Source organism: Streptomyces sp. GbtcB6, assembly GCF_019091475.1.
GTDB lineage: Bacteria > Actinomycetota > Actinomycetes > Streptomycetales > Streptomycetaceae > Streptomyces > Streptomyces hyaluromycini.
Window position 1 is genome coordinate 1 of the sequence record NZ_JAGXJL010000014.1, and the last position, 113,678, is coordinate 113,678.

The 113,678-nt window shown below is 71.2% G+C and carries 102 protein-coding genes, 1 tRNA gene, 1 pseudogene and 1 riboswitch (1 of these 105 running past the window's edge); of the genes and pseudogenes, 41 read left to right on the plus strand and 63 right to left on the minus strand.

All coding sequences use genetic code 11. The features are described 5' to 3' along the window. On the plus strand, window positions 1–337 hold a 337-nt coding region (locus tag KVT45_RS23770), incomplete at its 5' end, for a hypothetical protein (protein ID WP_217550639.1). Window positions 338–446: 109 nt separating this feature from the next. Here the strand turns inward: KVT45_RS23770 and KVT45_RS23775 are convergent. Next, window positions 447–1,454, minus strand: a complete 1,008-nt coding sequence (locus tag KVT45_RS23775) for a stage II sporulation protein M (protein ID WP_217550641.1) — start codon at window positions 1,452–1,454, stop codon at window positions 447–449. A gap of 141 nt (window positions 1,455–1,595) precedes the next feature. Here KVT45_RS23775 and KVT45_RS23780 point away from each other — a divergent pair, with 141 nt between their 5' ends. Next, entirely contained in the window at window positions 1,596–2,519 is a 924-nt protein-coding gene (locus KVT45_RS23780; RefSeq protein WP_217550642.1) for an RDD family protein, read from the plus strand. Window positions 2,520–2,546: 27 nt separating this feature from the next. On the opposite strand, the gene KVT45_RS23785 is transcribed toward KVT45_RS23780, so the two are convergent. The 9 genes and pseudogenes from KVT45_RS23785 to KVT45_RS23825 all read right to left on the minus strand — a co-directional run bounded on the left by KVT45_RS23785 (window position 2,547) and on the right by KVT45_RS23825 (window position 12,510). Next, the gene (locus KVT45_RS23785) at window positions 2,547–3,173 is read right to left on the minus strand and encodes a hypothetical protein (protein ID WP_217550644.1); all 627 of its coding nucleotides are present in this window, start codon (window positions 3,171–3,173) and stop codon (window positions 2,547–2,549) included. Between the two features lie 192 nt (window positions 3,174–3,365). Further along, window positions 3,366–4,823 carry an adenosylhomocysteinase gene (ahcY, locus tag KVT45_RS23790; protein ID WP_217550646.1) on the minus strand — a complete coding sequence of 486 codons (1,458 nt, stop codon included), beginning with the start codon at window positions 4,821–4,823 and terminating at the stop codon, window positions 3,366–3,368. 527 nt (window positions 4,824–5,350) lie between these two features. Beyond that, window positions 5,351–6,331: a cation diffusion facilitator family transporter gene (locus KVT45_RS23795; protein WP_217550648.1), complete on the minus strand. Its 981-nt coding sequence runs from the start codon at window positions 6,329–6,331 to the stop codon at window positions 5,351–5,353. A 169-nt stretch (window positions 6,332–6,500) separates the two neighbouring features. Beyond that, the gene (manA, locus tag KVT45_RS23800; protein WP_217550990.1) at window positions 6,501–7,652 is read right to left on the minus strand and encodes a mannose-6-phosphate isomerase, class I; all 1,152 of its coding nucleotides are present in this window, start codon (window positions 7,650–7,652) and stop codon (window positions 6,501–6,503) included. A gap of 217 nt (window positions 7,653–7,869) precedes the next feature. Next, window positions 7,870–8,997, minus strand: a complete 1,128-nt coding sequence (locus KVT45_RS23805; RefSeq protein ID WP_217550650.1) for an SIS domain-containing protein — start codon at window positions 8,995–8,997, stop codon at window positions 7,870–7,872. Between the two features lie 55 nt (window positions 8,998–9,052). Beyond that, the gene (locus KVT45_RS23810) at window positions 9,053–9,223 is read right to left on the minus strand and encodes a Trm112 family protein (RefSeq protein ID WP_217550652.1); all 171 of its coding nucleotides are present in this window, start codon (window positions 9,221–9,223) and stop codon (window positions 9,053–9,055) included. Between the two features lie 376 nt (window positions 9,224–9,599). Then, window positions 9,600–10,967 carry a phosphomannomutase/phosphoglucomutase gene (locus KVT45_RS23815; RefSeq protein WP_217550654.1) on the minus strand — a complete coding sequence of 456 codons (1,368 nt, stop codon included), beginning with the start codon at window positions 10,965–10,967 and terminating at the stop codon, window positions 9,600–9,602. Window positions 10,968–11,299: 332 nt separating this feature from the next. Further along, window positions 11,300–12,012, minus strand: a pseudogene (locus KVT45_RS23820) (L-lactate permease); the annotation flags it as partial. A 72-nt stretch (window positions 12,013–12,084) separates the two neighbouring features. Then, complete coding sequence (locus tag KVT45_RS23825; RefSeq protein WP_217550991.1) at window positions 12,085–12,510, minus strand: DUF3499 domain-containing protein; 426 nt, start codon at window positions 12,508–12,510, stop codon at window positions 12,085–12,087. 278 nt (window positions 12,511–12,788) lie between these two features. Here KVT45_RS23825 and KVT45_RS23830 point away from each other — a divergent pair, with 278 nt between their 5' ends. Continuing rightward, window positions 12,789–13,241 (plus strand): metallopeptidase family protein, encoded by a 453-nt coding sequence (locus KVT45_RS23830; RefSeq protein WP_217550993.1) that lies wholly within the window; start codon window positions 12,789–12,791, stop codon window positions 13,239–13,241. A 33-nt stretch (window positions 13,242–13,274) separates the two neighbouring features. Here KVT45_RS23830 and KVT45_RS23835 read toward each other — a convergent pair whose 3' ends face one another. From KVT45_RS23835 to KVT45_RS23845, 3 genes are all read right to left on the minus strand, one after another. Next, entirely contained in the window at window positions 13,275–14,768 is a 1,494-nt protein-coding gene (locus KVT45_RS23835; protein ID WP_217550655.1) for a DUF5719 family protein, read from the minus strand. Then, on the minus strand, window positions 14,765–18,475 hold the full coding sequence (locus KVT45_RS23840) for a glycosyltransferase family 2 protein (protein WP_217550657.1): 3,711 nt from the start codon (window positions 18,473–18,475) through the stop codon (window positions 14,765–14,767). Before KVT45_RS23840 ends, KVT45_RS23835 begins: the two co-directional genes overlap by 4 nt. Window positions 18,476–18,694: 219 nt before the next feature. Further along, window positions 18,695–18,958: a WhiB family transcriptional regulator gene (locus KVT45_RS23845; protein WP_003975777.1), complete on the minus strand. Its 264-nt coding sequence runs from the start codon at window positions 18,956–18,958 to the stop codon at window positions 18,695–18,697. 624 nt (window positions 18,959–19,582) lie between these two features. Between KVT45_RS23845 and KVT45_RS23850 the strand changes: the two genes are divergently transcribed. From KVT45_RS23850 to KVT45_RS23865, 4 genes are all read left to right on the plus strand, one after another. Next, a complete protein-coding gene (locus tag KVT45_RS23850) occupies window positions 19,583–20,077 on the plus strand; it encodes a cysteine dioxygenase family protein (RefSeq protein ID WP_217550659.1) in 495 nt (164 codons plus the stop codon). 58 nt (window positions 20,078–20,135) lie between these two features. Continuing rightward, a complete protein-coding gene (cofD, locus tag KVT45_RS23855) occupies window positions 20,136–21,095 on the plus strand; it encodes a 2-phospho-L-lactate transferase (protein WP_217550661.1) in 960 nt (319 codons plus the stop codon). After that, window positions 21,092–22,468, plus strand: a complete 1,377-nt coding sequence (locus KVT45_RS23860) for a coenzyme F420-0:L-glutamate ligase (RefSeq protein WP_217550663.1) — start codon at window positions 21,092–21,094, stop codon at window positions 22,466–22,468. The genes cofD and KVT45_RS23860 overlap by 4 nt, the downstream gene beginning before the upstream one ends. Before the next feature lie 151 nt (window positions 22,469–22,619). Next, window positions 22,620–23,630: a DNA-3-methyladenine glycosylase gene (locus KVT45_RS23865; protein WP_217550665.1), complete on the plus strand. Its 1,011-nt coding sequence runs from the start codon at window positions 22,620–22,622 to the stop codon at window positions 23,628–23,630. Window positions 23,631–23,821: 191 nt separating this feature from the next. Here KVT45_RS23865 and KVT45_RS23870 read toward each other — a convergent pair whose 3' ends face one another. Both KVT45_RS23870 and KVT45_RS23875 read right to left on the minus strand, forming a co-directional pair. Beyond that, window positions 23,822–24,904: a sugar phosphate nucleotidyltransferase gene (locus KVT45_RS23870; RefSeq protein WP_217550667.1), complete on the minus strand. Its 1,083-nt coding sequence runs from the start codon at window positions 24,902–24,904 to the stop codon at window positions 23,822–23,824. A 161-nt stretch (window positions 24,905–25,065) separates the two neighbouring features. Continuing rightward, window positions 25,066–26,547: a peptidoglycan recognition protein gene (locus tag KVT45_RS23875; protein ID WP_217550669.1), complete on the minus strand. Its 1,482-nt coding sequence runs from the start codon at window positions 26,545–26,547 to the stop codon at window positions 25,066–25,068. A 129-nt stretch (window positions 26,548–26,676) separates the two neighbouring features. Between KVT45_RS23875 and KVT45_RS23880 the strand changes: the two genes are divergently transcribed. The 5 genes from KVT45_RS23880 to KVT45_RS23900 all read left to right on the plus strand — a co-directional run bounded on the left by KVT45_RS23880 (window position 26,677) and on the right by KVT45_RS23900 (window position 34,434). Further along, window positions 26,677–27,432, plus strand: coding sequence for a TIGR03089 family protein (locus tag KVT45_RS23880; protein WP_217550671.1), 756 nt, complete (start codon window positions 26,677–26,679; stop codon window positions 27,430–27,432). Window positions 27,433–27,627: 195 nt separating this feature from the next. Beyond that, a complete protein-coding gene (locus KVT45_RS23885; RefSeq protein ID WP_308310847.1) occupies window positions 27,628–28,767 on the plus strand; it encodes an LCP family protein in 1,140 nt (379 codons plus the stop codon). Between the two features lie 243 nt (window positions 28,768–29,010). Then, window positions 29,011–30,726: an LCP family protein gene (locus KVT45_RS23890; RefSeq protein WP_217550673.1), complete on the plus strand. Its 1,716-nt coding sequence runs from the start codon at window positions 29,011–29,013 to the stop codon at window positions 30,724–30,726. Between the two features lie 197 nt (window positions 30,727–30,923). After that, entirely contained in the window at window positions 30,924–32,624 is a 1,701-nt protein-coding gene (locus KVT45_RS23895; RefSeq protein ID WP_254647276.1) for an LCP family protein, read from the plus strand. Window positions 32,625–32,883: 259 nt separating this feature from the next. Beyond that, window positions 32,884–34,434: an LCP family protein gene (locus KVT45_RS23900; RefSeq protein ID WP_217550675.1), complete on the plus strand. Its 1,551-nt coding sequence runs from the start codon at window positions 32,884–32,886 to the stop codon at window positions 34,432–34,434. 24 nt (window positions 34,435–34,458) lie between these two features. Here the strand turns inward: KVT45_RS23900 and KVT45_RS23905 are convergent, their stop codons facing one another. Further along, a complete protein-coding gene (locus KVT45_RS23905; protein WP_217550677.1) occupies window positions 34,459–35,508 on the minus strand; it encodes a glycosyltransferase family 2 protein in 1,050 nt (349 codons plus the stop codon). A gap of 249 nt (window positions 35,509–35,757) precedes the next feature. Between KVT45_RS23905 and KVT45_RS23910 the strand changes: the two genes are divergently transcribed. After that, window positions 35,758–37,188 carry an LCP family protein gene (locus KVT45_RS23910; protein ID WP_217550679.1) on the plus strand — a complete coding sequence of 477 codons (1,431 nt, stop codon included), beginning with the start codon at window positions 35,758–35,760 and terminating at the stop codon, window positions 37,186–37,188. A 134-nt stretch (window positions 37,189–37,322) separates the two neighbouring features. Here the strand turns inward: KVT45_RS23910 and KVT45_RS23915 are convergent, their stop codons facing one another. Next, on the minus strand, window positions 37,323–37,871 hold the full coding sequence (locus KVT45_RS23915) for an acyl-CoA thioesterase (protein WP_089102336.1): 549 nt from the start codon (window positions 37,869–37,871) through the stop codon (window positions 37,323–37,325). A 119-nt stretch (window positions 37,872–37,990) separates the two neighbouring features. Between KVT45_RS23915 and KVT45_RS23920 the strand changes: the two genes are divergently transcribed. Next, window positions 37,991–39,295 (plus strand): LCP family protein, encoded by a 1,305-nt coding sequence (locus KVT45_RS23920; protein WP_217550681.1) that lies wholly within the window; start codon window positions 37,991–37,993, stop codon window positions 39,293–39,295. A gap of 8 nt (window positions 39,296–39,303) precedes the next feature. Here KVT45_RS23920 and KVT45_RS23925 read toward each other — a convergent pair whose 3' ends face one another. The 3 genes from KVT45_RS23925 to KVT45_RS23935 form a co-directional block, all read right to left on the minus strand. Further along, window positions 39,304–40,110: a class I SAM-dependent methyltransferase gene (locus KVT45_RS23925; protein ID WP_217550683.1), complete on the minus strand. Its 807-nt coding sequence runs from the start codon at window positions 40,108–40,110 to the stop codon at window positions 39,304–39,306. A 71-nt stretch (window positions 40,111–40,181) separates the two neighbouring features. Beyond that, window positions 40,182–40,547 (minus strand): four-helix bundle copper-binding protein, encoded by a 366-nt coding sequence (locus KVT45_RS23930; protein ID WP_217550685.1) that lies wholly within the window; start codon window positions 40,545–40,547, stop codon window positions 40,182–40,184. A 156-nt stretch (window positions 40,548–40,703) separates the two neighbouring features. Beyond that, entirely contained in the window at window positions 40,704–41,861 is a 1,158-nt protein-coding gene (locus KVT45_RS23935; protein ID WP_302832549.1) for an acyl-CoA dehydrogenase, read from the minus strand. 177 nt (window positions 41,862–42,038) lie between these two features. Between KVT45_RS23935 and KVT45_RS23940 the strand changes: the two genes are divergently transcribed. Further along, on the plus strand, window positions 42,039–43,382 hold the full coding sequence (locus KVT45_RS23940) for a UDP-glucose/GDP-mannose dehydrogenase family protein (protein ID WP_217550687.1): 1,344 nt from the start codon (window positions 42,039–42,041) through the stop codon (window positions 43,380–43,382). A gap of 193 nt (window positions 43,383–43,575) precedes the next feature. Here KVT45_RS23940 and KVT45_RS23945 read toward each other — a convergent pair whose 3' ends face one another. Beyond that, window positions 43,576–44,082 (minus strand): CGNR zinc finger domain-containing protein, encoded by a 507-nt coding sequence (locus KVT45_RS23945; protein ID WP_217550689.1) that lies wholly within the window; start codon window positions 44,080–44,082, stop codon window positions 43,576–43,578. Window positions 44,083–44,199: 117 nt separating this feature from the next. Between KVT45_RS23945 and KVT45_RS23950 the strand changes: the two genes are divergently transcribed. Both KVT45_RS23950 and KVT45_RS23955 read left to right on the plus strand, forming a co-directional pair. Next, window positions 44,200–44,559: a VOC family protein gene (locus tag KVT45_RS23950; protein ID WP_217550691.1), complete on the plus strand. Its 360-nt coding sequence runs from the start codon at window positions 44,200–44,202 to the stop codon at window positions 44,557–44,559. Between the two features lie 16 nt (window positions 44,560–44,575). Continuing rightward, window positions 44,576–44,965, plus strand: coding sequence for a VOC family protein (locus KVT45_RS23955; RefSeq protein ID WP_217550693.1), 390 nt, complete (start codon window positions 44,576–44,578; stop codon window positions 44,963–44,965). Window positions 44,966–45,049: 84 nt separating this feature from the next. Here the strand turns inward: KVT45_RS23955 and KVT45_RS23960 are convergent, their stop codons facing one another. The 4 genes from KVT45_RS23960 to KVT45_RS23975 all read right to left on the minus strand — a co-directional run bounded on the left by KVT45_RS23960 (window position 45,050) and on the right by KVT45_RS23975 (window position 49,230). Then, on the minus strand, window positions 45,050–46,147 hold the full coding sequence (locus tag KVT45_RS23960) for a dipeptidase (protein WP_217550695.1): 1,098 nt from the start codon (window positions 46,145–46,147) through the stop codon (window positions 45,050–45,052). 198 nt (window positions 46,148–46,345) lie between these two features. Continuing rightward, complete coding sequence (locus tag KVT45_RS23965) at window positions 46,346–47,551, minus strand: dipeptidase (RefSeq protein ID WP_217550697.1); 1,206 nt, start codon at window positions 47,549–47,551, stop codon at window positions 46,346–46,348. 21 nt (window positions 47,552–47,572) lie between these two features. Next, window positions 47,573–48,094, minus strand: coding sequence for a 5-(carboxyamino)imidazole ribonucleotide mutase (gene purE, locus KVT45_RS23970; RefSeq protein ID WP_217550699.1), 522 nt, complete (start codon window positions 48,092–48,094; stop codon window positions 47,573–47,575). Then, window positions 48,091–49,230, minus strand: coding sequence for a 5-(carboxyamino)imidazole ribonucleotide synthase (locus KVT45_RS23975; RefSeq protein WP_089102317.1), 1,140 nt, complete (start codon window positions 49,228–49,230; stop codon window positions 48,091–48,093). The genes purE and KVT45_RS23975 overlap by 4 nt, the downstream gene beginning before the upstream one ends. Before the next feature lie 207 nt (window positions 49,231–49,437). On the opposite strand from KVT45_RS23975, the gene KVT45_RS23980 reads away from it, so the two are divergent. Then, window positions 49,438–49,941, plus strand: a complete 504-nt coding sequence (locus tag KVT45_RS23980; RefSeq protein ID WP_217550701.1) for a GtrA family protein — start codon at window positions 49,438–49,440, stop codon at window positions 49,939–49,941. Window positions 49,942–49,947: 6 nt separating this feature from the next. Here the strand turns inward: KVT45_RS23980 and KVT45_RS23985 are convergent, their stop codons facing one another. Both KVT45_RS23985 and KVT45_RS23990 read right to left on the minus strand, forming a co-directional pair. Then, window positions 49,948–51,219, minus strand: coding sequence for an ATP-binding protein (locus KVT45_RS23985; RefSeq protein WP_217550703.1), 1,272 nt, complete (start codon window positions 51,217–51,219; stop codon window positions 49,948–49,950). A gap of 94 nt (window positions 51,220–51,313) precedes the next feature. Further along, entirely contained in the window at window positions 51,314–51,991 is a 678-nt protein-coding gene (locus tag KVT45_RS23990; RefSeq protein ID WP_016436346.1) for a response regulator transcription factor, read from the minus strand. Window positions 51,992–52,480: 489 nt separating this feature from the next. Here KVT45_RS23990 and KVT45_RS23995 point away from each other — a divergent pair, with 489 nt between their 5' ends. Beyond that, window positions 52,481–53,977: an oligopeptide:H+ symporter gene (locus KVT45_RS23995; RefSeq protein WP_217550705.1), complete on the plus strand. Its 1,497-nt coding sequence runs from the start codon at window positions 52,481–52,483 to the stop codon at window positions 53,975–53,977. 137 nt (window positions 53,978–54,114) lie between these two features. Here the strand turns inward: KVT45_RS23995 and KVT45_RS24000 are convergent, their stop codons facing one another. The 6 genes from KVT45_RS24000 to KVT45_RS24025 all read right to left on the minus strand — a co-directional run bounded on the left by KVT45_RS24000 (window position 54,115) and on the right by KVT45_RS24025 (window position 59,419). Further along, window positions 54,115–55,422: a hypothetical protein gene (locus tag KVT45_RS24000; protein ID WP_217550707.1), complete on the minus strand. Its 1,308-nt coding sequence runs from the start codon at window positions 55,420–55,422 to the stop codon at window positions 54,115–54,117. Between the two features lie 2 nt (window positions 55,423–55,424). Further along, entirely contained in the window at window positions 55,425–56,441 is a 1,017-nt protein-coding gene (locus KVT45_RS24005; protein ID WP_254647288.1) for a hypothetical protein, read from the minus strand. A 56-nt stretch (window positions 56,442–56,497) separates the two neighbouring features. After that, window positions 56,498–57,352, minus strand: a complete 855-nt coding sequence (locus KVT45_RS24010; RefSeq protein WP_217550711.1) for a hypothetical protein — start codon at window positions 57,350–57,352, stop codon at window positions 56,498–56,500. Between the two features lie 29 nt (window positions 57,353–57,381). Then, window positions 57,382–58,089 (minus strand): LPXTG cell wall anchor domain-containing protein, encoded by a 708-nt coding sequence (locus tag KVT45_RS24015; RefSeq protein ID WP_217550713.1) that lies wholly within the window; start codon window positions 58,087–58,089, stop codon window positions 57,382–57,384. A 229-nt stretch (window positions 58,090–58,318) separates the two neighbouring features. Next, on the minus strand, window positions 58,319–58,837 hold the full coding sequence (locus KVT45_RS24020; protein WP_089102308.1) for an ATP-binding protein: 519 nt from the start codon (window positions 58,835–58,837) through the stop codon (window positions 58,319–58,321). Between the two features lie 186 nt (window positions 58,838–59,023). After that, window positions 59,024–59,419 carry an STAS domain-containing protein gene (locus tag KVT45_RS24025; RefSeq protein WP_217550715.1) on the minus strand — a complete coding sequence of 132 codons (396 nt, stop codon included), beginning with the start codon at window positions 59,417–59,419 and terminating at the stop codon, window positions 59,024–59,026. A 305-nt stretch (window positions 59,420–59,724) separates the two neighbouring features. Here KVT45_RS24025 and KVT45_RS24030 point away from each other — a divergent pair, with 305 nt between their 5' ends. Together KVT45_RS24030 and KVT45_RS24035 are read left to right on the plus strand one after the other, a co-directional pair. Then, the gene (locus KVT45_RS24030; RefSeq protein WP_217550717.1) at window positions 59,725–60,618 is read left to right on the plus strand and encodes an RNA polymerase sigma factor SigF; all 894 of its coding nucleotides are present in this window, start codon (window positions 59,725–59,727) and stop codon (window positions 60,616–60,618) included. Between the two features lie 149 nt (window positions 60,619–60,767). After that, window positions 60,768–62,276 (plus strand): ricin-type beta-trefoil lectin domain protein, encoded by a 1,509-nt coding sequence (locus KVT45_RS24035; protein WP_217550719.1) that lies wholly within the window; start codon window positions 60,768–60,770, stop codon window positions 62,274–62,276. 18 nt (window positions 62,277–62,294) lie between these two features. Here KVT45_RS24035 and hutI read toward each other — a convergent pair whose 3' ends face one another. The 4 genes from hutI to hutU form a co-directional block, all read right to left on the minus strand. Next, complete coding sequence (gene hutI / locus KVT45_RS24040) at window positions 62,295–63,470, minus strand: imidazolonepropionase (RefSeq protein WP_217550721.1); 1,176 nt, start codon at window positions 63,468–63,470, stop codon at window positions 62,295–62,297. Between the two features lie 20 nt (window positions 63,471–63,490). Continuing rightward, window positions 63,491–64,852, minus strand: a complete 1,362-nt coding sequence (locus tag KVT45_RS24045; protein WP_217551003.1) for a formimidoylglutamate deiminase — start codon at window positions 64,850–64,852, stop codon at window positions 63,491–63,493. Further along, entirely contained in the window at window positions 64,843–66,045 is a 1,203-nt protein-coding gene (locus tag KVT45_RS24050; RefSeq protein WP_217551001.1) for an allantoate amidohydrolase, read from the minus strand. Before KVT45_RS24050 ends, KVT45_RS24045 begins: the two co-directional genes overlap by 10 nt. 152 nt (window positions 66,046–66,197) lie before the next feature. Continuing rightward, window positions 66,198–67,862 carry a urocanate hydratase gene (hutU, locus tag KVT45_RS24055; protein WP_217550723.1) on the minus strand — a complete coding sequence of 555 codons (1,665 nt, stop codon included), beginning with the start codon at window positions 67,860–67,862 and terminating at the stop codon, window positions 66,198–66,200. Between the two features lie 165 nt (window positions 67,863–68,027). Here hutU and KVT45_RS24060 point away from each other — a divergent pair, with 165 nt between their 5' ends. From KVT45_RS24060 to KVT45_RS24080, 5 genes are all read left to right on the plus strand, one after another. Next, window positions 68,028–69,425 (plus strand): diaminopimelate decarboxylase, encoded by a 1,398-nt coding sequence (locus KVT45_RS24060; protein ID WP_217550725.1) that lies wholly within the window; start codon window positions 68,028–68,030, stop codon window positions 69,423–69,425. Window positions 69,426–69,598: 173 nt separating this feature from the next. After that, entirely contained in the window at window positions 69,599–69,988 is a 390-nt protein-coding gene (locus KVT45_RS24065; protein WP_046731666.1) for a hypothetical protein, read from the plus strand. Further along, window positions 69,985–70,776 (plus strand): transcriptional regulator, encoded by a 792-nt coding sequence (locus KVT45_RS24070; RefSeq protein ID WP_217550727.1) that lies wholly within the window; start codon window positions 69,985–69,987, stop codon window positions 70,774–70,776. Before KVT45_RS24065 ends, KVT45_RS24070 begins: the two co-directional genes overlap by 4 nt. A 31-nt stretch (window positions 70,777–70,807) precedes the next feature. Continuing rightward, window positions 70,808–71,308 (plus strand): roadblock/LC7 domain-containing protein, encoded by a 501-nt coding sequence (locus tag KVT45_RS24075; protein ID WP_217550729.1) that lies wholly within the window; start codon window positions 70,808–70,810, stop codon window positions 71,306–71,308. 16 nt (window positions 71,309–71,324) lie between these two features. After that, window positions 71,325–71,699, plus strand: a complete 375-nt coding sequence (locus KVT45_RS24080) for a hypothetical protein (protein ID WP_217550731.1) — start codon at window positions 71,325–71,327, stop codon at window positions 71,697–71,699. A gap of 7 nt (window positions 71,700–71,706) precedes the next feature. Here the strand turns inward: KVT45_RS24080 and KVT45_RS24085 are convergent, their stop codons facing one another. From KVT45_RS24085 to KVT45_RS24095, 3 genes are all read right to left on the minus strand, one after another. Then, window positions 71,707–72,300: a hypothetical protein gene (locus KVT45_RS24085; protein ID WP_217550733.1), complete on the minus strand. Its 594-nt coding sequence runs from the start codon at window positions 72,298–72,300 to the stop codon at window positions 71,707–71,709. An 82-nt stretch (window positions 72,301–72,382) separates the two neighbouring features. Next, window positions 72,383–73,225, minus strand: coding sequence for a MurR/RpiR family transcriptional regulator (locus KVT45_RS24090; protein ID WP_217550734.1), 843 nt, complete (start codon window positions 73,223–73,225; stop codon window positions 72,383–72,385). After that, the gene (locus KVT45_RS24095) at window positions 73,222–74,730 is read right to left on the minus strand and encodes an aromatic amino acid ammonia-lyase (protein ID WP_217550736.1); all 1,509 of its coding nucleotides are present in this window, start codon (window positions 74,728–74,730) and stop codon (window positions 73,222–73,224) included. The genes KVT45_RS24090 and KVT45_RS24095 overlap by 4 nt, the downstream gene beginning before the upstream one ends. Window positions 74,731–74,871: 141 nt before the next feature. On the opposite strand from KVT45_RS24095, the gene KVT45_RS24100 reads away from it, so the two are divergent. From KVT45_RS24100 to KVT45_RS24125, 6 genes are all read left to right on the plus strand, one after another. Continuing rightward, the gene (locus KVT45_RS24100; protein WP_217550738.1) at window positions 74,872–75,906 is read left to right on the plus strand and encodes an ABC transporter ATP-binding protein; all 1,035 of its coding nucleotides are present in this window, start codon (window positions 74,872–74,874) and stop codon (window positions 75,904–75,906) included. Next, window positions 75,903–76,544, plus strand: a complete 642-nt coding sequence (locus tag KVT45_RS24105) for an ABC transporter permease (protein WP_217550740.1) — start codon at window positions 75,903–75,905, stop codon at window positions 76,542–76,544. Before KVT45_RS24100 ends, KVT45_RS24105 begins: the two co-directional genes overlap by 4 nt. A 1-nt stretch (window position 76,545) precedes the next feature. Beyond that, a complete protein-coding gene (locus KVT45_RS24110) occupies window positions 76,546–77,208 on the plus strand; it encodes an ABC transporter permease (RefSeq protein ID WP_217550742.1) in 663 nt (220 codons plus the stop codon). Between the two features lie 10 nt (window positions 77,209–77,218). Continuing rightward, a complete protein-coding gene (locus KVT45_RS24115) occupies window positions 77,219–78,148 on the plus strand; it encodes an ABC transporter substrate-binding protein (RefSeq protein WP_217550744.1) in 930 nt (309 codons plus the stop codon). A gap of 149 nt (window positions 78,149–78,297) precedes the next feature. Next, the gene (locus KVT45_RS24120; RefSeq protein ID WP_217550746.1) at window positions 78,298–78,921 is read left to right on the plus strand and encodes a carbonic anhydrase; all 624 of its coding nucleotides are present in this window, start codon (window positions 78,298–78,300) and stop codon (window positions 78,919–78,921) included. A gap of 72 nt (window positions 78,922–78,993) precedes the next feature. Beyond that, window positions 78,994–79,407, plus strand: coding sequence for a hypothetical protein (locus tag KVT45_RS24125; RefSeq protein WP_217550747.1), 414 nt, complete (start codon window positions 78,994–78,996; stop codon window positions 79,405–79,407). Between the two features lie 29 nt (window positions 79,408–79,436). On the opposite strand, the gene KVT45_RS24130 is transcribed toward KVT45_RS24125, so the two are convergent. After that, a complete protein-coding gene (locus tag KVT45_RS24130) occupies window positions 79,437–80,198 on the minus strand; it encodes an SDR family oxidoreductase (RefSeq protein ID WP_217550749.1) in 762 nt (253 codons plus the stop codon). Window positions 80,199–80,344: 146 nt separating this feature from the next. Between KVT45_RS24130 and KVT45_RS24135 the strand changes: the two genes are divergently transcribed. Further along, complete coding sequence (locus KVT45_RS24135; RefSeq protein WP_217550751.1) at window positions 80,345–81,169, plus strand: helix-turn-helix transcriptional regulator; 825 nt, start codon at window positions 80,345–80,347, stop codon at window positions 81,167–81,169. Window positions 81,170–81,502: 333 nt separating this feature from the next. On the opposite strand, the gene KVT45_RS24140 is transcribed toward KVT45_RS24135, so the two are convergent. Further along, complete coding sequence (locus KVT45_RS24140) at window positions 81,503–82,894, minus strand: cystathionine beta-synthase (RefSeq protein WP_217550753.1); 1,392 nt, start codon at window positions 82,892–82,894, stop codon at window positions 81,503–81,505. A gap of 196 nt (window positions 82,895–83,090) precedes the next feature. Here KVT45_RS24140 and KVT45_RS24145 point away from each other — a divergent pair, with 196 nt between their 5' ends. From KVT45_RS24145 to KVT45_RS24155, 3 genes are all read left to right on the plus strand, one after another. Next, window positions 83,091–84,149 carry an SGNH/GDSL hydrolase family protein gene (locus tag KVT45_RS24145; RefSeq protein ID WP_217550755.1) on the plus strand — a complete coding sequence of 353 codons (1,059 nt, stop codon included), beginning with the start codon at window positions 83,091–83,093 and terminating at the stop codon, window positions 84,147–84,149. A 379-nt stretch (window positions 84,150–84,528) separates the two neighbouring features. Continuing rightward, window positions 84,529–85,749, plus strand: coding sequence for an acetyl-CoA C-acetyltransferase (locus KVT45_RS24150; RefSeq protein WP_217550757.1), 1,221 nt, complete (start codon window positions 84,529–84,531; stop codon window positions 85,747–85,749). Between the two features lie 272 nt (window positions 85,750–86,021). Then, entirely contained in the window at window positions 86,022–86,804 is a 783-nt protein-coding gene (locus KVT45_RS24155) for a hypothetical protein (protein ID WP_217550758.1), read from the plus strand. A gap of 151 nt (window positions 86,805–86,955) precedes the next feature. Here the strand turns inward: KVT45_RS24155 and KVT45_RS24160 are convergent, their stop codons facing one another. Then, window positions 86,956–87,267, minus strand: a complete 312-nt coding sequence (locus tag KVT45_RS24160) for a hypothetical protein (RefSeq protein WP_217550760.1) — start codon at window positions 87,265–87,267, stop codon at window positions 86,956–86,958. Window positions 87,268–87,385: 118 nt separating this feature from the next. On the opposite strand from KVT45_RS24160, the gene KVT45_RS24165 reads away from it, so the two are divergent. After that, on the plus strand, window positions 87,386–87,616 hold the full coding sequence (locus tag KVT45_RS24165; RefSeq protein ID WP_217550761.1) for a DUF4287 domain-containing protein: 231 nt from the start codon (window positions 87,386–87,388) through the stop codon (window positions 87,614–87,616). 84 nt (window positions 87,617–87,700) lie between these two features. On the opposite strand, the gene KVT45_RS24170 is transcribed toward KVT45_RS24165, so the two are convergent. The 6 genes from KVT45_RS24170 to KVT45_RS24195 all read right to left on the minus strand — a co-directional run bounded on the left by KVT45_RS24170 (window position 87,701) and on the right by KVT45_RS24195 (window position 93,363). Next, window positions 87,701–88,561: a Bax inhibitor-1/YccA family protein gene (locus KVT45_RS24170; RefSeq protein WP_217550763.1), complete on the minus strand. Its 861-nt coding sequence runs from the start codon at window positions 88,559–88,561 to the stop codon at window positions 87,701–87,703. A gap of 195 nt (window positions 88,562–88,756) precedes the next feature. After that, on the minus strand, window positions 88,757–89,935 hold the full coding sequence (locus KVT45_RS24175) for a 4-hydroxybenzoate 3-monooxygenase (protein ID WP_217550765.1): 1,179 nt from the start codon (window positions 89,933–89,935) through the stop codon (window positions 88,757–88,759). Between the two features lie 182 nt (window positions 89,936–90,117). Further along, a complete protein-coding gene (locus KVT45_RS24180) occupies window positions 90,118–90,792 on the minus strand; it encodes a hypothetical protein (RefSeq protein WP_217550767.1) in 675 nt (224 codons plus the stop codon). A 52-nt stretch (window positions 90,793–90,844) separates the two neighbouring features. Further along, the gene (locus KVT45_RS24185; RefSeq protein ID WP_217550769.1) at window positions 90,845–92,752 is read right to left on the minus strand and encodes a hypothetical protein; all 1,908 of its coding nucleotides are present in this window, start codon (window positions 92,750–92,752) and stop codon (window positions 90,845–90,847) included. 101 nt (window positions 92,753–92,853) lie between these two features. Beyond that, window positions 92,854–93,072, minus strand: a complete 219-nt coding sequence (locus KVT45_RS24190) for a hypothetical protein (RefSeq protein ID WP_189268007.1) — start codon at window positions 93,070–93,072, stop codon at window positions 92,854–92,856. Between the two features lie 75 nt (window positions 93,073–93,147). Then, complete coding sequence (locus KVT45_RS24195) at window positions 93,148–93,363, minus strand: hypothetical protein (protein WP_150134605.1); 216 nt, start codon at window positions 93,361–93,363, stop codon at window positions 93,148–93,150. Window positions 93,364–93,593: 230 nt separating this feature from the next. Here KVT45_RS24195 and KVT45_RS24200 point away from each other — a divergent pair, with 230 nt between their 5' ends. Continuing rightward, window positions 93,594–94,013, plus strand: a complete 420-nt coding sequence (locus KVT45_RS24200; protein WP_089102270.1) for a helix-turn-helix transcriptional regulator — start codon at window positions 93,594–93,596, stop codon at window positions 94,011–94,013. A 143-nt stretch (window positions 94,014–94,156) separates the two neighbouring features. Then, entirely contained in the window at window positions 94,157–94,417 is a 261-nt protein-coding gene (locus tag KVT45_RS24205; protein WP_150134604.1) for a hypothetical protein, read from the plus strand. Between the two features lie 30 nt (window positions 94,418–94,447). On the opposite strand, the gene KVT45_RS24210 is transcribed toward KVT45_RS24205, so the two are convergent. After that, a tRNA-Leu gene (locus KVT45_RS24210) sits at window positions 94,448–94,530 on the minus strand. Between the two features lie 411 nt (window positions 94,531–94,941). Between KVT45_RS24210 and KVT45_RS24215 the strand changes: the two genes are divergently transcribed. Then, the gene (locus KVT45_RS24215) at window positions 94,942–95,715 is read left to right on the plus strand and encodes an ABC transporter ATP-binding protein (RefSeq protein WP_217550771.1); all 774 of its coding nucleotides are present in this window, start codon (window positions 94,942–94,944) and stop codon (window positions 95,713–95,715) included. After that, on the plus strand, window positions 95,715–98,243 hold the full coding sequence (locus KVT45_RS24220; RefSeq protein ID WP_217550773.1) for an ABC transporter permease: 2,529 nt from the start codon (window positions 95,715–95,717) through the stop codon (window positions 98,241–98,243). Before KVT45_RS24215 ends, KVT45_RS24220 begins: the two co-directional genes overlap by 1 nt. A gap of 55 nt (window positions 98,244–98,298) precedes the next feature. On the opposite strand, the gene KVT45_RS24225 is transcribed toward KVT45_RS24220, so the two are convergent. The 13 genes from KVT45_RS24225 to KVT45_RS24285 form a co-directional block, all read right to left on the minus strand. Beyond that, entirely contained in the window at window positions 98,299–99,585 is a 1,287-nt protein-coding gene (locus tag KVT45_RS24225) for a cyclopropane-fatty-acyl-phospholipid synthase family protein (protein ID WP_217550775.1), read from the minus strand. A 253-nt stretch (window positions 99,586–99,838) separates the two neighbouring features. Continuing rightward, the gene (locus KVT45_RS24230; protein WP_089102266.1) at window positions 99,839–101,218 is read right to left on the minus strand and encodes an NAD(P)/FAD-dependent oxidoreductase; all 1,380 of its coding nucleotides are present in this window, start codon (window positions 101,216–101,218) and stop codon (window positions 99,839–99,841) included. A gap of 690 nt (window positions 101,219–101,908) precedes the next feature. Next, window positions 101,909–102,850, minus strand: a complete 942-nt coding sequence (locus KVT45_RS24235) for a Ppx/GppA phosphatase family protein (protein ID WP_217550777.1) — start codon at window positions 102,848–102,850, stop codon at window positions 101,909–101,911. Window positions 102,851–102,957: 107 nt separating this feature from the next. Further along, a complete protein-coding gene (locus KVT45_RS24240) occupies window positions 102,958–103,482 on the minus strand; it encodes a DUF501 domain-containing protein (RefSeq protein WP_217550778.1) in 525 nt (174 codons plus the stop codon). An 86-nt stretch (window positions 103,483–103,568) separates the two neighbouring features. Then, window positions 103,569–104,048, minus strand: coding sequence for a septum formation initiator family protein (locus KVT45_RS24245; protein ID WP_217550780.1), 480 nt, complete (start codon window positions 104,046–104,048; stop codon window positions 103,569–103,571). A gap of 109 nt (window positions 104,049–104,157) precedes the next feature. Next, a complete protein-coding gene (eno, locus tag KVT45_RS24250; protein WP_089102262.1) occupies window positions 104,158–105,444 on the minus strand; it encodes a phosphopyruvate hydratase in 1,287 nt (428 codons plus the stop codon). Window positions 105,445–105,820: 376 nt separating this feature from the next. Further along, on the minus strand, window positions 105,821–106,501 hold the full coding sequence (locus KVT45_RS24255; protein WP_217550782.1) for a transglycosylase family protein: 681 nt from the start codon (window positions 106,499–106,501) through the stop codon (window positions 105,821–105,823). A gap of 4 nt (window positions 106,502–106,505) precedes the next feature. After that, a riboswitch (cyclic di-AMP (ydaO/yuaA leader) is annotated at window positions 106,506–106,680 on the minus strand. 209 nt (window positions 106,681–106,889) lie between these two features. Further along, on the minus strand, window positions 106,890–107,888 hold the full coding sequence (locus tag KVT45_RS24260) for a transglycosylase family protein (RefSeq protein ID WP_217550784.1): 999 nt from the start codon (window positions 107,886–107,888) through the stop codon (window positions 106,890–106,892). Between the two features lie 198 nt (window positions 107,889–108,086). After that, window positions 108,087–109,343, minus strand: a complete 1,257-nt coding sequence (locus tag KVT45_RS24265) for a cytochrome P450 (RefSeq protein ID WP_217550786.1) — start codon at window positions 109,341–109,343, stop codon at window positions 108,087–108,089. After that, window positions 109,340–110,275, minus strand: a complete 936-nt coding sequence (locus KVT45_RS24270; protein WP_254647295.1) for a nucleoside triphosphate pyrophosphohydrolase — start codon at window positions 110,273–110,275, stop codon at window positions 109,340–109,342. The genes KVT45_RS24265 and KVT45_RS24270 overlap by 4 nt, the downstream gene beginning before the upstream one ends. Window positions 110,276–110,496: 221 nt before the next feature. Next, the gene (locus KVT45_RS24275) at window positions 110,497–111,144 is read right to left on the minus strand and encodes a SurA N-terminal domain-containing protein (protein ID WP_217550790.1); all 648 of its coding nucleotides are present in this window, start codon (window positions 111,142–111,144) and stop codon (window positions 110,497–110,499) included. Between the two features lie 159 nt (window positions 111,145–111,303). Further along, complete coding sequence (locus KVT45_RS24280; protein WP_217550792.1) at window positions 111,304–112,128, minus strand: glycoside hydrolase domain-containing protein; 825 nt, start codon at window positions 112,126–112,128, stop codon at window positions 111,304–111,306. A gap of 104 nt (window positions 112,129–112,232) precedes the next feature. Further along, window positions 112,233–113,678, minus strand: the 3' portion of a protein-coding gene (locus KVT45_RS24285) for a serine/threonine-protein kinase (protein ID WP_275539771.1). Its footprint extends 42 nt past the window's final position; the window shows 1,446 of its 1,488 coding nt (coding positions 43–1,488); its start codon lies off the right edge, out of view — the gene reads right to left on this strand; its stop codon occupies window positions 112,233–112,235.

The following is a 113,678-nucleotide window of genomic DNA, read 5'->3' on the forward strand; positions in this document are numbered from 1 at the left end:
GGCGTTGACTTTTGGCACGCTGTTGAGTTCTCAAGGAACGGTCGCTTCCTTTGTACTCACCCTCTCGGGCTTTCCTCAGGGCTTCCCTTCGGTGTTTCCAACCTTACCAGATCCGTTTTCCGTTCCGTTTCCGGTCGGAATTCATTTCCGGTGGCCGCTGGAGGGCCTTTGCCTTTTCGATTGCCTTTCGGCTCTCTTTCGGCGAGTCCGACTTTATCAGAAGTTCTTGGCCGGTCTGACCGGCCACTCATTTCTGAGTAAATCGGAGGGTGGCTTCGATTTTCGGAGAGAACTACTCTCCGTTATGAAGCAGATCGATTCTAACGATCGGCCCTGAACCTGTCCAGTTCTAGGCAACTGTTTGAATCTACCTCCCCATCCAACCCGTGTCAACAGGTCTTCCGGGACGAGGAGGACACTAGCAGCTCACGGGAGGTCTCCGCACATCAGGCGGCCGTTGGGACGAACGCGCTGCGCTCGGTCTCCTCGAGGTCACCTGTCTCGCCGGCGCGAGCGGCACGGCCCCCCACGACAAAGACGTAGGCCAGGAAGGCCAGCTCAGCCACTACTCCGATGCCTATGCGCGCCCAGGTCGGCAGGCCGGACGGGGTGACGAAGCCTTCGATCGCGCCGGAGACGAACAGGACCAGGGCCAGGCCTATCGCCATGCCCACGGCGGCGCGGCCCTCTTCGGCCAGGGCCGTACGACGGCTGCGCGGGCCGGGGTCTATGAGAGTCCAGCCGAGGCGGAGTCCGGTTCCCGCGGCCACGAAGACAGCGGTGAGTTCCAGCAGCCCGTGCGGGAGGACCAGGCCCAGGAAGGTGTCGAGGCGGCCGGCCGAGGACATCAGGCCGAAGCCGACACCCAGGTTGAGCATGTTCTCGAAGAGGATCCAGAGGACCGGAAGACCGAGAAAGACGCCCAGGACCAGGCACATCGCGGCGGCCCTGGCGTTGTTCGTCCACACCTGGGCCGCGAAGGAAGCCGCGGGATGGCTGGAGTAGTAGGTCTCGTACTCGCCGCCGGGGCGGGTCAGCTCGCGGAGCTGGCTGGGGGCCGCGATGGTCGACTGCACCTCCGGGTGGATGCCGATCCACCAGCCCAGAAGGATCGCGACGGCGGTGGAGACGAGCGCGGTCGGGACCCACCAGTGGCGGGAGCGGTAGACAGCGGCCGGGAATCCCTGTCCGAGGAAGCGTGCGACGTCGCGCCAGGAGGCGCGACGGGTGCCGGTCACCGCGCTGCGCGCGCGTGCGACGAGTTGGCTGAGGCGCCCGGTGAGCTGTGGATCGGGAGCGCTGGACTGGATCAGGGAGAGATGGGTCGCGGTGCGCTGGTAGAGCGTGACGAGTTCGTCGGCCTCGGCTCCGTTGAGCCGCCGCTGGCGGCGGAGGAGCGCGTCGAGACGGTCCCATTCGGCTCGGTGTGCGGAGACGAAGACGTCGAGGTCCATCGGGTCTGCCTGCTCCTCGGCTGGTCGTCGACTGCCTGTCGTAGCAATGTCGCGGCTGTCAGCTTGTCGTACTGCGGCGCGATGCGTCCTCAGCTTGGCAGACTTGCGCTGTACGGGGCAGACCAGGGGAAGGCGGCGGGCGTGAGTGAGCTGGTGACGGGCGAGGCGGTGGCGCTCGAACTGCGTCCTGCGAGGCTGCCCAGCAGGGCACTGGCCGTGCTGCTCGACCTGGTCGTGGCCTTCACCGTGTACATCGCCATTTCGATAGGTCTCGCGGCGGCCACGGCCTCGCTCGACGACGCCGCGCAGGTCGCCCTGGCGATCGCGGCCTTCCTGCTGGTGCTGGTCGGTGCGCCGATCGCGGTGGAGACGCTGACACACGGTCGCTCGCTCGGGAAGATGGCGTGCGGACTGCGGGTCGTGCGGGATGACGGCGGGCCCATCCGGTTCCGGCATGCGCTGGTGCGGGGCGCTTTCGGCGTGGTCGAGATTCTGGTGACGTTCGGGGTCGTCGCCTGTATCGCCTCGCTGGTCTCGGCACGTGGGCGGCGGCTGGGGGATGTGTTCGCGGGGACCCTGGTCGTGCGGGAGCGGGTGCCCGTCGGGCAGGCCCGTTTCGTTCCGCCGCCTCCGCCCTGGCTGGCGGGACGTTTCGCCGGGCTGGACCTGTCAGCCGTTCCGGACGGGCTGTGGCTCGCGGTCCGGCAGTACCTGACGCGGATGCAGCAGCTCGATCCGCAGGTCTCGTGGGCGATGGCCGTACAGCTCGCGGGCGATCTCGCGACCCGGACGGGGACTCCGGCGCCCCCGGACATTCCGCCGGCCGCGTATCTGGCGGCGGTGGTGCAGGAGCGGCAGGCCCGCGAAGCCCGGCGGGCCTTCGCAGGCCATGCTCCTGCGTCTTCCGGTGCCTCCAACGCGTACGCGCCTCCGGTGCCCGGTACGCCCCCTGGCCCTGTGCCCAACCCTGTGTCTACCCCTGTCCCTCCGCCGTCGGCCGCGCCCGTCGCTCCTCCCGCGGCGACGGCCGAGCGGCCCGCCACCGGGTTCGTGCCGCCGGCGTAGGCGTGGTTCGGCCCGTTGGCCCGTTGTTCAGTCGTCGGGGTCCTTGAAGACAGACGGCGGTGACTGCAGGTCCTCCAGCTCGATTCCCGGGGCCGCCAGGACCACGTCGCCGGCGAGGTGCACGAGGTGCTGCTCGCCTGTGTCCAGGGCTGTGACCTGGTATTCGTCCACGGTCAGAGGGCCGTTGTCAGTGGCGTGTGTTTCTCTTTTCAGCAGGGCCCAGGACTGGTCCACGGTGCGGGGGGCGAGGACCGGGTCCGTGAAGGCCACGAGGCGTACGCGGGTCGCGGCAGCGGAGGGGGTGAGGCGCAGCAGACGGGCGGTGGCGACCAGGAACGCGGGGGACGTGCCGGTGAAGGCGTGGGCGCGCACATTGCCTTCGGTGGCATGGGTGCCGGTGGGGTCCGTGCGGACCCAGGTGACGCCGTCCAGGGCGGCGCCGCGCACCTGCCAGCCCCCGGCGTGGAGTTCGAGGCGGATGGGACGGCCGAGGTCGTCGAGGGCGAGATCGACCGAGCCGCCGTGGTCACCGGAGGGGGTGGTCACTTGGGAGACATAACGCCAGCCGGAGGGGCCGGGGGCGCACTGGAAGTGTTCTTCACCGAGGGGGGTGTGATCGTGCGGATCGTGGAGCGAATAGCGGCCGCGGGGCATGGGGGTCCTGGGGCTTGACGGGGTGTGGGTCCGGCACTCGGACCCGCGGTACGGCCGCGCGGGCGGTCGACGGGCCAAAGGGGCAGGCCCCCGGCACGGGGGTGCGGGGGCCTGCCTCGGCGGACCGGAGGACCTGCCACCGGGAGAGCGCGTCAGTGCACGGGTGCGCTTCCCGGTGGACAGGGCCCGCGCTCAGTAGCGGTAGTGGTCCGACTTGTACGGACCCTCGACCTCCACGCCGATGTACGCGGCCTGCTCGGGGCGCAGCGTCGTCAGCTTCACGCCGAGCGCGTCCAGGTGCAGGCGGGCGACCTTCTCGTCGAGGTGCTTGGGCAGCGTGTAGACGCCGACCGGGTACTCGTCGGGCTTGGTGAACAGCTCGATCTGGGCCAGGGTCTGGTCCGCGAAGGAGTTGGACATCACGAACGACGGGTGGCCGGTGGCGTTGCCCAGGTTCAGCAGGCGGCCCTCGGAGAGGACGATGAGCACCTTGCCGTCGGGGAACTTCCAGGTGTGGACCTGCGGCTTGACCTCGTCCTTGACGATGCCGGGGACCTTGGCGAGGCCGGCCATGTCGATCTCGTTGTCGAAGTGGCCGATGTTGCCGACGATGGCCTGGTGCTTCATCTTGGCCATGTCCGAGGCCATGATGATGTCCTTGTTGCCGGTCGTGGTGACGAAGATGTCGGCCTTGTCGATGACCTCGTCGAGGGTCGTGACCTGGTAGCCGTCCATCGCGGCCTGGAGGGCGCAGATCGGGTCGATCTCGGTGACGATCACGCGGGCGCCCTGTCCGCGCAGGGACTCCGCGCAGCCCTTGCCCACGTCGCCGTAGCCGCAGACGACCGCGGTCTTGCCGCCGATCAGGACGTCGGTGGCGCGGTTGATACCGTCGATCAGCGAGTGGCGGCAGCCGTACTTGTTGTCGAACTTCGACTTGGTGACGGCGTCGTTGACGTTGATCGCCGGGAACAGGAGGACGCCGTCGCGCTGCATCTCGTACAGGCGGTGGACGCCGGTCGTGGTCTCCTCGGTCACGCCGCGGATCTCGGAGGCCAGCTGGGTCCACTTCTGCGAGCCGTCCGTGATGGTGCGGTGCAGGAGTTCGAGGATGACGCGGTGCTCGTCGGACTCGGCGGTCTCCAGGCCGGGGACCTTGCCGTCCTTCTCGTACTCGACGCCCTTGTGGACGAGGAGGGTGGCGTCACCGCCGTCGTCGAGGATCATGTTGGGGCCGCCGGTGGGGCTGTCCGGCCAGGTCAGCGCCTGCTCCGTGCACCACCAGTACTCCTCCAGGGTCTCGCCCTTCCAGGCGAAGACCGGGACGCCCTGCGGGTTGTCGGGCGTGCCGTTCGGGCCGACGGCGATGGCGGCGGCCGCGTGGTCCTGGGTGGAGAAGATGTTGCAGGACGCCCAGCGGACCTGCGCGCCCAGGGCGACCAGGGTCTCGATCAGGACGGCGGTCTGCACGGTCATGTGCAGGGAGCCGGTCACGCGGGCCCCGGCCAGCGGCTGGGTCTCGGCGTACTCCTTGCGGATCGCCATCAGGCCGGGCATCTCGTGCTCGGCGAGGGTGATCTCCTTGCGGCCGAACTCGGCCAGGGAGAGGTCGGCGACCTTGAAGTCCTGTCGGTTGTCGACAGTCGTCATTGCGAGCTGCTCCTCGGGTTGGGTCGAGGGTGGGTACGGCTGGTCTGCGCGGCGGCGGACACAGGGGTGCCCGAGAAGAGGACACAGGCATGCCCACGTACGCGCAGCGCAGTCCGTCGGAGGCCCTCTCTCCCTCGGACGGTCCGTAGGGGACCGCCCGACCGCCATCAGCAGCGACGTCTGGCTCCGTCCCAAGCTACACCGGAGGAGCGGGCCGTCCCCAGTCCGCCTCCGAACAGATCACGCCGTTCGAGGAGGGTGAGCGTGGTCGGCGGGGGTGTCGGCGAGGGTGCGGTGGGGTGGTCGCCGGGGGTGCGGGGCGCGGGGAGATCGGGGGTTCCGGTCGGTTTCGCAGGGGTGTCCGGGGGCGGCGCCGCCTCGTGTGACGAAGGTGTCGGGGGATCGGCCTGATCGATCCGGTCGGCCCTGCGCGCATGGGGGGCGCTGTCCTGAGGGGCGGATGACGACGGGCCCGCTTCCCTGGCAAGCCGAGGGGAGCGGGCCCGTGCTGTCGGGCGGAGAGAGGGTCAGTGGTCGGCGGAGTGGGGGGTCGGGCCGCCCGGGGTGGCTTCCGGGTCGGGGCCCTTGGCGGCCTCTGCCTCGCTGTAGATGTCCGGTTCCAGGTAGATCACGCGGGCGATGGGGACCGCGGTGCGGATGCGGGCCTCGGCGGCGTTGATGGCCTTGGCGACCTCGGCGGCCGTCTCGTCGTGCTGGACAGCGATCTTGGCGGCGACGAGGAGTTCCTCGGGGCCGAGGTGGAGCGTGCGCATGTGGATGATGCCGGTGACCGTGTCGCCGTCGACGATCGCGGCCTCGATCTTCTTGACCTCCTCGACGCCCGCGGCCTCGCCGAGCAGGAGGGACTTGGTCTCGGCGGCCAGGACGAGGGCGATCAGGACGAGCAGGACGCCGATGCAGACCGTACCGATGCCGTCCCAGACGCCGTCGCCGGTGAGCAGGGCGAGGCCGACGCCGAGGAGGGCGAGGACGAGGCCGATGAGCGCGCCGAAGTCCTCAAGGAGGACGACCGGCAGCTCGGGGGCCTTGGCCCGGCGGATGAACTGCGACCAGGACAGCTTGCCGCGCAGTTCGTTGGACTCCTTGATGGCCGTCCTGAAGGAGAAGCCCTCGGCGATGATCGCGAAGAGGAGAACGCCCACCGGCCAGTACCAGTGCTCCACTTGGTGGGGGTGGTTGATCTTCTCGTAGCCCTCGTAGATGGCGAACATGCCACCGACCGAGAAGAGCACGATGGAGACGAGGAAGGCGTAGATGTACCGCTCGCGGCCGTAACCGAAGGGGTGTTGCGGGGTCGCCTCGCGCTGGGCCTTCTTGCCGCCGATGAGCAGCAGGAACTGGTTGCCGGAGTCGGCGAGCGAGTGGACGCCCTCGGCGAGCATCGACGAGGAGCCGCTGAAGGCGAACGCCACGAACTTCGATGCCGCGATCGCGAGGTTGGCGCCGAGCGCCGCCACAATCGCCCTGGTGCCGCCTGACGCGCTCATGTGTTCGCGTTGTCCCTTCTCGTTCTCGTCTTCGCCGGTACTCGTCTTTGCCCGTGCTTTGCCGGTGGGCCATTCTTGCAGCCCTGTCCGGGAGCGGCTCGTCAGGTATCCACACCACCGGTACGACAATCGGATCCCACGACTGGACCTGGCGAGAAGCGCGGGTCTCTCAGACGATCACCGTGGCACGGAAGACCGTGCCGGCGCCCGACACCTCCGCCTTCTCACCCGCCGGGACGAACACCGACCGGCCGGGGGCCAGGTCGTACTCGCCGACGCGGACCGTGCCGGCCGTGCAGAGCAGGATCTGCGGGGTCGGCAGGGTGAGGTCGTGGGCGGCGGTGCCCTCGGGCAGGACGTACCGGGAGAGCCGGAACTCGTCGATCGGCGTCTCGTAGACCTCCTCGCCGTCCGGGGCGGCCTCGGGGCGCAGCACGCCCGCGTCACCCGCCTCGAAGCGGACGACATGCAGGAGTTCGGGGACGTCGACGTGCTTGGGGGTCAGACCGCAGCGCAGGACGTTGTCGGAGTTGGCCATGATCTCGACGCCGAGGCCGTTGAGGTAGGCGTGCGGGATACCGGCGCCGAGGAAGAGGGCCTCGCCGGGCTGCAGGCGCACGTAGTTGAGGAGCATGGCCGCGATGACGCCGGGGTCGCCCGGGAAGTGGTGGGCGAGGTCGGCGTAGGGAGCGTAGTCGCCGCCGAGGCGGGTGCAGGCGGCTGTGGCCTCGGCGACCGTGTGGGCCATCTCCTCGCGGTCGGCGCTGAGGATCGCGGTGAGGACCTCGCGCAGCGCCGCTTCCTCGGGGTGGGCGCGCAGCAGGTCGACGTACGGCTTGAGGGAGTTCACGCCGAGGCCGTCGAGGAGTTCGGCCGCCTGCTCCGGGGCACTGAAGCCGCACAGGCCGTCGAACTCGGTGAGGGCGCAGATCAGTTCGGGCTTGTGGTTGGCGTCCTTGTAGTTGCGGTGCGGGGCGTCGATCGGGATGCCGCGCCGCTCCTCGTCCTCGTAACCCTCCCTGGCCTGCTCCAGGTTGGGGTGCACCTGGAGGGAGAGCGGGGCGCCGGCGGCGAGGATCTTGAGCAGGAAGGGCAGCCGCGGACCGAACTTGGCCACGGCCGCCTCGCCCAGTTCGGCCTTCGGGTTCGCGTCGATGACCTCGACGAGCGTGCCGCGCGCGGTGCGCGAGGGGGCGCCCGGGTGAGCGCCCATCCACATCTCCGCCTGCGGCTCGCCGCTCGGCTCGACCCCGAGCAGCTTCGGGATGGCGGTCGTCGAACCCCAGGCGTAGGGGCGGATGGTGTTGTCGAGGAGATCCATGACTTCTCTCTGCCGGTTCTCTCTGCGGGCGGGGGCGAACAGGGTTGTGCGGGGGGGCACGTGGTGAGTCGTACGGGGGTGTGCGCGTCGTACGGGGGTGTGCGCGTCGTACGACGGTGTACGACGGCTGTGTTCACCATGTGTTCCCCTACCGGTTCGCCTGCGGTACGGCCCTCAGGTCGTCCTTCGTGCGGCGGGACCGGTGTCGGTGTCCACCTCAGGCCCCCGAAGCGAGCGCCAGGTAAACGGCGGCGAAATCCGTGACGGCGATCAGTTCCGCCAGGGTCTCCAGCTCATCGCCCGCCTCGGGCTCCAGCTCGCTGATCGGGGTGTCGTGACTGAGGGCGAGGTCGCGGGCGGCGGGTGCGGCGGTGAGGCCGCCGATGGGGCGGTCGCGGAGCAGCACCACGCGCGCGTGCAGCGCGGGCGGCTCGTCCACGCGGTCGCGGAAGAAGTCGTCGGGGTCGGCGCTGGCCGCGAGCGGCCCGGCGAGCAGGGCGGTGTGGGCCGCCAGAGCCTCGGGGAGTTCGGCCACCAGGGCGGGTCGGCCGGCCAGTTCGGCGAGGGCGGCGGCGAAGCGGCGGCCGGCCGGGCCTGCCGAGTCGCCCTCCGTCCAGACCACGGGGAGCGCGTCGGCGAGTTCCGCGGCGAGGGTCTTGGCCGGGTTGCTGTAGGTCACGATGGCCGGGCCGCAGCGCTCGGCGATGCGGTCGAGGCGGTCGGCGACCTTCTCCAGGTCATCCGGCGGTGCGGTGACCAGGCCGATCCGGTCGAGGAGGGCGAGCAGCGGGGTGAGCAGCGCCCACAGGACGCCCGGGGAGGAGCCGGCGAGCGGCTCGCCGTGGTCGTACGGGGCCGTCGCCATCGGCATGAACAGGCCGTGGGCGCCGGCCACCGCCTCGGCGAGCGGGGTGCCGGCGGGGGCCACGGCCGCGACCGAGCAGCCGCGCCGGTAGGCCTGGTCGGCGAGGAGGGAGAGGCTGGGTTCGGTGCCGTCCGGGGTGGCGATCAGCAGCAGGTCGACGGAGCCGGCCCAGCCGGGGAGCTCCCAGCGCAGGGCGCCGGCGGCCGGGGCGACGCCGGTGGGGGCCAGACGGGTGACGGGGCTGCCGGGGCCGGCCAGCGAGCCGAGGAGGTCGGCGGCGTGGGTGGCGGCGACGCCGGGGCCCGCGATCAGTACGGCGCGCGGGCGGCCGTCCGGCTTGAGCTCCTGGACACCTGCCTCGATGGCGTGCCGGGCGGCCGTACGGACGCGGGCGCCGGCCTCGGCTGCGCCGCGCAGCAGGCCTCGGCGGTCGGCCGCGGCGAGGCCCTCCGGGGTGTCGAGCAGCGATTCGTCGAGCATGGAGCGGCCTCCGGTTGCCGGGGTCCTGATGTTCTGCGGTTGTCGTGCCTACTGCTTACGCCGGGCGGCGGGCCTCGTCGACGAGGAGGACGGGGATGTCGTCGCGGACGGGGTACGCCAGGCCGCAGTCCTCGCCGGTGCAGATCAGCTCGGCGTCCTGCTCCTTGAGGGTGGCGTGGCAGGCCGGGCAGGCGAGGATCTCCAGGAGGCCGGCTTCGAGCGGCATGGGGGTTCCCTTCGGGGGTGGATGTTCGCGTGCGGTCAGGTTACCGCCGGTGGGGTGGGTTGGGCTGGCCGCCGGTGACCGGTGACCGCCCGCCGGGGTGACCGCCCAGGGGGCTCCGCCCCCTGGACCCCCGAGACCTTCGCCCACCCACCACCCGACTCGGTCGGTTGAAAAGCGAGGGCGGGGTGAGTGACTCGGTCGGCTGGAAGGTTCCTGGGCTACGCGATGACTCGATCGGCTAGGAGGTTCCTGGGGTACGCGGCGACTCGGTCGGCTGAAAGACGCCCGAGGTACCCGGCGACTCGGTCGGCTGAAAGGTGCCCGGGGTGCGGGGTGGCTCGGGTCGCCGGGAGGTGAGGGGGGCGGGGAGCCGGGGTCACGCCCTGATGATCGCCAGTACCTCGTCCCGGATCTTCGTCATCGTCGCCTCGTCCCTTGCCTCCGCGTTCAGGCGCAGCAGGGGTTCCGTGTTGGAGGGGCGGACGTTGAACCACCAGTCGGCGGCGGTGACGGTGAGGCCGTCGAGGTCGTCCAGGGTGACGTCGTCGCGGTCGCCGTAGGTCGCGCGGATCTCCGCGAGGCTGGCCTGCTGGTCGGCGACCGTGGAGTTGATCTCGCCGGAGCCGGTGTAGCGGTCGTACTGGGCGACGAGGGAGGACAGCGGGCCGGACTGGCCGCCGAGGGCGGCGAGGACGTGCAGGGCCGCCAGCATGCCCGTGTCGGCGTTCCAGAAGTCCTTGAAGTAGTAGTGGGCCGAGTGCTCGCCGCCGAAGATCGCGCCGGACCTCGCCATCTCGGCCTTGATGAAGGAGTGGCCGACGCGCGTGCGGACGGGGGTGCCGCCGTTCTCGCGGACCACTTCGGGGACGGTCCAGGACGTGATCAGGTTGTGGATGACCGTGCCCTTGCCGCCGCTCTTCGCCAGTTCGCGTGCGGCGACCAGGGCCGTGATCGCCGACGGGGAGACCGGCTCGCCGCGCTCGTCCACGACGAAGCAGCGGTCCGCATCGCCGTCGAAGGCCAGGCCGAGGTCGGCGGACTCGGCGCGCACGCGCTCCTGGAGGTCCACGATGTTGGCGGGGTCGAGCGGGTTGGCCTCGTGGTTCGGGAAGGTGCCGTCCAGCTCGAAGTACATCGGGACCAGGGTCAGCGGCAGGCCCTCGAAGACCGTCGGGACCGTGTGCCCGCCCATCCCGTTGCCCGCGTCGACCACGACCTTCAGCGGGCGGATGGAGGTCAGGTCCACGAGCGAGAGCAGGTGGGCCGCGTAGTCCGACAACGTCTCCCGGGTGGTGATCGTTCCCGGCGAGGCGGCCGGCTCGGGAGCGCCCTCCTGCGACCAGCGCTCGGCCAGTTCCCGGATCTCGGTCAGGCCCGTGTCCTGTCCCACCGGGGCGGCTCCCGCGCGGCACATCTTGATGCCGTTGTACTGCGCCGGGTTGTGCGAGGCGGTGAACATCGCGCCGGGCAGGCCGAGGGCGCCCGAGGCGTAGTACAGCTGGTCGGTCGAGCACAGGCCGATCTCGGTGACGTCGACGCCCAGGGCCGCCGCACCGCGCGCGAAGGCGCGGGACAGACCGGGCGAGGAGGGCCGCATGTCGTGGCCGACGACGATCGCGGCGGCATCGGTCACCTGGACGAACGCGGCGCCGAACAGCTCGGCGAGTGCCTCGTCCCACTGGTCCGGAACCACCCCGCGCACGTCGTACGCCTTCACGATCTGCGACAGATCAGCAACAGCCACTGGCCAACCCTCCTGAAATCCACTCGGTCGCCCCAAACTACCTGTTCCGGGTGAGGGGCCGACGTGGGATCCCCCAGCGGGTACCCGGCGGACTCCCGGCTGTGATCTGCGGCGATCCGACCCAGTCGGTCACAGTCGGTGGGAGTCAGTCGTAGTCGGTCGTAGTCGGTCGCGGTCGACTGTAGGCGACTATGGTCGCCGCGCCGCGGGCGGGCACTGCGGTCAGGAGCCGGGGGCGAGCTCTGCGGGCGAGCACCACGACCACCTCCGGTCGAGCCCCCTCGGTCGGAGGTCCGAGTGGTCGTGACCGGCTCCGGCCTCGCCGCGGCTCACGGCAGCACCCTGCGCAGCAGGTCCCCTTCCCGGCGCGTCAGGCCTACCGCCGCGCAGGCGATCGTGAGGTTCTGCGAGGAGACCATCTTGCCGAGCATGGCGCCGGAGCTGTCGGCGGCCGCCAGGAGGTCCGGGGAGAGGCCCAACTCGTGGGCGGCGCTCACCTGGAGGGCTCCGAAGAGCGCGTTGGCCGAGGTGTCGGAGCCGGCGACGGCGACCCCTAACCAGCCGAGGACCGGCGGCAGGAAGGCGAGCCCCGCTCCGGCCGCTGCCACTAAGTGGCCGATCGTCGCGGCCTGTCCGGAGAGGTTCATGACGTAGGCGAGGGCGAGGACGGACATCACGGTGAGGATCGCGAGCCCCAACTCCCGTACGGTCGTCGCCCATTCCGCCATTCCGCGAGCGCCACGCGCGCGTGCACGCGCAGGACGGACGTCGTGGCGATGCCGGCCGACAGGACCTGCGTGCCGCCTGTGGAGACGATCGACCAGGTGAGGAGATTTCCTCCGACCGGTTCGCCCTTCGGGTTGACGACGTCCAGGAAGGGCCAGTCGTAGACCCGGTTCGCCTTCGTCGGCCAGTCCTTGACCGGCGGGATCCGGGCGATCGAGAAGACCGCGATGGTCAGGGTGTACGGGGCGTACGGGGCGTAGGCGCGCAGGACTTGGGGCCGTTCGTCGCGCACGTCCAGGTCAGCGCTGCACGCGCGCGTGCGGTGTGAACCCGCGTGGAAGGCAATGGAAAGCAGTGGACAGCAACGGCGGGAGGAAGGCCCGGCGAGACGTCAGTTGTCCGGCGACCGCAGCACCCGCAGGTGGCCGCGCCGTGCGACCTCCATCGGGTCCGCGCCACGGCCGCCGCCGCCCGCTCCGGCCGCTCGCTCCTGGGGGCGGGCGGCCTCGCGCACCGCGTTCGCAAGCGCTTCCAGGTCGTCCCCGCTCGGACGCGCCGGAGCGGAGCTGTCGAGGAGCCGGACGACCTCCCAGCCGCGCGGGGCGGTGAGGCGCTCGGAGTGCTCGGCGCACAGGTCGTAGCAGTGGGGTTCGGCGTAGGTGGCGAGCGGGCCGAGGACCGCGGTCGAGTCGGCGTAGACGTACGTCAGCGTCGCGACGGCGGGTCGGCCGCAGGCGGTTCGCGAACAGCGACGTACAGGGCTCACGACGTTGGACGGTACCGCACTCTTGAGCGGGCCGCGACGACTCTCCCCCAGGTCACCCCACCGTGTCGTACTGTGAAACACCCCACACACCCCTCCGGACACGCCCTGCTGACCTGCACGGAAGGGGTCGTCCGGGGTCACGGCCGGCACCGCATCCGGTCACGGGTCGGTACAAACACCGTCAATTGCCTTGAGCTCGCCGGTCTCGTGGGGATACGGAAACGAGCCCAACCTTGGCTGGAATGGTCATCCTGCGACATCCCGTCCCGGGCGATGTCGGTGCGTGGAGCGGCGCGGCCGGAGCCTGCGAGGACTACGCTTCACCAGTGATGGACAACCGTGTACCGCCCCGTGCCGCCGCCCCCGGGCCCCGTCGACGCGATCGCCACGGTCGGGGCATGCGCGGGCCGATCGCGCCACCTCAGGTGCCGCTGGCGGCGAGTCGCGCCGACGTGTTCGCGGACCTGGTGCAGGACTCCGTGGAGCGCCTGGAGCGGCGCTGGCCGCAGCTCGCCGACATCGATTTCCTGGTCCTCGAGGTACCCCGGCTCCAGGACCGGCACGGTGACAGCTGGGACGACGAGGCGGTGCCGCTGGGCGGCGTCATCCCCGCGCGCGAGGGACGCCGGGCGCGGGTGGTCGTCTACCGGCGGCCGGTCGAGATCCGCACCAAGGGGCGGGACGAGCGGGCCGCGCTGGTGCACGAGGTCGTCGTGGAGCAGGTCGCCGAGCTGCTCGGCCTCACCCCGGAGACGGTCGATCCCCGGTACGGCGAGGACTGAGCCCCCGGCGACCCCGCACCTCTCGTCTCGCGCCTACTTCTGCAGCACCGACACGTCCTGGTCCGCCTCCGGTACGGCCACCGTGCCGCGGTCGTCCGGGAGGGTCTGGATCGTGAAGCCCGGGACGCCGTCCTCGGTGGCCGCCAGGGTGCGGGCGCCGTAGACCGGGCCGCCGGAGACCGTCTCCACGGTCAGGGCGTAGGTGCCCTTCCGACCGGACGGGACCGGGGCGTCGATGTTCTGGGTGGTGCCGGACTTGATGGTGAACGTCTTGGACACCGCCGTGCCGCCGCCGCTGCCCGCCGACGCCGTGACCTTGACCTGGGCGGTCGCGGTGGGCGCGGTCAGGGAGAGGGTGGTGCCCTTGCCGCTGTTGTCGGCGGACGTCGCGCGCGTGCCGACCGGCGCGGTCGCCGGGATGTACGCGGTCTCCTGGTTGGCGCCCTTGCCGCGGGTGACCCGCAGGGCGGCCACCACCGGGACGGACTGGTCGGTCGGCGTGAGGATCAGCGAGCCCGCCTCGCCGCGCGTGACGTCGCCGAGGTCGGTCGCGGTGGTCATGCCCGACTTCACGTGCAGCGTCTCGTTGCCCGCCGGGGTGATCGTGCCGTCCGGGGAGGCGAGGCGCACCTTCAGGTCCGCGTCGCTGTCGCCGGTGGTGAAGGCGATCAGCCGGACGTCGGTGGCGTCCTTGGGGATGCCGGGCAGCACCAGGCTGCCGGACGGGTCGGCGGAGGCGGCCAGCCAGTCGCCGCCCGACTTGTCGTCCAGGGCCTGCACACTCGCGCCGACCCGGCCGCTGCGCACGCTCACGTGCACGGTCAGGTCGGTCTGCCGCTCGTCGGTGAGCGTGGACAGCAGGACCGGCTCACTGGCGTGCGGCTGGACCGTGATGCCCTCCCCCACGGAGGACTTGAGCTGGCCGTCCTTGCCGTACAGCTCGATGTCGACCACGGCGGCGCCGTCGTCGGGGTTGGTGAGGTGCACGTAGTCGGTGCGGCTCGCGGCGGTGCTGGCGCCGGGGAACCAGAAGTCGGTGTCGGCCGCCGTGCAGTTGACCCCCTGGAGGCCGCGCCCGGTGCCCGCGGCGACCTCGGTGGTCTCCTGGACCGTCCAGCCGGGGGCGTACTTGCCCTCGGCGGTGCCGACGTAGGCGGGCCCGTCGGCACCGGAGGTGTCCCCGGTGGCCGGGGTGCCGGGCGCCTTCGGGCTGAGGACGGGCTTCGCCGCCTTCTTCTTGCCGCCGCTGCCCGTCCCGTCCGCCGACTGCTCGGCGGCGGCCTGGAGTTCGGCCTTGCCGCCGCTCGTGGTGCCCTTGGTGACGGGCGTGAACGACGTGTACGAGGTGTCGGCGATGTCGGACAGGCTGGGCGCCGGGCACAGCAGCGTGGTGCGCTCCACGGGCAGCTGGGCGGCCGTCTCGGCGGTGTGCGCGGGGGTGGTGGCCGGCGGGTCGAGCGCGGCGAACCCGGTGACCGCCGCGAGGGCGGCCGTGCCGGCGAGCAGGGACAGGGTGGTGCGGTTCACTGCTGGCTCCCGTCGTGGTGCTCGCCGCCGGTGCCCTGGTGGTGCTGGGCGGCCGGGTCATAGGCGGGGTCGTAGCCCTGCTGGTACGTCGGGTCGTACGCCCCCTGCCCCTGCTGCCCGCCGTAGGCGTACGGGTCGTACTGGCCGGTCTGGTACGGGTCGTACGTCTGCTGGTCGTAGCCGCCGGTCTGGTACTGGCCGGTGCCGGCGCCCTGGTACTGGTCGGGGTAGCCGGTGTCGTAGCCGTCGGCCGCCGGGTAGGAGGCGGGGTCCCATTCGTCGTACGGCTGCTGGTGCGGGACCGCGGCCGGGGTCTCCTCCTCCGGAGCCGTCGACGGGAGGTCGGTTCCCTCGGGGATCTCCTGGGATCCCTGGGACTCCTCCTCGGCCTCCGCCTGGGCGCGCAGGCGGCGGGCGCGGCGGCCCTCGCCCTCGGTGGCCTGGGCGGGGATCGGCTGCTCCTCGGGGAGGTCGTCGTCGACGTCGCGGCGGCGGCCGGGCAGGGCGAGGACGACCAGGACGACGGCGAGCGCACCCTGCGCCCACAGCCAGGCGCTGTGGGTGAACGGTGTGTCGTAGGTGACGTCCAGCTTCCCGCCGGAGGAGGGGAGTTCGAAGCCCTGGGCCCAGCCGTCGACGGTGGTGCGGGTGAGCGGCTTGCCGTCCAGGGTGGCCGTCCAGTCCGGGGAGGCCGAGTCGGCCAGGCGCAGGATGCGGCCGTCGGCGCCGGTCGGGACGGTGGCGTGGATGTCGACGGGTCCGGCGGGCACCGAGTCGGGCGTGCCCGAGCCGTTCGCCGACACGATGGTCGCTCGGGAGACCTGCTGGTCGACGCGCCACAGGGCGCTGCCGTTCTGCTGGCTGAGCCGGGACAGGCCGGGGGTGGCGTCGAGCACGCGTGTGATGTCGCGCGGCGTGCCCTTGTGGACGAGGACGTAGCGCACGGCGAACCCGCCGAGCTGGTCGGCCTGGTCGGCGCCGGAGCCGGCGACCAGGTTGGCGACGACCTTGTCGAGCGTGGCGTTCTCGCCGTCGGCGGCGGCCACCTCGGCGTCTCCCATGCGGGCGCCGGAGCCGCGCACCAGCATGTAGGACACGCGCGCGGTGCTGTCGCCGTCGAGGACGAGGGTGCGCACCTGGTCGGTGGTGGTGCTGTCCTCGGCGACGAAGGCGGGCACCTGGGCGGGGTCGCGCCGCTCGACCGGGCCGTCGGCGCCCGCGATCATCCAGCCGGCGGCGAGCAGCAGCGGGCCGGCGGCGGAGGCGAAGGCGACCAGGGCGGCCACCGGCTGGCGCCAGCCGAAGCTCTGCTCGGCGACACGCGAGCGGGCCCCGTCGGCGCCGAGCGCGGCGGCGGACAGGATCGCGATGCCGTAGACGAGGGTCGCGGGGCCGGCCCAGGTGGACTTGTTGGACAGGACCGCGAAGACCAGGCCGACCAGGGCGACCGCCCAGGCGGTGCGGATGGCCGACTGGCGCTCGGAGCGCAGCAGGGCGGCGAGCGCGGCCAGGACGACGCCGACGAGCATCAGCCCGTCGACCGTGCCGGGGCCGCCCGGGCTGGCGCCGAGCAGGTCGAGGGCGGAGGCGGCCGAGGAGCCGTACTCGAGGCCGGCCTCCTTGAAGAAGCCGAACGGCAGCAGCGTCAGCGACCAGGGCGCGAGGATCAGCAGCGGGGTGCCGAGCTGGACCAGCAGGCGCAGGCCGGAGGCGACCAGGTCGGCGCGGCGCACGGCCAGGACGGCGATGCCGAGGACCAGGGCGATCGGCCAGACGATCGGCGTGAACGCGGTGGTGATGGTCAGCAGCAGCGCGTACGCCCAGGTGGCGCGCCAGCTTCCGCGCGCTCCCGAGGACTTCGTGAGGCCGCTGGCCGCGATGCCCGCGCGGGCGATCAGCGGCAGCAGGACGGCGAGGACGGCGGTGCCGATGCGGCCGCCGGCGAGGGCGCCGGTGGCGGCGGGCAGGAAGGCGTAGGCGATGGCCGCCCAGGCGCGCAACAGGCGCGAGGTGACCAGAGGGCGGGAGGCGAAGTAGGCGGTGAATCCGGCCAGCGGTACCGAGGCGACCAGCAGCACGGTGACCGCGAGCCCGGTCGAGCCGAACAGCAGGGAGGCGAGCGCGGCGACGATCGCCAGGTACGGCGGCGCGGCCGGGGTGCCGCCGGCGCCGACCGCGTGCCAGGCGTCCAGGTAGCGGGACCACAGCTCGCTCGCGGTGCCCGGGGCGGGCAGCAGGGCGCCGCCCGCGAGCGCGCCGGAGCCGAGCAGGGCGCGGCAGGCGGCCAGCGAGATCAGCAGCAGCACCAGGAAGAGCACCGGGCCCGGCTTGCGGGCGATGCGCTTGAGGCGGGCGAACTGCTCGATCTCCAGGAAGTCGGCGTCGTCGCCGCCGGGCCCGGACTCGACCGCGCCGCCGTGCCGGCCGGCCGCGGAGATCTCGTCGTCGGCGCCGAAGAGGTTGCCCGCGACCTGTTCGACGGTGGCCCGGACGGTGGCGCCGGGCGGCGGGAACAGGGGGCGCAGCTCGCCCTTGTCGAGCTGGGAGCGGCCGCGCCTGCGCCGCCCGGCGATGATCCGCTCGGGCCGCAGCAGGGTGCCCAGCAGGCCGCGAATCTCGTCGAGGGCCTGTCCGGGGACCTTGCCGACGAGGTAGGCGACGGTGCGCAGCAGGGTGCCGAGGACCAGGCGCAGCAGGATCCAGGGCAGCACGGCCGTACGGGCGTTGACCAGGAGGGTGTAGATCGCACCGGCCTTGTCGACCTTGTGCGGGGAGGCGGTGGTGCGGCCTGCGCAGTCGACGGCGCGGCGCTCGCGGGAGGCGGCCTCGGCGTGCCGTACGACGGCCTCGGGGGCGACCAGGACGCGGTGTCCTGCGTTGTGCGCGCGCCAGCACAGGTCGACGTCGTCGCGCATCAGGGGCAGCCGGCGGTCGAAGCCGCCGAGCTCCTCGAAGACGTCGCGGCGGATCAGCATGCCGGCGGTGGAGACGGAGAGCACGGTCCGCACGTGGTCGTGCTGGCCCTGGTCCTGCTCACGGCGGTCCAGGCCGGTCCAGCGGCGCCCGGAGTTGGCGATGGTGACGCCGACCTCAAGGAGCTGCCGGCGGTCGTACCAGCCGCGCAGCTTGGGGCCGACGACCGCCACGTCGTCGCGGCCCAGCTCCAGCTCGTTGTCCACGACCCGCAGCAGCTGGGCCAGGGCTTCGGGTTCCGGGGCGCAGTCGTCGTGCAGCAGCCAGAGCCACTGGACCGGCTCGCCGTAGGGCAGCTCGGGCATGTCGTAGGCGTCGTCGCGCCACTGGCGGGTGACCGGGTCCCAGCCGCTGGGCCGCTTCAGGTACGGCAGGTCGTCCGGGGTGAGGACGGGCGCGGTGCGGCCCGCCTCCTCGACGGCCTGGCCGAAGCCGGTGCGGCGGGCGAGGTGCAGGACGTTGGCGTCGCCGAGGGACTCGGTGAGCAGCTGGGCGGAGTCGTCCGCGCTGCCGGTGTCGGCCGCCACCGCGTACTGGACGGGGCGCTCCTGGCCGAGCAGCCCGGCGAGCGCGTCGGGCAGCCAGCGGGCTCCGTCGTGGGAGACGAGGACCGCGGTCACCACGTGACGCGGGAACTCGGGCGGGCGGGTCGGGTCGAACGCCGCCGGGCGCGCTGGGTCAAACGCGGCTGTGGCAGCTGTGCCTTGAGCTGCCGTGTGGCTGTGCACGGACATCGAGGTACGGGCCCCGGTTCGATGGACTGCGGTGGACTCCTGCGCCCGCTGGTGGCGGCGAGGCGTCTCGGACGAGCGCCCACACTATCGGCTGGGCATGTCGACGGCCCGCCGCCTGTGGATAACCCACCGGCGACGGGCCGTTCGCGCAGCTCAGATGTGTGCGTTGGATGGACGTCCGCCGCAGGCACCCGCCTCGGCGTCCGCTTCGCTTCCGTTTCAGACGGCGGCCTTCTTGAGACGGCGGCGCTCCCGCTCGGAGAGTCCGCCCCAGATACCGAAGCGCTCGTCGTTGGCCAGGGCGTACTCGAGGCACTCGGAGCGCACCTCACAGGCGAGGCAGACCTTCTTGGCCTCTCTGGTGGAGCCGCCCTTCTCGGGGAAGAAGGACTCGGGGTCGGTCTGGGCGCACAGCGCGCGCTCCTGCCAGCCGAGTTCCTCGTCCGCGTCGTCGACCAGCAGTTGCTGCACCAGCTCGGTCATGTGCGCCCCTCGTCTGTCTTTCACGTCCCCGTGCGTGGCCGTTACCGATTTCGGCTGAACGACACGAGTGAAATTACAAGTGTGCTGCTCCGGGCGAGTCAAGCCGAGATCTGCTATTGGGCCCGTTATTCACTCTGCGGAACCAAGGCCGTGCGGAAAGTGTTCAAATCGGCATAAACCTTGACATGCAGACGAGGCCCCGCGCGGGCCTCCGACCCCATACAGAGCTTGTACGGAGAAGGACGCCCAGATGTTCGATCGCGTTCCGAAGTGGCTCGCGCGCCCGGTTGTGCGCCATGTGTCCCGGGTGCTTACTGAACAAACCTTTCGGCAGCGAGATGAACCGGATGAGGTGAACCATGTCCCACATACCGGGCGTCGGGTTGACACGGGAGGTGTGAACCGATGTGCTTGTGGGCATGCTCGCGAACTTGGCGCTCACCTCGACCCGCACCGCCGGGTCCCACGGTGCTGCCCGCGCTCGCTGTAGCTGTTGCTGTTCCAGCTGTTGAGCCGTAGCCGTATCCGACCGCTCCCGCTCCAGCTGCAGACCGAGTCCCCCGGACTCGGTTTTCGCTTTTCGTTCCCCGCTGACCTTCTTCACTGAGGAACCACCGCACCCCCATGAACAGCGACAACGACCTCCAGATCGCCGGCGACATCCTCGAAGTCCAGCACCTGCTGCAGCCTCCGCGTGAGCACCCGGTCACCGTGGCCGAGTTCGTCGGCCTGGCCCGCGCGATCGCCGCCGACCGCGCGCAGTGGGAGCACCTCGTCGAGTACGACGCGACCAGCCGCTGGTACCACCGGCTGCGCACCGGCCCCGGCTACGAGGTGTGGCTGCTGTCCTGGGTGCCCGGACAGGGCAGCGGACTGCACGACCACGGCCGCTCCTCCGGCGTGCTGACCGTCCTGGAGGGCGCGCTCACCGAACGCACCGAGCGCGGCACGCGCGCGTTGAGCGCCGGTGCACAACGGGTGTTCGCGCCGGGGTACGTGCACGAGGTCGTGAACGACGCGCTGGAGCCGGCGGTGAGCCTGCACGTCTACTACCCGGGCCTGACCGAGATGCCCATGCACACGACACCGAGCTGCGCGGCGCACCCCGTGACCGCGTGACGCATCACGCGGGGAGGACGCGTGCCGCGTTGTCGGACCCGCCTGCAAGACTTGGCGCATGCGCATTGTGGTTCTGGCAGGCGGTATCGGCGGTGCCCGGTTCCTGCGCGGTCTGAAGCAGGCCGTGCCGGACGCCGACGTGACCGTCATCGGCAACACCGGGGACGACATCCACCTCTTCGGGCTGAAGGTCTGCCCGGACCTCGACACGGTGATGTACACGCTCGGTGGCGGCATCAACGAGGAGCAGGGCTGGGGGCGGACCGACGAGACCTTCCACCTCAAGGAGGAGCTCGCCGCCTACGGGGTGGGGCCGGACTGGTTCGGGCTCGGTGACCGGGACTTCGCGACGCACATCGTGCGCACCCAGATGCTGGGCGCCGGTTATCCGCTGAGCGCGGTGACCGAGGCGCTGTGCGACCGCTGGAAGCCGGGCGTGAAGCTGATCCCGATGACCGACGACCGGGTCGAGACCCATGTGGCCGTCGAGGTCGACGGCGAGCGCAAGGCGGTGCACTTCCAGGAGTACTGGGTACGGCTGCGGGCGTCCGTGCCCGCCCACGCGGTCGTGCCGGTCGGCGCCGAGCAGTCCAAGCCGGCGCCCGGCGTCCTGGAGGCCATCGCCGCAGCGGACGTGATCCTCTTCCCGCCGTCCAACCCGGTGGTCTCCGTCGGCACGATCCTCGCGGTGCCCGGCATCCGGGAGGCGATCGCCGACGCCGGGGTGCCCGTGGTGGGCCTCTCCCCCATCGTCGGGGACGCGCCGGTGCGCGGGATGGCCGACAAGGTGCTCGCGGCGGTGGGCGTGGAGTCGACGGCGGCGGCGGTCGCCGAGCACTACGGTTCCGGGCTGCTGGACGGCTGGCTCGTCGACTCCGTGGACGCGGACAGCGTCGCGCGCGTGGAGGCGGCCGGCATCCGCTGCCGGGCCGTACCGCTGATGATGACCGACCTGGACGCGGCGGCGCAGATGGCCCGGGAGGCGCTGGCGCTGGCCGAGGAGGTGCGCGGGGCATGACCGACACGACGGACACGGCCGACGCGATCGCCACGACCGATACGACCGGCACGGCCGACGCGGCCGACGCGGTGCCCGCGTACCGGGTGTGGGCGCTGCCCGGGATCCCCGAGGTCCAGCAGGGCGACGACCTGGCGAAGCTGATCGCCGCGGCCGAGCCGGGGCTGGCCGACGGGGACGTGGTGATCGTCACCTCCAAGATCGTCTCCAAGGCCGAGGGACGGATCGTCGAGGCGGCCGACCGGGAGGCGGCGATCGACGCGGAGACCGTGCGGGTGGTGGCCCGGCGCGGAACCCTGCGGATCGTGGAGAACCGGCAGGGTCTGGTCATGGCGGCGGCAGGCGTCGACGCGTCCAACACCCCGGCCGGAACCGTGCTGTTGCTGCCCGAGGACCCCGACGCCTCGGCCCGTGCCGTCCGCGCGGGCCTCCGGGACGCGCTGGGCGTCAACGTCGGGGTGATCGTCACGGACACCTTCGGGCGGCCCTGGCGCGCGGGGCTCACGGACGTCACCATCGGCGCCGCCGGCGTGGCGGTGCTGGACGATCTGCGCGGGGGCGTGGACGCGCACGGCAATCCGCTGGTCGCGACGGTCGTCGCCACGGCCGACGAACTGGCCGCCGCCGGTGACCTGGTGAAGGGCAAGGCGACGGGGATGCCGGTCGCCGTGGTGCGGGGCCTCGCGCATGTCGTGGCGGACGCCGACGACGACGGGGACGGCGCGCGGGCGCTGGTCCGGGACGCGGGCAGTGACATGTTCCGGCTGGGGACGTCCGAGGCGGTCCGGGAGGCGGTGACGCTGCGGCGGACGGTACGGGCCTTCACCGACGACCCCGTCGACCCCGGGGCGGTACGGCGGGCGGTCGCCGCGGCCGTGACCGCGCCGGCGCCGCATCACACGACGCCGTGGCGGTTCGTGCTGCTGGAGTCCGCGGAGGCCCGCGCCCGGCTGCTGGACGCGATGCGGGACGCGTGGATCGCCGACCTGAGGAGGGACGGCAAGTCGGAGGAGTCCATCGCGAAGCGGGTGCGGCGCGGCGATGTGCTGCGGAACGCGCCGTACCTGGTCGTGCCCTGCCTGGTGCTGGACGGGTCGCACACGTACGGGGATCCGCGGCGCGACGCTGCCGAGCGGGAGATGTTCGTGGTCGCGGCGGGGGCCGCGGTGCAGAACTTCCTGGTCGCGCTGGCCGCGGAGCAGCTGGGGTCGGCGTGGGTCTCGTCGACGATGTTCTGCCGGGACGTGGTGCGGGATGTGCTGGCGCTTCCAGCGGGGTGGGAGCCGATGGGGGCGGTTGCCGTGGGGAAGGCCGCGGAGGAACCGCGGGAGAGGGCGCCGAGGGAGGTCGGGGACTTTATCGAGGTGCGGTGAGTTGCGTTGCGCCTTCGGTTCGTGGGAGTTCGGTTTCGTGAGCGAGTGCGGGTTGAGTGTGGCTGGTCGCGCCCACGCGGCGGTAGCCGCATATCGGATACAGCCCCGCGCCCCCAAAAAGACGGGGCGCTTGAGGCCTAGGATTCTTTGGATGGCTGGTCGGTTTGCTCCGAAACCCACGCGTGCGACTGTGCGGGGTGGGCAGGTTGTCGTGCCTGCCGGGATGCCTCGGCAGGCTGTCGCACCCGGGCGGGTTCGGCTGTGGAAGCCCGACGGAGTTCTTGATCTGGGGCTCGTGCTGGGGCCGCTGCGGCGCGGGCCCGGGGATCCGACGTTCCGGGCCACCCGGGACGGGTCCGTGTGGCGGGCCAGTCTGACGCCCGCCGGGCCCGGGACGCTGCGGGTCGCCGTGTACGGCGGTGAGGTGCGCGGGGAGGCCTGGGGGCCGGGGGCCGAGTGGCTGCTGGAGCAGCTGCCGGAGATGCTCGGGTCCGCCGATGACCCGTCCGCGTTCGTGCCCCGGCACCGGGTGGTGGCGGCGGCCCGGCATCGGCGCCCGGGGTTGCGGCTGACGCGGACCGGGCTGGTGCTGGAGTCGTTGGTTCCGTCGGTCCTGGAGCAGAAGGTCACGACCGACGAGGCCTACCGCGCCTGGCGGTTGCTGGTACGGAGGTTCGGGGAGCGGGCGCCGGGCCCCGCGGGGGTGGGTGAGCGGCCGATGTGGGTGATGCCGGCGCCTCGTACCTGGGCGCTGATTCCCTCCTGGGAGTGGCACAAGGCCGGGGTCGACGACAAGCGGGCCTCGACGATTCTGCGGGCGGTACGGGTCGCTGCGCGGCTTGAGCAGGCCGTGGGAATGACGGCGGAAGCGGCGCAGGCGCGGCTGGAGGTGGTGCCGGGGGTGGGGCCGTGGACGTCGGCGGAGACCGTGCAGCGCAGTCATGGGGCGGCGGACGCGGTGACGGTCGGGGACCTGCACCTGCCGGGGATCGTGGGGTGGGCGCTGGCCGGGGACCGGCATGCCGACGACGAGGTGATGCTGCGGCTGCTTGAGCCTTATGCGGGGCAGCGGCATCGGGCGGCTCGGTTGATTCTGCTGAGTGGGCATACGCCGGCGAGGCGGGCGCCGCGGATGCCGCGAGGGGATATCGGCCGGTTGTGAGCGGGTGCGGGTGGCTGGGGGTGGGGGTGGGGACGCTTACCGGCGCTTGCAGGGTGCCGCTGCGCCCACCCGTGCCGCCCTGCGGCACGCCTGCCCGCAGCTATGTAGCTGGGTAGCGCCCCGTCAGGGGCGTGGGGAACTGTGTGATCAGTCCCCACGCGCCCGCAGTCAGGCCGCCACCGCCACCGCCCCTACTGGTCCGAAGAGAACCGCACCGCCCCCGCCGGGATCATCGCGTCGCACCACACTCTGGCGCCCTCCCGCAGTTCGTTGTCGGCGCCGATGACCGCGCCGTCGCCGATCACCGTGCCCGTGAGGACCGAGCGTTCGCCGACGCGGGCACGGTTGCCGATCAGGGAGTCGGTGATGACGGCGCCGGGTTCGATCACGGCGCCCGGAAGGATCGTAGAGCCGAAGACCCGCGCGCCCTCCGCCACGAACGCGCCCTCGCCCACCACCGTGCCACCCGTCAGCTTCGCGTCCGCCGCGACCCGGGCCGTGGGGAGGACGAGGCGGTCGCCGCAGCGGCCGGGGACCGCGGGGGAAGGGGCACGGCCCAGGACGAGGTCCGCCGAGCCGCGGACGAAGGCCGCGGGCGTGCCGAGGTCCAGCCAGTACGTGGAGTCGACCATGCCCTGGAGGTGGGCGCCGGCCGCGAGCAGTTCGGGGAAGGTCTCACGCTCCACGGACACCGGGCGGCCCGCCGGGATCGTGTCGATGACCGAGCGGCGGAAGACGTACGCCCCGGCGTTGATCTGGTCGGTGACGATCTCCTCGGGGGTCTGGGGCTTCTCCAGGAAGGCGAGGACACGGCCCGTCCCGTCGGTGGGGACGAGGCCGTAGGCGCGCGGGTCCGTCACCTGCGTGAGGTGGAGGGATACGTCCGCCGACGTCGACTCGTGCGTGGCCACCAGGGCAGCGATGTCCAGCCCGGTCAGGATGTCGCCGTTGAAGACCAGGACCGGGTCGTCGGGACCCGAGTGCAGCCGGGCGGCCACGTTGCGGATCGCGCCGCCGGTGCCGAGGGGTTCCTCCTCGGTGACGTACTCGATGTGCAGGCCGAGCGCCGCGCCGTCGCCGAAGTACGGTTCGAAGACCTCCGCCAGGTAGCTCGTCGCGAGGACGATGTGCTCCACGCCCGCCGCTCTGGCTCTGGCCAGCTGGTGCGTCAGGAACGGCACGCCGGCCGCCGGGACCATCGGCTTGGGCGTGTGGACCGTGAGCGGGCGCAGCCGGGTGCCTTTGCCGCCGACCAGGAGGATCGCTTCTGTCACCTGTCGTCTCTGCTTCCTGCCGGGACCGGCCGAACTCTTTGTCGGCCGGCCAGTGTATGCAGACCGTGCGACGGCGCCCTCGACGGCCGCGCGGTGCCACGCGGCATGGGTGTGCGGTTTCCCCCGACTGCCCCCGACGGCGGTGAACGCGGCCCCCGTACTCAGCGTCCCTGCAGGTGCGCGGAGCTGGTCCGGGCCGAGCCGAGCTTGGCGTAGAGCTTGGCGCCTGGGCATTCGGTGGCGTACCCGTCCCTGTGGCCGGAGATCACGTTCAGTCGTACGTTCTTCCCCTTTGGGTAGAGATTGCCACCCCCGGACTTCAGATATGTCTTTCCCTTCGGATTGGCCCCGAAGAGCCCGAGCTTCCACGCGGTGAGCTTGGCGACGGCGGTCACGGCGGCCGCGGAGGGCTTGTGCGAGCCGTATGTACCGATCACCGCGATCCCCATGCTGTGGTTGTTGAACCCGAGGGTGTGGGCGCCTCTGACGGCCTTCGCCACTCCTCCGGCGCGGCCCTCGTAGATGGTTCCGCACTTGTCGACGAGGAAGTTGTAGCCGATGTCCCGCCAGCCCATGCTCACGACGTGGTAGCGGTAGATACTGCGGATGACGGACGGGGCCTCGGAGCAGCGGTAGCCGTTGCCGGTGGCGGTGTGGTGGACGAAGGCCGCCTTGATCTTCCCCGTGTAGACGAACCCCTTCTCGCGCAACGACTCGTCGGCGCCCCAGCCGCGGCGGGTGACGATCCTCGGGCGCGGTCCGATGTACGGCTTCGCGAGCGGGGCGTCGGCACCGCTCAGCTGCCCGAGTTCGCGTTCGGTGTCCTCCCGGCTCAGCGCGGGGATCTCGGTGGCGGCGAAGGACACGAGGTCGGCGTTGACCGCGGCCGCCGTGTCGGCCGCGGTGTCGCTACGGGGGCTGTCGGCCGGCGGGCCCTGGGGCGGGGCCTCCTCGCCGGGGTCGACGAGTTCGAGGCGCAGGCCCGCCGGGAGCAGGTCGCGTCCGGCGCCGGGCACGGGACCGCTGCCGCGCGGGGCGGAGTCGTCGCCGGCGTCAGTGTCGGAGTCTGCGTGAGTGTCGTCGCCGACGTGAGTGTCCGAGTCGGGCTCAGTGTCGTCGCCGACGTGAGTGTCGGCGCCGGCGTCAGTGTCGGACTCGGCGTCGGTGTCAGTGTCGGCGTCGGCGCGCACGCGTACGTCTACTCCGTCCGAGTCGCCCACCCACAGGGGCGCGGTGGCGCCGTGCACCCGGCCGGAGGCGGCCTCCGCCGTGTCCGGGTCGGCGCCGTGGTCGGCGTTGTGCGTGTCGACGTCCTGCCAGCCCGACCAGTCGCCGGTGGCGGCGGACCGGGTGCGCACCTGGACCCGGCCGCGCAGTTCGGTTCCGGGGTTGTCCCAGACGACGCCGACGAGCGAGAAGTGCCGTACGTCGGCGCTGTACGCGCCCTGTTCGGGGGCCCGGCCGAGGACGCGCTCACGGGTGCGGGGAGCGAGGGGCAGTGACTGGGTGCTGCCGGAGAGGGCCGTCGTCGTGGCCCGGTCCGCCGGTGCGGCGGCCGCGGACGGCACGTTGAGCACGGCCGGCGGGAGGGTGAGGGCCGCCGCGCAGGTGACGCCGATCGAGCAAGTCAGGTATCCACGCATGCCCCCGATATTGAACACAGTCAGACAAACATGCCCATTGGGGAATTGACGGTCCGTCGGGTCCGGTTACGCCGAACCGGTGGCCCCGCCGCCCGGTGCGGGCACCGGGTGCGGCGTACCCTTGCGCGGGTGAACGCCACCGATCGCACCCCTGCCGACCTGCTGCGTTCCGCGCTCGCCGCGGATCCCGGACGCCCCCTGGTGACCTTCTACGACGACGCGACGGGCGAGCGCGTCGAATTGTCCGTGGCCACCTTCGCCAATTGGGTGGCCAAGACGGCGAATCTGATGCAAGGCGACCTCGGTGTGGGGCCGGGTGACCGGGTTGCCCTGCTGCTGCCCGCGCACTGGCAGACGGCCGTGTGGGTGCTGGCCTGTTCGTCGGTGGGCGCGATCGCCGACGTGGCCGGGGAACCGGCGGTGGCGGACGTCGTCGTCAGCGGGCCGGACTCGCTGGAGGCGGCCCGGGCGTGCCGGGGCGAGCGGGTCGCTCTCGCGCTACGGCCGCTGGGTGGGCGGTTCCCGCAGACGCCGGGGGGTTTCGTCGACTACGCCGTCGAGGTGCCGAGTCAGGGCGACCGGTTCGTGCCGTTCTCGCCCGTGGATCCGGAGGAGCCCGCGCTGATCGTGGCGGGGGCGGAGCTGAGCGGGGCCGAGGTCGTGGAGCGGGCGCTCGGGGACGCGGCGGGGCTGGATCTGACCGGGCCCGGGTCGCGGTTGCTGTCGGGGCTGGGGTACGACACGTGGGAGGGGCTGAGCGCGGGGTTGTACGCGCCGCTCGCGGTCGGGGGGTCGGTGGTGCTGTGCCGGCATCTGGGGGAGTTGGGGGAGGAAGGGATCGCCAAGCGGATCGAGAGTGAGCGGGTTACTGCTTCGGCGCGGTGAGGTCGTTCGTCGGCTGCGGGTCGGTGGGGGCTGGTCGCGCCCACGCGGCGGAGCCGCAGATCGATACAGCCCCGCGCCCCCGAGAAGGTGGGATCAGTCACCCGCGTGAGCAGCCGGCGGCCCCCTGATGGGATCGCTCACCCGCGTGGAGTAGTTATCTCCGCCTGCTCCCTCCACCCCAGGCACTGTTGAGGAGTGACCGACGTCGTAGGGGCATCCGCCACCGGGCACGGGCTTGCCCGGCGGTGCCGGCGGCGCTGGATACGGGGGGTGGCCCTCGGTGCCGGCGTGCTACTCGTCGGGGCCGTCGGCGGCGGCTGGGCCCTCTACGCCAAGCTCAGTCACAACATCACCGCCGACGACGCGGCCGCCGCCGAGCTCGCCCGGTACGAGCGGGAGCGGCCCTCCGAGTTGGTGCGGGGCGCGCAGAACATCCTCCTCATCGGGTCGGACAGCCGCGCCGGGGACGGGAACCGTCGCTACGGCAAGGATTCGGGCACCCAGCGGTCCGACACCACGATCCTGCTGCATCTCGCCCGCGACCGGCGCAGTGCCACCGCCGTCTCGCTGCCCCGGGACCTGATGGTGCACGTACCCGGCTGCCTGCGCGGCGACGGGCGGCGCAGCGAACCCTCGTTCACGCTGTTCAACTCGGCTTTCGAGGCGGGGGGTTCGGCCTGCACCGTGCGTACCGTGGAGAAGCTCACGGACATCCGCGTCGACCATTACATGGTCGTCGACTTCAGTGGGTTCAAGGACATGGTCGACGCGATCGACGGGGTGCAGGTGTGCCTGAAGAAGCCCATCAACGACAAGGCCGCCAAGCTGCGGCTGCCCGCCGGGCGGGTCACGCTCGACGGGGAGCAGGCGCTGGGGTACGTACGGGCCCGCAAGTCGCTCGGGGACGGCAGTGACACCGGGCGGATGGACCGGCAGCAGCAGTTCCTGGGAGCGCTCGTCAACAAGGTGCAGAGCAGTGACGTACTGCTGAACCCGGCGAAGCTCTATCCGCTGCTGGACGCGGCGACCTCCGCCCTCACCACCGATCCCGAACTGGCCAGTCTGCGCGGTTTGTACCAACTGGTGCGCGGGCTGCGGGACATCCCCACGGAGCATGTGCAGTTCCTCACGGTCCCGCGGGAGCCGTATGTGTACGACTCCAATCGCGACCAGCTCAAGGCGGCCAAGGCGGATGCGCTGTTCGCGCTGCTGCGGGCCGACGCACCCGTGAAGGTCGCCGACTACGCCTCGGGCGAGAAGGACGATCCTTCTTCCGGAAACTCCACGGAGCCCACGTTTCGCGGTAACACCGCCGCCGAGGACAGGTGCACGTAAAGCATCACGCCAAGGCGGCGAACTTCCGCGTCGCTCATTGTCAGTTAAATGAGATGGATTGCCCGGTTGTAGGGAGGACGAATTTGTCACTGGCGTCACTCGACGCTGAACCGGGCGGATAGTGTGAGCGCTCCGGTGCACCCGGCCACGAGATCCGTCCTGGGGTCGTGCACCGCGAAACGTGACCGAGCGCCTTGGTGGGGGGAAGGCGCCGCGTGGCCCCGACGGAGGATTCGGACAACCGTGGACGCGCAAGGCCGTGGGCGGGCGGACAACATCGATCCCGCAGACCAGTGGGTACTCAATCCGAACACCGGCGAATACGAACTGCGACTGACGCCTTCCGCACCGCAGTCGTCGGTACCCGGACCGCGCAGACCCGTGTCGCCGGGCGCCGCCCCGGGCGGTGCGCGGGAGACCGCGAGCCCGGAGGTGCCGGGGCAGCGCAGGCGGCGCAGCGAGCCCGAGCCGCCGGCGGGGCGCCGCTCACGTCGGCAGCCGGTGAAGAAGAAGTCGAAGGCCAAGAAGATCCTGCTGTGGACCGGCGGGACGATGGCCTTCGTGCTGGTCGCCGCCTCGGCCGCCGGCTACCTGTACATCAAGCACCTCAACGACAACATCACGTCCGTCTCCGACGACGGCGCGAGCACCGGTGGTTTCAGCAAGGACAAGGCGATCAACCTGCTGATCATCGGCACCGACAAGCGGACGGGCTCGGGCAACGAGGGCTACGGGGACGCCGGCAGCGTCGGGCACGCCGACACCACGATCCTGCTGCACATCTCCAAGGACCGCTCGAACGCCACCGCGCTGAGCATTCCGCGTGACCTCATCGTCGATGTGCCCGACTGCCAGACACAGCAGTCGGACGGGACGGAGAAGGTCATCGCGGGCACCGAGAACGTCCGCTTCAACACCAGCCTCGGACAGGACGGCCGTACCGCCAGCTGCACCGTGCGCACGGTGACCGAGCTGACCGGGATCCAGGCCGACAACTTCATGGTGGCCGACTTCAACGCGGTGAAGACGCTGACCGACGCGGTCGGCGGGGTCGAGGTGTGCCTGGCCAAGGACATCGACGACTCGGACTCGCACCTGAAGCTGTCCAAGGGCACCCACAACATCTCCGGCGAGACCGCGCTGGCGTTCGTGCGCACCCGGCACTCGGTCGGCTTCGGCGGCGACCTGAGCCGGATCCAGCTCCAACAGCAGTTCCTCAGCGCCCTGATGCGCAAGCTCAGCTCCAACTCGACGCTCACCAGCCCGACCAAGCTGCTGAAGCTGGCCGAGGTCGGCACCAAGGCGCTCACCGTCGACTCCCAGCTGGACAGCATCGGCAAGCTGAAGGACCTCGGTCTGGAGCTCGGCAAGCTCAACCCGAAGAACCTGACCTTCACCACCATCCCGGTGCTGGACAACCCGGCGGAGAAGGTGAAGGCGACCGTCGTGCTCAACGAGACGAAGGCCCCCGCCGTCTTCCAGGCGATCAAGGGCGACGTCTCCTTCACGGCCGTCAAGAAGAAGCAGGCCCAGGCCAGCAAGGACGCGGCGGCCGCCCGCCTGGAGGGCTCCAAGTCGGCGGCCTCCGAGGTGCGGGTGCGGATCCTCAACGGCGGGGCTCCGGCCGGCAGCGCCCAGGAGACCCTCAGCTGGCTGCAGAACCAGGAGGGCGTCCTCAAGTCGGAGAACGCCGGCAACGCGGACGCCGCACTCAGCAAGACCACCCTGGAGTACGCCCCCGCCCAGGCCGCCCAGGCGCGCGAACTGGCCAGCCTCATGGGGCTGTCCGGCTCCGCGATGAAGCCGGGCAAGAGCGTGATCAACTCCCAGGGCCTGCCCGCGATCACACTGACGCTGGGCAAGGACTTCCAGGGGGCGGGAGTCTCCCTCACCACTCCGACAAAGGCGCCGGACGTGGACAGCAAGACGACCGCGGACAAGGTGACCTGCGCCAAGTAGGGCGGCGCGACGAAGAGTTACGCCGGACGACCACCGAGTGACCGCGAACAAGTAACCGCGAATAAACAGGTAACCCTATGGGTCCGTCGCGCGTCTAACCGGGCGCGGGACGGACCCGTGTGGTCCGTGTGGCGTCCGACGGGGGGCGTGGCGGCGGGCCCGTGTGCGCAGAGCGCAGGGCAGGGGAGGGCAGGGAGTTGACGCAGAGCGATGTGCGGGGGGAGGAGGTGCCTGCGGTCGAGGACACGATGTCCCTCGCACCGAAGGCATCCCCGGCGCCGGACAGACCCGGCGGCAGACCGCGCAGAGGCGGCGCGAAGGGCGGCGCGAAGGGCGGCTCGGGCGGTGACTCGCCCGGCGGCCCGAACGGCGGCCGGGGCGGGCGCGGCAGGCGCGGCAGGCGGGTGCTGCGCTGGTCGGCGACCGTGCTGTCGGTGGTGGTCCTCGGTACGGCCGGAGCCGGTTACCTCTACTACCAGCACCTGAACCGCAACATCCACAAGGGCGAGCGCGACATCGGCGACGCCAAGGCACGGAAGACCGCGGCCAACGCGGCCGGTCAGACGCCGCTGAACATCCTGCTGATCGGCTCCGACAGCCGTAACTCCGACGAGAACGTGAAGCTCGGCGGCGCCAAGTACGACCGGGGCAGCCCGCCGCTCGGCGACGTACAGATGCTGATCCACCTGTCGGCGGACCGGAAGAGCGCGGCGATGGTGAGCATCCCCCGGGACACCCGCGTCGACATCCCCAAGTGCACGGACCCGGACACCGGCAAGGTGTACCCGGCGACCAACACCATCATCAACGAGTCGCTGGCCCGCGGCGGCGCCGGCTGCACGCTGGCCACCTGGGAGAACCTCACCGGGGTCTACATCGACCACTGGATCACGATCGACTTCGCGGGCGTGGTGAACATGGCGGACGCCATCGGCGGCGTCGACGTCTGTGTGAAGCAGAACGTGTGGGACCGGCCGACGGCCGCGGTGTCCGGCGGCTCCGGGCTGAAGATGACGGCCGGCACGCACAAGGTGAAGGGTGAGAAGGCCCTGCAGTGGCTGCGCACCCGGCACGCCTGGGGCAGTGACCCGCTGCGGGCCAAGGCCCAGCACATGTACCTCAACTCGATGATCCGGACGCTGAAGGGGCAGAACGTCTTCACCGACACCGGCAGGCTGATGGACCTGGCCGAGGCTGCCACCAAGTCGCTGACGGTCTCCGAGGAGATCGGCACCCCGAAGAAGCTCTACGACCTGGGCATGCAGCTCAAGTCGGTGCCGACGGACCGCATCACCTCGCTCACGATGCCGAACGTCCAGGACCCGCAGAACAAGGACCACCTGGTGCCGGACGGCGCCAACGCCGACAAGATGTGGCAGATGCTCCGCGACGACGTGGCGTTCGACAAGAACGGCGGCGCCGCGGAGGGCAAGAAGAAGACCACGGCGAGCGCCGTGCCCGCCAAGGAGCCGTCCGTCTCCGCCGGCAGCCTCGGCGTGCTGGTGCAGAACGCCACCGGTACCGCCACCGAGGCCGCGGTCGGCGGCCGGGCGCGGGCGCTCGCCCAGGAGTTGGCCGCGAAGGGCTACACCAGGGCGGCGGCGGACACCTCGGCGGCCGTGCAGTCGGTGGAGAAGACGGTGGTCCAGTACCCGAGCGCGGACCTGCAGGGCGACGCCCAGGCGGTCGCCAAGGCGCTGGGGATCCCCACGAGCCAGGTGCAGCAGACCACGAATGTGTCGGGTGTCACGCTCGTCGTCGGCGCCGACTGGCGGGACGGGACGGCCTACCCGAAGCAGTCCGCACCGAAGGCCGGTGACCTGCCGGACAACGCCGACGCGATCAACGGTTCGGACACCAAGCAGTGCATGGACGTGTACGCGCCCTACCGCTGGTAGCGGGCCGTGCCGCCGGTCCCGTACCGGGCCACGTACACGGTCACGTACAGGGTCATTACAGGCGGCACGGTCTCTTCACACACAGGTCCGCACAGGTAAGCACAGGTAACTCCTAAACGGCTGCATGACACTGCCGCCGTGCTTCAGGTGCCCGGGAGTTCCGGGTGTGGCGGCAGGTGTGAGCGGGAGGGCGGGCAAGGTGGTGCGCAGCAGTGTGCGGGGGGAGGTGTCCGACGTGGTGTCCGCGGTGGAGGACACCATGTCTCTCACGCCCCAGGACGGTGGCGGCCGGCAGGACAGACGCGGCACGGACGGCGACCGCAGGCGCCGCAGACGCCGGATCGTCCGCTGGTCGGCCTCGGTCCTGGTGCTGGCCATGGCCGGCACCGCCACCGCCGGATACCTGTACTACGAGCACCTCAACGGCAACATCAAGAAAGAGAACCTCAACAACGCCGACGCCAAGGACCGCGCGACCGTGTCCAAGGCGAACGCGGCCGGTCAGACCCCGCTGAACATCCTGCTGATCGGCTCCGACGCCCGGGACACCGCCGAGAACCAGAAGCTGGGCGGCGCCAAGGACATCGGCACCGCCGCCCGCGCCGACGTCCAGATGCTGCTGCACGTGTCCGCCGACCGCACCAACATGTCGGTGGTGTCCATGCCCCGCGACACCCTGGTGTCCATCCCGAAGTGCACCGACGCCAAGACCGGCAAGGTGTACGCGGCCACCGACGACACGATGACCAACACCTCCCTGGAACGCGGCGGGCCCGGCTGCACGGTGGCCACCTGGGAGAAGCTCACCGACATCCACATCGACCACTTCATGATGGTCGACTTCTCGGGCGTGGTGTCCATGGCGGACGCGATCGGCGGGGTGCCGGTGTGTGTGGACGCCAACATCTACTCGCACACCTCCACCGGCCACGGCTCCGGCCTGAAGCTCAAGAAGGGCACCACCTCCGTCAAGGGCAAGCAGGCCCTGCAGTGGCTGCGCACCCGCTACGGCTTCGAGGACGGCAGCGACATAGCCCGGACCAAGGCCCAGCACATGTACATGAACTCGATGGTCCGCCAGCTGCGTTCCAACGCCACCCTCAGCAACCCCGACAAGCTCCTGGGGCTCGCCGAGACGGCCACCAAGGCGCTCACGGTCGACACCGGCCTCGGCTCGGTCACCAAGCTCTACGACCTGAGCAAGGAGCTGAAGAAGGTCCCCACCGAGCGCATCACCATGACGACGATGCCGTTCGTGTACTCCTCCGACGGCAACCGGGTCCTGCCCAAGCCCACCGACGCGGCCAAGCTGTGGCGGCTGGTCCGCGAGGACATCGCGCTGGACGGCAAGGACAAGAAGAAGACGACCACGACCACGACGAAGGTCACCGACAAGGCGGCGGCCGACGACAAGATCGCCGTACAGGTCCAGAACGGCACGAAGAGCAGCGCGGAGTCCGCCGTCACCGGCAGGGCCGCCGCCGTCACCGAACTGCTCGTCGGCAAGGGCTTCACGAAGGCGGCCGCCGACACCTCGGCGCTGCTGAGCGCGGACCAGACCCTGGTGCGCTACCCGAGCGCGGACCTGGCGGGCGACGCCCAGCGGGTCGCCAAGGTGCTGGGCATCCCGTCCGGCCAGGTGAAGAAGTCCACGGACGTCGACGGGGTCACGGTGGTCGTGGGCGCCGACTGGCGCTCGGGCACCGAGTACACCGCCGACGACGATGACACCACCCCGGCGTCGGCGAGCGCCCTCAACGCCTCGGACACCAAGGCGTGCATGCACGTCGACCCGGACTACACCTGGTAGCCCGGGCCGGTCTCGCGGGGGTGCTCAGCTGCCGGTGGAGCTGAGCACCGCCGGGCGGCGGGACGCGATGACCCGCTTCGCCAGGGCCTTGGGGCTGGTCAGGAAGCCGTACCCCCACGACATGTGCATGGTGGCGAGGGCGACCGGGATCTGGAGCCGCGCCCTGAGCGGCAGCCCCTTGCCGGCCGGGAGGGACCCGGCGACGATCGCCGCGAGGTAGCCGCCGGGGACGACGAACCCGAACGGGGTGACCAGTGCCCCCACGACGATCCCCGCGGCTATCGCGCACACCGCCGTCGGCGGGGCGAGGTAGCGCAGGTTGATGGAGCCCTCGTGGTAGCGGGCGACGACGTGCCGCCAACGGCCGTAGTCCTTGTACTGCTTGGCGAGCGCCTTCATGCTGGGCCGCGGCCGGTACGACACCTTCAGCTCCGGCGAGAACCAGATCAGCCCGCCGGCCTCCCGGATCCGGAAGTTCAGCTCCCAGTCCTGGGCGCGGATGAACTCCTCGTTGTAGCCGCCCTGCTGCTCCAGCGCCTCGCGCCGGAAGACACCGAGGTAGACCGTCTCGGCGGGGCCGGCCTCGCCGCCCGTGTGGAAGGCCGCGTTCCCGACGCCGATCTTCGAGGTCATGGCCGCCGCGACCGCGTGCTCCCAGTCGTTCTCGCCCTCGGCGTGCATGATGCCGCCGACGTTCATCGCGCCGGTCTCCTCCAGGAGCCGTACCGCGGTGGCGATGTAGTTCGGCGAGAGCATGCCGTGGCCGTCGACACGGACCACGATCGGGTGCCGGGAGGCCTTGATCGCCGCGTTCAGCGCGGCCGGGGTGCGCCCGGTCGGGTTCGGGACGGTGTGGACACGCTTGCTTTTGAATGATGCGGTTTCCGCCACGAGCTGGGCGGCGATCTCGTCCGTGCGGTCCGTGGACGGACCGAGGGCGATGACGACCTCCAGCTCGCCGGCGTACTCCTGCGCGAGGATCGCTTGGACGGCCCCGCGCAGATGCCGCTCCTCGTCGAGGACGGGCATGATCACAGAAACTGCGGGGTGCCGCACGTCGGGCTTGGCGTTCATAGGGGGCTCACGTTACCGCGAACGGGGGACACCGGTGCGCGCCGCATGGGCGGTGGGGCGGGCTGAAGGTCGTATCGGCCTACCGTGCTCACGGATCCCACGTACGGCCTCGTCCGGAGGTGTCCTTTGTCCGCCAGCCCGCCCCGGTCCCCCGTCCGGCCCGCCCGGCCGCAGCGCCGACCGCAGCCCACCCGTCAGGCCCCGCGGCCGCCGGTACGACCCAGGAGGCCCCGGCGGCCGCGCTGGGCCATGCGGGCGGTCACCACGCTCTCGGTGGTGGTGCTGGCGTCGGCCGGTATCGGGCACTCGGTGATGGCCGGCCTCGACGCGGACATCGCCCGGGTCGACCCCTTCAAGGACATGAAGAACCGTCCCGCCCCGGGCCACGGCATGAACGTGCTGCTGGTCGGCACCGACGGCCGTGACCAGATCACCGAGCACGAGCGGCGGAAGTACCGGCTGGGCGGGGCGCCCTGCCACTGCACCGACACGATCATGATCGTGCACATCTCGGCGGACCGGGAGCGGGCGACCGTGGTCAGCCTGCCGCGCGACTCGTACGCCGAGGTGCCGTCGCACGTCGACGAGACGACGGGCCGGTCGCACCCCGCGCACCCCATCAAGCTGAACGCGGCCTACGCGGAGGGCGGCCCGCAGCTGACCGTCCGCACCGTCGAGGACATGACCCACCTGAAGATCGACCACTATCTGGAGGTCGACTTCATCACGTTCATGCGGACCGTGGACGTGCTCGGCGGGGTCCGGGTCTGCACCGTCCAGCCCCTGAAGGACTCCTACACCGGCCTGAACCTCTCCCCCGGCACGCACACCCTGAACGGCGGCCAGTCCCTGCAGTACGTCCGCGCCCGGCATGTCGACGCGGCGAGCGACCTGGGCCGGATGAAGCGGCAGCAGCGGTTCCTGGCGTCGCTGATCGAGCGGGCGACGTCGAACGGGGTGCTGCTCAATCCGATCCGGTTCCGGGACGTGACGCGGGCGGTGCTGGGGTCGGTGCGGGCCGACACGGGCTTCGGCACGGACGAGCTGCTGGACCTCGGCCGGGCGATGCGCAACTTCTCGCCGTCCTCGTCCGAGTTCACGACCGTTCCCATCGGGCAGCTCGGGTACGTGGTGAAGGGCATCGGCTCGACGCTGAAGTGGGACCGGGCCGGGGCCGACCAGCTGTTCCGGTCCCTGCGCGACGACAAGCCGCTCGCGGCGCCGACGCCCACGCACGCGCCCACGCCGTCGCCCTCGCCCTCTGTTCCGCCGAAGCCGCAGGGGCCGCAGGGGTCGGCGCCGGTGACAGTGGAGGTGGCGCCGGCGGCGATCCGGGTCCAGGTGGAGAACGGCACGGGTACGGCGGGGCTGGCGCGGCGGATGGACGCGGCGCTGGCGGCGACGGGCTTCGCGACGAACCACCAGCCGGTGACCGCCGCCCGCCGCGACGTGAGGCGGACGGTGATCTCCTTCGACCCACGGTGGGACCGCTCGGCCCGCTCGCTGGCGGCGTCCGTGCCGGGCAGCGTGCTGCGGGCCGTGCCGGGGCTGGGGCCGGTGCTGCGGGTGACCGTCGGGGCGGACTTCAGGGGGGCTGTGCGGACGGTGCGGGCGGCTGCGCCGACGCCGGCGCCGCAGGCGGAGTCTTCCGTCATCCGGGGGGATGAGAAGGTCTGCTGAGGGTCGTGGTTCGGCTGCGGGTGCGTGGGGGTTGCTCGCGCAGTTCCCCGCGCCCCTAAAAGAAGGGGCGCTGCAGGGCGCCCCCTCAGGGGCGCGGGGAACTGCGCGACCAGCCACGACGGTGCGGCACCGTCCTAGTCGGCGTAGCCCTCCGCCACCCTGCGCTCGCGCAGCTCCCTGATGTCCCGGCGCCGTGCCAGGCGGTGCGTGCGCCTGATCTGGGCCTCCTGGTAGCGGCGGCGGTCCCTGTCGGTCTCCGGTAGGACCGGCGGCACCCGGCGCGGCTTGCCGTCGGCGTCCACCGCCGCGAAGACGAGGTAGGCCGAGCCGACCTGGGTGGCGGGAGTCGACTCGTTCCAGCGCTCGGCGAGGACCCGCACCCCCACCTCCATCGACGTCCGGCCGGTCCAGTTGACCTGGGCCTTGACGTGGACCAGGTCGCCGACGCGGACCGGCTCCAGGAACGCCATCTCGTCCATGGACGCGGTGACGGCGGGACCGCCCGAGTGGCGGCCGGCGACCGCGCCCGCCGCGTCGTCCACGAGCTTCATGATCACACCGCCGTGCACCGTCCCGAGGAGGTTGGTGTCGCTGTGGGTCATGATGTGGCTCAGCGTGGTCCGGGACGCGGACGTCGGCTTGCCGGGTATATCGGATTCCGCCTCGGGGGCCTGGTCTGTCATGGCCCCCACCTTATGCGGAAGCGACAATCGCGGAATTTGTGTCGGCTTCGCAACAGGGGTGCCCTGATTTTCCGACGACCCTTGTAAGAGACATGGCCGCTGCCTGCACACTGGGGCCCATGAACGAATGGCCCGAGGGACGGTCGAACGACAACCGCGGCAACCAGTACGGACGCGGTAGCGCAAGCGCGCAGCCTGAGGGCGCCCGCGTGATGCGCCAGGTACGGCGCGGCGAGCCGTCGGCACCGCCGTACGGCTCCCCGCAGCAGGGCGGCGGCGGATACGCCGGGGTCCCGCAGCAGCCGTCGTACGGCGGCGGGTACGGGGACAACGGCGGCGGCGGGTACGACGGCTACGACAGCGGCTACAACACCGGCCAGGTCTACGGCGGCGGCCCCGGCGGCGGCGGTCCCGACGGCACGCCCGAGCGCGGGCCGCGGCCGGCTCCCAACTGGCGCAAGCGGATCAAGTGGACCGCGATCGTCGTCCTGAGCGTGCTGATCGTCACATCCGTCTCGACCTACTTCTGGGCCGACTCCAAGCTGCACCGGGACGTCGACCTGTCCAAGGTGATCGACCGGCCCGCTGCGGGCAAGGGCACCAACTACCTGATCGTCGGCTCCGACAGCCGCAAGGGCATGTCGGCCGCGGAGAAGAAGAAGCTGCACACGGGGTCGGCCGAGGGCCAGCGCACGGACTCGATGATGATCCTGCACGTCGGCGACAACGGCGACACGCTGGTCTCGCTCCCCCGTGACTCGGACGTGGAGATCCCCTCCTACCAGGGGTCCACGTCCGGCAAGGTCTACCAGGGCACCGGCCGCCACACGAAGCTGAACGCGGCCTACGCCGAGGACGGCCCGACCCTCCTCGTCCGCACGGTCGAGTACAACACCGGTCTGCACATCGACCACTACGTGGAGATCGGCTTCGCCGGCTTCGCGGACATCGTGGACGCGGTCGGCGGTGTCACGATCACCATCGACAAGGGCTTCAAGGACAGCTACTCGGGCGCGAACTTCAAGGCGGGCAAGCAGACCCTGAACGGCGAGGAGGCCCTGGCCTTCGTCCGTACCCGGCACGCCTTCGCCACGTCCGACCTCCAGCGCACCAAGAACCAGCAGAAGTTCCTGGCCGCCCTGGCCCACCAGGTGGCCACCCCGTCGACGGTCCTGAACCCCTTCAAGCTCTACCCCACCCTCGGCGCGGGCCTCGACTCCCTCACCGTCGACAAGGACATGAGCCTGTGGGACCTGGCGTCGATGTTCTTCGCGATGAAGGACGTCAACGGCGGCGACGGCGTCTCGATGAACATGCCGATCTCCGGCTCCACGGGCGGCAACCTCGTCTGGGACAAGGCGAAGGTGAAGACCCTGGTCGACGAGTTGAAGAACGACGAGAAGGTCACCGTCTCCGGCAACTGAGCCGTCGGCTAGGCCGTCCCGACAGCAAGCAACGCCACATGGGGAAGGGCGAGCCGCCCTTCCCCGTCGGCGTATCCGGCGGCGAGCCGCTCGTACTCCCGCCTGATCCGCCCGACCGTCTCCGCGTCCTGCGAGGTCACCACGAGCCCGATGGTGGCCACCCCGCCGGCGGCCCCGCCCCACCACTCGTCGAGCCCGGCCCGGTGGTCCCACTCCAGTTCCGTGGCCTGCGCACCGCCGAACCCGGCCTCGGCCAGCAGTCCCGCCAGTCCTTGAGCCGTACGCGTGAAGTCCTCCGCCGGGTCGAGCCGGGGCAGATGCGGGGGCGGTACGGCGCCGCCCGCCGCACACGCCTCTCCGAGCAGGTCCTGACCGGCGCCGCGCCGCGCGCCCCAGGTCGTCACGGCGAGTCTGCCGCCGGGGCGCAGCACGCGGCGGAGTTCGGCGAGGGCGGCCCGGGGGCGGCCCAGGTGGTTGAGCACGAAGTTGCCGACGACGGCGTCGAACCCGGCGTCGGGGAAGGGGAGTTCGGGGAGGACGGCGATACGGGCGTCGACTCCGCGCCCGCGGGCCGCGGCCACCATCCCGGCGTCCGCGTCCACCGCGGTCACCAGGGCGCCGCGTTCCCGGGCCGCCAGGGCCGCCGTGCCCGTTCCGGTGCCGACGTCGAGGAGCCGGGTCCCCCCGGTCACGGCGGCCGCGTCCAGGAGGGGTTCCACGGGGTGGGCACACAGGCGGGCGAAGCTGTCGGCGTAGGCCGCGGCCCGACCTGCCCACATGGCCCGTTCGGTGGTGTCGAAAGTGTCGGCGGTCATGGGGCAAGCCTGCCGTAGTGCCGATCGAGGGCACCCGGCGGGTGCCCTCGGCCGGGGTGCCGGTCAGGCCGTCACATGGGCATGGCCGCCATCGAGCGGCACATCTCGGCGCAGCGGCGACACGCCTCCGCGCAGCGCTTCATCTGCGGGTCGTCCGGCATGGACATACACGCCTCGGCGCACATGTCACAGGCCTTGGCGCACATCGCACACATCTCGGGCGAGAGCGGCGAACGCCGCATCATCATGTCGGCGGACATACGGGTGGCCTCGGAGCAGTCCATCAGCGCGCGCATGATGCGCATGTGGGCCTGGCCGCCCTCCATCGACATGCAGGAGCTCATGGTCTCCTCGCACATGGTGTGGGTGGCCATGCACATGTTGACGCACTCCTGCATCTGCTTGGACATGGCCGTCATGGGTCCGGTCTGGGTCATGGCTCCTCCAGGGTGGGGTGCGGGGTCCGGGGGCGTTCCCCGTCTGGTTCCCGTCCTAAGCCCGACCGTCCGGTAGTGCCATTCGGTAGTGCCATTCGGCGCCAGAGACGGAGAAGGCGCCCCGAGGGGCGCCTTCTCGCCGGACAGCCGGTGCGGTTACGGCAGGTTGCGGGCCATGACGATCCGCTGGACCTGGTTCGTGCCCTCGTAGATCTGGGTGATCTTCGCGTCGCGCATCATGCGCTCGACGGGGTAGTCACGGGTGTAGCCGTAGCCGCCGAGGAGCTGGACGGCGTCCGTGGTGACCTCCATGGCGACGTCGGAGGCGAAGCACTTCGCCGCCGCGCCCTGGAAGGTGAGGTCGGCGTCGCCGCGCTCGGAGGCGGCCGCGGCCTGGTAGGTGAGGGCGCGGGCGGCGGCGATCTTCATGGCCATATCGGCGAGCATGAACTGGATGCCCTGGAAGTCACCGATCGGCTTGCCGAACTGCTTGCGCTCCTGGACATAGCCCTTGGCGTAGTCGAGGGCGCCCTGGGCGACCCCGAGGGCCTGGGCGGCGATGGTGATCCGGGTGTGGTCCAGGGTCTTCATCGCGGTGGCGAAGCCGGTGCCCTCCGCGCCGATCATGCGGTCGGCGGGGATGCGGACGTTGTCCAAGTAGACCTCGCGGGTCGGCGAACCCTTGATGCCGAGCTTCTTCTCCGGGGCGCCGAAGGAGACGCCCTCGTCGGCCTTCTCGACGACGAAGGCGGAGATGCCCTTGGTGCGCTTCTCCGGGTCCGTCACGGCCATCACCGTGTAGTAGTCGGAGACGCCCGCGTTGGTGATCCAGCGCTTCACGCCGTTGAGGACGTAGTGGTCGCCATCACGGACCGCCTTCGTCTTCATGCCACCGGCGTCGGAACCGGCGTCCGGCTCGGAGAGGCAGTACGAGAACATCGCGTCGCCCTTGGCGAGCGGGGTCAGGTACTTCTTCTTCAGGTCCTCGCCGCCGGAGATGATCACCGGGAGCGAGCCCAGCTTGTTCACGGCCGGGATGAGGGAGGAGGAGACGCAGGCGCGGGCCACCTCCTCGATCACGATGACCGTGGCGAGCGCGTCGGCGCCGGCCCCGCCGTACTCCTCGGGCACGTGCACGGCGTGCAGGTCGTTGGCGACCAGGGCGTCGAGCGCCTCCTGCGGGAAGCGGGCCTCCTCGTCGACCGCGGCGGCGTACGGGGCGATCTTCGCCTCGACCAGCGCGCGGACGACGTCACGGAGCATGTCGTGCTCCTCGGACGGGCGGTACAGGTCGAAGTCAGCCGATCCGGCCAAGGTCTCTCACTCCAGACGCAGTGGTGCTGACGCTAATTACTGTTAAGTAACTCAAAGTTTAGAACGCGGCCCACGGATAGGTCACGTGAGCTTGGCGACAGCGGGAAAGTTGCCCGGAACACGGCCCGGTTATGCTCGGGCCGCAGCCCGTACCGACGTCCCCGAGCTGGAGCATTCATGAGCCTCAAGATCACTGTGATCGGCACCGGCTATCTCGGCGCCACCCATGCCGCGGCCATGGCCGAGCTGGGCTTCGAGGTGCTCGGGCTGGACGTCGTACCCGAGAAGATCGCGATGCTGGAGCGCGGCGAGACCCCGATGTACGAGCCGGGTCTCGACGAGCTGCTGCGCCGGCACGTGGCCGGCTTCGAGGGCTCCTCCGGGCGGCTGCGCTTCACCACCGACTGGGCCGAGGTCGGCGCCTTCGGCGATGTCCACTTCGTCTGCGTGAACACCCCGCAGAAGCATGGCGAGTACGCCTGCGACATGTCGTACGTCGACTCCGCGATCGCGTCGCTGGCCCCGCATCTCACCGGACCGGCGCTCGTCGTCGGCAAGTCGACGGTGCCGGTCGGTTCGGCGGAGCGGCTGGCCGCCTACCTCACGGAGAACGCGCCCGCCGGCGCGGATGCCGAGCTCGCCTGGAACCCGGAGTTCCTGCGCGAGGGCTTCGCCGTCCAGGACACGCTGCACCCCGACCGGCTCGTGGTGGGCGTGCGCAGCGAGCGGGCCGAGAAGCTGCTGCGCGAGGTGTACGCGACGCCGGTCGGCGAGGGCACGCCGTTCGTGGTGACCGACTTCCCGACCGCCGAGCTGGTGAAGACGTCCGCGAACTCCTTCCTCGCGACCAAGATCTCCTTCATCAACGCCATGGCCGAGGTGTGCGAGGCCGCGGGCGGTGACGTCGCCAAGCTCGCCGAGGCGATCGGGTACGACGACCGGATCGGGAGGAAGTTCCTGCGCGCCGGGATCGGGTTCGGCGGCGGCTGCCTGCCCAAGGACATCCGTGCCTTCATGGCCCGCGCGGGTGAGCTGGGCGCCGACCAGGCGCTGACCTTCCTGCGCGAGATCGACTCCATCAACATGCGGCGCCGGGGGCAGATGGTCGAGATGGCCCGGGAGGCGCTGGGCGGCGGGTCCTTCCTCGGCAAGCGGGTCGCGGTGCTCGGTGCGACGTTCAAGCCGGACTCCGACGACGTGCGCGACTCGCCGGCGCTGAACGTCGCCGGGCAGATCCAGCTGCAGGGCGGTCAGGTGACGGTGTACGACCCGAAGGGGATGGACAACGCGCGGCGGCTGTTCCCGACACTCGGCTACGCCGTCAGCGCCGAGGAGTGTGTGCGGGGGGCCGATGTGGTGCTGCACCTCACCGAGTGGCGGGAGTTCAGGGAGCTGGATGCGGCGGCGCTGGGAGAGGTGGCCGCGGCTCGGGTGCTGCTCGACGGACGTAACGCGCTGGATCCTGAGATCTGGCGGCGGGCCGGGTGGACGTATCGCGCCATGGGGCGTCCGACCGCGTGAAGCTGCGGGTGGGTGGGGGCTGGTCGCGCAGTTCCCCGCGCCCCTAAGGGGGCGCTCCAGTGCGGGGCGCTGCCAGCATCCGTTCAAGACCAATCAGACGACACCGGTTCGGCCGAGGCTCAGTCGGCCGAACCGGTGTCTTGTTGCATTCTGCACCACGCGGCACATGCATGACCGGTGAACCGGCTGTGCCTTACCGGTCCTTGGCCCGGTAGCGGCGCATCTTCGCGCGCGCCCCGCACACCTGCATCGAGCACCAGCGGCCGCGGCCGGCCGGGCTGCGGTCGTAGTACGCCCAGTGGCAGGTGTCGGCCTCGCAGGCCTTGAGGCGGGTCCAGGTGCCCTCGATCGCGGCGGTGGCGACGGCCGCCGCCATGCGGGAGACCAGTGCGCCCTCGTCGCCCGGCAGGAGGCGTGCCGAGCCGTCGGCGGGGTCCACGGCGACATACAGCCGGGCCTGGGCGAGCAGCTCGCCCAGGGGCGTGACCTCGCGGTGCGGGGGGTACCCGGCGTGGGCGAGGAGGGTGGCGCGCAGGGACTCGCGCAGGACGCGGGCCGACGGGAGTTCCGCCTCCGTGATGCCGAGGCGCGCCCTGCCGTCCGCCGTGTCGAGCGCGTCGGCACCCGACTCCAGGTCCAGCGTGTTCACCAGGGCCTCGACCAGGGCCAGGCCGCCCGGCGCGGGCGATCTCTCACTCATCTCTGCAAGTTACCTCCCGAATCCGGTTGCGACGTTACCTCCATTGCGGGAGCATGCGGTAACCGAAGTTACTGGTTGACCGGCTTTACAGGTAACTCCGCCTTCGAGGAGGAAGTCATGGCTCTCGCCAAGCTCGGTGTCGTCGTCCTGGACTGTCCCGACCCGTCCGCGCTCGCCGGTTTCTACGCCGGGGTGCTGGGCGGCAGTGTCGAGGGGGACGGGGACTGGGTGGACCTGGCGGTGCCCGGCGGGCAGGCGCTGGCGTTCCAGAAGGCGCCGGGATTCGCGGCGCCGAAGTGGCCGGCGCCCGAGGACTCGCAGCAGTTCCACCTGGACCTGGTGGTGGACGACCTGGACGCGGCCGAGAAGGGGGTGCTGGAGCTGGGCGCGAAGCCCCTGGACGCGGCGGACAGGTCGCGCACCTTCCGTGTGTACGCCGACCCGGCCGGGCACCCTTTCTGTCTCTGTGCCTGCTGAGAGAGAGGGAGGACCCATGGCGTCCGTCGCCCGCTTGCGCAACGTGGTGATCGACTGTCCGGACCCGCGCGCGCTGGCCGCCTTCTACGCCGCCGTCATCGGCGGCTCCCTGGTGGCCGAGGAGGACGACTGGGTCGTGCTGAGGCTGCCGGACGGGCTGCGGCTGGGGTTCCAGCTGGCGGAGGCGTACACGCCGCCCGAGTGGCCGCGGGCCGACCACAACTCCCAGCAGTTCCATCTCGACTTCGACGCGGGTCCGACGTGGGAGGACGTCGACGCGGCGGAGAAGAAGGTGCTGGCGCTGGGGGCGCGGCTGCTGCGGCGGGAGGAGGACCCCGTGGCGGAGGACTTCCGGGTGTTCGCCGACCCGGCCGGGCATCCGTTCTGCCTCTGCCGGATCGACTGATCGGCTGATCGGCTGATCGGCTGATCGAGCCCCGGCCGAGCAGGTCCCGGCCGAGCAGGCCCCGTCTGGTCAGGCCCCGCCCGGTCAGGCCTCGATGTCGGCCGGCCGGGGTGGGTTCGGTTCCCTGCGGCGCTGGGTCGCTCGGGCGGTGAAGTCGGCGCTGCGCAGGGCCCGCTGGACGTTGCCCCAGGTCAGCAGGGACAGCTCGGTCTCCGACCAGCCGCGTCGGAGCAGCTCGGCGATCAGGTGGGGGTAGCACGAGGTGTCGTCGAGGTCGCGGGGGTGGGCGAAGCCGGAGTCGTAGGTGCCGGACAGGGCGACGCACTCGGGGCCCGCGACCACGCGGACGTGGTCGAGGTGGTCGGCGACGTCCGGGACGGACGGCCCGGTCTGCTCGGCGGTCAGCGGCACCATGCACACGCCCTTCTGCTCCCCCAGCCGCGCGAGCAGTTCGTCGGAGAGGTTGGCGGGGTGCGGGCGTACGGCCGCGGCGGCGGAGCGGGTGCACAGGACCGGTGTCTTGGAGAGCGCGAGCACTCGGGCGAGCGTGGCCTCCGGGGCGCCGGACAGGTCGGCGAGCACCCCGAGCCGGTTCATCTCCCGGACCACCTCCTCGCCGAACCGGGTCAGCCCCTCCTCCCCCGCCCAGGCGGCACCGGCCAGGGAGAGCACGCGCAGGCCCAGGGACTGCAGGACCCGCAGGATGCCGAGGGAGTCGTCGAGGGCGGCGGCGGAGGCCGGGCCGAGCACCACGGCGACCCGGCCGCAGTTGCGGGCGTCGATGACCTGCCCGGCGGTGCGCACCAGCCGGAGCCCCTCCGGGTGCGTCTCGACCACCCTGCGCACCAGGTCCAGCTGCTCCAGGGTGGCCCCGACGGCCCGCTCGCCCCGCTGCCGTTCCGGCACCTGCAAGGACCAGAACAGCGCGCCCACGTGCCCCTCGCGCAACCGGGGCACGTCCGTGTCCACGGCCGCCTCGCCCAGCTCCAGGTCGTACCAGGGCAGCGGCGAGAGCGCCCGGGACAGCCCGCTGTAGCCGTCCGCGACCGGATGCGCCTCCAGCAGCGCGTGGGCCCGCTCCAGGAACGCGGCGCCGGACTCCACCGGGAACGGATCGTCCGGGAGACAGTCCTCCCTGCCGACCTCGGTCGTGGGGTGGATGTCGTGCTGGAGGTCGGCCATGAAGGGCTCCGTACGTCGCGTGACCTACGTCGTGAAGGGGCTGTAGCCCACCGTCGCACGCCTGCCCGGGAGGGTTCCTGGTGGACGGGGCGTTCGGGGGTACGCCGCGTCCACCACGCCGCTCAACCCGGTGCGGGACCGGTACTTCATGCACGTGGGCGGGGCAGCCGGCAACACCGACTGCCCCGCCCTCGCCGATCAGCCGTCCAGCCCGTCCTGCCCGTCCTGCCCGTCCAGCTCGGAGATGGTCGCGTTGGACGGCCCCCGCGTCTCCTGGAGGTCCCGCGCCACGTCCTCCGCCGCGCCCAGCACCCGGACCGCGTTCTGCCAGGTCAGCTTGGCCAGGTCGGGCCTGGACCAGCCGCGGTCCAGCAGCTCGGCGACGAGGTTGGGGTAGCCGGAGACGTCGCTGAGGCCGTCGGGGGTGAAGGCGGTGCCGTCGTAGTCGCCGCCGATGCCGAGGTGGTCGATGCCGGCGACCTCGCGCATGTGGTCGAGGTGGTCGGCGACCGTGGCGGTGGTGGCGATCGGGCGGGGGTGGCTCTCCTCGAAGGCCCGGTGGATCTTCATCGCGTCCTCGGTGGTGTCGAGGTGGTGGAAGCCGTGGGCGCGCATGTTGTCGTCGGCCGCCGCCGTCCAGTCGACCGCCGCCTGGAGCACGAACTTCGGCACGAACGTCACCATCGCCATGCCGCCGTTGCCGGGGAGGCGTTCGAGGACGTCGTCCGGGATGTTGCGGGGGTGGTCGCAGACGGCCCGGGAGGAGGAGTGGGAGAAGATCACCGGGGCGGTGGTGGTGTCGAGGGCGGCGCGCATGGTCGTGGCCGCCACGTGGGAGAGGTCGACCAGCATGCCCAGGCGGTTCATCTCCCTCACCACCTCGCGGCCGAAGGCCGACAGACCGCCCACGTTCGGCTCGTCGGTCGCCGAGTCCGCCCAGTCGTTGTTGTCGTTGTGAGTGAGCGTCATGTAGCGCACGCCCAGCTCGTACAGACCGCGCAGGGTGCCCAGCGAGTTGTCGATGGAGTGGCCGCCCTCCGCACCCATGAGAGAGGCGATACGGCCTTCCGCGCGCGCCGCCTCCATGTCAGCGGCGGTCAGCGCGGCCCGCAGGTCGGCCGGGTAACGGGCGATCAACTGCCGTACACAGTCGATCTGTTCGAGGGTCGCCGGGACCGCGCCCGGCAGGTCCGAGCGGACGTACACCGACCAGTACTGCGCACCGACCCCGCCCTCGCGCAGACGCGGGATGTCGGTGTGCAGGTGCGCGTTCTGGTGGGTGGCGATGTCACGGGCGTCGAGGTCGTAGCGGACCTGCTCGCGCAGTGCGTACGGCAGGTCGTTGTGGCCGTCGACGACCGGGAACTCGCGCAGCAGGGACCGGGCTTCGTCGAGAGAGGTCATTGCGTATTGCTTCCCGGAGTCCTACTTGCCGAAGCCGAAGCCGTTCGACCCCTCGACCTTGGCACGCAGCCGCTTGCCCTTGTCGGTGGCCTGGTCGTTGAGGTCCTGCTGGAAGTCGCGCATCTTCTGCAGCAGGTCCTCGTCGTGCGCGGCGAGGATCCGGGCGGCCAGCAGGCCCGCGTTGCGGGCACCGGCGACCGAGACCGTGGCGACCGGGACGCCGGCCGGCATCTGCACGATGGAGAGCAGGGAGTCCATGCCGTCCAGGTACTTCAGCGGGACGGGCACGCCGATGACCGGGAGGGGGGTCACGGAGGCGAGCATGCCCGGGAGATGGGCCGCTCCCCCGGCACCCGCGATGATCACCTTCAGACCGCGCTCGGCGGCCTGCTCGCCGTACGTCACCATCTCGCGCGGCATGCGGTGCGCGGAGACGACGTCGACCTCGTAGGCGATCTCGAACTCGTCGAGGGCCTTGGCGGCGGCCTCCATGACGGGCCAGTCGGAGTCCGAACCCATGACGATGCCAACAACGGGGCTCATTCGGTGATCGTGCCTCTCAGGTAGCCGGCAGCGTGACGTGCGCGCTCGAGAACGTCGTCCAGGTCGTCGCCGTAGGTGTTGACGTGGCCGACCTTACGGCCGGGCTTCACGTCCTTGCCGTACATGTGGATCTTCAGTTTGGGGTCGCGGGCCATGCAGTGCAGGTACGCGGAGTACATGTCCGGGTAGTCGCCGCCCAGGACGTTGACCATGACCGTCCATCTGGCGCGGGGCCGCGGGTCGCCCAGGGGCAGGTCGAGAACCGCCCGCACATGGTTGGCGAACTGGCTGGTGATCGCGCCGTCCTGGCTCCAGTGGCCGGAGTTGTGCGGGCGCATCGCCAGTTCGTTGACGAGGATGCGGCCGTCGCGGGTCTGGAACAGCTCGACGGCCAGGTGGCCGACCACGCCGAGCTCCTTGGCGATCCGCAGGGCCATCTCCTCGGCCTGCAGGGCGAGGGACTCGTCGAGATCGGGGGCGGGGGCGATGACCGTGTCGCAGACGCCGTTCACCTGCCGGGACTCGACCACCGGGTAGGCGACGGCCTGGCCGTGCGGGGAGCGTACGACGTTGGCGGCGAGCTCGCGGACGTAGTCGACCTTCTCCTCGGCGAGGACGGGCACGCCGGCCCGGAAGGGGTCGGTGGCCTCCTCGGCGGTCTCCACGACCCACACGCCCTTGCCGTCGTAGCCGCCGCGGACCGTCTTGAGGACGACCGGGAAGCCGTCGCCCTCGGCGGCGAAGCGGACCACGTCCTCCGCGTCGGTCACGATGCGGTGCCGCGGGCACGGCACGCCGATCGCGTCGAGCTTCGCCCGCATCACGCCCTTGTCCTGGGCGTGCACCAGCGCGTCGGGACCGGGGCGCACGGGGATGCCGTCCGCCTCCAGGGCCCGCAGGTGCTCGGTGGGGACGTGCTCGTGATCGAAGGTGATCACATCGCAGCCCTGCGCGAAGGCACGCAGCGTGTCCAGGTCGCGGTAGTCGCCGATGACGACATCGCTCACCACCTGGGCCGCCGAGTCCTGAGGAGTGTCACTGAGGAGCTTGAACCTGATGCCCAACGGGATGCCCGCCTCGTGTGTCATACGAGCGAGCTGACCCCCGCCGACCATGCCGACTACCGGGAACGTCACGCCCCTAGGGTATCGGCCGCGCCAGGGTGGCTGGTTTCCGCGCCCTCGACCAGGGCTCTTACCTTCCGCTTCGCCGCCTCTTGCCCCGCTTTTCCGGTGCTCTTTCCAAGCCGTTCCCGACCTGTGTCGCCATCCACAGGCGTGGGACATACTGGGTCGTTAGAGTGGCTGGGTCGCCAATACCTACGGACGGGAGCCAGCACAACCATGGAACGTGGTTCCTCGGGGCTGCAACGGCTCGTACGCGAGGTCGCCAAATTCGGCGCGGTCGGCGGGGCCGGCATTCTCGTCAATCTCGGCGTGTTCAACGTGGTCCGGCACGTCACCGACCTGCCGGTGGTGCGGGCCAGCGTCATAGCGACCGTTGTCGCCATCGTCTTCAATTACCTCGGCTTCCGCTACTGGACGTACCGGGACCGCGAGAAGAGCGGCCGTACCAAGGAACTCACCCTGTTCCTGCTGTTCAGCGCGGTCGGCCTGGTGATCGAGAACGGTCTGCTGTATCTCGCCACCTACGGCTTCGGCTGGGACAGCCCGCTGCAGAGCAACGTCTTCAAGTTCGTCGGCATCGGCGTGGCGACGCTGTTCCGTTTCTGGTCGTACCGCACCTGGGTGTTCAAGGCGCTGCCGGCCCGCGAGACGGTCGCGGACGCGGAGGCCATCCTGGAGCGGGCCGCCGACACCGAGAAGCCCAGGCAGCAGGTCCGCTAGGACGCCTCAGCGGACCATGGGCAGGTCTTCGTCCGGCTTGTGCGGCGGCGGGGTGCGGGACAGGAACAGGCCGAACACGGGCGGCTGAGCCTGGAGCAGCTCCAGACGGCCCCCGTCGGCCTCGGCGAGGTCACGCGCGACGGCCAGCCCGATCCCGGTGGAGTTACGGCCGCTGATGGTCCGCTCGAAGATGCGGTTGCCCAGGTCGGCCGGGACTCCGGCACCCTCGTCGGTCACCTCGACCACCGCCTGGTTGCCGGTCACCCTGGTCCGCAGGGCGACCGTGCCACCGCCGTGCATCAGCGAGTTCTCGATCAGCGCGGCCAGCACCTGCGCCACCGCGCCCGGCGTGCCCACCGCCCGCAGATGCCGTTTGCCGGAGCTGACGATCGCCCGGCCGTAACTGCGGTAGGCGGGCCGCCACTCGGCGAGCTGCTGCTGGATGACCTCGTCCAGGTCGAAGGAGACGGCGGAGCCGGTACGCGGGTCGCGGGAGTTCGTCAGCAGCCGCTCGACGACGTCCGTCAGCCGCTCCACCTGCGTCAACGCGACGTTCGCCTCCTCCTTCACGATGTCCGGGTCGTCGGTGAGGGTGATCTCCTCGAGCCGCATGGACAGCGCGGTCAGGGGGGTGCGCAGCTGGTGGGAGGCGTCGGCGGCCAGGCGCCGCTCGGCGGTGAGCATCCGCCCGATCCGCTCGGCGGAGGAGTCCAGCACATCGGCGACCCGGTCCAGCTCCGGGACGCCGTACCGCTTGTGCCGGGGCCGCGGGTCGCCCGAGCCGAGCCGCTCGGCGGTCTCGGCGAGGTCGGTGAGCGGGGAGGAGAGCCGGTTGGCCTGCCGGATGGCGAGCAGCACGGCGGCGATCACGGCGAGCAGCGCGACGGCCCCGATGATCAGCAGCGTACGGCCGACCTCCCGGGTCACCGTGGAGCGCGGCTCCTGGACGGTGACCGTCTCGCCTTCCTCACCGTCGGCCGTGTAGTGGATGACGTCGCCCTCGGGCTTCACCCCGAGCTCGATCGGCGGCTTGCCCGGGATCCGGATGACGGCGTACTGCTCCTTGCCGACCTGGCTGCGCAGTATCTCGGCGGTGACGTCCTCGTCCCCGAGAATCCGGCTGTCGACGATGCTGGCGAGACGCAGGGCCTCGGAGTCGACGCGTTCCTGAGCGCTGTTGCTGATGGTCCGACTCTCGACGATCACCAAGGAGACGCCGAACACGGCGATGACGACGAGTACGACGGCGAGGGTGGACTGAATCAGACGCCGCCGCACGTCAGCGCCCCGTCAGGGGCGCGGGGAACTGTGCGACCAGCCCATGACCAGGGCTGGTCGCACACTGTGATGTACCACCCACGGCGCTCCGCACTCAGCTCTTCTCGAACCGGAACCCGACACCACGCACGGTAGCGATGTACCGAGGGTTCGCCGCATCGTCGCCGAGCTTCTTGCGCAGCCACGAGATGTGCATGTCGAGCGTCTTGGTCGACGACCACCACGTGGTGTCCCAGACCTCCCGCATCAGCTGGTCCCGCGTGACGACCCGCCCCGCGTCCCGCACCAGCACCCGCAGCAGGTCGAACTCCTTCGCGGTGAGCTGGAGTTCCTCGTCGCCCATCCACGCCCGGTGCGACTCCACGTCGATCCGCACCCCGTGCGTGGCCGGCGGCTGCGCCGGCTCCGCGGCACCGCGCCGCAGCAGCGCCCGCACCCGGGCGAGCAGTTCGGCGAGGCGGAACGGCTTGGTGACGTAGTCGTCGGCGCCCGCGTCGAGACCGACGACGGTGTCCACCTCGTCGGCCCGCGCGGTCAGGATGAGGATCGGCACGGCGTGGCCCTCGGCACGCAGCCGGCGCGCGACCTCGAGGCCGTCCATGCCGGGCAGCCCGAGGTCCAGCACGACCAGGTCGACGCCGCCCTGCATTCCGGCGTCGAGCGCGGTGGGTCCGTCCTCGCGCACCTCGACCTCGTAACCTTCCCGGCGCAGTGCGCGGGCCAGCGGCTCCGAGATGGACGCGTCGTCCTCGGCGAGCAGTACACGGGTCATGGGGTGATGGTAGTCCGATTACGCGCAGTACTGGAGTGTGATCGGCACCAGGGATTCTTACCTTGGGGCACAGTGGTACGAACCTATGGGCGAAAGGTGCGATCGTAGGAGGGACCTTCGAAACCGGGTGCGAGGTTGCACCGACACCTGTGATCCCTGTCTCAAGTCCTTCCATATCCGGCAGTGTCCTGACGTACAGTGACGTGAACGCCTGTAGTACACCCGGTGACCTTTGGTGGGCATATCGACGCTGAAGGTCTCTTTTGTGTGCGGGCTGGCCTGCCAGCCTTGAAAGGAATGACCTCTGGCCGGGCTCCGGACGCGACACAGCGTCACGGGGCGTGGATCCCGGTGGTCGCCGTCCGCCGCTCCGCGACCCGGGGCGAACTCCCCTGGGCGTGGGATGGACGGTCCGACCCGCCGGTGCCGGCCGCTCCCCCCACGGGCGCGCAGAGCCCCACCGCGCGCTCCGACCAGCAAGGAACGACCATGGCGTCCAGCCTGACGAAGGACTCGGTCCGACCGGGCACCCCCGGTTCCGAGAAGACCTTCTTCGGCCACCCCCGCGGACTGGCCACTCTCTTCATGACCGAGATGTGGGAGCGATTCTCCTACTACGGCATGAAGGCCCTGCTCCCGCTGTACCTGGTCGCTCCCGGCGGCCTGCACATGAGCGCGGCCACGGCGACGGCGATCTACTCCGTCTACCTGTCGCTCGTGTACCTGCTCGCCCTGCCGGGCGGCTGGTTCGCCGACCGTGTCCTCGGCCCCCGCAAGACGGTCGCCGTCGCGGGCGTGATCATCATGCTCGGTCACCTGACGCTGGCGCTGCCCAGCTCCGGCACCTTCTTCGCGGGCCTCGGCCTGGTCGCCATAGGCTCAGGCCTGCTGAAGGCCAACATCTCCACGATGGTCGGCCACCTGTACGACGGTCCGGACGACCCGCGCCGTGACGGTGGCTTCACGCTCTTCTACATCGGCATCAACCTGGGCGCGTTCGCCGCGCCGCTGGTCATCGGCACGGTCGGCGAGAACTACAACTGGCACATCGGCTTCGCGCTGGCCGCGCTCGGCATGGCGCTGGGTCTCGCCCAGTTCCTGCTCGGCACGCGCCACCTGAGCTCGCGCTCGGACATCGTCCCGACGCCGCTGTCGGACGCCGAGAAGAAGGCCACGCTGACGAAGGCCGCGGTGTGGGCGGGCGTCGCCGCCGTCTTCTACCTCGTCGTGGGTGTCTCCGGCGTCTACACGCTGAACTGGCTGCTGGTCCCGATCACCATCGCCGGCCTGCTGATCCCGGTCGTCGTCATCGCCCGCATCAAGCGGGACAAGGACCTGGACCGCGCCGACCAGTCCAAGATGAGCGCGTACATCTGGTTCTTCGTGGCCGCCGCGGTCTTCTGGATGATCTACGACCAGGGCGGCTCCACCGTCTCCCTGTTCGCCGACGCGTCCGCCAAGAACACCATCTTCGGCTGGAACTTCCCGGTCTCCTGGTACCAGTCCGTCAACCCGGTCATGATCATGGCGTTCGCGCCGGTGTTCGCCTGGGCGTGGCTGGCGATGGCGCGGCGCGGCAAGGAGCCGAGCACGGCCGTGAAGTTCGCCGGTGGTCTGGTGCTGATCGGTGCGTCGTTCTTCCTGTTCCTCGCGCCGCTGTCGATCGCGGACGGCGGGCACAAGGCCGCGGCGATGTGGCTGGTCGGGATCTACTTCGTGCAGACCGTGGGTGAGCTGTTGCTGTCCCCGGTGGGTCTGTCCGTGACGACCAAGATGGCTCCGGCGAAGTACGCGTCCCAGATGATGGGCGTGTGGTTCCTCGCGGTCACCGCGGGTGACGCGACGACCGGTCTGCTGTCCATCGCGGGTGTCGACCTGAACAAGACGGGGATCGTGGCGTTCCAGGCGGTGCTGGCGGTGCTTGCCGGTGCGGCCGTGTGGATGTACCGGAAGAAGGTTCGGGAGCTTATGGGAGACGTTCACTGATCGTCTTCTGACAGAGGGCCACCGCATTCTTTGGAATGGGGTGGCCCTCGTACGTTGTCGGCAAACGGTGCGTGGGGGTTGATCGCGCCCACGCGGCGGAGCCGCATATCAAATACAGCCCCGCGCCCCTGAGTCGATTACCTCGTCCTCTTTCGAGGCATGAACGTGAAGACCGCGCCGCCCAGCAAGATGGCCGTTCCTGCCACCAAACCCAGCGCCTTCACTGCGCCATTGCTGCTGTCGCCGGTCTCCGCGAGTCCACCGCTGCTGCTCGACGAACCGCCCGACGTCGTCGAACCCGACGCCCCGCTCGCCTGCTCGGTCGTGTCCAGAGTCAGGGAGACCGCCGTCTTCGTCGGCGTGCACGTCGTGGTCGTACCGAGGGCCTCGACCGTCAGGACGCCCGGCGACAGGGTCGACTCGCCGCTCGCCCCCGGCTTGTACGTGCCCGTCAGGTCCGGGATCTCGATCGGGTCGCCGGACTTGATCGCGGAGGAGTTGGTGGGGCCCTCCACATGGACCGTGCCCGTGTCGGCGCCGCCCAGGACCACCTCCATCGACGGTTTCACCGAGTCCGCCGGGATGTCGGCGGGGCTGTCCATCACCGACCCGTTGAACTGCACGGTGAGGTCGAAGCTGCCGCCGTCCTTCTTGGCGTTGATCTGCACCGGCGAGGTCGCGCTCTTGTCGCCGATGGGCGTCTTGCAGGCGTAGGGGATCTCGACCTCCTTGCCCGTGAAGTCGGTCTGGCCGCTGCCCGTGCCGTCCGAGGCCGAGGCCGAGGCGGAGGCCGACGTGGAGGCGGAGGCCGACGCCGAGTCGGACGGGCTCGCCGAGTCCGACGGGGAGGCCGATCCGGAGTCCGTGGGCGACGCCGACGCGCTCGACGAACCGTCCCCGGCCGTCACCTCGATCGTCGCAGCCTTCGGCACCGTCTCCGTCGGGGTGCACACGGTGTTCGTCCCGTAGGCGTTGACCGTGTACGCGTCCGGCGTGAGCGTCACCTCGCCGGGCGACGTCAGTTTCAGGGTGCCCGTCATGTCGGACAGCACCATGTCGCCGCCCTTGGGGATCGCCGGGTTCTCACGCGGCCCCTGCATGGCGATGTCGGCGGTCTGGGCGCCGGCCGCCTTGACCGTGCCGGACGGCTGGACCGTGTTCGCGGGCAGGTCGATGATGTCCGGGTTCTTGGACGCGGCCTGGACGAACTTCCAGGTGATGTCGACGGTGTCGCCGACCTTCGCCGTGGCGGGCGCGGTGATCCCGACCTTCGTGGTCCCGTCGATCGGGTCGGCGACCCCGGCGGGCGGTACGCAGTGCGTCGCGTACGACACCTCGGCCGCCTGGGCCGGGCCGGCGGCCGCGCCCAGCAGGGCGCCGGCCCCGGCGAGGACCAGCGCGGCCGCCGCCGCACCCGCTCTGACCGGTGTCACTCTCCTTCGCATGATCACGTGGGTCCTTTCGTGGTCGGAGTCGTGGGACTCGTGGAGCTGTCGTCGTGCGGTGCGGAGAGCCGGTCGGCCGTCGCGCCCGGATCGAAGTCCGGGGTGAACCACGGCAGGGTCGAGGAGGTTGCGGAGGTCGTCGAGGGCGCGGCCTCCGGGGGGCGCAGGCCCGGCACGCGGAAGACCGGGCGGGGTACTCCCCGGTGCCGGATGCCGCCGGCGCGGGGCGGCCGTACCCGGTCCACCACGGCCATGCCGATGCGGAAGACCGCGGCCGGGACGACCACGCAGAGCAGGAGCCAGAAGAGGGTCACGCCCCAGGGGCGGCCGACGCCCCAGGGCTGCTCGGCGAGGGCCTTGCCGTCGTACCTGAGGGAGACGACGTAGTCGCCGTGCGCCCCGGCGGAGAGTTCGACGGGCAGTTTGACCTGCGCCTTCTTGCCGGGCGCGAGGGTGCCGCGCCACTGCTGCTCGTCCCACTGCGGGGCGAACACGCCGTGTGCGGTGCCGACCTGGAAGACAGGGTCCTTCAGGGTGGAGGTGCCCGCGTTGCCGATGGTGAAGACGAGGGTGCGGGAGGGGGGCGCGCCGAACCAGGTCAGCAAACCCGAGGAGCCGTCGAGGCGGGTGTCGGTGAGCATCGACAGGCGGCCGCCGGTGGACTCGGCGGGCAGGGCCTTGACGGGGTGTCCGGCGACCTTGAAGGCGGCGTCCGCGTCGGCGGTCGCGCCGGTCACGATGGCCACGTGCACCACGCAGGGGCAGGGGACCGGCGGTTCGGCGACCGGGAGCTGCTTGCCGAAGCCGCCGTTCGCGTCGGTGGTGACGGCCCGTCCGTCGGCGTTGGCGCAGGAGTTGGTGCCGCCGATCACGCCCCGGGACGGGCTGGACTGGCCGCAGATCAGCATCATCAGCAGGGTGTGCGGCCGCCAGCCGGTGCCGCTGACGGTGACCGAACCGCCGGTGCCGGCCTGGGACTTGGAGACCTTGACGGTCGGCCCGTCGGCGGCTGCCGCCATGGGCGCCGCCAGGAACAGCGAGAACACCGCCGTCAGTATCAGGAACGCCCGCACCCTCACCTCACCGCTCCCGTCAACTCGGCTTTCGTGGAAAGGGGTTCGGCCGCGTGGTCGGCACGGCGCCGACGCCGTCGTACGACCGTCACGGCAGCGCCTGCCGTCAGCGCGCCCGCGGTCCCCGCCACCGCACCCCAGGGCACGAACCGTGCCCGCGTGGTCGCCGTGTCATGGGCACCACCCGCCGCCGTCGCCGTCAGACGGACGTCGACCGCGTCCAGGGCCGGGGGGCCGGGCCAGGGCTCGCTGAGTGCGGTGCGGCTGCCGGGGGCGAGGCGGACGGAGAGGGTGCGAGGGGCCCGGTCCAGGAGGTCGCGGCCGAAGACTCCCTCGGCGTGCACGGCCAGCTTCGGCACCAGGACCGTCGTACCCCGGTTGACCAGCTCGTACGTGATGCGGTCACCGTGGACGGCGACGTGTTCGACGGTCAGCGCGGAGAGCGCGGGGCCGCCGACGCGCAGCCGGATACGGACGGTGGCGGTGCGGCCGTCGGCGTCCTTCGCGACGAGTGTGCCGGCGCGGTCGCCGGGGGCCGCGCCCGCCGGGACGGTCACCGTGAAGGGGACGTCGGCGCGGGTGCGGGCGGGAACGCGCACGCTCGGCTCGGCGAAGGTGACCGGGACGCCGGTGCCGGTGCCGGACAGCCGTACCGTGACCGGGTGCCCGCCGGAGTTGGTCACCGACACGGTGTCCTGGAGGACCGCCCCGGGGGCGCCCTCGGCGTAGAAGGAGGGGCGGCCGCCGCCCGCGGGCGCGAGGGACCAGCTCGTGGCCGCCGACGCGCGTGGGACGGTGGCGAACAGGGTCAGCGCGGTGAGACCGAGGACACGGGCAACGGTCTGGGCGGACGGCATGGGCGGCTCCAGCGGTCGGACCCGGAGGGTCAGCGGCGTACGGTCTGGTTCCGCCGGGTCAGCCAGAGCGTGCCGGCCGCGCCCGCGAGCAGCACGGTGCCGCCCAGGGTGCCGAGGGCGACGAACGAGTCCTCGGGGCCGGTCTTCGGGAGGGTGCCTCCGGAGTCGGTGCCGGTGCTGCCGGACGACGATCCGGAACTGCCGGAGCTGCTCGAACCGCCGCCTGCCGCGGTCACGTCCAGGGTCAGGGACGGGCCGGGGTTGTTGGTGGGGGTGCAGGTGGTCGTCGTGCCGAGCGCCTTGATGATGAGCGTCCCCGCCGTGAACGTCACCTTGCCGGACTTCTCCGGGGTGTAGGTGCCGCTCAAGTCGTTGATCTTGATGGGGGTGTTGGCGGGGATCGCGGCCTGGTTGGCGGCGCCGGTGACGTTGACGGTCCCGCTGTCGGCGCCGCCGAGTTTGATGGTGGCGCTCGGGCTCATCGCGCCCTTGCCGAGTTCGACGGGGCTGGAGGAGACGCCCTTCTGCCAGGACATCGTGATCTTGTAGCCGCTGCCGCTCTTCACGCCGGTGATGTCGATCGGGGAGACGGCACTCTTTTCGCCGATCGGCGTCTTGCACTGGTAGTTGACGTTCACGACGGTGGCGTGCGCCGCCGGGGCGGCCAGCAGCACCGCCGACCCGGCCAGGGCGGCGGCGGACGCGAGCACGGCGGTACGTTTCGGGTACGACGACACGGTCGGTCCACCCCATTCGCTACTGACGAGGTATCAGATTCGGCCGTCAAGGTACGCCGGGGCTCATGAGGAGGGAAGAGAAAGGGCGTGGCGGAAGTGTGGGGATACCGACGCGCCTGCAGCGCCCCGTGAGGGGCGCGGGGCTGTGTTTGATATGCGGCTACCGCCGCGTGGGCGCGAGCAACCACTCACAACCCGCAGCCGCGAACGACCACAAGGCGGCACCCCCTTAGGCAGGTGCCCCCAACTCCGCCCACACCGTCTTCCCGGCCGTCCCCGGCGTCCGCACAACACCCCAGTCCAGACAGAGCCGTTGGACGATGAACATCCCATGCCCCCCGGGCCGCCCCGCCCGATGCGGCGTCCGCGGCGCCGGCTGCCCGGCCCCCCGGTCGGACACCTCCACCCGGATCACCTTCCGGTCGCAGGCCAGGAACAGCTCGTCCGGCCCCTCCGCATGCAGGCACGCGTTCGTGACGAGCTCGGAGACGACGAGCAGCACGTCCTCGGCGGCGGCCCTGCGGTCGGCGGTCGCGGCCGGCAGCCACCCCCACGCGTACAGCGCCTGGCGGGCGAAATCGCGGGCGAGCGGTACGACCCCGCTCTCGCCGTGCAGGCGCAGCCTGCGGACCTGACGACCCCCCGTCGAGGCGGACGGCTCGTCGGACGCCGCCTCCCCGGACATCCCGGAAGCACCGCTGGGCTCCGGGCCGCGGTCGCCCGGCGGGTAAGGCCGGGTGGTGCTCATCAGCGCTTCACCTCACCGTTTCACCGGTTCACGATTCAAAAGTTCGCGTTGCTGCAGTTTCGTACGGGCCGGTCGGCGCGCTCCACTCGGACGTGGCCGGGTCGGACGCCGGCAGATCCAGAATCTCTCCTGCCCGAGCGATCCCCGGGAACACCCCCCGGTTCCGGACGCCTGGCCGGCAGGGGCTCAGCCCGTGCCGCCGGCCGCGCCGTCCTCGTCGGCCAGCGCCGCCTCGGCGGAGTCGTGGACGGTGAAGACCGCCTCGGCCCCCGTGATCTCGAAGACCCGGGCGACGACGGGCAGCATCCCGGCGAGGTGCACCCCGCCCCCGGCGGCCTCGGCCCGCAGCCGGGCGCCGAGCAGCACGTTCAGCCCGGTGGAGTCACAGAACTCAAGTCGTGAGCAGTCGACGACAAGGCGTGCGAACCCCTTGTCGAGGAGATCGTCGAGCGGTTCGCGCAGTAGGTCGGCGGTGTGGTGATCGAGCTCACCCGCCGGAGTCACGACGGCGCTGGAGCCTGCTTCCCGCACCTCCACCAGCAGCCGGCCCGACTGTGCGCTGCCGACCGTCCCGTGGTCCATTGCCGTCTCTCTCCCGAGGTCGTGACCGCTTCTGCCACCGTCCGACCGATGTCCGACGATGCCCTCCCATGTCCGCCGAACGCCTTGGCGACGCCCTCGAACATTACGCCTTCTGCACGCAACCCGACACCCGAACAACCTCTTGAAACGGGACAAACGATAATAGAACGGACTTGCGAGTGGCTCGGCGGAGCGGGTAGGGCTAGTAGGGACACGCAACCGACACGGCCGGCTTTGGAGGCGCCGCACACCGCAGTGCACGCACGGCTTCGGCAGCCTCATTGCCGAGAACGATGGAGGACACCATGTCACCCCGGCTCGACGCCTCGCATACCCCGACCGCGACGTCGACACCCCCACCGGAACCACTGGATGCCATCGAGGGATTCTTCGCGGGACTCGGCCTCCCGGAGATCCCCCCGTACGACGAGGTCGACGCGGTCGACGCGCGAGCCCTGTCCAAGACCCTCTTCGAGCGGCTGGAGTCGCTGGAGGAAGGCACGCACGAGTACGCGTACGTCCGCAACACCCTCGTCGAACTGAACCTCGCGCTGGTCAGGTTCGCCGCCTCCCGCTTCCGCTCCCGCAGCGAGCCGATGGAGGACATCGTCCAGGTCGGCACCATCGGCCTGATCAAGGCGATCGACCGCTTCGAGCTCTCCCGCGGCGTCGAGTTCCCCACCTTCGCGATGCCGACGATCATCGGCGAGATCAAGCGCTTCTTCCGCGACACGTCGTGGTCGGTACGCGTCCCGCGCCGCCTCCAGGAGCTCCGCCTGGACCTCGCCAAGGCGGGCGACGAACTGGCCCAGAAACTGGACCGCGCCCCCACGGTCGCGGAACTCGCGGAACGCCTCAGCCTCTCCGCCGACGAGGTCGTCGAGGGCATGGCGGCGTCCAACGCCTACACGGCCTCCTCCCTGGACGCACAACCCGAGGAGGACGAGTCCGAGGGCGCCCTGGCGGACCGCATCGGCTACGAGGACCACGGCCTGGAGGGCATCGAGTACATCGAGTCCCTGAAGCCCCTCATCGCCGAACTCCCGCCCAGGGACCGCACCATCCTCTCCCTCCGCTTCGTCGCGGGCATGACCCAGTCGGAGATCGGCGACGAACTCGGGATCTCCCAGATGCACGTCTCCCGCCTGCTGTCCCGCACCCTCGTGCAGCTGCGCAGGGCGCTGACTTTGGAGGAATAGCCCCGGCCGGACCGCCCCCGCCGCCGGGGCGCCGGGGATCCCCCCGCCCCGGCGCGCAGCGTCTTCGGCCAAAGCTCCCCCCGCACCGTCACTCGCACCCCAAACTGGCCGGTACGTCAGGAAGGACGGCCCGCGAGAAGGGGTACACCATGGTCCAGGACATCCAGGGCGACCCGCCCCCGGACGCACGCCTGACCGAACTCCTGCGCGCCCCCGCCCCCACCGCCTACCCCGCCCTCCAGGAACTCCGCACCCGTCACCACCCCGCGGTCCTCGGCCACGCCCGCCTGTGCACGGCCGGCGACGCGGCGGCCCGCCGCCTTGCCGCGCAGACCTTCGGCACCGCCGCCCGCGACATCGCACACGGCGCCGAGCCGGTCGTACCGCTCCGCCACCACCTGCTCCTGCTGACCGCCCGGCTGGCCGCCGACTGGTCGCACGACGAGCGCTCCGCCGCCCTGGACCCCACCCTCCTGCTGGTCCTGAACTCCTCCGGCACCCCCGGTGTCCCCGGTGTCCCGCCCCCGCCCCTCCTCCCGGCGTTCCAGTCCCTGCCGTCCCGCACCCAGGGCCTGGTCTGGTACGGCGTGCTGGACCGGGAGCCCGCCGAACGGACCGCCACCTACCTCGGCCTGACCCCCGAGGACGTCCGGTACGACACCCCGTCCGCCCTCCAGTCCCTGGCCCAGGCCTGCCTGCGCACCCGCCTGGCCGCCTCGGACGACCCCCGCTGCGCGGACTTCCGCCGCCTGATCGAGGAGTCGGTCCGCCCGGAGAACCCCCGTCACAGCCCCGACCTGCACGCGCACATGGCCCGCTGCCCCCACTGCACGGCCGCGTTCGAGGACCTCACCGCGCTCCGGGACACCCCGCGCGAGACCCTGGCGGAGGGCCTGCTGCCGTGGGCCGGAACGGCGTACGCACGCCACGACATCACGCCGGCGCCTTCCACCGACCCCGACCCGGCCTCCGCGCCGCCCCGGGAACGCCGCCTCCGGTCCCGGCGCCTCCTGCTCACCTCCACGGCACTGGGCGTGGCCCTCGTACCGCTGCTGCTGCTCCTGCTGAACCGCCCGGCCCCGCACACCCGGCCCCCGGCGGCCGCCACTCCCCAGGTGCAGGTGACAGTGACGGCGACCGTCTCCGCTTCGCCGTCGCCCAGCGCCGCGAGACCGTCACGCGGCCCGTCCCCGAGCCCGTCCGCCACCCCGACGCGATCGGCGTCACCGACCCCGTCCGCGGCCCCGAAGCCCCCGGGCACCGCCTACGCCCAGGTCGTGAACGCCGCCACCGCCCGCTGCCTGGACGTCCGCGACGCCGACTTCGGCAACGGCGACGACGTCGTCACGGCCCCCTGCTCCGCCTCCCCCACCCAACGCTGGCGGGTCGACACCGCCCGGGGCGTCCTGCAGTCCGCCGCGGACCCCGACTTCTGCCTGGACAGCCGGGGTTCCGTCGACAAGGGCATCGGCATCTGGAGCTGCGCCTCGGTGGACGGCGACCACGGCATCAACCTCCGGTTCACCGTGACCCCCGACGGCGAGATCCGCCCGGCCATCGCCCTCGAAACGGCCCTCACCGCGAACGGCGACGACGAACTCTCCCTGCCCCCGGTGAACGACACCACGGCCCAGCACTGGCGGGCGGGGGCAGGCTGACCTTCCCCTCCCGTCGCCTCAGAACACCTGGGTGCCCCGCCGCCACACCCCGCTGACCAGCGGAACCCCCGGCCGGTAGGCCAGGTGGACGTGGCTCGGCGCGTCCAGGAGGAGCAGGTCGGCGTACGCACCCGGGGTCAGGCGGCCGATGTCGTCCCTCCTCAGGGCCGCCGCGCCGCCCGCCGTGGCCGACCAGACCGCCTCGTCGGGGGTCATGCGCATGTCCCGGACGGCCAGGGCGATGCAGAAGGGGACGGAGGACGTGAAGGAGGAGCCGGGGTTGCAGTCGGTGGAGAGGGCGACTGTCACGCCGGCGTCGAGGAGGCGGCGGGCGTCGGGCCATTCGGCGCGGGTGGAGAACTCGGCGCCGGGGAGGAGCGTGGCGACCGTGTTGCCGCTCGCCAGTGCGTCGACGTCGGCGTCCGTCAGGTGGGTGCAGTGGTCGGCGCTCGCCGCGTCGAGTTCGACGGCCAGCTGGACGCCCGGGCCGTAGGAGAGCTGGTTGGCGTGGACGCGGGGGGTCAGGCCCTTGGCCTTGCCCGCGGTGAGGATCGTCCGGGCCTGGTCGCCGTCGAAGGCGCCCTTCTCGCAGAAGACGTCGATCCAACGGGCGTACGGGGCACAGGCGTCGAGCATCTCGCCGGTGACCAGGGAGACGTAGGCCGCCGGGTCGTCCGCGTAGTCCGGGGAGACGATGTGGGCGCCGAGGTAGGTGACCTCGTCGGTGTGGGCGGCGGCGATGCGCAGGGCCCGCGCCTCGTCGGCGACCGTCAGGCCGTAGCCCGACTTCGTCTCGAAGGTGGTGGTGCCCTGGCGGAGGGCCTCGGTGAGGTAACGGGTGAGGTTCCGCTCCAGTTCCTCGTCCGTCGCGGCGCGGGTGGCCGCCACGGTCGTCCGGATGCCGCCCGCGGTGTACGAGCGGCCGGACATGCGGGCGTTGAACTCCTGGGTCCGGTCGCCCGCGAAGACCAGGTGGGAGTGGGAGTCCACGAAGCCCGGCAGCACCGCCCGGCCGCCCGCGTCGACCCGGTTGTCAGTGGCGGGTGCTTTGCTGGATTCACCGGTCCACACGACACGGTCGCCGTCGATGACGACGGCCGCGTCCTGGATCAGACCGAGAGGGGAGTTGTCACCGAGGGAGGGGTCGTTGGTGACCAGCGTGGCGATGTTGGTGATGACCGTGCTGCTGCTCATGGTGTCCTCGTGGGTGGTCGTCAGGCGCGAAGGGCTTCGACGGCCCGCGCGAGGGCCTGTGGCACATCGGGTACGAGGGTGTGCGCACCGTCCCGTACGACGTGCCGGCCGCCCACGACCGTGTGCCGTACGTCCGCCGCGGTCGCGGCGAATACGGCCGTCTCGGCACCGAGTCGCGGTACCGGCCCTGCCGTTCTGACGGAGTCCAGCGCGATCGTCGTCAGGTCGGCGAGCATGCCGGTCTCGATGGTGCCCGCGTCGTCCCAGCCGAGGGCGGCGTGGCCGTCGGCGGAGGCGGCGCGCAGCAGGGCGGCGGCCGTCCAGTGGCCCCGGGTGCGGGTGCGCAGCCGCTCGTTCAGCTCCATCGCGCGCGCCTCTTCGAGCAGGTCGATGACGGCGTGGCTGTCGGAGCCGAGGGAGAGCGGGGAGCCCGCGCGCTGCAGGGCGACGGCCGGTCCGATGCCGTCGGCGAGGTCCCGCTCGGTGGTCGGGCACATGCAGGTGCCGGTGCCGGAGCCGCCGATCAGCGCGATGTCCTCGTCCGTGAGGTGGGTGTTGTGGACGCCCGTGGTGCGCGGCCCGAGGACGCCGTGGTCGGCGAGCAGCCGGGTGGGTGTGCGGCCGTGGGCGGCCTGGCAGGCGTCGTTCTCCGCCGTCTGCTCGGACAGGTGCACATGCAGCGGGGCCCGCCGTTCCTCGGCCCAGCCGGCCACGGTCGCCAACTGCCCGGCGGGCACGGCCCGTACGGAGTGGATCGCCGCCCCGATCCGTGCGTGATCCCGTTCCTTGAGAACTGAACAGCGTTCGGCCCAGGCCTCCGCGCTGCCGTCGGAGAAGCGCAGCTGGTGGGCGTTGGGCGGCTCGCCGCGGTGCTCGCTCAGGATGCCGGAGGAGAGGTAGGCGGTGTCGAGGAGGGTGATCCGGATCCCGGCGTCGGCGGCCGCCGCGATCAGTGCCTCGCCCATGGCGTTGGGGTCGGCGTACGGGGTGCCGCCGGGGGCGTGGTGGACGTAGTGGAACTCGCCGACGCAGGAGACGCCCGCCAGCGCCATCTCGGCGTACACCGCGCGGGCGAGCGCGTGGTAGGTCTCCGGGGTCAGCCGGTCGACGAAGGAGTACATGAGCTCGCGCCAGGTCCAGAAGGTCCCGGAGCCGACCTGGACGGTGCCGCGCAGGGCGCGGTGGAAGGCGTGCGAGTGGGCGTTCGCCAGGCCGGGGAGGGTGAGGCCGCGCAGCACCTCGGCCCCGGGCGGCGGCGCGGGCACCTCGGTCCGCACGGCCGTGATCCGGCCGTCGGCCACCTCCACGGCGACGCCCGGCTCGACGTTCGTGTCCAGCCAGGCGTACTCCAACCAGTACGTCGTCCGTGTCGTCACTCGCAGGCCAGCCCTTCCAGTACGTCGGCGAGCGCGCTCACCCCGGCCACGCAGTCGTCCTCGGCCGCGAACTCGGCCGGGGAGTGCGAGACGCCGGTGGGGTTGCGCACGAACAGCATGGCGGTCGGGATGCTCCCGGAGAGGATCCCGGCGTCGTGTCCGGCACCGGTCCCCAGGACGGGCACGGTGAGACCGGTGTCCTTGCCGAGGATCCGGCCGAGTTCGTCGCGCAGGGCGTGGTCGAACTCCACGACCGGCGTGAACGACTCGCGGACCACGTCCAGGTCGATGCCGTGCGCCTCCGCGTACTCCCGGGCCGCCTTCTCGATGCCGCCGACGACGGTGTCGAGGGTGGCCTGGTCGGCAGCGCGGGAGTCGAGCCAGCCGCGCACCAGGGAGGGGATGGCGTTGACGCCGTTCGGCTCGACGGCGATCTTGCCGAAGGTGGCGACGGCACCGGCGAGTTCGGCCTCGCGGCGGGCGGCGAGCACGGTCTCGGCGTACGACAGCATGGGGTCGCGCCGGTCGGCCAGCCGGGTGGTGCCGGCGTGGTTGGCCTCGCCCCGGAAGTCGAACCGCCAGCGCCCGTGCGGCCAGATGGCACTGGCGATGCCGACCCGGTCCCCGGAGAGGTCCAGTGCCCGGCCCTGTTCGACGTGCAGTTCGACGAAGGCACCGATGCGCGCGAGCCGCTCGGGGTCGGGCCCGATGGCGTCGGGGTCGTAGCCGGCGGCCTCCATGGCCCGCGGCAGCGTGATGCCGTCCCCGTCGGTGAGCCGGTGGGCCTGCTCGACGGTCAGGTGCCCCGCGGTCAGCCGGGACCCGACACAGGCGAGCCCGAACCGGGCGCCCTCCTCGTCACCGAAGTTGACGATGGCGAGGGGCCGGGTGAACTCCACGCCCCTGCCCCGGAGTTCGTCGAGCGCGGCGAAGGAGGACACGACACCGAGGGGGCCGTCGAAGGCGCCGCCGTCCGGCACGGAGTCCAGGTGCGACCCGGTGACGACGGCGTTCCCGGCCGCCGGATCCCCGAGCCAGGCCCACTGGTTCCCGTTCCGGTCGACCTCGTAGTCCAGTCCGCGCCCCTCGGCCTGCTCCCTGAACCAGTCCCGGCACTCGGCGTCGGCCCCGGTCCAGGCGAACCGCCGATAGCCGCGGGAGTCGGCGTGCCGCCCGACGGGAAGCAGCTCACGCCACATGGAGTGGAAGGAGGCTGCGCTGTCGGCCGGTGTGGCACCAGGCTGTGGGCAGTCGTTCCGCAGGGCGGAACGGGTGGGCACAGCCGCACCCGCACCCGCACCCGCACCCGGCGACGAGAGCTCGGCCCCCACCGAAGAGTCCCCGCCCTTCGTCACGCGGACTCACCTTCGCGCATCGGGATGCGGACGCCCCGCTCGTCGGCGACCGACTCCGCGATGTCGTAACCGGCGTCCACGTGCCGGATGACGCCCATCCCGGGGTCGTTCGTCAGCACCCGGCGGATCTTCTCACCGGCGAGCTTCGTACCGTCGGCGACGGTCACCTGTCCGGCGTGGATGGAGCGGCCCATGCCGACCCCGCCGCCGTGGTGGATGGAGACCCAGGACGCACCCGACGCCACGTTGACCATCGCGTTCAGCAGCGGCCAGTCGGCGATCGCGTCGGAGCCGTCCAGCATGGCCTCCGTCTCGCGGTAGGGAGAGGCCACGGAGCCGCAGTCGAGGTGGTCGCGGCCGATCGCCAGCGGCGCGGCCAGCTCGCCGCTCGCCACCATGTCGTTGAACCGCTCGCCGGCCTTGTCCCGCTCGCCGTAGCCGAGCCAGCAGATGCGCGCGGGCAGGCCCTGGAAGTGGACCCGCTCACCGGCCAGCTTGATCCAGCGGTGCAGGGACTCGTTCTCCGGGAAGAGGTCGAGGATCGCCTTGTCGGTCTTGGCGATGTCGGAGGCCTCACCGGACAGGGCCGCCCAGCGGAAGGGGCCCTTGCCCTCGGAGAAGAGCGGGCGGATGTAGGCGGGGACGAAGCCGGGGAAGGCGAACGCCCGCTCGTAGCCCGCCAGCTGTGCCTCGCCGCGGATGGAGTTGCCGTAGTCGAAGACCTCGGCGCCGGCGTCCATGAAGCCGACCATGGCCTCGACGTGCTTGGCCATCGACTCACGGGCGCGGGTCGTGAACCCTGCCGGGTCCTTGGCAGCGGCGTCCGCCATGTCCTCGAAGGCCACGCCCACCGGCAGGTAGGCCAGCGGGTCGTGCGCCGAGGTCTGGTCGGTGACGATGTCGATGGGGGCGTTCATGGCGAGCAGCTGCGGCACCAGGTCGGCCGCGTTGCCGAGGACGCCGATGGACAGCGGGCGGCGGGCGTCGCGGGCCTCGGTCGCCAGCTGGAGGGCGTGGTCCAGGCTGTCGGCCTTCACGTCCAGGTAGCGGTGCTCGATGCGGCGCTCGATGGCGCGCGGGTCGCAGTCGATACAGATCGCGACGCCGTCGTTCATCGTCACTGCAAGGGGCTGGGCGCCGCCCATGCCGCCGAGGCCGGCGGTGAGGGTGATGGTCCCGGCGAGGGTGCCGTTGAACTTCTTCGCGGCGACGGCGGCGAAGGTCTCGTAGGTGCCCTGGAGGATGCCCTGGGTGCCGATGTAGATCCAGGAGCCGGCGGTCATCTGGCCGTACATGGTCAGGCCGAGGGCCTCCAGACGGCGGAACTCCTCCCAGTTGGCCCAGTCGCCGACGAGGTTGGAGTTGGCGATGAGGACGCGCGGGGCCCACTCGTGGGTCTGCATCACGCCGACCGGGCGGCCGGACTGGACCAGCATGGTCTCGTCCTGCTTGAGGGTCCGCAGCGTGCGGACCATCGCGTCGAAGGAGCGCCAGTCGCGGGCGGCCTTGCCGGTGCCGCCGTAGACGACGAGCTTGTCGGGGTGCTCGGCGACCTCGGGGTCCAGGTTGTTCTGCAGCATCCGCAGGGCGGCTTCCTGCTGCCATCCCAGGGCGCTCAGTTCCGTACCGCGCGGTGCTCGTACGGGGCGGGGTCCTGACATGGTCTGCCTCCTAGCGGATCAGGGATCAACGGCCAGCGAAGTGTTCCTGCGGTTATTCACATCCTCGCTCGATGAATAGAACTAGTCAATACATTCGGTCCGCCAGCGCGGCCGCAGTCCGGATGTTTGGCTGGACTTATGGGCCTTAAAGGTGTGGACGACGACATGTCGGGGGACGTCGTGGACGGATGCAGGGACGGGCACGAGGACGACGCCGAGCGGGCCGGGCGGCGGGACGACGCCGTTCGGGCGGCGGTGGAGCAGGGACTGCTGGGGCCGGACGCGCCGATCGTAGGCCTGCTGGACGTGAAGGGCATCCACGCGTCGGCCGCCGCGCTGCGCCAGGCGTTCGAGGCGGTCGCGGCGCCCGGCACCGCGATCCTGCACGCCTTCGCGGTGAAGGCGAACCCGCTGGTCCCGGTCGTGCGGCTGCTGGCCGAGGCCGGCCTGGGCGCCGAGGTGGCCAGCGCGGGCGAGCTGGCGCTGGCGCGGGCGGCCGGGATGCCGGCGGAGCGGATTGTGTTCGACGCGCCCGCGAAGACCGAGGCGGAGCTGCGCGAGGCGCTGGCGCTGGGCGTCGCCGTGAACGCGGACAACCCGCAGGAGGTCCGGCGCCTCGACGCCCTCGTGCACCCGGGCGGCACCACCTCCTCGCCGCTCGGGATCCGGGTGAACCCGCAGATCGGGGCCGGGACGATCGGGGCCACCTCCACCGCGACGGCGACCTCGAAGTTCGGGGTGGGACTGCGGGACGAGGGGGCCCGGGAGTGGGTCGTACAGACGTTCGCGGAGCGGCCGTGGCTGACGCGGCTGCACGCGCACATCGGGTCGCAGGGGATCCCGCTGTCGCTGCTGGCGCGGGGCGTGGCGGAGACGTACGCGCTGGCCGAGGAGATCAACGCGCGCGCCGGGCGGCGGCAGGTCGACACCCTCGACATCGGGGGCGGGCTTTCCGTCAACTTCGCCTCGGAGGCGACGGAGCCGACGTACGCGCAGTACGCGCGGCTGCTGGCGGAGGTCGTGCCGGGGCTGTTCGACGGGCGGTACGGGCTGGTGACGGAGTTCGGGCGGTCGCTGCTGGCCCGGCACGGCACGGTGGTGGCCCGGGTGGAGTACGCGAAGAGCTCCGGCGGGCGGCGGATCGCGGTGACGCACGCGGGGGTGCAGGTGGCGCCGCGGACGGTGTACGTGCCGGGGGCGTGGCCGCTCAGGATCGCCGCGTACGACGCGAAGGGGCGGCCCAGGCAAGGGGCGCCGGTGGTGCAGGACGTGGCAGGGCCGGCCTGTTTCGCGGGCGACCTGCTCGCCGAGGCGCGCGCGCTGCCGCCGCTGGAGCAGGGGGACTTCGCGGCGGCGCTGGACACCGGGGCGTACTACTTCGGCAGTCACTACTCCTACAACTCTCTTGCCCGGCCCGGGGTTTACGGCTTCGCACCGGACGGCGACGGGGGCGTGGCGTTCGCCGTCGTACGGGAGCCGCAGACGGTCGCCGAGGTCGTGGCCGAATCCGGAGGGGCGCACGCCGACGCGCTCACCACCCTGCGTGCAACCGAGAGCCGTTGAGACACCTCGGAAAGCAGGGATCAACTGGTGTGAAAAGCAGCCCAGTTGACCAACACTAGCCTGCCGGATGCATGTTCCACTGGAAAATGCCAAACGACTCACCCCTCCCCGCACACGTTGCGTAGTGTCTGCGTCACTCAACCGGAGACCCACGCGGCAGGAGGGGAGCCACGGTGCCCGGAATCGACGAGTGCTTACTGGAAGCGATGCGACTGCCCGGTGCCCGGGGCGCCGCGCTGGTCGACTGGACCAGCGGACTGGCCCTGGGCACGGTCGGGGAGGCGCCCGGCGGTGACCACGAGACCACCGCCGCGGAGGCCGCCGAGCTGGCCCGGCTGGCCGCCGAGCACGGGGCGTTCAGCACCGAGGACGACACCGAGGTGAGTCCTCCGGTGGAGGACCTGATCGTCAGCAACCGGGACAGCTACCACCTGCTGCGGTTCGTGGTCACGTCCTTCGACGCCACCGTGTTCCTGCATCTGTGGCTGACCCGCGAGGACGGCAATCTCGCCCTCGCCCGGATCCGGCTCGGCGAGATGGCCGAGCGGCTGGTGCTGGGATGACCGTGGTCGAAACGCCGCCGCCGCTGCCGGTCCGGGACCGGGCGGCCCTGCACGAGAGAGTGCCCGGCGCGCTCTCACCGATGCTGATACGCCTCGCCGAGGAGCGGGCCACCGGTGTCCTGGTCCGCGAGCACGGCACCCTGCACCTGGCCGAGGGCCGCGTGGTGCACGCCGAGAGCCCGCTCGCCCCCGGCCTCGACGTGCTCCTCACGGCCCGCGGCACGCTCGACCCGGCGGTCTGGCCCTGGACCGACGACATACCCGCGGCAGCAGGCCGGCTGCTCGCCGCCGGCCTGCTCCCGAGAGGCGCCCTGGAGCTGTGCCGCCTCGGCGCCCTGTACGACGCCGGGTACTTCGCACTGGCGCCCAGCAGCACCCCGGGCCGGTTCCGCTACGGCACCACGGCCGCCGCCGGTCCGTGGCGCGCCGTGCCCGTCGCGGACCTGGAGCGCGAGACCCTGCGCCGCCGCGAGCTGCTGCACCGCATCTGGCCCGACCCGTCGGCGGACGGCGCCCCGCTGATCCGCGCCGACCCGGTCGCGCCGCCGCCGGTCACCCCCCGGCAGCGGGCGGTCCTCGACCGGGTGGACGGTGTCCGCACGGCCCCGCAGATCGCCAGGGAGCTGGGCCGGCCGGCCTTCCACACGCTGGTGGACGTACGGCGGCTGGCGGCGGCCGGACTCCTCGCCCCGAGGAGCACCGCGCCCGCCCCGCCCCCGCTTCCCCCGGTCACCGACCCCGACATCGCGCTGCTGAAGAGGCTCAGGGATGCGCTGGAGGCCCTTTGAACGGCACCGCCCCGCCGAGAGGAGACAGCTGATGGCGGCAGAACCCGGCAGCTCCGACAGAGAGGCCGTCCTCGACGAACTACGCCGGTTACGCACCCGGATGCCCCAGCTCACCGGGGCCCTCGCGGCCGGTGTCGACGGCCTGGTCGTCGCCCACGACTGCCCGGGCGTCGATCCGGAGGGCCTCGCCGCGCTCACCGCGGCCGAGCTCGGTGTCGCCGTCCGGGTCTCCGACGCCACCGGCAAGGGCGAGCTCAGGGAGCTGCTGGTGCGCGGCGAGGACGGCTATGTCGCCACCTACGCCGCCGGCCGCAGCGCCGTGCTCACCCTGCTCGCCGAGGACCGGGTGAACGTCGGCCGGCTCCACCTGGAGGGCCGCCGGGCCGCCGCCCGGATCGGCGAGATGGTCGACGCCGCCGAGGCCGCCGCCAAGGCCCTGCGCCCGGCCCGCAGCACAGCCCCACGGACCAGAACCACGCGCACGCCACGCACCAGCACCAGCACCGACGCGCGCACCGCAACCGACAGTTGAAAGGAACCAGAAAGTCATGGCCAACACCGAAACCGCCCTGAAAGAGTGCCTCACCTCCATCGAGGGCGCGACCGGCGTCGCGCTCGTCGACTACACCAGCGGGATGGCGCTGGGCACGATGGGCGGCAGCAAGACCTTCGACCTGAACGTGGCCGCGGCCGGCAACACCGACGTGATCCGCTCCAAGATGCGCACCATGGAGCACCTCGGCCTCAAGGGCGAGATCGAGGACATCCTGATCACGCTCTCCAACCAGTACCACCTGATCCGGCTGCTCAAGGGCCGGGGCGGCAACGGCCTCTTCCTCTACCTGGTGCTCGACCAGTCCCGCGCCAACCTGGCGATGGCCCGGCACCAGCTGAAGAAGATCGAGGAGGACCTGGAGGTCTGACCGGACCTCACACCAGCGCCGCGGTGCGGCGGCGTGCTCCGCCCGGGGCCGCGTCGCCCGCCGCGATGCCGGTACCGCGGTAGGCCTTGACGTCCTTGCCGGCCGGGCGGCCGCCGCGCTGGTCGAGCCAGTCGACGCGCAGCCACAGCAGCTGTTCGCCGGCCTTCTCCCGGCGGCCCAGCCAGGCCGCCTTCAGGCGCAGCCCGGTGCCGGTCCCGGCCAGCAGCATGCCGCCCGCCGCGGGCATCGCGAAGGCGGAGCCGAGCGCGACGGCGAAGGCCAGCAGCAGCCACCAGCGGTGCCCCCGGCGCCAGTTCCGCACGGTCACCGCCCGGTCCTGGAGCACGTCGTGCTTGCCGGCCCGGGCGGCCCCGTGCACCAGCGCGGTGTACCGCTTGCGGCGGGTGAGCGCCACGACGGCGGCGCCGATGATGAACAGCGCGGCCCCGGCCAGCACCCCGATCCGCCGTCCGGTGATCCCCGAGGGCAGCACCCCGACGCCGGCGGCGAACACCCCGAACCACCACAGCGGCGCGGCCCCGGCCCGTACGACCACGGCCACCCGGGCCAACCCCTGTACCCCTCGTCCCGCACGCGCCATGTCCGCAGCCTCCTCGCCGGTCTCGACCCAGTCCGTACGGCGGGACGCTAACCAGCGAACGTGAGACGAGTCTTAAAGCCGCCTACTCGACGAAAAGACCCCGCGCCGCCGCCCGCGTGTCGAACTCCTCCAGGCGGGCCTGGGCGTCCGGCAGGTCGTCGCACATCGCCTCCAGGAGCACCCGGCCCAGCAGCATCGGCGCGCACGCCGTGTCGAAGGCGAGCCCGGTGCCGACGGCGGCCGGCAGCAGCAGGTCGGAGACCTTGGCGACGGGTGCGAAGGCGGAGTCGGCGACGGTCACCACGGTCAGCCCGGCCTCCTTCGCATAGCCGAGCGTGTCCACGACCTCGCGGGGATGCCGGGGCAGCGCGAAGCACAGCAGGGCCGTGGCGCCGGCGAGGACGGCGGCGTCGATGCGGTCGTGGATCATCGTGCCGCCCTCGTTGAGCAGCCGGACGTCCGGGTGCACCTTGGCGGCGAAGTAGGCGAAGCCGTACGCCTGCGAGGCGGCGGCGCGCAGCCCGAGCACCGGCAGCGGCCGGGACGCGGCCAGCAGCCGTCCCGCCTGCTGCACCGGGCGCGGGTCGGCGAGCACCTCGGCGAGGTGCCGCAGGTTCTCGATCTCGGCCTCGACGGCCTGCTGGTACTCGTTGTACGACCCGGAGCCGGCCGCCTGTTCGGCGGGGACCACCTCGCGCAGGTGCTTGCGCAGCGCCGGGTAGCCGTCGAAGCCGAGGGCGACCGCGAAGCGGGTGACGGAGGGCTGGCTGACCCCGGCCAGTTCGGCCAGCTCCACGCTGGACAGGAAGGGCACGTCGGCGGCGCGCCGCACCATGCTGTGCGCGATGCGCCGCTGGGTCGGCGTGAGCCGGTGCCCCTCGAAGAGCGCCTGCAACCGTGTCGCAGGGCTGTCGGTCACGTTCATGACGTGCTCCCCCTCCAGATGTCCGTGAACCGGTCGAGCAGCCCGGCCGCCGCCGTGACGTCGTCCGTGAGCGGCCGGTCGGCCGGGTCCGCCTCCAGCACCGCCTCGGCGAGCTCCAGCGCCCTGCCCGCCCCGAGCCCGGGTTCGGGCCTCAGGTCGCGCTGGCGCAGCGCCCGTACGGCGGCTACGAGTTCGCAGCCGACCACCAGACGGTACGCACGGCAGGCGCGCAGCGTTTGACGGGCGGCGAGCGAGGCGAAACTGGCCTGCTCCTCGACGCCTCGGGAGAGTACAGCGTGCCCGAGGGAGGCGGGCGCGGAGAAGGCGCGCAGGTCGCCGAGGGCGGCGCCGGCGGCGTACTCCAGGATCATCACGCCGGAGGAGGCGGGCTCCTGGTCGGCGAGGAAGGGGCGCAGGCGGGTGTAGGCGGGCTCGTTGAGGGTGGACAGCCGGGACGTGGACAGGCGGGCGACCTGGGTGACGGCGAGCCTGAAGTGGTCCAGGGCGAGGGCAAGTTGGGCCTGGTAGAAGCCGCCGTGGTGGTAGGCGGCCAGGTCCTCGACCGAGATCAGGGGGTTCTCGGCGGCCGCGTTGATCTCGATGGCGAGGACCTGCTCCAGGGCGTCGGCCGCGTCATGGGCCGGGCCGTGGATCTGGGGCAGGCAGCGGAAGCCGTACGGGTCCTGGATCCGGCCGAGCGGCGGGGTCGGCCGGTCGGCGGCGCCGATCAGCTCCCGCATCCGGCGGGCCACCTCGACGCTGCCGCGGTGCGGGCGGGCCGCGTGCACGGGCGCCGCGAACGCCTCGTGGGAGCCGTCGACGGCGAGCAGTGACAGGGCCGCCACGACCTGGGTGGCCTCGATCAGCCCGCGCAGCTCGTGCAGGGCGAGCGCGGACTGGCCGAGGGTGAGGGCGTTGCTGCTGATCAGGGCGAGGGCGTCGTTGTTGTCCAGTGGCTGGGACTCCGGCGCGCCGGAGCCTCGCCAGGGGTGCTCCCCCACCAGTGCGAGGCCCACCTGGGCGAGCGCCGCGATGTCCCCGGTGCCGACCGAGCCGAACTCGTTGACCACCGGGTACGCGCCCGACTCCAGCGCCTCGCACAGCGCCGTCACGACGGTCGGCCTGAGGCCCGCGCCGCCCGCCAGCAGCTGGTTGGCCCGCACCGCGAGCAGCGCGCGCACCTGCCGGGCGGGCAGCTCGTCCCCGATCGCCCCGGCGTGGCTGCGCAGCAGCCGCAGTCCGTGGCCGGCGGCGGCCTCGGTGGGCACGTCCTCGTTCCGGTTGGCGCCGACGCCGGTGGAGCGGCCGTAGACGCGACCGGTGGCGGCGATCTGCCGGGCGGCGTTCCAGGACTCCTCAGCGCGGCGCATCGCCTCGGTGCCCGGGACCGGGCGGGCGGTGCCGTCGGCGAGGCGTACGACGTCCTCGACACCCATGCCGATGCCGTCGAGGACCACCAGGCCGGAATGCGTGATTCCGGAAGTGTCCACAATACGAGACGACATCACGCCCAAACTCCCCTCAATCCGGACACCCGATCTTGCGTTGCGGTCATCCGTTACCTCGGATTAACGCGAGACCGTTGACAACCTATTCACCTACCGAGAACTCTGCATGACGTTATACAGCCGGGCAAGGGACATCTCATGATCCAGTTCGACGCGGTCCACAAGCGCTTCCCCAACGGCACGACAGCAGTCCACGATCTCTCCCTGGAGATGCCGGAGGGCGGGGTCACCGTCCTGGTCGGCTCCTCCGGATGCGGCAAGACCACCACCCTGCGGATGATCAACCGGATGGTCGAGCCGACCTCCGGCACGATCAAGGTGAACGGCAAGGACGTCACCCAGCAGGACGCCGCCGAGCTGCGCCGCTCCATCGGGTACGTCATCCAGCAGGCCGGCCTCTTCCCGCACCGCACGGTGCTGGACAACATCGCCACCGTCCCGCTGCTGCTCGGCTGGAACCGGAAGAAGGCCCGCGCCCGCGCCGCCGAACTCCTGGAGACCGTCGGCCTCGCCGCCGACGCCGGCAAGCGCTACCCGCACCAGCTCTCCGGCGGCCAGCAGCAGCGCGTCGGCGTGGCCCGCGCGCTCGCCGCCGACCCGCCCGTGCTGCTGATGGACGAGCCGTTCGGCGCCGTCGACCCGGTGGTCCGCACCCAGCTCCAGGACGAACTGCTCCGGCTCCAGAAGGAGTTGAACAAGACCATCGTCTTCGTCACGCACGACGTCGACGAGGCGGTCCGGCTCGGCGACCGGATCGCGATCTTCCGCACCGGCGGCCACCTCGTCCAGTGCGCCCCGCCCGCCGAACTGCTGGCCCGGCCCGCGGACGACTTCGTGGCCGACTTCCTCGGCGCGGAACGGGGCCTGAAGCTGCTGTCCCTGAAGACCCTCGCCGACGTCCCGCAGGGCCCGGCACCCCAAGGCGACTGGACCCTCGTCCTGGACCCGGCGGGCAAGCCCCTGCACTGGGCCTCGAAGGACACCGAACTCCCGGTACGGCCGCTGGCGGACGGCGACTCGCTGCTCGCGGCGCTGAACGAGTCGATCGCCTCCCCGACCGGGCTGGTCGCCCGGGTCGACGCGGCCGGCGTCCTCACCGGCGTCTCGTCCCGCGACGACATCCACGTCCACGCCGGTCAGGCGCACAGCGCGGCCCGGGTGGTGGCGGCATGACCATCGACTGGTCGTGGATCGGCGACCACACCGACGACCTCACCAGCCTCACCCTCTCCCATCTCCAGGCCGCGATGACCGCCGTCTTCTTCGGCCTGCTGATCTCGCTGCCGCTCGCGGTGGTCGCCCACCGGGTCCGCCCCCTGCGCGGCTTCCTGCTCGGCCTCTCGAACGTGCTCTTCACGATCCCGTCGATCGCGATCTTCGTGCTGCTGCTCCCGATCAGCGGCCTGACCCGCACCACGACCGTCATCGGCCTGACCGTCTACACGCTGGTCGTGCTGTTGCGGAACACGGTCGAGGGCCTGGACTCGGTCCCCGCGAAGACCAAGGAGGCGGCGAAGGCGATGGGCACCCGCCCGCTGCGCACGCTCCTCACCGTCGAACTCCCGCTGGCCCTCCCCGTGATCATGGCGGGCGTCCGGATCGCCACGGTCATGTCCATCTCGCTGGTGAGCGTCGCCACCTACATCGGCGACGGCGGCCTCGGCCAGCTCTTCACCGACGGCTTCCAGCGCGACTTCCCGACCCCGGTGATCGTGGGCGTGGTCCTCACGATCCTGCTCGCCGTGGTCGCGGACGCGCTGCTGGTGGCCCTCCAGTACGTACTGACCCCGTGGCGGCGGAGGCGAGCCTGACATGTTCGAACTCTTCAAGAACCTCGGCACCTGGCTGACCAGCGGCTCCCAGTGGGCCGGCTCCGACGGCATCGCCCACCGGCTCGGCGAGCACCTCCAGTACTCGCTCCTCGCGACCCTCATCGCGGCCGCGATCGGCCTCCCGCTCGGCCTGCTGATCGGCCACACCGGCAAGGGCGCGTTCGTCGCCATCAACCTGGCGTCCTTCGGCCGCGCGCTGCCGACCGTCGGCCTGGTGGTGCTGGTCTTCCTGGCCGGCGGCCTGTCGATGCTGCCGGTGTACGTGGCGCTGGTCGCCCTCGCCGTCCCGGCGATCGTCACCAACACCTACGCCGGGATGACGGCCGTCGACCCGGACGTGAAGGACGCGGCCCGCGGCCAGGGCATGCGCGGCCACCAGGTCCTCTTCCAGGTCGAGCTGCCGCTCGCGCTCCCCCTGATCATGACGGGCCTGCGCCTCGCGCTCATCCAGGTCGTGGCCACGGCCACCATCGCCGCGTACGTCTCGTTCGGCGGCCTCGGCCGCTACGTCTTCGACGGACTCGCCCAGCGCGACCTCGTCCAGGTGCTCGGCGGCGCGGTGCTGGTCGCGGTCGTCGCCGTCGTCCTCGACCTGCTCCTGAGCACCCTCCAGCGCTTCCTCTTCCGCCACCGCACTGCCTAGGGACCCCTCGATGAACCGACGCACTCTCCTCGGCGGCCTCTTCGCAGCGGCCTCCGTCCCCGCCCTCGCCGCCTGCTCCGGCGGCATCACCTCCCTGAACGAGAGCAGCGGCTCGACCGCCGGCGGCGGCTCCAGCAAGGGCGGGATCACCATCGGCACCGCCAACTTCACCGAGAACCAGGTGCTCGGCTACCTCTACGCGGCCGTGCTCCAGCAGGCCGGCGTGAAGGTGAAGGTCCGCCCGAACCTCGGCACCCGGGAGATCGTGATCCCCGCGCTCAAGGCCGGCGACATCGACCTGCTGCCCGAGTACCAGGGCGCCCTGCTCAACTACCTCGCGCCCAAGGACGCCTCCGCCGAGCCGGGTACCATGCAGAACGCGCTCACCCTGGCGCTGCCCGCCGGCCTCCAGGTGCTGCCGTACGGGCAGGCGGCCGACTCGGACTGCTTCGTCGTCACCCGGGCGACCGCGCAGAAGTACGGCCTGACCTCGCTGGCCGACCTGGCCAAGCAGAACGGCAGGCTGGTCATCGGGGCCGCGCCCGAGGTGAAGAAGCGCCGGGTGGGCGCGGTCGGCCTCCAGGAGGTGTACGGCGTCGAGTTCAAGGAGTTCAAGTCGCTCGACTCGGACGGGCCGCTGGTCAAGGGCGCGCTGAAGAAGGGCGACGTGGACGTGGCGAACCTGTTCACCACCGACACCGACATCGCGGCCAACGACTGGGTGGTGCTGAGCGACCCCAAGAACCTGATCCCCAGCCAGCACATCGTCCCGCTGATCGCCGACCGCAAGGCCGACGACACGGTCCGCAAGGCCCTGGCCCGGCTGGGCAACGTCCTCACCACCGAGCAGCTCACCCAGCTCAACAGCCAGGTCGACAACGACAAGAAGGACCCGGAGGACGTGGCGGCCGCCTACGCGAAGCAGCACGGGCTGGCCTGACCGCCGGCTACCGACTGCCGACCACCGGCTGCCGCGTCGGTATCGCGCGGGCGATGATCCGGCCAAGAGCCGTTAAACCAACACCGAGCGTAACGTTTCCGCCGCGTACAGTGATGATAACCATCAGCGCCAGCACCTGAGGAAGCGTCATGGCCTCGAACCCCAGGGCTCTTCCGACGGCCACCGCCGTCGGCGCACCATCCGTCGCCCTCTCGTCGGCGGCCGTCGTGCCCGCCTCGGCGAGCGCGGCCCTCGACGAACTGCTCCAGGGCAACCGGCGGTACGCCACCGGCCGCTCCCGCCGCGGCCGGGCCGCCGCACCGCACCCGTTCGCGGTGGTGCTCGGCTGCGTCGACTCCGAAGCCGCCCCGGAACTGGTCTTCGACCAGGGCCTCGGCGACCTGCTGTGCATAAGGACGGCCGGGCAGGTGCTGGACGAGGCGGTGCTCGGTTCCCTCCAGTACGGCGTGCAGGAACTGCGCGTCCCGCTGGTCGTGGTCCTCGGCCACGAGGGCTGCGGGGCCGTCGCCGCCACCCTCGCCCGGCTGCGCACCGGCGCACCCGTCCCCGGTCACCTGGAACTCCTCGCCGCCGAGATCGCACCGGCCGCCCTGCGCACCAGAGCGCTGCCCGGCGACTGGGCCGAACACACCATGCGGGCCCAGACGGTGTGGGCGCGGAACGCGATCCGGGCGGACTCCGGGTTCGCGGGGGCGTCGGTGGTCGCGGCCCGGTTCGACGCCGGCAGCGGACTGGTGTCGCTGCTGCCCTGAGGGCGGACCCCCCGCCGGATACGGGGGATTCCCCCAGTGCGACGGGCTCTTGCGGCCCCTACGGTGGACGTCATGACGGACGTTCACGACACCGAGCTGAAGAAGGACCTCGCCGCCACCCTGCACGCCCGCAGGGACCTGGGGCCGGAGTACGAGTCGGAACTGGTCGACTCCTTCCTGGAGAAGATCGACCAGCGCATCGACACCGCGGTGGAGCGCCGGATGCGCCGGGTTCTGGCCGAGCAGCAGATGCAGGCGGCCCGGGGGGCCCGCAGGCCGAAGAGCACCGACTCCTGGGGCGAGCGCTTCGGCTTCGGGATCGTCTCGCTGGTGCTGGCGATCCCGCTCTCGGCGATCAGCGGCGCGTTCGGCGGCATGACGGGCGTCGTCGTCACCTGGATCGGCATCGTCGGCGTCAACGCGACCCAGGCCGTCCGTCTCAACCCCGGCCTGTTCCAGCGGGGCGACCGCGGCCACGAGGACTGACCCGGGCCCGATGCCGAGGCCGGGCCGGCTCACACCTGCCGGGTCGGCTGGACGACGACCTGCCGCAGGTTGACGTGCCGGGGGCGGCTCGCCACATAGCCGACCAGGTCGGCGAGGTCCTCGGCGGCCAGTGCGCCCATCCCGTCGAACATGCCGGCCACCTGCTCGCGCAGCTCCTCGCCCTCGATGTGGGTGCCGAGTTCGGTGTCCGTCAGACCCGGCTCGACGTTGGTGACCCGCACGTCACGCGGCCCGAACTCGGCGCGCAGGGCCTGCGAGAGGAAGGTGACGGCGGCCTTGGTGGCGCCGTACACCGCGAAGGTGGGGAAGACGACGTGCGCGCCGATGGACGACACGTTGACGAGATCGGCGGTACGGCCTGCGGCCGCGGCTTCCACCAGGTCCCCGGTGAAGGCCCGCAACACCCGCAGCACTCCGGTCACGTTGGTGTCGAGCATGCGCTGCCACTCGTCGATACGGCCGTCGTCGACGGGGTTGGGCAGCATGACGCCGGCGTTGTTGACGACGAGGTCGACGCTCCCGTAGGCCGCGTGCACGGCGTCGGCCGCGGCCTGGACGGACGCGTCGTCGGTGACGTCGGCGACGACGGCGAGGGCCTCGCCGCCGTTCGCCCGGATCTTCGCCACGACCGTCTCCAGCCGGTCCGCGCGCCGGGCGAGCAGCGCCACCCGGGCACCCGACCCGGCGAGCCGCAGGGCGACGGCCGCCCCGATCCCGCTGGCGGCGCCGGTGACGACGGCGGTACGGCCGGACAGGTTGTCGTACGACATGAGGTACTCCCTGGTCAGTGCCGCCGGGACCGCCCCGGCGGCGTGTCTCCACACTCGCCGGGTCCGGGCGGCCTACCCAGGGCTGAGCTTTTCCTGGGTCTGGCAGAACCAGGTTGGGAGGACGCGACTCCCCTACGATCGAACCCATGGACGGGGAACTCGGAGACTTCCTGCGCTCGCGCCGTGCCCGCATCCGGCCCGAGGAGGTGGGGCTGCCCTCGCACGGCCGGCGCCGCGTACCGGGCCTGCGCCGCGAGGAGGTGGCGCAGCTGGCGGGGGTGAGCGTCGACTACTACATCCGCCTGGAGCAGGGCAGAGGGCCGAGTGTCTCGGACGCGGTCCTCGACGCGATCGCCCGCGTGCTGCGCCTGGACGAGACCGAGCACGTGTATCTGCTGACGGTGGCCCGCCCGCACCGGAAGGGCACCGGGCGCCCGGCCCGTCCCCGCGTCCGGCCCGGCGTACAGCTGCTGCTGGACGGCATGGAGCGGACGCCCGCGTTCGTGCTGGGCCGCCGGATGGACGTCCTCGCCTGGAACGCGCTCGGCGACGCGGTGAACGGGTTCAGCGCCCTGGCTCCGGCCGAGCGGAACATCCCGCGCCAGGTCTTCCTCGACCCGATGGCGAAGGGCTTCTACCCCGACTGGGCCGCCGTCGCCGCCCAGACCGTCGCCAACCTGCGCATCGACGCGGGCCGCCACCCCGACGACCCCCGCATGGCCGCGCTGATCGGCGAACTCTCTCTGAAGAGCGCGGACTTCGGCCGGCTGTGGGCGGACCACGAGGTCAAGGAGTGCGCGTACGGCACGAAACGCATCCAGCACCCGGTGGCGGGCCTGCTCACCCTCCCCTACGAGACCCTCACGGTCCCGACGGACCCGGACCAGACGATCGTGGCGTACACCCCCGAGCCGGGCTCGGAGACGGCGGAACGGCTGGCGCTGCTGGGGAGCTGGGCGACGACCGGCTGAGGCCGGGAAAAGTAATGCGCGGGGACCGCCGCACCCCCGTTACCGGGGGGCGGGACGACGGCGGTCCCCGCGAGGGACACGAGCCGGGTCAGGGCCGGGCTTCGCGTCCAAGCGTCCATGGAGGTCCGGGAGCCGCTCCGGAGGTCCTTGGACGTTCGGTGTCGGCCGGGGCGGGGAGCCGCTCCCGCCCTGCCGACACCCACTAATCTGCCGGACCCGTGTTAAGCGGGTGCTGCGCGCACGTGACACGCTCGTACCACTTCCGCGAAGTCCACCACTCGGATAGGAAACAGCAAGTTCCCCCGGGTCACGGGCCGTTCACCGGACGTTTCGCTACTGCTTGCCGCCCTTGGCGAGAAAGGCCAGCAGGTCCTGCCGGCTGACCACTCCGGTGGGCTTGCCCTCGACGAGGACGATCGCGGCGTCGGCCGCGCCCAGCACCGTCATCAGGTCCGCGACCGGCTCGCCGGAGCCGACCTGGGGCAGCGGGGCGCACATGTGCTTCTCCAGCGGGTCCTCCAGGGAGGCCCGCTTGCTGAACAGCGCGTCGAGCAGCTCGCGTTCGACGACCGAGCCGACGACCTCGGCGGCCATCACGTCCGGGTGCCCGGCGCCCGGCTTGACGACGGGCATCTGCGAGACGCCGTACTCGCGCAGCACCTCGATGGCCTGTCCGACGGTCTCGTCCGGGTGCATGTGGACGAGGGAGGGGATGGTGGCCCCGGCCTTGTCGCTGAGCACGTCGCCGACGCGGGCGCTCGGGCCCTCGTCCTCCAGGAAGCCGTAGTCGGCCATCCACTCGTCGTTGAAGATCTTGCTCAGGTACCCGCGGCCGCTGTCCGGGAGGAGGACGACGACCACGTCGTCCGGGCCCAGCCGCTCGGCCACCCGCAGCGCGGCCACGACGGCCATCCCGCAGGAGCCGCCGACCAGCAGGCCCTCCTCCTTCGCGAGCCGCCGGGTCATCTGGAAGGAGTCCTTGTCCGACACGGCGACGATCTCGTCGGCGACGGTCCGGTCGTAGGCGGTGGGCCAGAAGTCCTCACCGACACCCTCGACCAGGTACGGCCGCCCGGAACCGCCGGAGTAGACGGAGCCCTCCGGGTCGGCGCCGACGACCTGTACCCGGCCCTCGCTGGCGTCCTTCAGGTAGCGCCCGGTACCGGAGATGGTCCCGCCGGTACCCACGCCCGCCACGAAATGGGTGATCTTCCCCTCCGTCTGCTCCCACAGCTCGGGGCCGGTCGAGTGATAGTGCGAAAGGGGGTTGTTGGGGTTGGAGTACTGGTCCGGCTTCCAGGCGCCGGGCGTCTCACGGACCAGCCGGTCGGAGACGTTGTAGTACGAGTCCGGGTGCTCCGGGTCGACGGCGGTGGGGCAGACCACGACCTCGGCGCCGTACGCCCGCAGCACGTTGATCTTGTCGGTGCTCACCTTGTCGGGGCACACGAAGATGCACTTGTACCCCTTCTGCTGGGCCACGATCGCCAGCCCCACCCCGGTGTTCCCGCTGGTCGGCTCGACGATCGTCCCGCCGGGCTGCAGCTCCCCGCTCTTCTCCGCGGCCTCGATCATCCGCAGCGCGATGCGGTCCTTCACGGACCCGCCCGGGTTGAAGTACTCGACCTTGGCGAGCACTGTGGCCTGGATGCCCTGGGTGACGCTGTTGAGTCTCACCAGCGGGGTGTTGCCGACGAGGCTGATCATCGAGTCGTGGAATCGCACCGTTGTCTCCGGTTGCTTGCAAAAGGTGTGGTCCTAGTGGTGCCGCCAGCCTAGGGCCTGTCCGGCGGATCGGGCCGCCGGGACGAAACGGTCCTGATCAGCGACCGCTCCGGAGGTTCACTCCCCGTTGAGATTGACGGACGCCCTGTACGGGGCAAGGAGTGGATGTGCGGCAACGAGGAGGTGGCGGCGACGCATGACGAACATGTCGAGGGCGCGGGTGGCCCGGCGGATCGCGGCCGGGGCGGCGTACGGCGGCGGCGGGGTCGGGCTGGTCGGCGCGGCCGCGGTGGGCCTGGTGCTGGCCGAGGTGCGGATGGCCAGGACGGCGGTGCACAACGGCAACAGCGGCGGCCGGGTGCCGGCCGCGGACGGCAGGTACGGAGACGGGTACGGCGCCTCCGGTGAGCCGCCCATCCTCCTGACGATGCTCGGCGACTCCACGGCGGCCGGGCAGGGCGTGCACCGGGCCGCCCAGACGCCGGGCGCGCTGCTGGCGTCGGGCCTCGCGGCCGTGGCCGAACGCCCGGTCCGGCTCACCAACGTGGCGCTGCCCGGCGCCCAGTCCGATGACCTGGACCGCCAGGTGGCGCTGGTCCTGGGCACGGCCTCGCCGGTCCCCGACGTCTGCGTGATCATGATCGGCGCCAACGACGTCACCCGCCGCATGCCGCCGACCCGCTCGGTGCGTCACCTCTCGGCTGCCGTCCGCCGGCTGCGCACGGCGGGGGCCGAGGTGGTGGTCGGCACCTGTCCCGACCTGGGCACGATCGAGCCGGTACGACAGCCGCTGCGCTGGCTGGCCCGGCGGGCCTCCCGGCAGCTGGCGGCGGCCCAGACGATCGGGACGGTGGAGCAGGGCGGCCGCACCGTGTCGCTGGGCGATCTGCTCGGCCCCGAGTTCGCGGCCAACCCCCGCGAGCTGTTCGGCCCCGACAACTTCCACCCCTCGGCGGAGGGCTACGCCACGGCGGCCATGGCGGTCCTCCCCACGGTCTGCGCGGCCCTCGGACTCTGGCCGGCGGAGGAGGAACGCCCCGACGTCAGCCGTCGCGAGGGCTTCCTGCCGGTCGCCCGAGCCGCGGCGGAGGCGGCAGCCGAGGCCGGCACGGAGGTCACGGCGGCGATGCCGACGGGTCCGCGTGGACCGTGGGCCCTGCTGAAACGCCGCCGGCGCCAGCCCGTGGAACCGCCCACCCTCCCACCCGACTCGGCTTCCGAAGAGGCGAGGTCGAGGGCCGGTACGACCGAGTAGGACAGCGAGGAACCGGTAGCTGGGGCGGGGACGGGGACGCTTGCCGGCGCTTGCCGGGTGCCGCTGCGCCCACCCGTGCCGCCCTGCGGCACGCCTGCCCGCAGCTATCTGAGACGCGGCTGGGCAGCGCCCCGTAGGGGCGCGGGGAACTGCGCGAGCAACCCCCACCCGCCCGCACCCGACGACGCGCCCCCGGCAGACCAGCCAAGCAAGCGCTTAGAAAGTGCGGCCAGTGTCACACCCCGACACCGGTGACCGATGACATACGTACAGGTAACTTCCGAAGCGGCCCTGCCAACCCTCGTACGCCCACCCGTCGCCCGGCCGCCACCCCTCAACGAGGCGCTGCGCGCCGCCCCTTCTTCATTGGAGCCGTGAGATGCCCGAAGCCGTCATCGTCTCGACCGCCCGTTCCCCGATCGGCCGCGCCGTCAAGGGCTCCCTGAAGGACCTGCGCCCCGACGACCTCACCGCGACGATCATCCAGGCCGCCCTCGCCAAGGTCCCCGAGCTGGACCCGAGGGACATCGACGACCTGATGCTCGGCTGCGGCCTCCCCGGCGGCGAGCAGGGCTACAACCTCGGCCGGATCGTCGCCGTACAGATGGGCATGGACTACCTGCCCGGCACCACGATCACCCGGTACTGTTCCTCGTCCCTCCAGACCAGCCGCATGGCCCTGCACGCCATCAAGGCCGGCGAGGGCGACGTCTTCATCTCGGCCGGTGTCGAGATGGTCTCCCGCTACGCCAAGGGCAGCTCCGACGGCCTCCCGGGCACCACGAACCCGATCTTCGACGAGGCGCAGGCCCGTACCGCCGCCACCGCCGCGTCCACCGGCTCCACCTGGCACGACCCGCGCGAGGACGACCTGCTCCCCGACCCGTACATCGCGATGGGCCAGACCGCCGAGAACCTGGCCCGCATCAAGGGCGTCACCCGCCAGGACATGGACGAGTTCGGCGTCCGCTCCCAGAACCTCGCCGAGGAAGCCATCAAGAACGGCTTCTGGGAGCGCGAGATCACCCCGGTCACCCTCCCCGACGGCACGGTCGTCAGCAAGGACGACGGTCCGCGCGCCGGCGTCACCCTGGAGGGCGTCGCGGGCCTGAAGCCGGTCTTCCGCCCCGACGGCCTGGTCACGGCCGGCAACTGCTGCCCGCTGAACGACGGCGCCGCCGCGGTCGTCATCATGAGCGACACCAAGGCCCGCGAGCTGGGCCTGACCCCGCTCGCCCGGATCGTGTCCACCGGCGTCACCGGCCTCTCCCCCGAGATCATGGGCCTCGGCCCGGTGGAGGCGAGCAGGCAGGCCCTGAGCCGCGCCGGTCTCACCATCGACGACATCGACCTGGTCGAGATCAACGAGGCGTTCGCCGCCCAGGTGATCCCCTCCTACCGCGACCTGAACATCCCGCTGGAGAAGCTGAACGTGAACGGCGGCGCCATCGCCGTCGGCCACCCCTTCGGCATGACCGGCGCCCGCATCACCGGCACGCTCATCAACTCCCTCCAGTTCCACGACAAGCAGTTCGGCCTGGAGACGATGTGCGTCGGCGGCGGCCAGGGTATGGCGATGGTCATCGAGCGCCTCAGCTGAGTCTCTGAGTAACCGTCACGGGACCCACCGTGACACCACGGCCCGGTGTTCGAGAAAACCCCGAACACCGGGCCGATTTGTGATCCAATCTCCCCCAGGATGTGACCTATCTCCCTCTGGGGAGATATCGCCGCAGGTCAGCGCCGTTGTCCCGGTAAACCCCAGGGCCAAAGTCCTGTCCGTTTCGTGACGTTACGCACTGACAGCTTGATAGTCCACCCTTCAAGCTGATGTAGGAAGTCGGGGGTCGACTTTGAACCGGGAGTACGTCAGTGAGCGCCATGCCGATCGCCTTGCTGCTCACCACGGCCGCCACGGGCGCCGTGGGCGTCGCTGTCCTGCGCACCGTTCTGAAGCTGCGCCGTCAGGTCGCCGAGCTGCACACCCAGCTTGCCCAGAACCAGGCCGCGACCTTGCGCGCGCTCATGCCGGCGGCCCGCAGCCATGCCGCCGCCGAGGAGATACGCGCCGCCGTGGCGGAGGCGCTGGCCGAGGAGCGGGAGCGGGAGCTGGCCGAGGCGCGTGCCTTCTGGGCCGCGCAGGAGGCGCGTGACGCCTCCGACGCGCCGTCGCTGCTGGGTCTGGCGGACGGCGAGCCGTTCCTGCCCCGGCAGACGGACTTCGTGGGTCTTGAGCCGGTCGCCGAGCCGGCGGCGGAGCCCGACGAGTTCACCGGGGAGTCTCCGGAACTGGCCGCGGCCCGCCGGCGTCACCCGTCCCACCCGGACTTCATACCGGTGCAGTCGCCGGTGGTGAACGACCATGAGCGCACGGTCGCGACGCTGGAGCAGCTGGCCGAGTCCCAGGTCGAACTCTCCGACGTCCGCCCGGGTCCGCTGGGCACGCTGGACGTCTACGTCTTCGCCGACGGCACGACCCTGTGCATGACGCCGGGGCACCGGGAGACGGCGGAGCGGTTGGCTACCGCCCTGAGCGCCGGTGAGACGCCGTACCTGCTGGGCGGTTCGGGGATCTCCGGCGCGTACACACTGACGTTCGCGTGCGGCGAGGAGAACGTCTACATCCTGGCGGACCGGGTCATAGCGTCGCTCTGAGGTGCGTAGTCAGCTGCGGCGCCGTCGTGGTCGCTCGCGCAGTTCCCCGCGCCCCTAAAAGCAAAAGAAGGGGCGCTGCAGTGCGCCCCGTCAGGGGCGCGGGGAACTGCGCGACCAGCCCCCACGCACCCGCACCCGACCACGCACGGCCTCAGACCCCCGCCCTCTTCTGCGCCTCTTCCACCAAGCGCACCGCATCCCCCACCTCGGCCTCGTTCTTCAGCACCACCGCCAAGTCGTTCCCGGCCACAGTGATTTGGTCGGCCACCGCGAACATCCCGGCGTCCGGCATCTCGCGGCTCTCGGTGCCCGGCTCCTCGACCGCCTGCGCCCACCGGGCCAACTCCCTCGCCAGCCCCAGTGCCTCCGCGGCGGCGCTCCGCTGCAACCGGCTCTGCGGTGCCGCCCTCAGCTTGTCGGCGAAGTGTTCCACAGCATGGGTCAGAGGCGTCGTATCAACCACGCCGTGAGCGTAACGCGTGCCACCGGCTGTCTTGTCACGACTGTTGCCAACACGCCAACACTCAGGCACGGTGACGTGAAGGACCGGCTACAACCCCCTTTGCGCACCGGAGGCGCCGATGTCCCAAGTCTTCTCCGCGGAGACCCATCGCAATCTGCTCGCCCGCATCCCCCACTGCACCGGTCGTGAAGTGTCCGACTGGTTGCGCACCGTCGACGAAGGCCCCGCCCTCTTCCGATTCGAGGAAAAGGTCAGCTGGCTCCGCCACGAGCACAACCTCGCGTACGGCCACGCGAAGGCGTTGATCCATGAGTACGACCTGAGGAGGGCCGCGCGCAAACTTCTCTAGGCGCGCACGCACACAGACGGCGAAGGGCCCCGGGGCGGTGACCCGGGGCCCTTCCCAGCTCGCTTGTGACAGCTTGCCGTCGAGCTAGTCGTTGCTGCTGAAGATCGCCACCAGGCGCAGCATCTCGATGTAGATCCACACCAGCGTCATGGTGAGGCCGAACGCGGCCAGCCAGGCCTCGTTCTTCGGGGCGCCGTAGGCGATGCCGTCCTCGATCTGCTTGAAGTCGAGGGTCAGGAAGAACGCGCCGAGCAGGATCGCGATGATGCCCACGATCGCGCCGAGCGGGCCGAAGCTGCGCAGTCCGCCGTTCTCGGCGACGCCGAACGCGACCAGCAGCAGGTTGACCGCCATGACCAGCACGAAGGCGATGGCGATGGCCATGCCGATGCGGGCGTAGCGGGCGGTGACGCGGATCCAGCCGGCCCGGTAGACCAGCAGGGTCGCGGCCGAGACCGCCATGGTGCCGAGCACCGCCTGGAAGGGGGCGCCGCTCCACTGGCTGTTGTACATCTCGCTGATGACGCCGAGGAAGACGCCCTCGAAGGCGGCGTACCCCAGGATCAGCGCGGGCACCGGGGTCCGCTTGAAGCTCTGGATCATGGCCAGGACGAAGGCGATGATCGCGGAGCCGATGGCCAGGCCGTAGCTGGTGGTCGAGACCGGCAGCAGGGCCCAGGCGAGGACCGCGCCGACGGCGACCGTGCCGAGCGTCATCGCGGAGCGCGAGATGACGTCGTCCATGGTCATCCGGCCGGTGGTGGCCGGGGCCTGCGGCGGGGCGCCCTGCTGGAGGTCCTGCTGGGCGTAGGGATTGTTCGCGTACGGGTTCTGCGCGTACGGGTTGCCCTGTGCGTACCCGGCCTGCGGCGCGGTGTTGAAGCCCGCGTAGCCGTTGTCGCGGCTGAACCCCCGTCGCGAGAAGACCGGGTTGCTGCTCCTCATTTCACTCCTCCATGGCCACCGTGCGGGGCCTTGGCGTCAAGAGTAATGGATTGGCAAAAGATTGACCCTACTACCTGCGGAGGATCTTTCCCTCACCGTGCTGCGCAACACGCTACGCGGAGCCCTGATTCCCGGCCATGGAGGGCTTCATTCCATGACGAAGCCGGAACATGACCGGAATCGGCCGGAGATCCCTCAGGCGTCCAGGGGGAAGCCGGTGTAGGCCTCCGCGAGGTCGGTCTCGGCGGCCCGGGAGGAGGCGATCCGGCCGAGCCTGGCCAGCTGGAGCCGGGCGTCGAAGGGACTGTCGCCGGAGCCGGGGTGGAGCATGCTCGTCATGTCGTACGAGAACCGCTCGGCCTGCCAGATCCGGCGCAGGCAGGTCGCCGAGTAGGCGTCGAGCAGCTCCGGCGAGCCCGTCTCCCGCTCGTGGAGCAGGGCGCGGGCGAAGGTGACGACGTCGCCGACGGCGAGGTTCAGCCCCTTGGCTCCGGTCGGCGGCACGATGTGGGCGGCGTCCCCGGCGAGGAAGAGCCGGCCGTGCCGCATGGGTTCATGGACGTACGACCGCATGGGTGTGACCGACTTCTGGGTGATCGGGCCGCGCTCCAGTCGCCAGTCGTCGTCGGTCTCGAAGCGCCGCTCCAGCTCGTCCCAGATCGCCTCGTCGGTCCACTCCTCGGCGTCCGTGCCGGCCGGGACCTGCAGGTAGAGGCGGGAGACGGACGGGGAGCGCATGGAGAGGAGGGCGAAGCCCCGGTCGTGGCGGGCGTAGACCAGTTCGTCGTGGGAGGGGGCGACGTCGGCGAGGATGCCCAGCCAGGCGTAGGGGTAGGTGCGTTCGAAAACCCGGGAGAGGGACTCGGGGAACGCGTCGCGGGCGACGCCCCAGAAGCCGTCGCAGCCGACGACGTACTCGCACTCCAGGGCATCCTCGCGGCCCTCGTGCCGGAACCGGATGCGCGGCCGCCCGCTCTCGGCGTCCTCGACCGCCAGCGCCTCCGCCTCGAAGAGCAGCGGGCCGCCCTCCTTGAGCTGGAGGGCGATGAGGTCCTTGCAGACCTCGGTCTGGGCGTAGACCGTCACGGACCGGCCGCCGGTGAGGCCGGGGAAGTCGACGCGGTGGCGCTGCCGGTCGAAGCGGAGCTCGATGCCGTCGTGGCGCAGGCCCTCGCGGTCCATGCGCTCCCCGGCGCCGGCCGCGCGCAGCACGTCCACCGTGCCCTGCTCCAGGATCCCGGCGCGCTGGCGGTGCTCGACGTAGGAGCGGTCGCGGCTCTCCAGGACGACCGAGTCGATGCCCGCGTTGTGCAGCAGCCGCGCGAGGAGGAGCCCGGCGGGTCCGGCTCCGATGATGCCGACGGTGGTGCGCATCGGTCGCTCCCTTCGATGTTCGTCTGGTGAAATTTCCTTCACTTTGGTCCCTTGAGTCTCCGTCCGCTCATATCCCATGTCAATGGACACACCCGATGTCGACGCGGCGCACGCGGCAGGCCGCCGGGCCCGCGGGAGGCGGTCGCGGGCCCGGCGGCCGGTGTACGGGATGGTCGGACGGGTCAGTGGCCCGGCCAGCCGTCCAGGTGGCGGTGGAGGGTGACGTCCTTCTGCGGGTCGCCCTTCGGGGCGTTCGCGACCGCGTCGTGCAGGACGGCGGTGACCTCGGCGGCGAGCCCGTCGGCCTTCGAGCGCAGCTCGTCGGCGGGCAGGGTGGAGCGGGTCAGCTCGTCGAGCCGGTGGTGGATGTCGGCGAGCTTGCCGCGGGTGGCGTCGTCGAAGCGCAGCGCGGTCGGCGTGGAGACCACGAACTGGTAGGCCCCGGCGAGGGTCTGACAGCCCGTGCACTCCTTGTTGGCGGCGTCGCTGAGGTTCACGGCGTTCAGGTGGGTGTGCTCCCCGGCGACCGTGACGATCTGGAAGGAGAGGGCCACCGAGCGGCAGTGGTCGTCCGCCGAGCAGCCGGCCGAGACGGCGTTGGCCTGGTTGCGTACGGCGGTGGCGTTCACCGTGCCGAACTGGCGGACCGTGAAGGAGTCCCTGGCCTGGGTGTGGTGCCCGCGGTCGGCGTGGCTGAAGACGTGGTCGGAGACGACCGCGGCGTGCGGGGCGGCGGTGGCCGCCTGCGCGGGTACGGCGGTGGCCGCCCCGGCGACCCCGGCGGCGAACAGGCCGATCCGGACGGCCCGTCGGGTGAGCGGACCTGGGGTGGTACGGGTTTTTCGGTGACTGCTCATGGAGTGCTCCTGTGCTCCGGTGCTGCTGCGGTAAGTGGTTGGCTGCCGCCCGTCAGGACGTGGCCGGAGCCGGGCTCGGCGGGTCGCTGGCCGGCGGCGGGGACGGGCTGGGTGTCGGAGACACCGGGACGCTCTCCGACGGGGTGGGCGTCAGGGACTCCGGCACGCTCGCCGGCGGCGAGGACACCGGTTCGGTGACCGGTCCCGCGCTGGTCGGCGCCTGCGATGTGGTGGCGCCCTGCCCGGGGCTGCCCGGCACCGAGGCGGAGGGCGACGCCGAGGCGGACGCGCCGGGCGACGTCGCCCCGGCCGAGGGCACGGCGCTCGCCCCGGCCGAGGCGGCCGGCGCACCGGACACGGTGTCCGAGGGGGCACCGGAGTCCTTCGGCCCGTCCGGGGTCGAGGCCCGCCGCGCGGGCGGCGGTTCCTCGGTCGACACCCCCGGCTGGAGGATCGGTGCGATCGGCGGCTGCTTGGGCAGCGGCTTCGGGGTCACCCCGGACACCCAGGCGTAGCTGAGCCCGGTGAGCCCGGCGAGGGCGAGGGCGCAGATGGCCAGCCGCAGCCGGGGGCGGCCCGCCGTGGAACGCTTCGCGGCCCGGATGATGCGTCCGCCGATCTTCACGGACAGATAGACGACACCGGCCATCGGGCACAGCAGCATCACGCAGCCGATCGTCCCGACCAGGCCCTCGACTATCTTCCCGTCCACGAACGCCGAGCCGGTGCCCACGAGTTGCTCGGTCAGCGAGCGGATCATCGTGGTGAGGATCCGCGGCAGGTTCCACAGCGCGTACCCGAGTTCGCCGATGATCAGCGGGACCATCGTGAGCACCCAGGTGGCGACGATGGCCCGCGCCGACTTCTTCAGCCCGGCCACCTCCTGGCGGGCCCGGTCCCCCCTCGGCCCCGGTACCAGGCCCAGCAGGATCGGTTTGATCTTGCCGTACAGGTCCGGGACCCCGGCCAGGTCGCCGAGGATGTAGTAGCCGTCCAGCCGTACGGCCGGCATCAGCTGTTCCATGATCTCGAAGTGCCCGAGATACACCGCGGCCAGGAAGAACTGTGCCCCGGTGGCGAAGTAGGCGCCGGCCATGGCCAGCATGAAGACGACGTTGAAGTAGACGCCGCCCAGGTCGGTGCGGAGCCGGCCGGCCCGCCCGATCCGGTAGACGTCGGTGACGTCGGTGTACATCGAGGGCCAGATGAGGAAGAGCCCGCACCCGATGCAGCCGGGGCGGGCTCCGCCGTATCTGCACGCGGAGGCGTGTCCGAACTCGTGGAAGACGAGGGAGGCCACGGTGAGCACGAAGACGACGAGGATCAGGACCGGCTGGTCGAGCACCTCCAGGACGGGCTCGATCGCCCCGAAGAACCCGAACAGCCAGACGTCCATGGCGACGGCCGAGCCCAGCACCAGCGCGACCGCGGCCGGCCGGTGCAGCCACGCCAGCGAACGTGCGATCTTCGCCGTACGCCGTTCGTTGAAGATGACCCGGTGGCCCTTGAGGGCGAGCAGCAGGTCGGAGCGCGGGGCGTCGACCTCGTCGTCCTCCTGGCCCTCCGGGACCGTCACACCCAGCGGTTCCAGCTTCTTCTCGACGAGGAAGCGGATGTTCTCACCGCTGACCTCGCGACCGAAGCGGGCGCTGACCCGGTGGGCGATGGCCTCGGCATCGCGGACGCCGTCGACCGACGACGCCACCAGGTACAGCAGCCTGGACAGCTGCACGACCTGCCCGTCCCCCCGACGGGCGATGTACTTGGGCTCGGTGAAACCCGACCCCTGGTACTCACCGTGCAGCCGCAGCCCCGCGCTCAGCCTCGGGGCCGGCGACGACTGGTCGACGACCGGCAGGTTGCCCGTCGCCACCTGCTCGTAGGTCACCGGCCAGCCGCCGGGTCCGGGCACCGGGCCCGTGTCGTACAGTGCGGCGGCCCCGTCTCCGAGCACCGTCATATGTGGTCTCCCCCCGAGTCCCCATGGTGTTCCGCCCGGTGTTTCCCCCCCGACGGCCGGGGGCGCCACCGCCGGGGCGACGGCGGTGGCGCCCCTGGGGACTACTGGGTGACGCTGATCGTCTGCGCGGCCGACGACTCGGCGGACGACCAGGCGGAGTGGTCGTTCAGCGCGGCGGACTGGTTGGACGCGTCGATGTTCGCGATGTGCTTGGTGACGTTGACCGTCTTGCCGAAGCTGAACTTCAGGCGGCCGAGGGCCTCACGGCCCGGCAGCAGCTCGGCGGACTCGTTCTCCAGCTCGTTCATGTCCATGCTCATGACGGATGTCCCTTCGTTTCGTGTGCGATGAGGTTGAGGTCGATCTCGGTGCCGGCGCCGTGCGCCAGGGCGGTGTTACTGGGTGACGCTGATGGTCTGACCGGCGCCGGAGTCGGCCACCGACCACGACGAGTGGTCGTTCAGCGCGGCGGACTCGTTGTGGGCGCTGATGTTCGCGACGTGCTTGGTGACGTTGACCGTCTTGCCGAAGCCGAACTTCAGCCGGCCCAGGGCCTCACGACCCGGCAGCAGCTCCGCGGACTCGGCCTCGAGCTCATGGGCGTCCATCATGATCTTTTCCCCCTCAGGGATAGACATTTCCGATCGGAACGAGTCAGGTTCCCCCCGGACTCTGTCCAATCTGGTCGGACAAGCTGTCCAACGAGATTGGACACTAGGCCCTCGGGAACCCGTCGCGCAACCCCTTCGGAAAATCACCCTCTCGGCCTATCGCGGACCCGCCCGTAGAATCGGCCGCGACATGGCGGACTCCGCAGGTGGCGAGCAGGAAGTGACGGTCAGTGGCCAACGCACTGCAGCAGTTGATCCGTGAGCACCTCGACCGCAAGGGCTGGTCCTACGGCGACGTGGCGCGGCGCGGCGGCATCCCCCGCTCCACCGTGCACCATCTGGCCACCACCGACCGCGTGGTCCGGATGCCCCAGGCAACCACCCTGGAGGGCCTGGCCAAGGGGCTGGAACTCCCGCTGGAGGCGGTGCGCCGCGCCGCCGCCGAGGCCTGCGGGATCCACGTGTACGACACCTCGCCGGCCGCGGATCCGAACGGCACCGCCGCCGCCGACCCCGAGGTCGCGCTGCTCATCGCGAGTGTCCAGCAGCTGTCGGCCGACGACCGCCGGCATGTCACCGCGCTCGTCGAGTCCCTGCTGGACCGTTCCTCCCGCCCCGCCGGGCCGTCCCGGTCCGCCGAGGAGAAGTGACCGCGGCCGTAACACTCCCGGGTGTTCTTCCGTCAAGTCGGAAAAAGAATCCGACTCCGCACGAAACCGTGAAGATCCAGGGCTAGTCTCTCGATCTGCCCGGGACGCGAGAGCCGCACGACCACGGGCTCTCAGGGGGACATGTGTTGTTCGTGCACGGCGGACCGGCGACGGCCGTGGTCCGGAAACCCGACGGCGAGTCCGTCGTCCTGCTGTCCGGGGAACTGCCCGAGGTGCTGACCGACGCCTCGGTCACCGAGCTCCTGGACCTGGCCGCCGCCATCCTGGACCCGGGCGAACTCGCCCTCTTCGAGGAGTGCCTGCGCACCCTGCGCCGCAACGGCATGCGCGCGGGCCGCCGCATCGAGGCCGACGGGGCGGTGCTGACCGTCTACGAGGGGTGAGTCGACGCCGCCCGCGAAAGACGCGGGAAGTGCCCGGAACCGGACTTGAACCGGTACGCCCGCGAGGGGCAGCGAGGTTTAAGCTCGCCGTGTCTGCATTCCACCATCCGGGCAGGCCATGGGCTCCGCTACGAGGTTCCGACCCTATCGGGAGGCGTCCCCCGAACAGCGGACGGACGACCCGATGTTGTCTTATTTTATTGACGTCTGAGGGAGCATCAGCCCCCGGAACGAGCCATCCGCACTTGCCAATAGCGTTACGCGCGGTGGGTGAGCGCGTACACGGAATGACGGAATTTCACCGTCCGAACAAGGGGGCTCCACCCGTTCTCGACGAACGGGAGTCTGTGATTCCGGATCGCCGGCCTCAGGGTCCGCCGTCATCCCCAGGTATGACTCGGCACCCCCGTGGTCCGCCCCGAGTCGCCCCCGGAACCGGAACTGCGGCTGACTACACGGGCCCGTACGGCCGAGACGATGGTGCGGTCCCCATGAAGCCGTCGTCCCGACAGGAGCACCCTTCCGTGTCCACCACACCCATCGCCGACCGGCGGACCACTTCCGTGGCCGCACGTGCCACGGACCTCTCGAAGATCTACGGCCAGGGCGAGACCCAGGTGGTCGCCCTGGACCGGGTCACCGTCGAGTTCCAGCAGGCCGAGTTCACCGCGATCATGGGGCCGTCCGGCTCTGGCAAGTCCACGCTGATGCACTGCGTGGCCGGCCTCGACACCTTCTCCTCCGGTTCCGTGCGGATCGGCGACACCGAACTGGGCTCCCTGAAGGACAAGCAGCTGACCAAGCTGCGCCGGGACAAGATCGGGTTCATCTTCCAGGCGTTCAACCTGCTGCCGACGCTGACCGCCCTGGAGAACATCACCCTCCCGATGGACATCGCGGGCCGCAAGCCGGACAAGCAGTGGCTGGAGTCCGTGATCCAGATGGTCGGGCTGAAGGACCGGCTCGGCCACCGTCCCTCGCAGCTCTCCGGCGGCCAGCAGCAGCGCGTCGCCGTGGCCCGCGCCCTCGCCTCCCGGCCGGAGATCATCTTCGGCGACGAGCCGACCGGAAACCTCGACTCCCGCTCCGGCGCCGAGGTGCTGGGCTTCCTGCGCAACTCGGTGCGGGAGCTCGGCCAGACCGTCGTCATGGTCACCCACGACCCGGTGGCGGCCTCGTACGCCGACCGCGTCGTCTTCCTCGCGGACGGCCGGATCGTCGACGAGATGTACCGGCCGACGGCCGAGGGCGTGCTGGACTTCATGAAGCAGTTCGACGCGAAGGGCCGTACCAGCTGATGTTCCGCACCGCCCTGCGCAACGTACTCGCGCACAAGGCCCGGCTGCTGATGACCGTGCTCGCCGTCATGCTCGGCGTCGCGTTCGTCTCCGGCACCCTGGTCTTCACCAACACCATCTCGGACGCCTTCCAGAACAGCTCCGCCAAGGGCTTCGAGGGCGTCGACGTGGCCGTCCAGGCCAAGTCCCAGGACTCCAAGGGCGACACGCTCGGCAAGACGCCCGACCTCACCCAGGCCCTGCTCGACAAGGCGGCGAAGGTCCCCGGGGCCGCCTCCGCCACCGGTGTCGTCTCCGGCTTCACCGCGATCGCCGACAAGGACGGCAAGCTGATCGGCGGCGGCTGGCAGTCCGAGGGCGGCAACTACTGGGGCGCCAAGGACACCCGCTACCCGCTGGTCAGCGGCCACGCGCCGAGCGGGAAGAACGAGGTGCTGATCGACTCCAGGACCGCCGAGCGGGCCGGTTACAAGGTCGGCGACACCGTGCGCATCTCCGTCGACGGCCCGGTCCTCACCCCCACCGTCGCCGGCATCTTCACCACCGACGACGGCAACGTGGCGGCGGGCGGCAGCCTCGCCCTCTTCGACACGGCGACCGCACAGCAGCTGTTCGGCAAGAAGGGCGCGTACGACGAGATCGACGTGACCGCGAAGGCGGGCACCGGGCAGGCCGCCCTCAAGTCCCAGCTGGACCAGGCCCTTCCGAAGAAGCTCGTCGAGACCACCACCGGCCGGAAGCTCGCCGACGACCAGGCGAAGGCCATCTCCAGCAGCATGAGCGGCCTGCGCTCGGGCCTGCTGGTCTTCGCCGGCATCGCCCTGTTCGTCGGCACGTTCATCATCGCCAACACCTTCACCATGCTGGTCGCCCAGCGCACCAAGGAGCTCGCGCTGCTGCGGGCGGTGGGCGCCTCCCGCCGCCAGGTCACCCGCTCGGTGCTGATCGAGGCGTTCGTGGTCGGCACGGTGGCCGGCGTGACCGGTCTGGTCGCCGGTATCGGCATCGGCGCCGGACTGCGCTCGCTGCTGGGCTCGATCGGCGCGACCGTCCCGGACGGCCCGCTGGTCGTCACCCCCGGCACGGTCGCGGCCGCGCTCGCCGTCGGCGTCGTCATCACCATGCTGGCCGCCTGGCTGCCCGGCCGCCGGGCCGCGAAGATCCCGCCGGTCGCCGCGATGAGCGCCCTGCACTCCGCCCCGACCACCAAGTCGCTGGTGCTGCGCAACACGATCGGCGCGCTGTTCTCGGCGGCGGGCGTGACGGTGATCCTGGCGGCGACCACGATGAGCGGCAGCGACGGCCAGGCGCCGATGGGCCTCGGCGCGGTCCTGCTCATCATCGGCGTCTTCGTCCTCACCCCGCTGCTCTCCCGCCCGCTGATCGCGGCCGCGGCCCCGCTGCTGCGCGGGTTCGGCGTCTCCGGCAAGCTCGCCCGCCAGAACTCGGTACGCAACCCGCGCCGTACCGCCGCCACCGCGTCCGCGCTGATGATCGGCCTGACCCTGATCACCGGTATGACGGTGATGGCGGGCAGCCTGCAGAAGTCCATCGACAAGATGGCGAGCGCGGCGATCCGCGCGGACTACGTGGTCTCGATGGCCAACGGCAACGCCCTCTCCCCCGACGTCGCCAAGAAGGTCGCGGCCACCGACGGCGTCACCGCCTCCAGCCCGCTGAGCAACGCGGCCTCCCGGATCGACGGCGACACCGAGTTCCTGACCGGCGTCAACGGCTCGGCGATCGGCAAGCTGACCGACCTCACGGTGGACAGCGGCACCTTCAAGGTCGGCGGCTCGGACGTCGTCGTCGACGACGACACGGCCAAGTCGCACGGCTGGAAGGCCGGTTCCGGCTTCACCGTGCACTACGAGGACGGGAAGGCGCAGCGGCTGACGGTCGCCGCGGTCTACGAGGGCAACCAGCTCATCCGCGGGATCATGCTCGACAACGCCGTCCTCACCCCGCACCAGACCGACCCCGCCGACATGCAGGTCATGGTCAGGACGGCGGACGGCGCGTCGAGCGCGACCAAGGACAAGCTGGAGAAGGCCCTCGGCTCCAACCCGGCGATCAAGGTCCAGGACAAGCAGGACCTGTCGGACTCCATCGCGCAGGCGTTCACGCTGATCCTGAACATGGTCTACGGCCTGCTCGCGATGGCGGTGATCGTCGCGGTCCTCGGGGTCATCAACACCCTGGCCATGTCGGTGTTCGAACGCTCCCAGGAGATCGGCATGCTCCGCGCGATCGGCCTGGACCGCAAGGCGGTCAAGCGGATGGTCCGCCTGGAGTCCCTGGTCATCTCCCTCTTCGGCGGGGTGCTGGGCATCGGCCTGGGCGTGTTCTTCGGCTGGGCGGCCGGTCAGCTGGTCGGCGCGAAGATGCCGACGTACGAACTGGTGCTGCCCTGGACCCGGATGGCGGTCTTCCTCCTCCTGGCCGCCACGGTCGGCGTCCTGGCGGCCCTGTGGCCGGCCCGCCGCGCGGCGCGGCTGAACGTGCTGGCGGCGATCAAGTCCGAGTAACGGTACGTACGGCAAAGGGGCCCCACGCCCGCTGTGGGGCCCCTTTGCGGTGCCGTCAGTTCCAGGTACGCGTGCGCAGCGGCAGCCCGGAGGCACCCGACTCCGGGGTCCGGACGGCCAGCACCTGGTTGACGCCGATGCGGTTGTGTTCGAAGGCGAGGGCGGAGGCGGCCATGTACAGCCGCCAGACGCGGGCCCGGCCGGGGCTGGTCAGCCGCATGGCCCGCGGCCACTCGGCCTCCAGGTTGACCACCCACTGGCGCAGGGTGCGGGCGTAGTGCTCGCGGATCGACTCCACGTCCCGCACCTCGAACCCGGCCCGCTCCAGCTGGGTGACGGTGGTGCCGATCGGGGCGAGCTCGCCGTCCGGGAAGACGTAGGCGTCGATGAACTCGTCGACGTTGTAGGCCGACTCGTCGTGCTGCGGCCGCCGCGCGATCTGGTGGTTGAGCAGCCGCCCGCCGGGCTTCAGGAGCCCGTACAGTTCCCGCGCGTACTCCAGGTACCGGTCGGCCCCCACGTGCTCCGCCATCCCGATCGACGAGATCGCGTCGTACGGCCCGTCCCTGACGTCCCGGTAGTCCTGGACCCTGATCTCCACCCGGTCCGTCAGACCCTCGTCGGCGACTCGTTTACGGGCGTACGTGGCCTGCTCCTGGGAGAGGGTGACCCCGACGACGCTCACGCCGTGCTCCCGGGCCGCGTGGATCGCCATGGAGCCCCAGCCGCAGCCGACGTCGAGCAGCCGCTGACCGGGGGTCAGGCCGAGCTTGGCGCAGACGAGTTCGAGCTTGTCGCGCTGGGCGGTCTGCAGGCTCCCGCCGTCCTCCCAATAGGCGCACGAGTACACCATCGACGGCCCGAGGACGAGCTCGTAGAAGTCGTTCCCCACGTCGTAGTGGTGGCTGATGGCCTGCTTGTCGCTGCGGCGGGTGTGCAGGTGACTCCGTCTGCGCACCTCCTCGCGGGGCGGGGCGGGCGGAACGGGCGGCCCGGCGAGCTTCAGCAGCTCGCCCACGCCGGCCCGAACGGTGGGGTCGCGCAGGGCCTGGAGGACCGTACGGCCGTCCTCCCCGCGCTCCCAGATCAGACCGGACATCGCGGCGAGGGCGCCGTAGAGGTCGCCCTCGATGTCCAGGTCGCCGGCGACCCAGGCGCGGGCCACGCCCAGTTCGCCCGGCTTGAACAAGATGCGGCGCAGGGCGCGGCGGTTGCGCACGACGATCGTCGGCGCGTCCGGCGGTCCGGCCTGGGATCCGTCCCAGGCCCGCAGCCGCACCGGGAGCGGAACTCCCAGTACCTGCTCGGCAACACTCCTCAGCCGCGACGCGGCGTCGGCCATGGCGCACACCTCCAAGACGTCTATCCCGGATGCCGGTTACCACGTAAACACCGTGAGGGCAGCGGCGCAGTCCCGCAAAGGAGTTACGACTGGGCAAAACCGTTGTATGCACCACGCACTGCCCGGCACTGCTCCCAGTTCTACTGCCCGCCTGTTGCCGCTCTGTTGCCCCCGCGCCCGAGAACGCCGAAGGACCTCCCGCACCACGGATGGCGGGAGGTCCTTCGGATGGTTCAGCGACCGGTGACCGGGGTCAGGAGGCCTTGGCCTTCTCCTCGGCCTTCGGGGCGGCGACCGGCGCCGGCTTGGCGGCCTCGTAGAACTCCTCGCGGGGGTTCTCCATGGCACCCAGGGACACGACCTCGCGCTTGAGGAACATGCCGAGGGTCCAGTCGGCGAAGATGCGGATCTTGCGGTTCCAGGTCGGCATGGCCAGACCGTGGTAGCCGCGGTGCATGTACCAGGCCAGACGGCCCTTGACCTTGATCTTCGTCTTGCCCAGGACGATCATCGCGACGCCCTTGTGCAGACCCAGACCGGCGACCGCGCCCTTGTTGGCGTGGCTGTACTCCTTCTGCGGGAAGCCCCGCATGCCGGAGACCACGTTGTCGCCGAGGACCTTGGCCTGACGCAGCGCGTGCTGCGCGTTCGGCGGGCACCAGGCGTTCTCCACACCGGCCTTGCGGGCGGCGACGTCCGGCACCTGGGCGTTGTCGCCCGCGGCCCAGATGTAGTCGGTGCCCTGCACCTGGAGGGTCGGAGCGGTGTCCACGTGGCCGCGCGGGCCGAGCGGCAGACCGAAGCGGGCGAGCGCCGGGTTCGGCTTCACACCCGCCGTCCACACGATCGTGTTGGAGTCGACCTCAAGGCCGTTCTTGAGCACCACGTGCCCGTCGACGCAGGAGTCCATGGACGTGGAGAGGTAGATCTCCACGCCGCGGCTCTCCAGGTGCTCCTTGCCGTACAGGCCGAGCTTGGGGCCGACCTCGGGCAGGATCTTGTCGGCGGCGTCGACGAGGACGAAACGCATGTCCTCGCGGGAGACGTTCTTGTAGTACTTGGCCGCATCGCGGGCCATGTCCTCGACCTCGCCGATGGTCTCCGCGCCCGCGAAGCCACCGCCGATGAAGACGAAGGTGAGCGCCTTGCGGCGGATCTCCTCGTCGGTCGTGGAGTCGGCCTTGTCCAGCTGCTCCAGGACGTGGTTGCGCAGGCCGATGGACTCCTCGATGCCCTTCATGCCGATGCCCTGCTCGGCGAGGCCGGGGATCGGGAAGGTGCGGGAGACCGCGCCGAGCGCGATCACCAGGTAGTCGAAAGGCAGCTCGTACGACTCGCCGACCAGCGGGGCGATCGTGGCGACCTTGCGGTCCTGGTCGATGGTGGTGACCCGGCCGGTGAGGACCTCCGCCTTCGGCAGCACGCGTCGCAACGGGACGACGACATGCCGAGGGGAGATGCTGCCGGCGGCGGCTTCGGGGAGGAAGGGCTGGTAGGTCATGTACGACCGGGGGTCGACGACCGTGACGGTCGCCTCGCCGTAGCGCATCTTCTTGAGAATGCGCCGAGCTGCGTACAGGCCTACGTACCCACCGCCTACTACGAGGATCCTGGGACGCTCCGTGGTGCTCATGGCATCGAGTATCCACCCGCCTCAGGGGGGCCGCTCGTGCGCCCCTTCACAAGCTTCCACAGGGCCCGTGCTACACTCCGCCGCCCACGTGACGCAGGTCATGGTCAACAGCGGGAACCCACTTCCGATACGACCCGTTGTCAATGCCGCGTGAGCTGCCTCTCCAGGCTTCCGGGGGCACCGTGAGGGCACCCGATGTCACCCTCAAGAGCACCTCCCGGAACACCCCCTGGACGCTCTCCTGAGCACGCGCTCAGGCCTGTTGAGCCCCCGAACGGCCCAAGAGTCCGCACCGGACCCCTCACCTGCACCGAATTCCTTGTGAAGAACTTCACGAAGTTTTCCGACGGGGTGTCGTGGCACGGCGTGTCACGGACCGGAAAACCGCTCATCCGGAGACCCGGCCTGCTCAGCCGAGGGCGCTGAGCAGGCCTAGGGCCTGTCGTCTGGATCAGGCCGGCTATGAGGTGCGGCACCTTTCGACCGACCCGAGCGGGGCCTGGTGCGTGCAGCTGCAAGGCGGAGGAGGCGTAGACGATCAGCCGCTGCCGCGGCGGGCGACGCGGTGGGGGCACCTCCCGGCCGAAGGCTGGGGGACGTCGGCGAGTGACGACAACGCCGCTGGGGGTACCCCCTCTGGGGGAGTGCGTGCCAGGCCCCGCGACGCCGGGATGATCCAAACGACAGGGCCTAGGCGATGGACCAGGCGATCCCGTCGAGGATGTCGTGCTCGCTCACCACGACCTCCGTCGCGCCCACCCGCTCCATGATCGACTGGAGGACGAGGGCACCGGCCCCGATGACGTCGACGCGCCCGGGGTGCATGGAGGGGACGGCCGCCCGCTCGGCGTGCGTCGACCGCAGCAGCCACTCGGTGATCTCCCGGACCCGGGCGTAGGGGATGCGGGAGTGGTGGATGGCGGCGGAGTCGTACTCCGGCAGGTCCTGGTGGATGGCGGAGAGGGTGGTGACGGAACCGGCGAGACCGACCAGGGTGCGCGCCTCGCGCAGCGGCACGGTCTCCTCCGCGAGGTCCAGGGCGCGCTCGATGTCGGCCCACATGGAGGCCGTCTCGGCCTCGGTGGGCGGGTCGCTGACGTGCCCCTCGTGCACGAGATGCCGCTCGGTCATCCGCACACAGCCGACGTCCACGGAGCGCGCGGCCCGCACGTGCTCGTCCCCGACGACGAACTCTGTCGAACCGCCGCCGATGTCCACGACGAGGAAGGGCTTGGCGAGGTCGTCGCGGCCGCTCAGCTCCCTGGTCGCCCCCGTGAAGGAGAACTCGGCCTCCTGGTCACCGCTGATGACCTCGGGTTCGACACCGAGGATGTCGAGCACGCCGCGCACGAACTCGTCCCGGTTCTCGGCGTCACGGGACGCGGACGTGGCCACGAACCGCAGCCGCTCCGCCCCGTACTCCTTGATGACCGCCGCGTACTCCCGGCAGGCCGCGAAGGTCCGCTCCAGCGCCTCCGGCGCGAGCCGCCCGGTCCGGTCGACCCCCTGCCCGAGCCGCACGATCACCATCCGCCGGTCCAGATCGACGAGCTCCCCGGTCTCCGGGTCCGCGTCGGCGACGAGCAGCCGGATGGAGTTGGTTCCGCAATCGATGGCGGCGACGCGGGTCATGGCGGTGGGTTCCTTACTCATTCAACCGACCGAGTCGGGTGGTGGGTGGGGGAAGGTCTCGGGGGTCCAGGGGGCGGAGCCCCCTGGGACGGTGAGCTGTCCGACGCTCAGTCTCCAGCGGAGGGCACCACGCACGCCCCCTTGGCCCACCACTCCGGCAGCATCGCGATCGCCTCGTCGCCGAGCGGGTTCACGCCGGGGCCGGCGGCCAGCGAGTGGGCCACCAGGACGTGCAGGCACTTCACCCGGTCCGGCATGCCCCCGGCGCTCGGAAAGCCCGTCAGTTCCTCGATCTGGTCCCGGCGCCGGATGTAGTCCTCGTGCGCGGCCCGGTACGCCGCCGCCAGCTCCGGATCGCTCTCCAGCCGCGCCGTCATCTCCTTCATCACGCCGTTGGCCTCGAGGGTGCCGATCGCGGACGCGGCCTTCGGGCACGTCAGGTAGTACAGCGTCGGGAACGGCGTCCCGTCCGGCAGCCGCGGTGCGGTCTCCACGACGTCCGGCTGCCCGCACGGGCACCGGTGCGCGATCGCCCGCAGTCCGCGCGGCGGCCGCCCGAGCTGCTGCTTGAAGGCCTCGACGTCCGCGTCGGTCGGCTCGGTACGCGGAGTGGAGGGAGGAGCCGTTTCCATGCCTGTCTTTCTGCTCTGCTGCGCTACTGCTCTGCTGCGCTACTGCGCCACTGCTCTGCTGCGCTACTGCTCTGCTGCTCTGCTGCTCACTGGTCGGACGACGCGTCGGACTTGTCGACGCCGTCCCAGACGTTCGCGTACCAGGGCCGGTCGGCCGCCCCGAGGTAGGCGTGCGCCTGCTTGGCGGCACCGGGATCGATCACGACGTACCCGGTCTCCCCCGGCATCACATAGTGCAGCCGCTGCCGGATCTGCTGCTCGGCGTACGCGTCGTCCTGCCACCGCGCCTTGAGGTCCCGCAGCTGCTCGACCCGCTGCCGGGCCTGCTGCTGCTGGCGTTCGAGGTCGGAGATCTCGGCGCGCTGGGAGACGTACTGCCGCATCGGATAGGCGAGCGCGACGATCATCGTGCAGAGCACGATCGCGAGCAGCGCCGCGCGGCCGGTGAGCCGGGAGCGGCGGGCCTGGCGCCTGGTCTGGGAGCGGTAGACCCGGGCCGCGGTCTGCTCGCCGAGCAGCTTGAGCCTGGTCGCGGTGGAGAACCGGTCCCGGTCCTTCACAGCCATGTCCCCGCCTCCCTGGGTCAACCCTGGTACGTGCGTACGTCCCCGGACACGGTACGGGACCGGGTACGGGGACGTACGTACGACTGGCTAAGCCATGACTCCGTAAGGCTCAGCCCTTGAAGCGGGGGAAGGCGCTGCGGCCCGCGTACACCGCCGCGTCGTCGAGGATCTCCTCGATGCGCAGCAGCTGGTTGTACTTGGCGACGCGCTCGGAGCGGGCCGGGGCGCCGGTCTTGATCTGGCCGCAGTTGGTGGCGACGGCGAGGTCGGCGATGGTGACGTCCTCGGTCTCGCCGGAGCGGTGCGACATCATGCACTTGAAGCCGTTGCGCTGGGCGAGCTCGACGGCGTCCAGGGTCTCGGTCAGGGAACCGATCTGGTTCACCTTCACCAGCAGGGCGTTGGCGGTGCCCTCCTCGATACCGCGGGCGAGGCGCTCCGGGTTGGTGACGAACAGGTCGTCGCCGACGATCTGGACCTTGTCACCGAGCTTGTCGGTGAGGACCTTCCAGCCGGCCCAGTCGTCCTCGAACAGCGGGTCCTCGATGGAGACCAGCGGGTACGCGGCGACGAGCTCCTCGTAGTACTCGGTCATCTCGGCGGCCGAGCGGGACTTGCCCTCGAACTCGTACTTGCCGTCCTTGTAGAACTCGGACGCGGCGACGTCGAGCGCAAGGGCGATCTGCTCACCGGGGACGTAACCGGCCTGCTTGATCGCCTCCAGGATGAGGTCGAGCGCGGCGCGGTTGGACTCCAGGTTCGGCGCGAAGCCGCCCTCGTCGCCGAGACCGGTGGCCAGGCCCTTCGACTTCAGGACCTTCTTGAGGGTGTGGTAGACCTCGGCACCCCAGCGCAGCGCCTCGGAGAAGGACTCCGCGCCGATCGGGGCGATCATGAACTCCTGGATGTCGACGTTGGAGTCCGCGTGCGAGCCGCCGTTGAGGATGTTCATCATCGGCACCGGCAGCAGGTGCGCGTTCGGGCCGCCCAGGTAGCGGAAGAGCGGGAGGTCGGACGCCTCGGAGGCGGCGTGCGCGACGGCGAGGGAGACGCCGAGGATGGCGTTGGCGCCGAGCGAGCCCTTGTTGTCGGTGGCGTCCAGGTCGAACATCGCCTGGTCGATGAGGCGCTGCTCGGTGGCGTCGTAGCCGACCAGCTCCGGGCCGATCTGCTCGATGACGGCGAGGACGGCCTTCTCGACACCCTTGCCCAGGTAGCGGTTGGGGTCGCCGTCACGGAGCTCGATGGCCTCGAAGGCACCGGTGGAGGCACCGGACGGAACGGCGGCACGACCCGTGCTGCCGTCGTCGAGGCCGACCTCGACCTCGACCGTGGGGTTGCCTCGGGAGTCCAGGATTTCCCGGGCTACGACGACGTCGATGGACGGCACGAGCATCTCCTTCTTGGGATGTGACGCTGGTTGTGCGGGGCGCACGCGGGCCTTGCCGGCCCTTGCTCAGCCTTGCGACTAGAGCCTAACCGTCCCAGGGCCGTCGGCCGGCACGACCGACCGGCCCGTGGACACACAGACGGTACTCATTGTTCACGTGCGGAACAAAGAGGGTCCCGATGAAGAACGGGAGAAGAGCGGGCCAAGAAGGGGACGGCAAAGAGAAACCCCGCCCCGGTGCGTACGGGGGAAAACGCACCGAGGCGGGGGCCCGTGGGGACGGGGGTGGCCCTCACGTGGCCTCCACTATGGGGACCGCGGTTGTGCGGGCGCTGTGGTTCAGCTGGGCGCCGCCTAGTACTTACGGCGGTCGCCCCCCGTCCTACTTGAGGTGGAGCTGCTGGCCCGGGTAGATGAAGTCGGCGTCCTGGACGATGCCCTTGTTCAGCTTGAACAGCGCCTGCCAGCCGCCCTTGACCTTGTGCTTCTCGGCGATCGAGCTGAGGGTGTCGCCCTTGACGACCTTGTACTCGCCGTCGCCCTTCTTGACCTTCTTGCCGGCCGGGGTGGTGACCGTCTTGGTCGCGGCCGGACGCTCGGCGGAGCGGGAGGCGGCCTGCGTGTCGGTCGTACGGCTGCTCGTGCCGGCGCTGCTGCTCGACGAGGAGCTGGAGCCGCTGCCGGTGTAGGCGGCGCTGGACAGGCCCGTGCCGCAGGTCGGCCAGGCACCCTTGCCCTGCGCGGCGAGGACCTTCTCGGCGATCTGGATCTGCTGGGCCTTGGTGGCCTGGTTGGCCTGCGCGGCGTACTGCGTGCCGCCGTACGCGGCCCAGGTGGAGGCGGAGAACTGCAGACCGCCGTAGTAGCCGTTGCCGGTGTTGATGGCCCAGTTGCCGCCCGACTCGCACTGGGCGACGGCGTCCCACTCGGAGGCGGTGGCGGCGGAGGCGCTGCCGGCCGCCATCAGCGGGGCGGCGACGGCGACGCCGGTGACACCGGCGACAGCGATGGCGCGGACGGCCTTGGACGGACGACGGTGCTTGCCCTTGCCGGAAAACAGCATGGATCGATCCCCTCACCGACGCCTGCGAGGTGAGCTGTCGGGTTCGGGCCGGTTGAGTTGCCCGGCCGCACACCCGTGTGTCGGTGCGCGGCTTCACCCCGAGCCGGATCGGCAGCCTCAACTACCGGTCCCGGCACTTACCTTGGGTCCCCCGCTCCTGCCTACGGCGCTTGACGCGTCGACTGTTCCCGGACGGCCGCTGGCAGGACTCGGCGTTGCGACGGCCGGGGCTCGTGGTGACGAGCGGCCTTGACCGTAAACAGGGCATCCGGTGAATTTCAAAGATGATCAGGGCTTCTGAGACTCATCCCACACTTTCACCAAACCGGACATTTAACTTCTAAGTGGGGCGGCCGGGAGACGCCAACTCCCGCCGCTTTTCGTCCGTTTAGCTACCGAGTTTCAGGGTCTGACCGGCGGCGATGTTGTTCGGGTCGGTGCCGATGGCCGCCTTGTTCGCGGCATAGAGCGCACGCCATCCACCGTCGAGGTCAAGGGAGTCGGCGATGGAGGCGAGGGTGTCGCCGGCGTGGACGGTGTAGGTGCCGCTGTCGCGGGAGGCGTGACGGCCGGAGGAGGTGGCACTCTGACCGTTTGTCACGTTTTCGTCCGCCGAGCCGCCCCGATGCTTGCCGCCGCTACTGACGGCCCCCGTGTCGACCAGGCTCCAAGAACCCCCGGTCTGCGATGAATTGTCCGATCCGTCAGCCTCGGAGATGACGGGACTCTCACTCGCCTTCGAGGCACCCGAGCCGGAGCCGGAGTCGGAAGATCCCGACTTGTCCGTCTTGCTGGATTTACCGGAGGCGTCCGCCTTGGAGTCACCGCTCGCACTCGGGGAGGGAGTGGCGGAGTCGCCCCCGGAGTCCGCGGCACCCGAGGAGGAACCGGAACCAGAGGAGGAGGAAGAAGACGACGAATCCGACAGCCCGGAGGACGAGTCCGACGAGTCGGAGGAACCGGACGAATCACCCGAGTCGCCGAGTCCCGTGTCGACGTTCACCGAGGCGTCGTCGGACGAGAGCCCGGCGAGCAGCGCACAGGTCCGCCAGGGCTTGGTGCCCTGGTCGGCGAGTATCTTCTCGGCGACCGCGATCTGCTGCGAACGGCTCGCCTGGTCGGGCGTACTGGCGTACTCCAGGCCTCCGTACTTGCTCCAGTCGTCCAGGGACATCTGGAGGCCGCCGTAGTAGCCGGTGCCGTTGTCGGCGCTCCAGGAGCCGCCGCTCTCGCACTCGGCCACCTGGTCCCAGGTGGAGCCGTCGGCCGCGTGGGCGCTCACCGCACCGAGGAGCGGGATGGCGATGGCGGAGCCGGTCACCCCGGCCGCGACGAGGAGAGCCGGAGCCTGACGGGGGCGACGGTGACGACCGTTCCCGGAGAGCATGCGGAAACCTTTCGAGCGACAGCGGTGACCGGCACGGCGGGTCCCGCAGGGCGCCGTGCTGATGGGTGAACGTATCGGCAGACGATCACTTGTCACAAGTTAATGCCGCGCAGATCACGTGAAGATCACAGACTTGAACGCTGGTCACCTTTTGCCCGTACGGACCTGTAAGGGCTTCGGCGAGGGCCCGGCAAGGGCTCATCGTCCGGCGGGCGTGAACTCCACGGGGAGTGTGCGAAGTCCGCGCATGATGAGCCCGCCGCGCCACCGCAAATCCCCTTCTTCCACAGCGAGTCGCAGGTCGGGAAGACGGGTGAGGAGGGTGGCGAGGGCGGTCTGGCCCTCCAGGCGGGCGAGCGGGGCGCCGAGGCAGTAGTGGATGCCGTGGCCGTATCCGAGGTGCTGGTTGTCCCGCCGTGACAGATCGAGGGTGTCCGGCTGGGCAAACCGCTCCGGGTCCCGGTCCGCCGCGGCCAGGACGACCAGGACCGGGTCGCCGGGCGCGATGTGCTGCCCGCCGATGTCGACCGGCTCGGTGGCGAACCGCCAGGTGGCCAGCTCCACCGGCCCGTCGTAGCGCAGCAGTTCCTCGACACCGGTCTCCAGCAGCCCGCGCTCACCGGCGGCGAGTGAGTCCTGCAGCCGGGCGCGCTGCTCAGGATGGGTGAGCAGGGCGTACGTCCCGTTCCCGATCAGGTTGACGGTGGTCTCGAACCCCGCGAACAACAGGATGAACGCCATGGCCGCGGCCTCGTTCTCGGTGAGGTGCTCACCGTGGTCCGAGGCCCGGATGAGCCCGGAGATGAGGTCCTCACCGGGAGCCGGCTCGGCGGGCAGCGCCTGCCTCTTCCGGTGGATCAGCTCGGCCAGATACCCCCGCATCTTCTTCACCGACCGCGCGACCCCGCCCCGCGGCCCGCCCCCGTGGCGGATCATCATGCCGGCCCAGTCCCGGAAGTCGTCCTGGTCCTCGCGCGGGACGCCGAGCAGGTCGCAGATGGCGTAGATGGGGAGCGGGAAGGCGAAGTCGTGGATGAGGTCGGCGGACCCGGTGGCCGCGAACCCGTCGATGAGCCGGTCGGTCAGCTCCTGCACCCGTGGCGTGAACTCGGCCACCCGGCGTGGTGTGAACGCCTTGCTCACCAGCCGCCGCAGCCGGGTGTGGTCGGGCGGATCGATGTTGAGCAGATGCGTCATCAGCTCGGCCTTGCGCTCCCCGGGGATGCCGGTCTTCCCCTTGGCGTGCGCGGGCTCGTCGTGATGCGCCGGGTTCTTGGAGAGACGGGGGTCGGCGAGGGCCTGCTTGGCATCGGTGTACCGGGTGACCAGCCAGGCCTCCACCCCACTGGGCAGCTTGGTCCGCCGCACGGGCTCGTGCTCCCGCAGCCAGGCGTAGGCGGGGTACGGGTCGGCGGCGAACTCCCAGGTGAAGAGGTCGGGGGTGGCTGCGGTCACTTCTCCACGCCCTCCGTCGCCCGCACCGCGTCCCGGTAGGCCCGGGCCGCCGCCCGCAGTGCCGCCTCCGGGTCGACGCCCTCCGCCTCCGCGCGGGCCGCCAGCGCTAGCAGCTCATACCCGATGCCCTGCGTCTGCGGCAGCGGCACCTCAAGCCCCGCCGTCCGCACCCGCGAGGCCAGCTTCGCCGCCAGTGCGAGACCCGGCTGCGCGAGGGGTATCCCGTCCGTCACCGACTCGCGCCGCTTCTCTATCGCCTTCGTGCGCAGCCAGTGCTCCTTGACCTCTTCCGGCGTCGCCGCGGTCTCGTCGCCGAAGACGTGCGGGTGGCGGTGGATGAGCTTCGCGACGATGCCTCCCGCCACGTCGTCGATCGAGAAGGGGGCGTCCGGGTCCTCCTCCGCGATCCGCGCGTGGAAGACGACCTGGAGGAGCACGTCGCCCAGTTCCTCCCGCAGTTCGTCGCGGTCGCCCTCCTCGATCGCCTCGACGAGTTCGTACGCCTCCTCGATGCCGTACTTCGCGAGGCCCTTGTGGGTCTGCCGGGACGACCAGGGGCACTCCGCGCGGATCCGGTCCATGACCTGGACGAGGTCGAGGAGGCGGGCGCCGGGCAGGTCGTAGGAGGCGGGGAGCAGTTCCAGCTCGGGCATCCGGACGCGGCCGGAGCCGGCCAGGCGGGCCAGGCCGTCCGTGAGGGCGGGCTCGCCCTCGCCCGCCGCCACGACCACCACCGTCCGGCCGCCGGCGCAGGCGTCGACCAGCTCCTGGGCGGTGGGGGCGGCCTCGTCCACGGCCGTCCCGGCCTCCCGCAGATACGGCAGCTGCGGATGCGCGCCGTCCGCACACAGCACGCGGTCCGCCGCGCGCAGCGCCTGCCATGCGGGCCAGGACAGCAGGCCGGGGGCGACCCGGTGGCTGGTGGTCAGCAGGACGACGCGGCCGGCGTCGGGCCGGGAGGTCGGAGCAGGTTCCGGTGCGGGTTCCGGTGCGGGTTCCGGGGTGGTGGGTTCTGGCCTGGTGGTGTTCACGCTCCGAACGTAACGCACCGCCGCCGCCGACCTCGTGGTTTGTCCACAGGGCAGGGGCGATCAAGTGATCGTATGACCGGCACGGACGTGACTACCCCCGTGGCCTTCCCCGGTGGCCTGCCCTACGCCGACACCTGCGTCCCCGCCGACGTGACCTCCCGTACCCACGGCGTCTTGGCGTCCACGCGGCTGCTCCTCTGGACGTCCCAGGCGCCGTAGCGGGGGTTGAGGTCGACGTGGAGTTCCTTGGAGGCCTTGGCCAGGACCTTCCAGAAGGCGGGCTGTGAGGTGTCGGTGCCGAGCAGCTGGGCGAGCTTCGTGGCCTCCGTCTGGAAGCGGAGGTTGTCGTCCAGGCGCTCGGGGGCGATGCCGTACTTCTGCAGCCAGGCGGTCTGCAGCGCCTTGGCGCCGCCGAGCTGCTGTTCGTAGCCGGTGCGCGTCGCCTCGACCTCCTTGCGGCTGACGGTGATGCCCGCGTCCTGGACGGCCCGCTGCAGCACCCGGTCGAGGACCATGTTGTACAGGGTGTCCCGGGTGAGGCTGCTGGTGGAGGCGAGGACCTGCTGGTACTGCGCCTCGTCCGGCACCGCGGCGCGCTGGGCCCGGCGCACCTCGTTCACGCGGTTCTCCAGCTGCGAGACGGTGATCCGCTGGCCGCCCACGACGGCCGCAGCGCCCGGGTGCGCGTCGCTTCCGCAGGCGGTGAGGAAGGGGGCCGCGGCGGCGATCGCGGCGGAGAGGACGAGCGCGGTGCGACGGCGGCGGTGCAAGGATGCCTCCCGAGGAGATTGTGCGACGGTGCACAAAGTCTTGCGGTGATCGATGGTAGGCAGTGGGCAAGCTCTGGCCAACCCATTCGACCAACGATTCACACGCGCATCCGGCACCGCCGCACCACCCTCCGGAAGGGTTTGCGGTACGGACCCCGCTCAGCCCGTGATCGCCACCGGGGCGTCCCAGGCGTCGCGGTCCACGGTGATCGTGTGACCGCCGCGCGTCTCCTTGCTGTTCACCATGTACTGGTGGGCCCGGCTGTGCCCGGTGTACTGCGACGCACCGAACGGCCAGTCCGTGGTCGTGGTGTTCTTCTGGTCCCACAGCGCGTACCAGAGGTTGCCCGGCAGGTCCGTCTTGTCGGTGGCGTTCGCGATCGCCTTGGCGCTGGAGCTGGTGAAGCCGTAGTAGCCCGCGCGGTACGTCTTCGCGTGCAGTTCCTTGTCGAAGGCGCGGACATACGTCAGCACGGCGTTGTTGCACGACGTGTTCGTCGTGTCGTACGCCTCCATGTCGAGGTAGACCGGGCTGCCCGCCTTCATGCCGAGGGCGGCGGCCTTGGACACGGCGTCGTCCGCCTCGGACTTGCCGACGGAGGCGGCGGTGGCCGCGCTGATCTTCACGGAGCCGCCGGATCCGCAGGACGGCTGGGAGCCGACGTAGAGCGGGATGAGCTTCCAGCCCGCGGCGGTGACGGTCTTGACCCAGGAGGCGGTGAGGTTGGGCTGGTTGCAGCCGCGGTTCTTCCCTCCGATGTAGACAGCCGCGGCGCCGTAGAAGCCGGTGTTCCAGGCCTTCATCACGTCGGCGGAGGGCGCGGCGCAGGTGTCGAAGGCCCGGCCGGTGAACGTCTTCTGGGCGGGCCAGGTGGTGGCCGCCATGGAGGTCTGCGCGGCGATCCCGGCCCCGGCGACGACGGCGGCGCCCGCGACGCCCCAGGTGATGTATCTGCGCTTCTTCGACTGCCGATGGCCGGACATGCCCCTACCCCACCCCTGTGTATGCACTGTGCAAGAAAGACCGAGGAAAACGGACCGCAACCTATCAGGAGGCCGGAGCCGGTCGTCTGCCAGGCCGGTGACGGCTAGCCGCGTACCTGTCCCAGCCACTGCAACGTGCGCCGGACCTCGGCGGCCATCGGGTGTCCGGGTCCGTGCAGCCGTTCCAGGTCCATCAGCAGCCGGGCGAGCGTGTCGTGCGCGGCGGGCCGGTCGCCGAGCGCGAGCAGCAGATGCCCGATCCGGCGGCGCACGTCGTGCGCGAGCTGCGGATCGCCGGCCACGTACTGGTTCTCGTAGTACGGCAGCAGCGCGCGGTACTCCGCGAGCGCCGCCGCCGGTTCGCCGAGCTGTTCCAGGCACTGGGCGGTCTCGTAGCGGAAGCGCAGGACCTGGGGGTCGGCCTGGCCCGCCTCGGCGGCGCGTTCCTCGGCGAGCCGGCGCAGTTCGGGCAGCGCGCGCCGGTACTGCCCGTCGTCCATCAGCGTGGCCGCGTACTGCTTGCGCAGGGTGCGTACGACCGTGGAGCGCTCGCCGTGCCGGTCGGCGGCGACCGGCAGGATCGCGCCCAGGATGTCGACGGCCTGGGTGATGCGCCCCTCCCCGAGCAGCCGCTTGACCTCGTCGACGGCGGCGGCGACATCCGGTCTGTCCGGTACGGCGGCCACGGGGGCGGCGGGCCGCGGTGCGGGCGTCCGCGCCCGGTCCGGCCAGGGGGCGTGCGGACGCAGGAAGGGGCGGGTGGGGTCCAGGGGCGCCCCGGAGGGCATCCCGCGCGGGGGCAGGAGCGACGCCAGGTTCTCGTAGACCTCCTGCGCGGACGCCGGCCGGTGCTGCGGGTCCTTGGCGAGCAGGCGCAGCACGAGGCTTTCGAGCGGCTCCGGGACCTCGGGGCGGATCCGGCGTACGGGCAGCGGCGGCTCGTACAGGTGCCGGTGCAGCACGCCGAGCGCCGTGGAACCCGCGAACGGCACCTCCCCGCTGAGCAGTTCGTGCAGCAGCACGCCGAGCGCGTACAGGTCGGTGTACGGGCCGACCGCGCCGCCCATCGCCTGCTCGGGTGCCATGTAGGCGGGCGAGCCGATCGGGGAGCCGGTGTGGGTGAGGCGGGTGGTGTCCGTGTCCATGACGGAGGCCACGCCCAGGTCGAGGACGGTGACCGTGCCGTCCTGCTTCACCATCACATTGCGCGGCTTGAGGTCGCGGTGGACGATCGGCACCGCGTGCACGGCGCTCAGCACGGCGCACAGTTGCGCGGCCACCGCCACCGCCCACTGCCACGGGTACGGGTCGTGCTCCGCCAGGTGGTCGGAGAGGTCGGCGCCGTCCACGTACTGCATGACGAGGAAGAGCTCCTCGCCCTCGCTGCCCGCGTCGTGCACGGTGACCAGCCCGGGGTGGTCGACCTGCGCGGTGACCCGGCACTCCCGCAGGAACCGCCGGCGCAGTTCCTCCGCCTCCGCGCCCGCCACCTTGTCGGGGCGCAGCAGCTTCACCGCCACCCGCCGGTCGAGCCGCTGGTCGTACGCCGT

Coding starts and splice junctions, on each gene's coding strand:
- KVT45_RS23775 (WP_217550641.1), bottom strand. CDS start 1,454: ATGGACCTCGACGTCTTCGTCTCCGCACACCGAGCCGAATGGGACCGT.
- KVT45_RS23785 (WP_217550644.1), bottom strand. CDS start 3,173: ATGCCCCGCGGCCGCTATTCGCTCCACGATCCGCACGATCACACCCCC.
- ahcY (WP_217550646.1), bottom strand. CDS start 4,823: ATGACGACTGTCGACAACCGACAGGACTTCAAGGTCGCCGACCTCTCC.
- KVT45_RS23795 (WP_217550648.1), bottom strand. CDS start 6,331: ATGAGCGCGTCAGGCGGCACCAGGGCGATTGTGGCGGCGCTCGGCGCC.
- manA (WP_217550990.1), bottom strand. CDS start 7,652: ATGGATCTCCTCGACAACACCATCCGCCCCTACGCCTGGGGTTCGACG.
- KVT45_RS23805 (WP_217550650.1), bottom strand. CDS start 8,997: ATGCTCGACGAATCGCTGCTCGACACCCCGGAGGGCCTCGCCGCGGCC.
- KVT45_RS23810 (WP_217550652.1), bottom strand. CDS start 9,223: ATGCCGCTCGAAGCCGGCCTCCTGGAGATCCTCGCCTGCCCGGCCTGC.
- KVT45_RS23830 (WP_217550993.1), top strand. CDS start 12,789: ATGGACAACCGTGTACCGCCCCGTGCCGCCGCCCCCGGGCCCCGTCGA.
- KVT45_RS23840 (WP_217550657.1), bottom strand. CDS start 18,475: ATGTCCGTGCACAGCCACACGGCAGCTCAAGGCACAGCTGCCACAGCC.
- KVT45_RS23845 (WP_003975777.1), bottom strand. CDS start 18,958: ATGACCGAGCTGGTGCAGCAACTGCTGGTCGACGACGCGGACGAGGAA.
- KVT45_RS23850 (WP_217550659.1), top strand. CDS start 19,583: ATGAACAGCGACAACGACCTCCAGATCGCCGGCGACATCCTCGAAGTC.
- cofD (WP_217550661.1), top strand. CDS start 20,136: ATGCGCATTGTGGTTCTGGCAGGCGGTATCGGCGGTGCCCGGTTCCTG.
- KVT45_RS23860 (WP_217550663.1), top strand. CDS start 21,092: ATGACCGACACGACGGACACGGCCGACGCGATCGCCACGACCGATACG.
- KVT45_RS23865 (WP_217550665.1), top strand. CDS start 22,620: ATGGCTGGTCGGTTTGCTCCGAAACCCACGCGTGCGACTGTGCGGGGT.
- KVT45_RS23875 (WP_217550669.1), bottom strand. CDS start 26,547: ATGCGTGGATACCTGACTTGCTCGATCGGCGTCACCTGCGCGGCGGCC.
- KVT45_RS23900 (WP_217550675.1), top strand. CDS start 32,884: ATGTCTCTCACGCCCCAGGACGGTGGCGGCCGGCAGGACAGACGCGGC.
- KVT45_RS23905 (WP_217550677.1), bottom strand. CDS start 35,508: ATGAACGCCAAGCCCGACGTGCGGCACCCCGCAGTTTCTGTGATCATG.
- KVT45_RS23910 (WP_217550679.1), top strand. CDS start 35,758: ATGCGGGCGGTCACCACGCTCTCGGTGGTGGTGCTGGCGTCGGCCGGT.
- KVT45_RS23915 (WP_089102336.1), bottom strand. CDS start 37,871: ATGACAGACCAGGCCCCCGAGGCGGAATCCGATATACCCGGCAAGCCG.
- KVT45_RS23920 (WP_217550681.1), top strand. CDS start 37,991: ATGAACGAATGGCCCGAGGGACGGTCGAACGACAACCGCGGCAACCAG.
- KVT45_RS23925 (WP_217550683.1), bottom strand. CDS start 40,110: ATGACCGCCGACACTTTCGACACCACCGAACGGGCCATGTGGGCAGGT.
- KVT45_RS23930 (WP_217550685.1), bottom strand. CDS start 40,547: ATGACCCAGACCGGACCCATGACGGCCATGTCCAAGCAGATGCAGGAG.
- KVT45_RS23940 (WP_217550687.1), top strand. CDS start 42,039: ATGAGCCTCAAGATCACTGTGATCGGCACCGGCTATCTCGGCGCCACC.
- KVT45_RS23945 (WP_217550689.1), bottom strand. CDS start 44,082: ATGAGTGAGAGATCGCCCGCGCCGGGCGGCCTGGCCCTGGTCGAGGCC.
- KVT45_RS23950 (WP_217550691.1), top strand. CDS start 44,200: ATGGCTCTCGCCAAGCTCGGTGTCGTCGTCCTGGACTGTCCCGACCCG.
- KVT45_RS23955 (WP_217550693.1), top strand. CDS start 44,576: ATGGCGTCCGTCGCCCGCTTGCGCAACGTGGTGATCGACTGTCCGGAC.
- KVT45_RS23960 (WP_217550695.1), bottom strand. CDS start 46,147: ATGGCCGACCTCCAGCACGACATCCACCCCACGACCGAGGTCGGCAGG.
- KVT45_RS23965 (WP_217550697.1), bottom strand. CDS start 47,551: ATGACCTCTCTCGACGAAGCCCGGTCCCTGCTGCGCGAGTTCCCGGTC.
- purE (WP_217550699.1), bottom strand. CDS start 48,094: ATGAGCCCCGTTGTTGGCATCGTCATGGGTTCGGACTCCGACTGGCCC.
- KVT45_RS23980 (WP_217550701.1), top strand. CDS start 49,438: ATGGAACGTGGTTCCTCGGGGCTGCAACGGCTCGTACGCGAGGTCGCC.
- KVT45_RS23990 (WP_016436346.1), bottom strand. CDS start 51,991: ATGACCCGTGTACTGCTCGCCGAGGACGACGCGTCCATCTCGGAGCCG.
- KVT45_RS23995 (WP_217550705.1), top strand. CDS start 52,481: ATGGCGTCCAGCCTGACGAAGGACTCGGTCCGACCGGGCACCCCCGGT.
- KVT45_RS24000 (WP_217550707.1), bottom strand. CDS start 55,422: ATGCGAAGGAGAGTGACACCGGTCAGAGCGGGTGCGGCGGCGGCCGCG.
- KVT45_RS24005 (WP_254647288.1), bottom strand. CDS start 56,441: ATGGCGGCAGCCGCCGACGGGCCGACCGTCAAGGTCTCCAAGTCCCAG.
- KVT45_RS24010 (WP_217550711.1), bottom strand. CDS start 57,352: ATGCCGTCCGCCCAGACCGTTGCCCGTGTCCTCGGTCTCACCGCGCTG.
- KVT45_RS24020 (WP_089102308.1), bottom strand. CDS start 58,837: ATGAGCACCACCCGGCCTTACCCGCCGGGCGACCGCGGCCCGGAGCCC.
- KVT45_RS24025 (WP_217550715.1), bottom strand. CDS start 59,419: ATGGACCACGGGACGGTCGGCAGCGCACAGTCGGGCCGGCTGCTGGTG.
- KVT45_RS24030 (WP_217550717.1), top strand. CDS start 59,725: ATGTCACCCCGGCTCGACGCCTCGCATACCCCGACCGCGACGTCGACA.
- KVT45_RS24035 (WP_217550719.1), top strand. CDS start 60,768: ATGGTCCAGGACATCCAGGGCGACCCGCCCCCGGACGCACGCCTGACC.
- hutI (WP_217550721.1), bottom strand. CDS start 63,470: ATGAGCAGCAGCACGGTCATCACCAACATCGCCACGCTGGTCACCAAC.
- KVT45_RS24050 (WP_217551001.1), bottom strand. CDS start 66,045: ATGTGGCGTGAGCTGCTTCCCGTCGGGCGGCACGCCGACTCCCGCGGC.
- hutU (WP_217550723.1), bottom strand. CDS start 67,862: ATGTCAGGACCCCGCCCCGTACGAGCACCGCGCGGTACGGAACTGAGC.
- KVT45_RS24060 (WP_217550725.1), top strand. CDS start 68,028: ATGTCGGGGGACGTCGTGGACGGATGCAGGGACGGGCACGAGGACGAC.
- KVT45_RS24070 (WP_217550727.1), top strand. CDS start 69,985: ATGACCGTGGTCGAAACGCCGCCGCCGCTGCCGGTCCGGGACCGGGCG.
- KVT45_RS24075 (WP_217550729.1), top strand. CDS start 70,808: ATGGCGGCAGAACCCGGCAGCTCCGACAGAGAGGCCGTCCTCGACGAA.
- KVT45_RS24080 (WP_217550731.1), top strand. CDS start 71,325: ATGGCCAACACCGAAACCGCCCTGAAAGAGTGCCTCACCTCCATCGAG.
- KVT45_RS24085 (WP_217550733.1), bottom strand. CDS start 72,300: ATGGCGCGTGCGGGACGAGGGGTACAGGGGTTGGCCCGGGTGGCCGTG.
- KVT45_RS24090 (WP_217550734.1), bottom strand. CDS start 73,225: ATGAACGTGACCGACAGCCCTGCGACACGGTTGCAGGCGCTCTTCGAG.
- KVT45_RS24095 (WP_217550736.1), bottom strand. CDS start 74,730: ATGTCGTCTCGTATTGTGGACACTTCCGGAATCACGCATTCCGGCCTG.
- KVT45_RS24100 (WP_217550738.1), top strand. CDS start 74,872: ATGATCCAGTTCGACGCGGTCCACAAGCGCTTCCCCAACGGCACGACA.
- KVT45_RS24105 (WP_217550740.1), top strand. CDS start 75,903: ATGACCATCGACTGGTCGTGGATCGGCGACCACACCGACGACCTCACC.
- KVT45_RS24110 (WP_217550742.1), top strand. CDS start 76,546: ATGTTCGAACTCTTCAAGAACCTCGGCACCTGGCTGACCAGCGGCTCC.
- KVT45_RS24115 (WP_217550744.1), top strand. CDS start 77,219: ATGAACCGACGCACTCTCCTCGGCGGCCTCTTCGCAGCGGCCTCCGTC.
- KVT45_RS24120 (WP_217550746.1), top strand. CDS start 78,298: ATGGCCTCGAACCCCAGGGCTCTTCCGACGGCCACCGCCGTCGGCGCA.
- KVT45_RS24125 (WP_217550747.1), top strand. CDS start 78,994: ATGACGGACGTTCACGACACCGAGCTGAAGAAGGACCTCGCCGCCACC.
- KVT45_RS24130 (WP_217550749.1), bottom strand. CDS start 80,198: ATGTCGTACGACAACCTGTCCGGCCGTACCGCCGTCGTCACCGGCGCC.
- KVT45_RS24135 (WP_217550751.1), top strand. CDS start 80,345: ATGGACGGGGAACTCGGAGACTTCCTGCGCTCGCGCCGTGCCCGCATC.
- KVT45_RS24145 (WP_217550755.1), top strand. CDS start 83,091: ATGACGAACATGTCGAGGGCGCGGGTGGCCCGGCGGATCGCGGCCGGG.
- KVT45_RS24150 (WP_217550757.1), top strand. CDS start 84,529: ATGCCCGAAGCCGTCATCGTCTCGACCGCCCGTTCCCCGATCGGCCGC.
- KVT45_RS24165 (WP_217550761.1), top strand. CDS start 87,386: ATGTCCCAAGTCTTCTCCGCGGAGACCCATCGCAATCTGCTCGCCCGC.
- KVT45_RS24170 (WP_217550763.1), bottom strand. CDS start 88,561: ATGAGGAGCAGCAACCCGGTCTTCTCGCGACGGGGGTTCAGCCGCGAC.
- KVT45_RS24175 (WP_217550765.1), bottom strand. CDS start 89,935: ATGCGCACCACCGTCGGCATCATCGGAGCCGGACCCGCCGGGCTCCTC.
- KVT45_RS24180 (WP_217550767.1), bottom strand. CDS start 90,792: ATGAGCAGTCACCGAAAAACCCGTACCACCCCAGGTCCGCTCACCCGA.
- KVT45_RS24185 (WP_217550769.1), bottom strand. CDS start 92,752: ATGACGGTGCTCGGAGACGGGGCCGCCGCACTGTACGACACGGGCCCG.
- KVT45_RS24190 (WP_189268007.1), bottom strand. CDS start 93,072: ATGAGCATGGACATGAACGAGCTGGAGAACGAGTCCGCCGAGCTGCTG.
- KVT45_RS24195 (WP_150134605.1), bottom strand. CDS start 93,363: ATGATGGACGCCCATGAGCTCGAGGCCGAGTCCGCGGAGCTGCTGCCG.
- KVT45_RS24220 (WP_217550773.1), top strand. CDS start 95,715: ATGTTCCGCACCGCCCTGCGCAACGTACTCGCGCACAAGGCCCGGCTG.
- KVT45_RS24225 (WP_217550775.1), bottom strand. CDS start 99,585: ATGGCCGACGCCGCGTCGCGGCTGAGGAGTGTTGCCGAGCAGGTACTG.
- KVT45_RS24230 (WP_089102266.1), bottom strand. CDS start 101,218: ATGAGCACCACGGAGCGTCCCAGGATCCTCGTAGTAGGCGGTGGGTAC.
- KVT45_RS24235 (WP_217550777.1), bottom strand. CDS start 102,850: ATGACCCGCGTCGCCGCCATCGATTGCGGAACCAACTCCATCCGGCTG.
- KVT45_RS24240 (WP_217550778.1), bottom strand. CDS start 103,482: ATGGAAACGGCTCCTCCCTCCACTCCGCGTACCGAGCCGACCGACGCG.
- KVT45_RS24245 (WP_217550780.1), bottom strand. CDS start 104,048: ATGGCTGTGAAGGACCGGGACCGGTTCTCCACCGCGACCAGGCTCAAG.
- eno (WP_089102262.1), bottom strand. CDS start 105,444: ATGCTCGTGCCGTCCATCGACGTCGTCGTAGCCCGGGAAATCCTGGAC.
- KVT45_RS24255 (WP_217550782.1), bottom strand. CDS start 106,501: ATGCTGTTTTCCGGCAAGGGCAAGCACCGTCGTCCGTCCAAGGCCGTC.
- KVT45_RS24260 (WP_217550784.1), bottom strand. CDS start 107,888: ATGCTCTCCGGGAACGGTCGTCACCGTCGCCCCCGTCAGGCTCCGGCT.
- KVT45_RS24280 (WP_217550792.1), bottom strand. CDS start 112,128: ATGTCCGGCCATCGGCAGTCGAAGAAGCGCAGATACATCACCTGGGGC.